Genomic DNA, 104,490 nt, shown 5'->3' on the forward strand with positions numbered 1-104,490 from the left:
CGCCGGGCGGGCCAAGAACCGCCGCGTGGAGATCAGCTTCCCTCGCTGACCGCGGGCTCGGCGGCCGGGGGCTGTCCGGTCAGGTTCCTGGCGCAGGCCGACAGCAGCGCGGCCAGGTGCCGTACCTCCTCGGGCGGGAAGCCGGTGGTCATGCGGCGCTCCACGTCGAGCACGATCGTGTCGGCCTGGTCCAGCAGGGCTCGGCCGGGGCCGGTGAGCGTGATCGGCAACGCGCGACCGACGTCCGGCCGTTCGGCGACGGAGACCAGGCCGGCCGAAGTGAGGCCGCCGAGCACGTCGCGCAGGGACTGGCGGGTCACGAAGGTACGGCGGGCGAGCTCGGCGGCCGGCGCTCCGGGGGCGTCGGCCAGGGCCCGCAACAGCGCGTACTGGGATATGGACAGCCCCAGAGGTCGTAGCCGCTCCTCGCAGGACCGGCGGAACGCCTGATCGACCTGCTTGACCAGGTAGCCGATGCGCTCCCGGACATCCTCTTGACTCATGACAGGAACCTTACACATACTGCTGCATGTAAGGAACCTGACACCAGGAGGGGCCATGCCGTCCACCACGATCACCACCGACGCTCCCGTCGCCACCCTGATCAACGTCTTCAACGTTCAGGCGGACCGTCAGCGCGAACTCGTCGACCTGCTCACGCGGGCCACCGAAGACGTCATGCGGCACCTGCCCGGGTTCGTCTCCGCCAACATCCACGCCAGCACCGACGGGGTCCGGGTGGTCAACTACGCCCAGTGGCGGTCGGCGGACGACTTCCACGCCATGCTCGACCTCCCGCAGGCGCAGGTGCACATGCGGCAGGCCGCCGCCCTCGCCGACCACTTCGACCCCCACCTGCACACCGTGGAGTCGATCCACCACCGGTGACCCCCGGCGGGCACGTCCGGCAGTCACTCACGCCTGCGGCCCGGTCCGCGGGGGCCTGGCGTTGACGTCGGCGATCGAGGCGCGAAGCTTGGTCACCAGCCGCTCCAGGGTGCGCACCTCCTCGGCGTCCCAGTCCGCGGTGAACTGCATCCACCGTTCCCGGCCGACGGCCTCCAGCCGGGCCAGCTCCCGCCGGCCGTCGTCGGTGAGGGTGATCGGGCTGGCCCGGCGGTCGTTCTGGTCGGTGGTCGCCCGCACCAGCCCCTGCCCGATCAGCGTCTGGATCTGCCGGGTCACCGACGACTGGTGCACGCCGAGCTCCTGGGCCAGGTCGGAGGTTCGCGCCGGCTCCTTGGCGGCCAGGAGTTGCAGCGTGCGCAGCAGGCCCGCGCCGGGACGTTGCCGGCGCGCCCGCTCGATGCCGTCGCTGAGCTGCAACAAGGAGTCCAGCATCCGTTGAACGTCGTTCTCGCTCGGTCTCATGCGGTCAGTATACTTGCTTGCTGCACGCAAGTAATGTTAGCGTCGAAGACATGAACGCGATGCAGATCTCCTCCCAGCGCGCCAACCCCGTCTCCGTCGCCGTTTCCCCGCTGGCCGTCCGGCTGGCCAACGCCGCGGCCTGTCTCGGCGTCGCCCTGTTCGTCCTGACCATGACCGTCGCCGCGCTCGGCGCCGACCCCGGCTCCACCGTCTGGAACCGGGCCGGCGGCGTGCTCACCGGCTCCCTGATCTGTCTGGTCATGGTCAGGAAGGCGCGGGCCGGCAAGCGCGGCGCCTACACCCGGGTGCGGTGGATCACCGCCGTGGCCGGCGTGACGATGATGGTCACCGCGGTGATCGCCGGCTCCTTTCCCCTCTGGTTCCGCGCCGAGCAGGTGGTGCACGCCCTGGTGATCGCGGCGCTGGCCTGTGCGCTCAACGCCCCCGCCCTGCTGGGCGACCGTTCGAACCGAGCTCGGTGACGACGGGCGCGGTCCTCGCGGATCGGCGTTCCTCTGTGCAACGCCACCTCGCGCGGGATAGGACGGAAGACGTGAGTCAGCAACTGAACAGACGGGCCCTGTTCGGTGTGGGCGTCCTGGCCGGAGCGGCGGCAGCCTGCTCCTCCTCCACACCCCCGTCGCCGCCGCATCCCGCGCCCTCCTTCGACCCGCGCGACTGGGCCTCCGTCCGGGCCCAGTTCGCCCTCCGCCGGGACGTCGCGCACTTCGCCGCCTTCACCCTGGCCCCCGCGCCCGCCCCGGTACGCGCCGAGATCGCCAAGCACCGCGACGGCCTCGACGCCGACCCCGACTACGCGCCGGTCCGCGACCAGGACCCCGACCAGCCCGTACGCCAAGCCGCGGCCAGGTTCCTCGGCGGCCGGCCCGAGGACGTCGCCCTCACCGACAGCACCACCATGGGCCTCGGGCTGATCTACTCCGGCCTGCGATTGCGCCCCGGCCAGGACGTCCTGACCACCGAGCACGACTTCCTGGCCACCCACGAGGGCCTGCGCCTGCTCGCCGCCCGCACCGGCGCGCGGGTGCGCAAAGTCCGCCTCTACGACGACCCCGCCAAGGCCACCGCCGATCGCATGGTCAGCGCGATCAAGGCGGCGCTCGGCCCGCGCACCCGGGTGGTGGCGATCACCTGGGTGCACTCCGGCACCGGTGTGCGCCTGCCGGTCAGGCAGATCGCCGCCATGCTGGCCGACGTCAACGCCCGGCGCGACGAGCACGACCGCGTCCTGCTGTGCGTCGACGGCGTGCACGGCTTCGCCGCCGTGGCCGACAAGGTGACCGACCTGGGCTGCGACTTCCTGGCCAGCGGGACGCACAAGTGGTTGTTCGGCCCACGCGGCACCGGCGTGTTGTGGGGCCGCGCCTGGGACGCCCTGTCCCCGGTCATCGCCGGCTTCGGGCAGAAGTCGTTCGAGATCTGGCAGCTCGGCACGCCGCCCGGCCCCACCACGGCCGAGCTCGCCACGCCCGGCGGGTTCAAGGCCTTCGAGCACCGGTGGGCGATGCCTTCGGCGTTCGCGTTCCAGGAGGCGATCGGGCCCGACCGGGTGCAGCAGCGCGTCCAGGAGCTGGCCGGCAGGCTGAAGGCGGGGCTCGCCGGGATCAAGCACGTCACGCTGGCCACCCCGATGGACCCGGCGCTGTCGGCCGGGCTGGTGTGCTGCTCGATCACCGGCATGGAACCCCTGCAGGCGGTCGACGCACTCCGCCGGAGCAAGGTGGTGGCCGGCACCACCCCCTACAACGGGACGTTGCTGCGCTTCGGCACCACCATCGTCAACACCCCCGAGCAGGTGGACCAGGCCGTCAAGGCCGTGGCCATGCTGGTCTGAAGCACCCCGCCGAGCCGCCGGGGAAGCCGGCTTGGCCGGCTTGGCCGGCTCGACTGCTACACCTCAGGTTTACACCAGTGGTTGGATGTGCCCCCGGTGAACCGGCAGATATGGTCGCGTCTCGTTGCTGCCCTTGTGGGCGGTTGAGTGGTTTCTGCGACGGGGGCGATGCAGGATGAGGCGCGCGATGCCGGCGGCCGGGCTGGCGATGGCGATCGTGTCGGCGAGTGCGTGCGGCACCGGGATCCCGTCCTCCCAGCGCTCTCCCGAGCAGGCCGGTCGCACCTCCGTCCCCGGCGTGGTCGCGACGTCGTCGCAGCCCTCGCCGAGGGGCGAGGGCCGGCCGTTGGGCAGCCGGACCCTGGGGGTGAGCAACAAGATCACCGTTCGGCTGCTGGCCCTGGACCGGGTCTCGGCCCAGGCCGTGGTGGCCCGCTGGCGGGTCCGCAACGACCTGAAGGAGGACTACTACTTCAGCGCCAGTCTGGCCGTGCCGTGGAACAGCGCGAACCTCGGCCAGAACGCCATCGGCGGAGTTTCCTTGCTCGACAGCGGCAACGACCGCTGGTATTTCCCGCGCGGCTACCGCAACGGCGACTGCCAGTGCACCCGGGGCTGGCCGACCGTCAAGGCGGGCCAGGAGCAGGAGATGGTCGCCGTCTTTCCCGCGCCGCCGCCCGGCGTCACCCGTCTCGACGTCCTGTTCCCGCAGGCGCCGCCGTTTCTGGACGTTCCTCTGGGGCAGGCGCCGCCGACGCCCTTACGCGTGCAGGACGGCGAGGACCCGGTGGATCCCGACTCCGCCCGCGTCGGCGACCCGGTGACGCTGTCGATCGTGAACCAGGTCGAGCAGGCGGGCGCGGCCCAGGACGACGATGGCCGGGTGGTGTCGGTCAGGCTGTCGACCGACGTGCTGTTCGCGGTGAACAGGGCCGATCTCTCGCGCGCGGCCCACGCCGCTCTGCGGGAGGTGGCCACGCAGATCGACCGGTCCCCCGGTGACGAGGTCCGCATCGACGGCCACACCGACGACACCGGCACCGACGCCGTCAACGACCCGCTGTCGCGACGACGCGCCGACAGCGTGCAGGCAGCCCTGAAGAAGCTGGTCACCCGCTCGGGCGTGCGTTTCCGCGCGTACGGCCATGGCTCTCGTGATCCGATCGCCGACAACGATCGCGCCGAGGGCCGCAGGACCAACCGGCGGGTCGGCATCACCTTCGACCGCCCACCCGCGGCGCCCGCCGGCCAGGCACGGGCGACCGTCAGTCGCTCACCGGCCGCCGTGCCGTCCGCGGCGGCGACGGGCACGACGCTGCCCGTGCTCGGCCGCGCCCGGGCCGGGAAGGCGCCCGGCGTCGAGGGCGCCTGGCCGGAGGAGGCCGAGGTACGCGTCAACGAGCTGACCAGGGACGCAGGCGGTTACGTGAATCTGGTGTGGACCCTGCGCAACGACGGTGACACACCGCTCAACGCCTGGACCTCCTCCCACGACTCGGGCGGTGTGTACGCGGAGGCCAGCACCAGCGCCGCCGCACTCGTGGACGGCCCCCGCCGGTACCGTCCGCTGCGTGACGCCCGGCACCACATCACCGTGGGCCCGTACCTGCTGTCCGTGACGCGCCCGGAGTACCTGGTGACCAAGGGTGAGGAGTACACGCTGTGGGCGATGTTCAAGCCTCCTGCGGACGTGTCCACCGTCACCGTCCAGATCCCCGGCTTCGAACCCGTCGAGGGTCTCGCCATCCGGTGACGGTTCGACGTGCCACAGGAGAAAATCTGCAGTCGTCACTGTAGACATTCCGGTTGAGGCGAGCTAGAGTTTCTGACATCGCAAGGAACGGATCCACGAGGGCGGCGCAGGACGAGCAGCACGACGGGGCCGCCCGGACGACGTGGAGAGCAGTACAGAAGAAGGAAGAGGCAGAAGGTCGGACTGCCGCGGCCAGGCTGATCGAACATGGGGCCGTGACGGTGGACGCGCTGCCATTGCACGAAGTCGGCACAGAGATCGACGTGCCGATGTGGAGATAACCGGAAAGGAGTGTTGGACGCCATCAGGATCGCCCGTCGCCGGCGTATCGCCGCACGGGTACCGCAGTTCCACGAACAGGACGGTGGTCTACGGTCACGCTTACGCGATCCCCGCATTTCGCCCCAACGGGCTGACAATTGCGGAACAAGAGAATCGGCCAGCAGGCCGATCGATGGTGTTAAACCTCATTCGGGCCCCGGCGCATCATGGCGCCGGGGCCCCTGTTCGCATTCAGGAAGGTTGCATGGATCAAACAGACCAGGCTCAGGCCGCCGCCACCGTCAGCCGGCACCAGCCGCATCACCTGCCGACGCCCCCCGCCACCGCGTCCACCGCGTCCGTCGTATCGGCCGCAGCCGGCCAGAGCCCTGAGCAACGGCTCGACGACGACGACTACCCGGCCTACAGCATGGGACGGGCCGCGGAGATCCTCGGAGTCACCCCGGCGTTCCTGCGCAGCCTCGGCACGGCCAAACTGATCGAGCCGCTGCGTTCGGAAGGCGGCCACCGCCGCTTCTCCCGCTACCAGCTGCGTCTGGCCGCCCGCGCCCGCGAACTCGTCGACGCGGGCACCCAGCTGGAGGCGGCGTGTCGCATCATCATCCTGGAAGACCAGCTCGCCGAGGCCCTGCGGATCAACGAAGAACTCCGCCGGCGCGGCTGACCCGCGCCCCGGGCCCAGGCCCGGGTCCGGCATCGGGCCATTGTCCGGACGCAGGCAAAGGAGGCGAGCTCCGGGGATTTGTGCTCGCCTCTGTACGACGCGGCGGACGTAACTCAGACACCTCGTGACACCTTTGTTAACAGAAGGTAAACGATACGGACACCCTGAATCCTGTAAAAAAGGGTGACGTATGATGCCTTGCGGTATTAGGCGGGCGAAAGGTGCTTAGGTGGCGGACGCGTTCGAGGCGGAGGTCAGCGCGCTCGCGGGCGAGATCAACCAGCAGGTGGCCCGCGTACGCGAGGCGTTCGGAGAGCTCTCCGCCCTGGAGCACACGGCACGGTCGGCGGACGGGATGGTGACCGTGACCGTCGGCCGCCACGGTCAGTTGCGCGGCGTCGAGCTGAACCCCCGGGCCTATCGCAACCTGTCCCCCAGCCAACTGGCCGACGCGATCATGCAGCAGGCCAATGCGGCCACCGCCGCGGTCTCCGAGCAGAGCAGGCAGCTGCTGGACCCCCTCATGCCGGACGGCCTGCCGTACGAGGACGTCTTCGGCGAACGGGCCACGCTCGACGCGTTCTTCCCCGGCCCCGTGGAGCCGGCCCCGTGAGCGGCTACCACGTGCAGGGGGAGGCGCTGTACCGGGAGGCCAGGACGTACGAGCTGGTCGCGGGGAACGTGGAGCAGGTGCGCGCCGACCTCCGCGCGGCCTTCAACCGGGACCGGAACACGCTGGGCGACGACGAGTACGGCGCGGAGCTGGCCAAGAAGCTGCCCGAGATGGAACGCGGCATCTTCGACGCCCTGACGACGTACATCGACCAGCTGGAGAACGTCGCCTCGGGGCTGAACGCGAGCGCCCGCAACTACAAGGCGGCCGAGCCCACTCCCCCCGTCACGCGGAACTGATCGTCCATGGGGTTCGACGGGTTCCTGGTGCCCGACTTCGCCAAGCCGTACGTCGGCTGGGTGGTCGGCATGGACTGGCCGGAAGGGGACGAGACCGGCTGTTTCCGGCTGGCCGACGCGTGCGTGATCGCCGCGCACCGGCTCGTCGAGGGCACGGGCGCGGACCTGCCGGGCAGCGCGCGCAGGATCGGCAAGGACTGGGACGGCGAGGCCCATCTCGCCTTCGCCGCCCACGTCGACAAGGTGGCGGGCGGTCAGGTCGCCCTCGCGGTCAAGCGGCTCGTGGACGCCGCGGTGGCGCTCAACGGCGTGGGCGTGCAGATCCAGTACGCCAAGTACATGATCGAGGTCACCGTCTGGCTGCTGATCATGCAACTGGGGTATCTGCTGGCCGCGGCCCTGGCCACCGGCGGGGCGAGTCTGGCGCTCGTCCCACCGCGGCTGCAGCTCGCCCGGCTGACGGTCGCGCAGATCGCCCGGCAGTGCCGGCGCAACATCCTGCTGTTCGCCGGGATCGTGGCCGGCATGGACCTGGGCATCCAGGGCGTCCAGATGGTGCAGGGCCGCAGGGACGACATCGACGTCCGGCAGCTCGTCATCTCGGCGGCGAGCGGCGCCGCCATGGGCGGGCTCATGGGGGCGGTCTCGGGCGGGCTGAGCCGCCTGGCCACGCCCACGCTGCGGGCCGGGCTGACCAGGGCCGAGATGTCCACGGCCGAGAAGCTGCTGGCGGCGGCGCACTCGTCGTTGTACGGGCAGGCCGCGCAGTTCGCCGTGACCGGCGGGATCACGACGGCCGGCTCCATGCTGGTCCAGGGCAACTTCAGCTGGGACCTGCTGGCCAAGGGCATCACGTCCAGCGCGCTCGGCGCGGACGGGCAACACCTGACCTCGCCCCTGCCGCACGGCGCCGACGGCCCGTCCGCGCCCCACTCGTCCTCCCCGTCCGGACATCCGCTGTCGGGCCCGGACGGCGGGCCCAAGACCGGCGCCGACACGCTCCTGGCGGCGGTGAACCACAACCAGCGGACCGTCGAGTCGCCCGCCTGGCACAGCCCCGACCTGCCGTCCGAGGTGCTGCAAGGTCTGACGTCCCAGCTGGCGTCCGCCGACCCGGGGCTGCCGAAGCCGGAGATCCATCCGCCTCGCGTCGTCGAGATGGGGGCCCTGGGCGAGACGGCCGTGCACGACGTCAGGGTGCCGGTGGACCCGCGGGCGGCGGCGCACGCCATGACCGCCGGGATCACGGGGATCGTCCCGCGGGAACGGGCCGTGATCCGCCTCTGGCTGGCCGAGGCGCTCGCCAGCAGCGACCGCGAGGTCTGGACCAACCACCTCCAAAGGGGGGTGGCGCTCGGCGTCGGCGACAAGGTGATCTACCTCAAGCTCCGGCCGAACGAGTTCACGCACGTGGAGCAGCCGAGTCTGCCCCCGGAGAAGCCGGTCGCCTTCGGCGGGGACGGCGTGGACGGCAAGTTCTCGCGGGGCTCCTCGCTGGACCGGACCGCGGGGCTGATGAAGGGGCTCTACCACTCGCCGGACGAGGCCGAGGCGAACGCCCTGCCCCGATCGGGCGTCACCAGCACGGCCCGGACGACCCACACGAACGGCGTCGAGGTCATCAGCGGGCACAAGGCCATCTCCCCCGCCCATGACTACTTCGCCGCGGACGTCGTCCTCGACGTCTACCGCGACGGCGAGCGGGTCACGCAGACCGCGGCGGTGCCGGACCTCTCGCTGACCGTCCCCTTCCCCAAGCAGTTCACCCGGGAAGGGCCGCTGCTGAGCACCGACCACCCGTCGCCGCTCCCCCGCCACGAGGTGCCGGAGGGAGCGGGGCACAAGTTCCGCGACCACGGGATCGCGATCACCGGGCTGGACGTCACGCCTCTCGTGCTGGAGGTGCAGCGCCGGGGGCTGGCGGCGGGGCTGCCCGCGGGCGAGGTGGTCAAGATCACCGGCCATCTCACCTCCAGCCTGCTCAGCGAGCAGGGGATGAAGAACCGCAGCCAGTCGATGTTGTCGAGCGGGGTCTCCTCCGAGGCGATCCGGTACAAGACGTCCCTGCTGGGGTCGGAGGAGGACGCCGTCCGGATCACCGGCGAGATCACGCGGGTCGAGCCGATCGACGGAGGCGGGCGCGCGCCGGTCGAGACGATGTTCCGGGACGACCTGGGGCGACGCGAGAGCGAGGGCACGTCGCACCGGCAGGGCGCGAGCGTCGGCGTCCACGCGGGCGGCAAGATCGGGTTGCCGCTGGGCGAGCACGGGGAGGTCGTCGCGCGGGCCGTCGGCGGGGTCGGCTACGGGACGGACCACGTCACCTCCACCAACCGGGCGCACGGCAACCACACCGTCCTGACCAGGCTCGGTGACGTCACCATGTACGACGCCCGGATGCGGCTGCAGGTCGAGACCGAGACGCTCGGCGCCTTCGAGGTGGAGGTGAACGCCGAGCTGATCGTCCCGGCGCGGGACGCGTCCCGGATGGAGCAGGACGTCTTCGGGCACGATCTGCGGCCGCCGGGCGAGTTCAACGACATCCAGCGCAAGCTCGCCGACCTCCACCGGGAGATCGACGACGTGCGGGCGGAGTTCACGCTGAACGAACCGGTCGGCGAGTACCCGGCCAGGGGCGAGCACCCCAACCGCGGCTACGACCCGCACGTCCTGGAGCCGGAGACGCTCGCGGCCGGTCGCGGCACGGGGCTCGGCAGCGGCGTCCGGGTCCATGGGGAGACGCTGCTCAGCGCGGAGCTCCACCAGGCCGTCGACCGGGCGCTGCCCGACCTCCCGCCGGCGATCAGGCGGCAGATCATGCGGGACGTCGAGAGCCGCTTCGGCGTCGTGGCGCTGGAAGCCGACCTGACGCACGCCCTCCACGGCATCAGGTACGACAGGACGATCGGCGGCTACACCGTCGAGATCCTGGCCGAGGGCACGCTGGGCCGCCGGCACGAGGTCGGCGCGTCCGACCTGACGGTCAACGAACGCCGGATCACCTCGCGCACCGACACCAGCCAGCGGGAGACCTCCCGCACGGGCCGCGCGGAGGTGCGCGGGGTCGCACGCGCCGACGTGGGGGAACGGCTCAAGATCGACCCGGTGAACCTGTCACTCTCCGGCAGCGGCACGAAGTCGGAGAGCACCGGCTTCTCCTCGGGTCACACGAGGTACGACCGCACGGAGACCAGCGGCGGCTTCACGATCACGCGGGATCTGTCCTTCGACGTCAGGATGCGGATCTCGCGGGACGGCACGGAGACGCTGAACACCTCGTGGGAGGTGCGCGGCAGCAGGGCGGAGATCCTGGTGCCGGACGTGCACCTGCCGCAGCGGCCGGTGCTCGCGCAGGACGTCGCGCATCTGGGACGGGTCGAGTCGTCCGCCGAGCGGCCCGCCGACCTGTGGCGGCCCGGCGCCGACGAGTTGTCGGCCATCGTCCGGATGGGGGCCATGCCCGACCTTCCGGGCACGCTGGCCGGGGCCTACAACCGGTGGGCGGGGTTGCCGGCGGCCGCGGAGCGGCTGGACGTGCCGCCGGTGTTCGAGACCGCCACCGACGTGATCAACCTGGAGACCATGATCACGTCTCATCCCGACGGCCTGCACTACACCGTGTCGGACCGGGCGGGCACGCGGCACGACCTGCACGTCAAGGCGCACGTGGCCGAGGTGCGGCACGTCAAGTCGGAGACTGGGGTGGAGCACGAGAGCTACTCCAGCAGCAACTCCAGGGCGCTGGACGGCGAACGCGGCAGGCGCGCGGTCGGCGGCCACGCCAGGACCGGCCTGCGCGTCACCCTGAGCGACGGCGAGGCCGCGCACGGAGCCGGGGAAGCCGGCGGGACCGAGCGCAAGGTCGTGGCACGGGCGGGCGTGCACGGCGCCGCCAAGCGCAGTGCCGTGGAGAGCTCCTACCTGGGCAGCAGCGACGTGTCCCGGGTCACCTACTCCGACGGCAGCACCTCCCACTGGTACCGCGCGGACCTGGTCCTGGAGGTCACCCCCAGCAGGACCAGCGCAGGCACGGTCGAGCAGGGCCCGACCACGTACGTCCGGGTGGCGGACATCGTGGACCTCGTGCTGCCCGACGAGGTGGCCCGCCGGCACGGGCTCGACGGCCCGCAGGCCGCGGAGCCCGTCAGGCCGGCCGGGGACACGACGCGGGCCTACGCGGCGCCCGAGGCGGCGCTGAACACCGCCTACGTCCAGCACCTCGACGCGGAGGGCGTGCTGCCGCAGATCGTGGAGCTGCTGCGCCGCGACGGCCTCCTCCTCCCCGGCCAGGAGCTCACCAACCACCCGGTGGCCGAACACCTGCGCGGCAACTACGGCCAGGGCGCGCTTGGCACCAAACTGGGCGAGCTGCGCGGGAACGGCGTGTCCTCCTGGTTGTTCGTCACGGACGAGAACGGCCGGGTCACCGAACGCGTCGGCATCCGGGTCACGGCCGAGGTCGGCGACGGCGTACACGTCGGTGAGCGTCCTGACACCGGCCTGATGCTGCGCAACGAGCGCCTGAGCGGCGACCTGAGCGTGCGCGAGGCGGGCACGGACCGTGGCTCGGAGGCGATCGCGCGTTACATGGAGTCCTCGGGCGGCGAGCTCAGGGGAGGCGAGGCGGGGTTCGCGAACTCCCGCGACTCCCACACCGTGGACGGGCAGGGGACGATCGCCAAGGAGATCAACCGCTACCAGACGCGCGAGGCCCCGCAGGAGTTCAGGCATCCGGTCCGGTACGAGATCACGCTCGAACGCGTCCCGGTCCGCCCGCTTCTGGAGCCGGTGCAGAACGTGGCCCGCAACGTGCTGCTCAAGGTGGGCGAGATGACCGGCCACGACGGCGCCGGAAGGCTGTTCGACCGGCACGCCGGGGTCACCGGGACGTCCCGGGCGGTCGTGGACGGCGAGGTCGGCGTCCTGGTGCCGGGCCACCTCACCACGGAGGTGCCGCAGGGCACGCCGGTCGCGGGGCGTACGCCGGTCGTCGCCGCGGATCCGCGCTGGGCGGACGCGAGCGGGCCGAACCCCATGTCCGCCACCCTGGGCGGCGGCGTGCCGAGGGGGGACGTCAGCCAGGTCGCGTTCCCGGCCGCCTCGCTGGTCGAGGAATGGGCGCCGCTGAGCGCGGTGCCGCCGAGGCTGCGGGGCGAGGTGCCGTCCCTGGCCGACCGGCCCGACGGATTCGAGCTCTCCCGCCCGGCCGGCATGTCACTCGCCGAGGCCACCAAGGAACGGACCATGCGCGCCCACCTGGAGCAGTTGCTCGCGCACGAGTACGAGCTCCCGGGAATCGGCAGGGTGGGCATCGACGTCACCGGAGCGCGCGAGATCACCACCGCGCTGGTCAAGCAGCGTGTCTACGCCCAGACCATGAGCACGGTCGGGCACGGCCAGGAGCAGGGCCGCGGCGTGGCGGTCCGGGCGGGCGGGTCCGCCGGGGCGCAGGACGGGAGCCTCGGCTTCGGCGGCGTCGGCGGCAGCGTGAAGACGGCGGACGAGGCCGCGTCGCGGAACGCCAACATCGTCGAACGCAACTTCCTGGAGGAGCAGCACGACAACACCTACCTTGAGCTGGACGTCTCCCTGGTGTTCTACGGCAAGGACAAGCCCCTGACGGTGGACGTCGCGGCCGGCCTGCATCTCCGGCTGACCGCCGACGGACTCGCCGCCTTCGAGGCCGCACACCCCGGCGTGATCGTACGCTGACCTCTTTCTTCCGCGCGTCGGCGAACACGGAACCGCCGGAGAATGCAATTCGTTGAATTGACCGGCTAATAGCCGGAAAAGGGCGGTCACCGGCCGAGGGGAGAGTCATGCGATTGTCGGACTGGTTGCAGATAGCGTCCTTCTCAGGGGTGGTGGTCGCCCTGGTGCTCACGACTCTCCAGTTAAGACTGGTGTCCCGCCAGTCACAGGCTCTCACGCGCTCGATGCAATACGGCGACTACCGCACTCTCGTGGGCCGGCTGAACGAATTCAGGACCGTGCACCTCCGCCAGGACCCGAAATTGCTGGCCTGGGCGCTCAGCACGCGAGGTTTCCCCGGCACGAAGTCGCCCACCTGAGCTCATGCCGGACGACGTATGGCTCACCTGGCAGCGCATCATGCGGGCGGACGTGAAGATAAAGGAGTTCCAGGAGGTCTGGCCCATCGCACGGGTGTATTACGACCTCGAATTCGGCCGCTTCATGGACGAGATCATGCGCGCCGAATGCCCCTGACGAGTTCGTCAGAAGGGTGGGTGGGCGACGGATTCCAGGGTTTGGATGATTTCTTCGGCGAACAGCAGGGCGGCGGGGCCGGGGCCGTGCTTCTCGCGGCGGACGAGCGAGAGGATGTTGTTGCTGAAGGCGCGGTCGCGCACCGGGCGGAAGGCGAGGGTTCCGTTGTGGTGGTCCTCGGCCATGTCGAACCTGCTGAGAAAGGCGATGGCCTCGCCCGCGGCGGCCAGGCGTTTCATCGTCTCGATCGAGTTGGTGTGGAAGGCGGGCTCGACCTTCAGACCGGCCTCGGCGAAGGTGTCGGCGATGATGCCGTGGATCACCATCGAGCGGTCGGCGAAGATCAGCGGGTAGGCCGCGCACTGGGCCAGGGGGATGGATTCCAGGCGGGCCAGCGGGTGGGCCGGGGCGATGACCGCGCCGAGCCGGGTGTCCATCTGCCAGCACAGTTCGAGCTGCGGCGAGGACGGAACGTTGAACCCGAGGCCCAGGTCGGCCTCGCTGTCGGCCACCGCGCGGAGGATCTCGTGGGTGGACAGGGCGCGGATGGAGATGCGCACCTCGGGGTGGCGGGCGTGGAAGTTCACGGTGGCGGTGGAGACGATACTGCTGGCCAGGCCGGTCATCGTGGCGATCACCACCTCGCCGCTCGGCAGTGACTGCAGGTCGCGGATCTCGGTCACGGCCTCGCGGTACTCCTGAAGCGTCCGGCGCACGTGGGCGAGGAGGACCTCGCCCGCCGGGGTGGGCCGCATGCCGCGCGGCAGGCGTTCGAACAGGGGCTCGCCGAGCTCTTCCTCAAGGAGCAGGATCTGCCGGTTGATGGCCGACGGGGCGACGTGGAGCCGCGCTCCGGCGGCCCGGATGGAGCCGTACCGGGCCACCTCGTCGATGTAGTGCAGCACGCGTGAGTGGAGCATCGAGCCTCCCTGGGCTGGACCGTGCGCAAAAAGAGTACAGTCCGTGCGAAAACGGCTGCTTGTCAGCAACGGTGCCGTGCCATTTCATAGCCACAGCGCGTACGAGCGACACGGCCACGGCGGCCCTCTGATGAAACTCCGCGACCGGCCGCCGGCATCCCGGAGCCGCGTCCTCGGGTCTCGTTCCGCGAGCGGAATCCAACAGCCGAGCAATGAAGCGAGGAAATCATGCTCCAACAGGAGAAGACGGGCCAGGCCGGTGGGACGGACCGGGTCTCGGTCCACTACGACCACGTGCGGGCGGTCTTCGACATCCTGAGCGGGGAGAGGGAGGCGGACCTGCTGCTGCGCAACCTCAGCGTGCTGGACGTGCACAGCGAGAGCGTCTTCCAGGGCTCGATCCTCGTCTACGACGGGCGGATCATCGCGCTGAACCCGGACGAGTCGATCGTGCGGGTCCGCGAGGTGTTCGACGGCCAGGGCCTCTACGCGATCCCGGGGCTGATCGACGCGCACCTGCACTTCGACGCCCAGCTGGCCCACCCGGCGGCGTTCGGGGAGGCGATCGTGCCGAGCGGCACGACCACCATCTTCGCCGAGACCCTGGACTTCGCCAGCGCGGCCGGTGAAGAGGCCGTCGAGGCCGCCGCGGCGTTGTTCAAGGACTACGAGAAGCTGCCCTACCGGATCTACGCCTTCGCGCCGGGCAAGAAGACGTCGGTCGAGGTCACCGACGCCATGCTGAAGATGGACCCGGTGATCGGGCTGGGCGAGCTGGCACACCTGTCCTACATGACCGGCAACGAGGACGACTTCCGCAAGTCCGCCCTGGGCCGCGCCAACGGCGGCTTCGTCAACAGCCACTGGGGTGTGACGGCGCTGCCCGACATGTTGCTGAACTACATGCCCGCGATCGGCGCGCACAACAACCACGATGTCTGGAACGAGGACGACATCGAGAAGAGCATCCGGTACGGCTTCCAGACCCAGATCAAGTTCGGCGTCGGCAGCCCCGAGGTGATCAAGACGATGCTGCGTGCCATCGTCAAGCGCCGCTGGCCGGCCGAGAACTTCCAGATGTGCGCCGACAACATCTCGGTCGACCGGGTGCTGACCAAGGGGCACATCGACTGGGTGATCTCCCTGGCCGTCGAGATGGGCCTCAACCCGATCCAGGCGATCAAGATGGGCACGCTGTACTCCGCGCGCTCCTTCGGCATGGACCACGACTTCGGCTCCCTCGCCCCGGGGCGCTTCGCCGACATCGTGCTGACCGACAGCCTGTCGAAGATCAACCCGCGGTACGTGTTCAAGGGCGGCGAGCTGGTCGCCAAGGACCGTAAGCTCCTCAAGCCCGTCGATCTGGACTATTCGGTCATGGTGCAGGAGCCCCGGCCCGGCCTCGCCGACCTGGCTCCCGAACAGCTCGACCTCACGCCGATCGAGATCTCCGACGACGGGACCCGCGCGAAGGTCCTGCTCTTCGACGTCTACGGACGCGGCCACCTGAAGTTCGCCCAGGAGGTCTGGGTGCCGTTCGCGGACGGCGCCGTCGTGCCCGAGGTGGACGGCGTCACGCTGAACCGCATCTCCGTCGTCCAGCGTTACGCGGACGGCGCCCGGCACGTCGTCAACGGGCTGTTCAAGGGGGTCTCGATCGACCGGGGCGCCGTGTCGACGTTCTGGCCCGCGCCCTTCGCCTACTTCGTGGTGGTCGGCAGCGACAGCGCCGAGATGTGCGACAACCTCCGGCAGCTCGACGCCTTCGTCGGCGGCTGCCTCGTGACCGAGGACGGCCGGGCGCAGGCCGCGCTGCCGCTCGACATCTACGGCGTGATGGCCGACATGAGCCTGGCCGAGCTGGTGGACGCGACCCGGTCGATCGACGCCGCCCTGGAGAAGCTGGGCAACCACAACGAGGGCGAGCCGGTCGTCAACAAGCTGCTGACCCTGTTCATCTCACTCGACCGCTTCGGGTTCATGGTCTGAGCCGTGCTCTGAGAAGCGGACACCCCGTCATCCGGCAGGCTCCGGCCGGAACAGCCAACAGTCAAGGAGGCAACTGTGCTACAGCATGAAAAAGAGGCCGGAGTCGTCGACACCGGAAGTCTGGTGCGGCGTTGGATCACCTACGGCGCCGGCATCTACCTGCTGACCCTGGGGGTCAGCCTGGCCATCAGGGCGGGGATCGGCATCTCGCCGCAGAGCAGCCTCACCCGGACGATGACCCTGGTCTTTCCCTCGATCAGCCAGGGGACGTTCAACTTCGCCCTTGAGCTGCTGATGTTGCTGCTGACCTATCTCGTCCTGCCGAAGGACTTCAAGCTCAGGAACTTCCTGGCGTTGATCCCGGCCCTGGTGCTGGCCACGTTCCTCGATCTGAACCTGATGCTGACGAGCTGGATCGCGCTGGACGCCTACGCCGCCAAGTTCGCCCTCCTGGTGGTCGCGGACGCGACGCTGGCGTTCGGCCTGTTCCTGATGATCCGGGCCAACCTGGTGCTCATGCCGGTCGACATGTTCGTCAACACGGTCTTCAAGCGGACCGGCTTCAAATGGGGCAACCTGAAGACCGGCTTCGACTGCACGCTGCTGGTGGTCTCCGCGGCGATCGGGCTGATCTTCCTGGGCGGCCCGCAGTTCATCCGCGAGGGGACCATCATCAACGGCATCCTCGTCGGGCAGTACATCAAGCTCTATTTCTTCCTGTTCAAGAAGTTCTCGCGGTCCTGAGCCCCCGGCGTCCGTCACCGGAGAGCCTCCAGGACCGGACGCCGGCGGGCGTCCGGGACCCCTGCGGCGTCCATCGCGCGGCGCAGCAGGCCGGCGTCGAAGCCGTGGGCGCGCAGGTGGCCGACGAGCGGACCGTACCGGCCTGCCGCTCGACGGTGTCGGTAGGGGACGGCGGCGCCCGCGGCGTCGAGGGTCATGGCCAGCTCCGTGGTGACGTCCGCCCGGTTCAGTGATCTCTTTCCGTGGCCCATGCCGCGCAACGTAGCAAGACCGCGCCCGGCGTCGTCAGAGACGGCGCCGGGCGTCTGTTCTGTCGGGTCTCATAACGTTTTCTCGGCTACTGACCAAGAAGGGGTGTAATCGACGAAGGGAGCACGGCCGGTGCGTCGCAAACAGCCGGATATAGCTACAGATCCGGACGCTTTCGAAGCCTTCTACCGGCGCCACGTCGATGCGGTCACCTCGTTCCTCGCCCGCCGGGTCGATGATCCCCACACCGCCGCCGACCTGGTGGCGGAGGTGTTCATGGCGGTGCTCGACTCCGCCCACACCTACCAGCCGGGACGCGGCAGCGAGATCGCCTGGCTGTACGGCGTCGCCCGCAACACGCTCTCGGCCGAGCGGCGGCGGGCGTACAAGGAGCTGAGGCTGGCCGATCGCGTCGGCGGACGACGGCATCTCGACTCCGACGACGTGGCCGAGCTGGTGTCGCGGTTAGACGCCGAGAACCTGGCCAGACGGGCCTTCCGGGCCATGGCCGGACTGCCCGACGGTGACCGCGCGATGCTCGAACTGGTCGTCATCGACCAGCTCAGCATCAGCGAGGCGGCCACCGCCCTGGGCATCCGGCAGGGAGCCGCCCGGGCCAGGTTGCACCGCGCCCGCCACGCGCTCAGGGACGTGCCGGAGATGGCTCCCTTCGTCATGGAAGGAATCCGATGAACTTCAAGGAGCACGTACTGATGGAACTGAAGGCCGAGATCGAGGCCCGCAACGGGGCCCGGCGCCGGCGCACCAGGCGGCGCCTGCTCACCGGCGCGGCGGTGGCCGCCGTCGCGGCCGCCGCGGCGGTCGTGACGCCGTTCCTCAACGGTTCGGACGCCCCCGCCTACGCGGTCAGCAAGAACACCGACGGCACGATCACGCTGCGGATCAACGAGTTCCGCGACCCCGCCCAGGTGGAGAAGGACCTGAAGGCGCTCGGCGTGCCCTCCGACGTCTCCTACCTCAAGCCCGGCACCCGCTGCGCCCCCGACCGCGCCCCCGCCGACGCCGGCCCGTCCTTCACCAAGGAAGAGCTCCAGAGCAAGGACCCCGCGGTCCGCAAGAGGATCAGGGAGGCGATCGAGAACAGCCCCAACGCGAAGACGTTCCGGATGGGCGACGGCCAGGTACGGATCGACCCCAAGCTCATCAAGACGGGGCAGACCGCCGTCCTGGAGTTCACCGAGAACGCCGACCAGACCTCCGGCCCCGAGAAGCCGCGGGCGCTGTGGCAGTTCAGCGGCTTCCTGGTCGACGGGCCGGCCAAGCCCTGCAAGGTGATCGACGACCCGTCCTGGGACCAGATGCCCGACCCGAAGAAGCACCCGGAGGCGTACCCGCCGCCCGGCATGTGAGCGACCCGCCCGCAGGACGGCCCGCGCCCGATCGGAGGCCGGGCCGCCTCAGCGGCCGGGAAGGCTGATCGTCACGGACAGGCCGCCGCCCTCGCGCGGGCGCGCGGTCACCTCACCGCCGTGGGCCTGGACGACTGCGCGGACGATCGACAGTCCGAGCCCCGAGCCGTTCGCCGAGTCCACCCGGTCGGCGTTGAGCCGGCGGAACGGCTCGAACAGGCTGCCCACCTCGTACGCCGGCACGGGTTGCCCGGTGTTGGCCACCCTGACGACGACCTCGCCCGCCGGCGTCTCCTCCGTGCTGATCCAGACCTGCCCGTCCTGCGGGAGGTTGTACTTGATGGCGTTGTCCACCAGGTTCCCCACGGCGTGTTCCAGGAGGACGGGGTCGCCCGCCATGGTCGTGCCGCCGAGGCGGGAGACGACGGTCACGCCGCGCTGGTCGGCGACGGAGGTCAGCTGTTCCACCGCCGTCAGCGCCACGTCGTCGATGTCCACCGGCTTGCGGCGCGCCAGCTCCCGTTCGCTCCTGGCCAGGAGCAGCAGCCCTTCGATGAGCTTCTCGTTGCGCGCGTTGACCTCCAGCAGGGTGCGGGCGAGGGCCTTGAGGTCGGGTGAGGCCGCCGGGTCGGAGAGCGCGATCTCCAGGACCGTGCGGTTGATGGTCAGGGGCGTGCGGAGCTGGTGGGAGGCGTTGGCGACGAAGCGGCGCTGGGAGTTGAAGGCGCTGTTGAGCCGGGTCAGCATCGAGTCGAACGTGTCGGCCAGCTCCTTGAGCTCGTCGTCCGGGCCCTGCAGGTCGATGCGCTGGTGGGCCAGCGTGCTCTCCGACAGCTTGCGGGCCGTCGCGGTCATCTTGGCGACGGGCCGCAACGCCCGGTCGGCGACCAGGTAGCCGAACACGAGCGCGAACAGGCCGACGCCCAGCAGGATCAGCACGGACTGCTGGACCATGCGACTGAGGATCTGCTCGTCCAGCTTGACGGCCTGGATCTCGATCTGGTGCCGCCAGACCGTCACCAGCTCGTCGGGGGTGCCCGGCGGCACGTCCAGGGAGAACTCGACGCCGTCGAGCACCGCGCGCAGCAGCAGGTAGGCGACGGTGAGCAGGAGCGTGCCGCCGACGAACAGCATGGATCCGTACGTGAGCGTCAGCCGGGCGCGGATGCCCAGCTTCCCGAACAGCGCCGCGGCCCTGCCGGGCGGAGCGTGGCCACCGGGGGCCCGGCCGGCATGGGACGGTAATCGCACGCTGTCTCCTTCCGCTGGAGACCTCATTCTGGGCGCCGACCCGGTAAGCGCACGGTAAGGGCAGCTCGTGGACGGGCTCGTGTGCCTGCGGCGGCGGTCAGGACTCCCAGTCGAGGGTGCGGCTCACCGCGCGTTTCCAGCCCTCGTACCCCTTCTCGCGCTGCTCGTCGCTCCACTCCGGGTTCCAGCGCCGGTCCTCGGCCCAGTTGGCGCGCAGTTCGTCGGTGTCCTTCCAGTAGCCGACGGCCAGCCCGGCGGCGTACGCGGCGCCCAGCGCGGTCGTCTCGGCCACCACGGGACGGCTGACCGGCACGCCCAGGATGTCGGACTGGAGCTGCATGCACAGGTTGTTCGCGGTGACGCCGCCGTCGACCTTGAGCACGTCCAGCACCACGCCGGAGTCCTGCTGCATGGCCTCCACGACGTCCCGGCTCTGGTAGCAGATGGCCTCCAGCGTGGCGCGGGCCAGGTGGGCGTCCCTGTTGTAGCGGGACAGGCCGACGATCGCGCCGCGCGCGTCGGGCCGCCAGTACGGCGCGAACAACCCCGAGAACGCCGGCACGAAGTAGATGCCGCCGTTGTCGCTCACCTGCCGGGCCAGGTCCTCGCTCTGCGCGGAGGTCCGGATGATGTGCAACTGGTCCCGCAGCCACTGCACCGCCGACCCGGTCACCGCGATCGAGCCCTCCAGCGCGAAGACGGCCGGCTGGCCGGCGAACTTGTAGGCGACGGTGGTGAGCAGGCCGCGCTCGGAGCGTACGAGGTCGGTGCCGGTGTTGAGGAGCATGAAGTTGCCGGTGCCGTAGGTGTTCTTGGCCTCGCCCGGCGCGAAGCACACCTGGCCGACGGTGGCCGCCTGCTGGTCGCCGAGGATGCCGGTGATCGGCACCTCGCCGGCGAACGCGCCGTACCTGCTGGTCGTGCCGTAGGAGGCGGGCTCGGAGGACGGGCGGATCTCCGGCAGCATCTCGCGCGGGATGTCGAAGAAGGACAGCAGCTCGTCGTCCCACTCCAGCGTCTCCAGGTCCATCAGCATGGTCCGGCTGGCGTTGGTCACGTCGGTGACGTGCACGCCGCCGCGGACGCCGCCGGTGAGGTTCCACAGGGTCCAGGTGTCGGTGTTGCCGAAGACCGCCTCGCCCCGCCCGGCCGCCTGGCGCACGCCCTCGACGTTCTCCAGGATCCACTGGATCTTGCCGCCGGAGAAGTAGGCGTCCGGCCGCAGGCCCGTCTTCCTGCGGATGACCTCGCCGCGGCCGTCCCGTTCGAGCTGCGCGGCGATCCTGGCGCTGCGGGTGTCCTGCCAGACGATGGCGTTGCAGTACGGGCGTCCGGTGCGCGGGTTCCACACGACCGTGGTCTCGCGCTGGTTGGTGATGCCCACGGCGGCCAGGTCGGTGTCGTGCAGCCCGGTGCGCTGGAGCGCGGTCTCGATCACCGCGGAGGTCCTGGTCGAGATCTCGATCGGGTTGTGCTCCACCCAGCCCGCCCTGGGCAGGATCTGCTCGTGCTCGAGCTGGAACTTGCACACCTCCAGGCCGCTGTGATTGAAGATCATGAACCTGGTGCTGGTGGTGCCCTGGTCGACGGCCCCCACGAAATCGGGCATGGTCGTTCTCCTCCGTTCGGGTCAGACGCGGCCCGCGTCCTCGATGTCGGGCTCGGGCTCGGGGAGGAACCGGGCGATCATGAGCTGGTAGAGCCCGGCGCCGGCCAGGCCGCCGAGCAGGGGGGCGACGATGGGCACCCAGAAGTACAGGCCGCCGTACTGGTCGCGCCAGGCGCCGGAGTAGCCGGTGAGGAAGCTGGCCAGGCGAGGCCCGAAGTCGCGCGCCGGGTTGATCGCGTAGCCGGCGTCGGCGCCCCACGCCATGCCGATGCCGACGATGAGCAGGCCGATGACCACCGGACCGAGGTTGGCGCCGGGCGCGAGGTTGTGCGAGTCGGACAGGGCGTACAGGACGAACATCAGGATGGCGGTGCCGATGATCTGGTCGCGGAACCCGCCCCAGGCGCCCACCGGGAGCGTGCCGTTGCCGGGCAGGGTGGAGAAGACGGTCTGGGTCTTCAGCGTGTGCCCGGGGTCCACCTGGTTCAGCACCTCGGTGTAGTTCCAGCGCACCAGCAGCGCCCCGACGAACGCCCCCGCGGTCTGCGCCAGCGCGTACGGCAGCACCTTGGCCCACGGGAACCCGCGGAAGGCCGCGAACGCGAGCGTGACGGCCGGGTTGAGATGGGCGCCGGTGATGCGGCCGGCGACGTAGACGCCGAGCGCGACGCCGATCCCCCACGCCCAGGCGATGCTGTCGTGATCGCCGATGCCGGCCGCGACCACCTGGGCGACGACGCCCACCCCGAACAGGATGAGCACCATCGTGCCGGCGAACTCGGCGATGAGCTCACCGGCCAGTTCCAGGCGTTTGACACGTTCGACCACCGCTGTCCCCGCTTTCGTGGTGTCGGTGTTGTGTGCCATTCCCTGATCGGGGAAACGTATACGGATCGTGAGCGTTTGAGCACAAAGTGTTGTTCGGGGGATCCATGAACATGACCGGGGCGATGGACGCCAGGAACCGGCAGGCAGCCATCGACCGGCTGGCGGAGCAGTCCTTCGACGTGCTGGTGATCGGCGGCGGCGTGACCGGCGCGGGCGCCGCGCTGGACGCCGCCTCCCGCGGGCTGCGGGTCGCGCTGGTGGAGAGCCGCGACCTGGCCGCCGGCACGTCGAGCAGGTCGAGCAAGCTCATCCACGGCGGGCTGCGCTACCTGGAGCAGTTCGACTTCAAGCTGGTCCGCGAGGCGCTGAAGGAGCGCGACCTGCTGGTCTCACGGCTGGCCCCGCACCTGGTCAAGCCGGTCACCTTCCTGTATCCGCTGCAGCACGGGCTCATCGAGCGGCCGTACGTGGGGGCCGGGCTCACCTTGTACGACACGCTGGAGGGCATGCGCCGGCCGATGCCCCGGCACCGGTACCTGTCGGTCAAGGAGTCGCGCCGGATGGCGCCCGGCCTCCGTGCGGACGCGGTGTCGGGCAGCATGATCTACTTCGACGCCCAGGTGGACGACGCACGTTTCACCCTCACCCTGGCCAGGACGGCCGCCGCGCACGGCGCCGTGGTCGCCACCCGGACGCGGGTCGTCGAGATGCTGCGCGACCAGGGCAGCGAGCGCGTCGTCGGCGCCCGCGTGCACGACGAGGAGACCGGCCGCGACCTCGACGTCAGGGCCGACGCCGTGGTGGTGTGCGCGGGCGTGTGGACCGACCCGATCAACGGGCTGCCCGGCTCGGCGCCGGCCGGTTTCAAGGTCAGGATGTCGAAGGGCGTGCACGTCATGGTGCCGGGCGAGGCCATCGCGTCGTCCACCGGCATGATCATCCCGACCGAGAAGAGCGTGCTGTTCATCATCCCCTGGACGCGGCGGCGGTGGATCGTCGGCACCACCGACACCGAGTACGACGGCGACCGCGAGGAGCCGGCCGCCACCGGCGAGGACATCGACTACATCCTCGACCACGCCAACGCCGTGCTGGCCCGGCCGCTGACCCGCGACGACGTGGTGGGCGTCTACGTCGGCCTGCGCCCGCTGGTGGCCGCCGACGAGAGCTCGGCGACCACGAAGCTGTCGCGCGAGCACGTCGTGGACGTGCCGGCGCCGGGCCTGGCCACGATCGCCGGGGGCAAGTTCACCACGTACCGGATCATGGCCAAGGACGTGGTCGACGCGGCGCTGGAGGGCTTCGACGTGCCGGAGTCGGTGACCGACCGACTGCCGCTGATCGGCGCGGACGGGCTGCCGGCGGTGCGCGCGTCCGTACGGCGGCTGGCCGAGGACCACGACGTGGACGCCGACGTCGTGGAGCACCTCGTCCAGCGCTACGGCACGCTCGCGATGGAGGTGCTCGGCCTGGTCGACGACGACCGCTCGCTCGGCGAGCCGCTGGTCGAGGGGTGCCCGTGGATCAGGGCCGAGGTCGTGTACGCCGTCACGCACGAGGGCGCGCTGCACGCCGAGGACGTCCTGTCGCGCCGGACCCGGATGCTCATCGAGGCGATCCCCGCCGCGCTCGACGCGGCCCCGGTGGTGGCGCGGCTGATGGCGGGGCTGCTCGGCTGGGACGAGGCCCAGGTGGAGGCCGAGGTGGCGCGCTGCCGCGCCCTGGTCGAGGCCGAGCGCAAGGCCCTGGCCGAGGCCACGGCCCCGCGCCGGGAGCCCGCCGCCGCGTCCTAGCGACGGCGGGTCGCCGGTCGGCCGAGGGTCAGTGGCTGACGAGGGTCAGTGGCTGACGAGGGTCAGTGGCTGACGAGGGTCAGTGGCTGACGAGGGTCAGCGACGGTTCCGGGCCGACCGTCAGGCGGGCCCGGCCGCCGACCGGGAAGGTGGCCAGCGGGTTGGTGTGCCCGACGTCGACGTTGGCCAGGACGGGAACGTCCCGCAGCCCCGGCTGCGTCTCGACGATCTGCTCAAGCAGGGCCCGGGTCATCCGGCTGGCCTGCTGGAACCGCCCGATCACCAGGCCGCGGACGGTCTCGGCGCCCGGGAGCTGGAGCAGCGAGGTGAGGTTGCGGGCGAAGATCGCCGGGTGGGACTCCAGGTCGTCCTCCACGATCAGCAGCGCGCCGTCGAGCGACGGCATGTACGGCGTGCCCTGCAGCAGGTTCAGGGTGCACAGGTTGCCGCCGACGACGCGCCCCTCGGCGGCGCCCGGCCGCAGCGGCCACCAGCCCTCGTTGGGCATCGGCTCGCGCCCGTCCTGGTCGAGGAACCACAGGTCGTCGGTCCAGTACTTCGACGCCCCCAGCTCGACCGGCGCGTCACCGAACAGGACGGCGGCGAACCACTCCAGGGTCTGCTCGAAGTGGTCGCGCATCCCGAACGTCGACCAGTGGGGCCCTGAGTACGTGACCAGCCCGGCGCGGGCGAGGACGGCGTTCTGCAGGGCGGTGATGTCGGAGTAGCCGCACAGGATCTTGGGGTTGGCCCGGATCAGCTCCCAGTCCAGGTACGGCAGGAGCTCGTTGCAGTTGTAGCCGCCGATGACCGTCAGGATCGCCGCCACCGACGGGTCGGCGAAGGCGTCGTGCAGGTCGGCGACGCGGGAGGCGACGCTGCTGGAGTCGAAGGCGTCCCGCTCGTCGACGTGGCGGCCGTAGGTGAGCGTCAGGCCGAGCTCGGCGAAGCGGGCGTCGATGATCGCGGTGTGGTCGTGCTCCATGACCATGGCCCGCGAGCAGGCCGGCGCGACGACGCGGACGACGTCGCCCGCTCTGAGTTTGGGGGGATGGATGACGTCCATCTAGCGAAGCATAGGCGAGTCGCTCTCCTCGCCGGTGACCAGCGCTCCAGCCGAGCCATCCACGGCAAGAATGCGGACGTTGCTCAATAATTCAGGCAACAGTGTGTGGTTTTGTTATGGACGGCCGATAAACGCGCGGCCACAATTCCGTCGGCAGGGCGATTGATGGAGTTGCAAACCAATGTCAATCGAGCCGTCGAGCTGGCGAATGTAGCCGGAATGTAGCCATGCGAGCGCCGGTAGCACAGGAGCCTGAGCCGTACAAGAGGTTGCTCGCCGTTCAATGGCGTGAATAACTGTCGCTCAATACCCGGCGCAGAGCCGGGGAGACAACTCACAAGCTGCACGGACGGGTGCCGCGACCAACGATCCCCGCCCGTGGAGCACCATTCGATGCAGAGGGAGCCTACCTACAATGTCGTTGAAACGCACGCTTTCGACAGCCGCGCTGATCGCACCGCTCGCGACGCTGGGCACGGCGCCGGCCTTCGCCGACGACCCCCGGCCCGTCCCCGGCAACCCGGACGTGGTCGTCGGCTACGACAACGACACGGAGATCTTCCGTGCCAGGGCCGCCACTTCGTCGCCGGCGATGGCCTGCCGTCCCGGTGACGTCAGCTATCGGGTCTCCACGTACAGCAACAGCCACAAGGCGGTCGGCCCGACGCAGTCGAACCACAACGGCACCTCCCGCACCGCGACGTCGACCTTCACCGCCACCGTTTCCGGTACGGTCTCGGTCGCCTGGAACGTGTCCGGCAGCCTGAAGGTCGACCGGCTCATCGCGGGCGCCGAAGTGGCCACAGGGGTGAATCTGTCCGCCAGTCTCACGGCTTCGTTAGGCAACAGCATCTCGATCCCCACTCCCGCCCGCAAAACCACCACCGCCACGTACGGCGTCTGGCGCAAGAAGACCAACGGCGTCTATCACGTGTGCCCCCAAAAGCCGAAAAACGTGACCGCCTGGACTCCATGGCGCGTCGGCTGGTACGTCAAACAAAGGTGAATTCGACATGACGATCCGACAGGTAGCGTCCTTTCTCAGCTTTTGCTGCCTCCTTTCTCTGGCGGCGGCCTGCACGGCCGCGCCTCCGACCGGTACGGCGGCTGAGCGGCGGGACGCCACCCCGTCGGCCTCCCCCGCCGAGAGCCCGGCGAGCACGCCGCCGGCCCGGCCCGCGGCCCTGCGGCTGCCGGGCGTGGAGGCCGGCACCACCACCGTGCTCAAGGCGGGGCCGAGGAAGGGCAGCATGGTCGTGGGCGACGTGCCGCCCGGCAAGGACGAGCTGTGGGTGTTGTTCCGGTGCCGGGGCGAGGGCAAGGCGGAGATCATCCTGGAGCCGGGCGTCAACATGCCCTTCACCTGCCTCGACGACCTGATCAGCCCCGTCATGAACCGTCTCGACCTGGGCCGCAGGAAGACCCTGACGGTACGGGTCCAGGCCCCGGACTCGGTCGAGTGGGCCTTGCGCGTCACTCGCTGAGCACGCGCGGCGGCGCGCCGGGCGAGGCTCCGGGGCCGGGTCCGTCCCGGCGCCTAGGGTGTTTGCCATGGTCAAGTGGCTTGTACTCCTGCTGGCTTGCTCGCTGACCGGATGCGCCGGTCCCGTCGGGACGGCCGGGCGCACGTCGCCGTCCGCGCCCGCGCCGCCCGGCTCCGCCGCGTCCGAATCCCCGCCGGACGGGTCAGCGCTGGACGGATCAGCGCCGGACGGATCAGCGCCGGGCGGGTCGTCTCCCGGTGCCGCCGCGGGCGAGGGCGGGCGGGAGGTCGGCGGGTGCGCGGACGCCCGGTGCGAGGTCACCCTCCGGGCGGGCGACGTCCTGAAGTTCGGGCAGCGTCACGGGGTCTCCCGGTTCGCCGTCGCGAGCGTCCAGGGCGACAAGGTGACGTGGGAGGCGGACTTCACCGGGGCCGGGGACATGAGCTCCCAGGGCGAGCAGGGCGGCGCGTCCACCTGCAAGTTCGACGAGGGCGGGGGCTGCTCGGGCTACATCCGGGGCGTCACCACGCTCACCCTGAACGACGTCGTCCTGCGCTTCCTCTCCTTCGACCGCGGCCGCGCCGTCGTACGGGTGACACCGAAGCGATGACCGCCGGCCGGAGGGTCGTGCCGGCATGAGCGCGCAGCCCAGCAGCCGGACCAGCGTGATCGTCACGATGGTGGTCGTGGGGGCGCAGGCCGTCGTCCTCGGGGTCCTGGCGGCGGTCACCGGCTCGGCCATCCTGTACGCCGAGGCCATGTTCAGCGTGGCCGACTTCGGGGTGGAGGTGTTCCTGCTCATCGGACTGGCGCGGGTGGCGCGTCCGGCCGACGAGCGCCACCCGCTCGGCTACGGGCAGGAGATCTTCTTCTGGTCGCTGTTCGCCGCCGTGGGGCTGTTCGTGGGCGGGGGCGTCGCCTCGATCGTGGAGGGCCTGGGCGAGCCGTCGGCCTCGGGCGGTTCGTACGCGCTGGGCTACCTGGTGATCGTGCTGATCACGGTCAGCGACGGGTGGGCCCTGGTCGTCTCGGTACGGGCGCTCGGCGCGCGCGCGACGGTGACCGGCCGGTCGTTGTGGGCGGAGCTGCTGGCCGGCAGCGACCCGGCGGCCAAGACCGTGACCCTGGCCAACGCGGCGGCCGTGGTCAGCGGCCCGATCGCGGTGGCCGGCCTCGCGCTGCACCAGGCGACCGGGAACGAGGTCTTCGACTCGCTGGGCAGCGTGCTGATCGGGGTCCTGCTGGTCGCGGTCTCGGGCCTGCTGCTGCGGCTGAACCAGAACCTCATCGCCGCGCCCAGCGTGGACGCCGCCGACCTGGCCCGCATCCGCCGCGCGATCGTCGAGGTGCCGGACGTCACGGGGGTGCGCGAGGTGATCGCGGTGATCGTCGGGCCCCACCAGGTCATGGTGGCCGCCCGGGTGACCCTCGCCTCGGCCACCGACCTTCCCCGGGCCGAGCGGGCCATGGCCGCGGTCGAGGACCGGCTGCGGCGGCGTCCGGAGATCCGCGAGGTCTACGTCACGCCGGTCGCCCCCGAATGAGCCCGCGCCCGGTCGAGCCGCGGCGACGGCACACGGGGACGCGGGCGCGGGCCCGAGCCCGGGTCCTGGAGGAGGGCTCTGATCTCCTGGCTGATCGTGTTCATGGCGGCGCTCAGGTCGTGCAGGAGCCGGTCGGCCGCGGCCGGGTCGGTGCGGTGGCCGGTGGCGGCGGCGTCGACCGTCCCGGCCAGGTCGCGCAGGGCCCGGCCGAGCCCTTCGCGCAGGTCGTGGTGGAGGCGGCGACGTTCCTCCTCGCGGATGGCGTGCACGCGTTCCCGGGCCCGGCGCAGGTCCGCGGTGACGGCCAGGCTGTGGGCGGCGTCGGCGACGTACGGGGTGATCGCGGCGACCGCCCGCGGGTCGGCGGACGGGGTGATCAGCAGGCGGCCCACCGCGCGTCCGTGCCACACCAGCGGCACGTCGGAGGCCATCGGCCCGGGCTCGCCGGCCGCGATCCGGACGCCGGCCAGCTCCACGGCCACCCCGGCGGCCGGCAACCCGTCCCGTACCAGCTCGACCACGGCGGCCAGCGCGGCCTGCGGCCCGGTGGAGGCGACGGCCCGCCGCAGCCGCCGGACCAGCAACGCCCCCGCCCAGCCACGCACACCGGGCACCCGCACCAACAACGCCCGCACCCGGCCACGCACACCGGGCACCCGCACCAACAACGCCCGCACCCGGCCACGCACACCACGCACCCGCACGAGCAGCGCACGCTCCCGGCCCCCGATGCCAGGCATCCGCACGAGCGGAGGCCGCGAGGCGAGCGGGGTCACGGGAGTTGCCGGGTGGCGGCCAGGACCGCGATCGCGACCAGGACGGCGCCGACGCCGAGCCAGGGCCCGCGCCGAGCAGCGTCGCGGGTCATCGCCAGCGCCCCCGCCCCCAGGCTCAGCGCCAGCAGGTAGAGGGCGTGCCAGGCGGGCGAGCCGGACACGAACCCCACGGCCTCCAGGTACGGCGGCGGCCCCCACCGCGCGAACTCGACGTAGAAGCCCAGCATGGTCAGCGTCGAGTGCAGCGGCTCCACGACCCCGTTGGCGGCGATCAGCGCCAGCATCACCAGCACGGACGCCCCCGGCCACGGCAGCCACCGGGCCACCGCGACCCCCAGCGTGCCGGCCCCGAGCACGCACAACGGCCCGGCGCCGATCTCGTGGACGCTCGGGAAACGCTCCAGCTCGACGCCGGCGACCGCGTAGACCGTCACCATGACGGCCTGCATCGCGCAGGCCAGCAGGAACGGCCCCAGCGCGGCCAGGCAGGAGGCCGCGGTGCGCAGCTCGCGCCCGGCGGGGACGGCGGCCAGCAGCTCGTCGGTGCCCGCGCGCCTGGTCGCCGAGGCCGTGAGCGTCGCGGCGAAGAACACCGGCACGCCGAGCGGGAGGACGAGGTCGCTGGTGAGCGCGCTGTAGGCGGGCCTGGGCGCCCATTCCGTGGCGGCCAGGCCGATCAGGTGCAGGACCAGGCCCGTGATCGCGAGCGGGTGCAGCATCAGCCGCCGGGTCTCGGCCAGCGCGAGCGCGGGCAGCAGGTGCGCGAGGCCCCCGCCGTTCTCCAGCTCGTCCGATTCGCCCGGCGCGACAGGGCTCACGTGGCGCATCATGCCGTCGCCTCCGCGGTCGCGCCGGTCTCCGGGGTCGCGCCGGTGAGGAGCAGCAGGTAGCCGTCCTCCAGGGTGGGGTCGGCGGGGCGAGCGTCGATGGGGACGGGGCCGAGGCCGCGGTACAGGCCGTCGCCGGTCCGCCGGGAGCGGCCGCCCGCCTTCTCCGCCGACACCCAGACCTGCCCCTCGGCCAGCGCCCGGAGCTCGGCGGGGGCGCCGGTGAACACGCACCGGCCGCCCTTGAGCACGATCACCCGGTCGCAGAGGGCGGCGACGTCCTCCGTCTGGTGGGTGGACAGCACGACCGCGCGGTGCTGGCCGAGGCGCGCGACCAGCTCGCCGAACCGCAGCCGCTGCTCCGGGTCGAGACCGGCGGCGGGCTCGTCCAGGAGGATCAGCTCGGGCTCGCCGAGCAGGGCCTGGGCGATGCCGAGGCGCCGCCGCATGCCGCCCGACAGCGTACGGACGCGCCTGCCGCTCACGGACGTGAGCCCGACCTCCTCGATCACCCGGCGCACCTCGTCGTGCCTGGACCGGCGGTGTGTCATCTCCTTCAGGACCGCCACGTAGTCGACGAACTCGAACGCGGTGAGTCCGCGCTGGAAGCCCAGCTCCTGCGGCAGGTAGCCGAGCCGCCGCCGGATCTCCAGCCGGCCCGCGCCCGGGTCGCGGCCGAGCAGCCGCAGCTCGCCGCCGTCCGGCGCGAGGACGGTCGCGAGGACCCGGACGAGGGTGCTCTTGCCCGCGCCGTTCGGGCCGAGCAGGCCGGTGACGCCCTTGCCGACGGTGAGGGTGAGCCCGTCCAGGGCCCGGTGGCGGCCGTAGGTCTTCACCAGGCCGACTGCCTCGATCATGAGAACTCCCTGCGGCGGACGGCGAGCAGCACGACGGACACCACGATGACGGCCAGGTAGCCGGCCTGCCCGGCGGCCCCGAACATGGCCAGGTCCGGTTCGCGCACGTTCGTGGCGACGACCGCGGCCACCCAGGGGACGGTCACCGCGGCGGCGCAGCGGCGCGGGTCGTGCCGGCTGGACAGGGCCAGGGTCAGCGAGGTCAGGGCCAGCGAGGGCAGCAGCCACGCGGCCGTCGCCCAGCCGCCGCCCGGCAGGGTCAGCCCGGCCGCCAGCGCCAGCGCCGACGACGACGCCACCACGGCGGCGGCCCGCACCAGCATCAGCCGGAACGTCGAGTACGGCGCGGCCAGCCCGATCTCGTACGCCGGATCGCCGTCCCGCCCGAAGGCCACGGCGACCCCGGCCACCGGCACGACCGGCGCCAGCGTGAGGAACGTCAGCAGGCCCCACCGGGTCGTCTCCCCCGCGGCCAGCGCGGCGAAGAACAACGCCACGGCGCTCGCGGCCAGCCACGGCAGCCGCAGCGAGGTCGTGGCGCCCAGCAGGCGGGCGGTGTGCTCGCGCACCCCGGCGGCCCGCAGCAGCCGTTCGACCGGGCGGGGCGCGGGCGCGTCCACGGCGTCGGCGATGTCGTCCCAGACCCGGTCCAGGCGGGCGCTCGGCACCCGCGAGGCCAGCAGGAGCCGGCACTGCTCGCAGGCCAGCAGGTGGGCCTCGACGGAGGCGGCGGGCGTCGCGGGCAGCTCGCCCGCCGCGTACGCCGCGGCCATGCCGTCGTCCATGTGCCAGGCGCTCACGCCAGTTCCTCCCTCAGCAGCGCGCGGGCGCGCATCATCCGGGTCTTGACCGTGCCGGCCGGGATGCCGAGCAGGCGTCCGGCCTCGCGGGTGGTCAGGCCGTCCAGGACGGTCGCCTGGACCACGGCGCGCAGCTCCGGGGAGAGCTGGTTGAGCGCCCGGCCGAGCTCGCCGTACTCGATGCCGAGCAGCACCTGCTCCTCGGCGGAGACCATGACCTGCTCGTGGGCGGGCAGCGCCGCCGCGGGGCGGCGGCGCAGGTGGTCGAGCAGGCGGCGCACGCCGATCCCCCAGATCCAGGCCGCGACCTCGCCCCGCCCGTTCCATTTGCGCGCGGTACGCCAGACCGCGACGAAGGTGTCCTGGACCGCCTCGTCCACCACGGCCGGGTCGGCGCAGCGGCGGGTGAGCCGGAGGAGCAGCCAGGGCGCGTGCCGGGCATAGAGGACTTCCAGCGCGCGCCGGTCGCCGTCGGCCACGGCCTCCAGCAGCCGGGCGTCCTGCCAGGTCTCGTGCTCGCTCACGGGAGCCCGTTCATCGGTGTCATGCCTCTCTGTCGCGTCCCTCCGCTCCGGCGGTTCACGATGAGAGGAAAAGTACTGGCGGCGACGACCGCTCCGGCCGTCGCCGCCTTGCGGGACCTCCCGCTCACTCCTCCGGGAAGTGGCAGCTCACCTGCCTTCCCCTGACCGTCGTGAGCACGGGCGGCTCGGTCCGGCACAGCGGCTGCGCCTTCGGGCAGCGGGGATGGAAGGCGCAGCCGGGCGGCGGCGCGAGCGGGCTGGGCGGGTCGCCGTGCAGGACGATGCGCTCCCGCGTGGCCTCCACCTCCGGATCGGGCACCGGCACGGCCGACAGGAGCGTGCGCGTGTAGGGATGGGCGGGATCGGAGTAGACGGTGTCCGACGAGCCGGTCTCCACGATCCGGCCCAGGTACATGACGGCGACCGTCTCGCACATGTGCCGCACCACCGACAGGTCGTGGGCGATGAACAGGTAGCCGAGTCCGAGGTCGGCCCGCAGGTCGGCGAGCAGGTTGACGATCTGGGCCTGGATGGACACGTCCAGCGCCGAGACCGGCTCGTCGCAGACCACCAGGCGGGGCTTGGAGGCGAGCGCGCGGGCGATGCCGATCCGCTGCGCCTGGCCGCCGGAGAACTCGTGGGGGTAGCGGTCGGCGTGCTCGGCGTCCAGGCCGACGAGCCGGAGCAGCTCGACGACGCCGTCCCGGTCGACGGTCCGGCGCGGCCCGGCGACGATCTGCCGGACGGTGTGGCGCGGGTTGAGCGACGCGTACGGGTCCTGGAAGATCATCTGGAGCCGGCCGCGCATCGGCAGCAGCGCCCGGGGGCCCAGATGGGTGATGTCGTGGCCGTCGAAGGTGACGGTCCCGCCGGTGGGCTCCAGCAGCCGCACGATCATGCGCCCGGTGGTGGACTTGCCGCAGCCCGACTCGCCGACCAGGCCGAGCGCCCGGCCCTCCGGCACGTCGAAGCTCACGCCGTCCACCGCCCTGACCCGTTGCCCGCAGCGTCCGGGGAAGGTCATCCGCAGGTCGCGCACGGAGAGCATCAGTGGTCGGCTCCTTCCAGGTGGCACGCGACCCGGTGGGGGTCGCCGGTGAGCGGCGGGCGCGTGGTCGCGCAGACGTCCAGGGCGGCCGGGCAGCGCGGGTGGAAGCGGCAGCCCGGCGGGGGCGCGAGCAGCGACGGCGGCGCCCCCGCGATCGCCCGCAGCCGCGCCCGGCCCGGGGCCGCCGTCGTGCCGGTGAGCGCGTCCGGCGGTGCGCCCGGCACCGAGTCCAGCAGGGCCCGCGTGTACGGGTGCAGCGGCCGTTTGAAGATCTCCCTGGCGGGGGCGTGCTCCACGGTCCGGCCGCCGTACATGACCAGGACGTCGTCGGCCATGCGCGCCACCACGCCCAGGTCATGGGTGATCAGGACGACCGCGAGCCCCCGCTCGCGCTGGATGCGCGCGATCAGGTCGAGGATCTGCGCCTGGACGGTCACGTCGAGCGCCGTCGTCGGCTCGTCGGCGATCAGCACGCCCGGCTCGCAGGCCAGCGCCATCGCGATCATCGCCCGCTGCCGCATGCCGCCGGAGAAGCGGTGCGGATGCTCCCCGGCGCGCCGCCGCGGCTCCGGGATGCCCACCTCGGCCAGCATCTCGACCGCCCGCTCGCGGGCCGCCCGCCGGCCGGCCCGGCGGTGCAGCCGGTACGCCTCGGCGATCTGCTCCCCCACGGTGAAGAAGGGGTGCAGCGACGACAGCGGATCCTGGAAGATCATCGACACCGCGCTGCCGCGCAGCCGGCGCAGCCGCTCGGCCGGGGCCCCGACCAGCTCCTCCCCGTCGAGCTCGATCGACCCGGCGACGGTCGCCCGGCGGTGCAGCCCCAGCAGCGACAGCGCGGTCACGGACTTGCCGGACCCGGACTCGCCGACGACGCCCAGGGTCCGCCCCCGCTCGACGCCGAACGACACGCCGTCCACGATCCGGACGTCGCCGAAGCTCACCGACAGGTCGCGCACGGAAAGGATCACGAGTACCTCACCCTGGGGTCGATGACCGCGTAGACCAGGTCCACGAGCAGGTTGGCCAGCACGATGAAGAAGGCCGCGAGCAGCGTCGTGCCGAGGATCACGGGCTGGTCGGACTTGACGATGCCGTCGTAGGCGAGCCGGCCGACGCCGGGCAGGCCGTACACGGTCTCGGTGATCATCGCGCCGGCCAGCAGGCCGCCCAGGTCCATGCCGAACACGGTGACGACCGGGGTCATGGCCGCGCGCATGCCGTGCTTGGCGACGACCGTCCGCTCGTGCAGGCCCTTGGCGCGGGCCGTCCTGATGTACGGCTCGGCCATCGTCTCGATCATCTGCGCCCGGGTGAGCCGGGCGTACATGGCGGCGTAGAGCGCGGCCAGCGTGACCCAGGGCAGGATCAGGTTGCCGGCCCAGGCGGCGGGGTCGTCGGCGAGCGGCACGTACGCCGGGTACGGCAGCAGCCCGGTCACCCGTACCGCCAACAGGAGCAGCACCATCGCCACGAAGTAGACCGGCAGGGACGCGCTGGTCAGCGTGGCGATCATCAGCGTCCGGTCCAGGGCGCTCCCCCGGCGCAGCGCCGAGACCACCCCGACCGTGACGCCCACGGCCAGCCACAGCAGGGCCGCGCCGGCCGCCAGGGACGCGCTGGCGCCGAGCCGGTCGATCAGCAGGTCCCAGACCGGCAGGGCGTTCTGGTAGGAGAACCCGAGGCAGGGCACGTGGCAGCCGGGACGCCCGGCGACGATGCCCGCGACGTAGCCGCCGAACTGCTCCCACAGCGGCCGGTCCAGCCCCATCTGCGCGCGCACCTCGGCGACCCGCTCGGGCGTGCAGGTCTTGCCGCACGCCTGGACCGCCGGGTCGGACGGCAGAACGTAGAAGATCAGGAAGGTCACCGCGCAGATCACCAGCAGCACGCCGGCCACCGCGAGGGCCCGTCTGGCCAGGTACGACGTCACTGTGCCGCCCCCTTGGGGTCGATGGCGTCGCGCAGGGCGTCACCGAGGAGGGTGAAGGCGAGCACGGTCAGGAACAGGCAGGCGCCGGGGACGAGCAGGTACATCGGGTCGACCTCGTACCAGAGCATCGCCTCCTGGATCATCTGCCCCCAGGACGCGGTCGGCGGGCGCACCCCGACGCCGAGGAACGACAGCGCCGCCTCGGTGCCGATGTTGGCGGGCACCGCGAGCGTCGCGTACACGAGGATCGGCGCGGTGATGTTGGGCATGATCTCGCGGAAGACGATGACGCCGTTCAGCGCGCCGCCGACCCGGGCGGCGTCCACGTACTCGCGGTGCTTGACGGAGATCGCCTGCCCGCGCACGATCCGCCCGATGTACGGCCAGCCGAACCCGCCCATCACACACACCAGCAGGACCATCCGGTCGCCGTCGGGCATGACGGAGATGAGGGCGATCATGAAGATCAGGCTCGGGAACGACATGAGCAGGTCCATGGTCCGGCTGATCACCGCGTCCGCCCAGCCGCCGAGGTAGCCGGCCAGCAGCCCGAGCACGGTGCCGAGCAGCACCGACACCAGCGTCGCCAGGGTGGAGACCATCAGCGAGACGCGGGCGCCGTACACGACGCGGCTGAACACGTCGCGGCCGTTGACGGGCTCGACGCCGAGCCAGTGCTCGCCGCTGACGCCGCCCAGGGCCCCCTTGGGCACGCCCGCCAGCTCCTGGTCGATCGCGGCGGGGTCGAAGGCGTCCGGCGGCCAGCCGTTCAGCTTGGTGAGCAGCGGCGCGGCGAGCGCGACCAGCACCAGGACCGCCACCACGACCAGCGCGAACCGGGTGGCGGCGCCGCCCAGCAGGCGCTTCCTGACCAGCCGGGCGGGCGGGCTCGCCGTGACGACCGTCGCCGTCATGTCCGGCTCCGCCGGTATCCGGGGTAGCCGTTCCTCACTTCTGCCTCACCCCCAGGACGGCGAAGTCGAGCTGCCCGGACCAGACGGGATGACCCACCGCGCCGGAGACGTCCTTGCCGACCAGGATCGGCTTGCGGTCCCACGCGTACGGCACCGCCGGCGAGGACTGCATGACCTGCCGGTCGAGGTCCATCCAGGCGGCTTCGGCGGCCTTCGGGTCGCTCATGGCCTGGATCTCGTCGATGCGCTTCTGCACCGCCTCGTCGCGGAACTGCCAGACGTTGCCGGAGTTGCCCTTCTCGACGATCGTGCGCCCGTCGAACAGCAGCGGCAGGAACGTCGCCCCGGACGGGTAGTCGGGGCACCAGCCGTAGGTGAACAGGTCGGGCGTCTTGGCGGTGTCGCCGACGGTGTCGTAGTAGACCGAGGGATCGACCGGCGTGAGCACGACCTCGACGCCCGCCCGCTTCAGCGACGCCTGCACGGCTTCGCCGAGCGCCTTGTCGCCGGTCGAGATCGTCATCCGGACGTTCAGCGTCTTCCCGCCCAGCAGGGCCTTGGCCTTCTCGACGTCCCCGGTCGGCGGGAGGTGGAACACGTCCTGCGGCGTGCCGCCCGACAGGGCCGGCGGCAGGTAGGAGGTGGCGATCGAGGTCATGGCCGGGCCGCCGGCGGCGGTCTGGAGCGCCTGCTTGTCCAGGGCGAAGTGCACCGCCTGCCGGGCCTTCACGTCGTCGAAGGGCGGCTTGGAGGTGTTGAAGCCGATCATGTCGGTGCACCCCGACATGGCGTTGACCAGCCGGGACTTCACGTCCGGCCGGGGCAGGATCTTGGCCAGGCTGGCGGCGCTGACGTCGGTGTAGGCGATCGAGGTGGCGTCCTCGCCCCTGCTCTCGATGAGCCGGTCGTCGATCACGCCCTGCCGCAGGCCCTGCTTGACCACGATGCGGTCGGGCGCGGCCTTGCGCACCGGGTCGGTGGCCGCCGACCAGTGCGGGTTGCGGACCAGGACCATCTCCTTGCCGCGGTCGTAGCGCTCGATCTTGTACGGCCCGGAGGAGAAGGGCCGGTTGTCGTACTGCGCGCCGGTCTCCTTCGCGGCCGGCACCGGCGCGAACGTCGGCAGCGTCACCGTGGAGGAGAACTCGGCGACCGGCCGCTTGAGGCGGAAGACGATGGTCCGGTCGTCCGGGGTCTCGATCGAGTCCAGGTGCCGGCCCTTCAGCGGGCCCTTGTAGCCGTCGGCGCCGGCCAGGTAGAGCTGGGCGTAGTTGGGGCCGCCGGGCAGCTCCGGGGCGAAGGAACGCTCCACGTTGTACTTGACGTCCTTCGCGGTGACGGGGGTGCCGTCCTCGTACTTGACGCCGTCCTTGAGGGTGAAGGTCCACACCTTGCCGCCCTCGGAGGCGGTGCCCAGGTCGGTGGCCAGATCCGGGACGATCTCGTGGCTGCCCGCCTTGAAGGTGGTGAGGGTGCGGTAGAGCAGCCGGATGCCGAAGTCCATCTGGGGCATCGTCCAGTTGCGGGCCGGGTCCAGGTGGGAGAAGTCCTGGTTGGACAGGATCGTCAGGGTCCCGCCCCCGGCCGCCGTCGCCGGGGTGGCGGCCTTGCCGCCGCCGCAGGCCGCCACGCCGAGCAGGAGCCCCGCGGTCAGCATGTTACGGAGAGTCACGGATCACTCCAGTGAGGTGAGAGGGCCCGGGCCGGGGACCGGCGGGAGAGGGTTCGCCGGCCCCCGGCGCCCGGGCGGTCTAGTACTCGGTCTTGACGCTCGCGCCCGAGAAGGTCTGCGCGGCGTGGAGGCTGATGTAGTTGTAACCGGCGGGCGGGTTGTTGATCACCAGCGTCTCGGCGTTGCCGGACGCGGTGGAGCGCTGCGTGTAGGCCGAGGTGGTGGCCCAGGTGGCGGCGTTGTAGTAGAGGTCGGCGTTCCCGGTGCCGCCGGAGGCGGTGATGGTCAGCCTGGCCGTCCCGGCGGGCAGGTAGATGTAGAGGTAGGCGTAGTTGCCCTGGGTGGCCGACAGGTTGCTGCGCTTGCAGTTCCTGTCGAGCTTGCGGGTGTCGGAGGCGGTGCACTCCGGCGTCGAGCCGCCGCCGGTCGAGACCGTGACCTGCTTCGACGTCGTCGCGGTGGCGCCGCCGTCGTCGGTGACGGTCAGCGTGACGGTGTAGGTGCCCTGCGCCGCGTAGGCGTGCGACGGGTTGGCCGCGGTGGAGGTGGCGCCGTCGCCGAAGTCCCAGCGGCGGGCGGCGATGGTGCCGTCGGAGTCGGTGGAGGTGTCGGTGAAGGCGGCCGTCAGCCCGCTGACCGTGGAGGTGAAGCTCGCGGTGGGCGCCTGGTTGCCGGTGCCGCCACCGGAGCACGCCCCGGCCGCGCAGGCGGCGAGCCAGGTGTTCCAGTCGGAGTCGTAGCGGCTGCCGATCGTGCCGGTCAGGAACGACCGGGCGGTGCTCCACGCGCCGGTCCGGTACGAGCCGAGCAGCGTCGCGACGTCGGCCGGGTGCTTCTCGAACATGTACCGGACGGCCAGGTAGCCCCACCGGTAGATGCGGGTGGTGTCATGGTCGTAGGTGGTGTTCCACAGCGTGCTCAGCGCGTACGTACGCTTGCCCGCCTCGGTGATCGCCGCGTCGTAGACGACCTTGCGGTAGGAGTAGGAGACGTACTCGGCGAAGCCCTCGATCCACCAGATGGTCGGCGTGCTCACCCCGGCGGTGAAGTCGCCGTACATGTCGAACCGGCCGTCGAGGTAGTGGGTGTACTCGTGGTTGAGGTTCCAGATCTGGAAGTCGGGGCGCAGCCACTCGGCCTCGTAGGCGATGAACCTGGGCTGGTTGCCCGCGGCGGCGGGGTCGCCCTCCAGGTACATGCCCCCGTTGTTGGTGTCGATGCCGAACATCGCGCCGGCGTAGGTCTGGTAGTCGGTGCTGGAGTCGAAGACCACCACTTCCAGCGTGGTGTTGTTGTCGTTCGCGACCGGGCCGTTGTCCTTGACCAGGTTGTGGAAGAAGGCGTCCTGGTTGGCCAGGCTGGCGCAGGTGGCGGCGAGCTGGCTCGCGGTGACCTCCTGGGCCCGGATCCTGATGCTGGCGCTGCAGGTGTGGGTGATCGGCAGCACACTGGCCGCCAGGCGGTTCGCCAGGTCGCAGGTGCCGTAGTAGGAGCAGTTGGCCTTGTCGTAGGAGTCGGTCATCTCGGCCACGCCCACCCACAGCGGCGCGGTGGCCCCGGTCATGGCGCTGCGGCCGAGCAGGTTCTTGGCCAGCGGCCGGACGACGGCCTGCAACGTCGTGTGCTGCAGGAAGCGGCCCAGCTCGCGCCCGGCGTTGGAGACGAGGTAGGAGCGGTCGGTGCCGAGCATGCTGAGGTGGTTGGCGGCGAAGGAGTTCAGGGAGTCCAGGACGCTGCGGTCGGCCTGCACGGCGCTGACGAACGCGGGCACCTGGTGGCCGCGGAACAGCACGGTGTAGACGTTGTTGACCGCGTTGAGCATCCACCACGACGCGTCGTAGGAGCTGTTGTAGCCGTCGAGCAGGCGCTTGACCACGTACAGGTAGCGGTCGTTCTGCTCGGCGCTGTCGATGAGGGTGACGGCCTCGCTCAGCACCTCGCCGTTGGCGTCGCTGACGGTCGAGGACCGGGAGTTGCCGAAGAAGGCGTCCAGGCCGGACCGGATGGCGGTGGTGAGCGCCTGGCCGTACGAGCCGACGTCGCCGGAGTTGTACCAGTGGACGTAGTAGCCGGCCCGCAGGTAGAGGACGAGCTGGGCGGTGCTGGTGGTGTTGTCGCCCGGGTAGTTCGCCGAGTTGTCGCGCAGGGCGTAGGCGACGGTCGTCATCTGCGCCTCGCGGAAGGCGTTGTAGGCGTCCGTGCCGGTCAGGTTGAACAGGGTGTTGACGCAGTCGGTGGCGCTGGCCTTGATCTGCTGGACCAGGGCGCTGCCGGTGCGGCTGGTGAAGTCGGAGACGTTGCAGGCGGCGGCCGCGGCGACGCTCTTGCGCGCCGACGGCCTGGCGTGCTCCGGCCGGGTGGCGGGTTCGTCGTAGTCGCGGCGGAGGGCGTCCTTGGCCGCGGGCCGGGGCGCCCGGTCACGGGTGTCGAGCCGGGACTTGGCGACGTGCGGGGCGTCGTCGGCCGGGACCGCGAGGCGGGCGGCCGGTGGCGGTTCGGCCGCCGCGCTCGCCGGTGTCGCGGCGAACGGTGGGAGTAGGGCTAATGCGGCCAGGGGGACGATCAGCCGCCAGCCGTGCAGGACCTTGCGCACAAGAACCTCCGGGGGGTATCCGCATGGATGCGAGGTCGGGTACGAGTGTGCGGTCCGTCCGGAGGGCGTGGTCATACGACGCCGCATAAGTGTTGCCTATGGGCGTTCTCAATACGTCGCCAAGAGCCATCACATGTCACATAATCCTGAGCTATGGACCTGGATCTCCGGCATCTCCGAATGGTCTGTACGATCGCCGAGGCCGGCAGCGTGACCAAAGCGGCCGCGCGCCTCGGGCTGTCCCAACCGGCGATCACCACCCAGCTCCGCAGGATCGAGGAGATGGTGGGCGGTGAGCTGTTCACCCGCAGCCGGAACGGCGTCGAACCCACCCAGCTCGGACGTCAGGTCATCGCCCGCGCCCGGATCGTCCTGTCGGAGATCGACTCGCTCTTCGGCGACCTGCACGACGCGAACCCGGCCGTCACCGGGCTGCGGCTCGGGTGCAGCCACCTGGCGTGCGTGGCCAGCGTGGTGGACCGGGTCGGCGAGGCGTTACCCGGCCGGTCGATCTCCCTGCGCATCGAGCCGTCCAGCGTGCAGCTCGCCGACGCGCTCACCCACGGCCAGCTCGACGCCGCGCTCATGGGCATGATCGAGGGGTTCGACGTCCCCCTCACGCCGCCGGTGGTCACCCGCACGCTGGTGCCCAGGTATCCCATCTTCGTGGCCATGGCCGCCGGGCACCCGCTGGCCGAGCAGCCCGAGGTGCACCTGTCCGACCTCAGGAACGAGCGCTGGATCAGCCCGCCCGGCGCCGACGACGGCTCGCTCGCCGCCCTGCGCGCCTCCTGCCGGGCCGCCGGCTTCGAGCCGGACGTGCGCTACGACGCCCCGAGCGGCGCCGGCCGCCCGCTGGTCGCCGCCGGGCTCGGCGTGCGCCTGGTGGACCCGACCTGGCCGGTGCCCGAGGGCACCGCCGTACTTCCGCTGGCGGGCGAACCGCAGGTCGGGCACCTGGTCATGGCCTGGCGCAGGGACCTGATCGGCGCGGACGCGGCGGCGGCCATCTACCGCGGGCTCGCCGCCGCCTTCGAGGACCACATCGACGACAACCCCACCTTCCGCCGGTGGTGGGACGAGCACCCGGGCGCCCACCCCCTCCGCTGACGGCCGCGACCGGCGCGCCCCGGCCTCACTCCGCCGTGCGCAGCGGGAAGTGGCAGGCCACCTGGTGCTCGCCGCCCGCCAGCGGCGGCTCGGTCTCGCAGATCTCCTGGGCGAGCGGGCAGCGCGTCCTGAACCGGCATCCCGAGGGCGGGTTCTGCGCGCTGGGCAGCTCGCCCTTGATGGCGACGCTGGTACGCGGCGCCACGCCCGGCTCCGCCGAGGGCACGGCCTCGATCAGCGCCTGCGTGTACGGGTGCCGGGCCTTCCTGACGACGTCGCGGGCCGGCCCGACCTCGACGAGCTTGCCCAGGTACATGACGCCGATCCGGTCCGACATGTAGTCCACGACGGACAGGTCGTGGCTGATGAACACGTAGGACAGGCCCAGCTCGCGCTGCAGGTCGCGCATGAGGTTGAGCACCTGGGCCTGGATGGAGACGTCGAGCGCGCTGACCGGCTCGTCGCACACGATCAGCCGCGGCTCCAGGGCCAGCGACCTGGCCAGCCCGATGCGCTGGAGCTGGCCGCCGGAGAACTCGTGCGGGTAGCGGTCGAGCACCCGTCGCGGCAGGCCCACCTGGTCCAGCAGGGTGCCGATGCGGGAGCGGCGGCCGGCCCGGTCGCCGGCCTGCTGGATCTCCAGGGGCTCGGCCAGGATGGAGTCGATGCGCATGCGCGGGTTCATCGCCGCGTAGCTGTCCTGGAACATGAGCTGGACCCGCCGGTGCATGGCGCGGCGGGCGCGCCGGTCGAGCGTGGCGATGTCGGCGCCGTCCACCACGATCTGGCCGGAGGTGGGCTCCTCCAGGCCGACGATCAGCCGGCCCACGGTCGACTTGCCGCAGCCCGACTCGCCCACGAGCCCGAACGTCTCGCCGGGGCGCACGTCGAAGCCGACCCCCGCGACGGCGCTGACCGGCGGCGCCTTGCGGCCCAGCGAGCCCGTGCCGTCGTAGTTCTTGACCAGGTCGCGGACGGACAGGATCGGCGCGGCCCCGGCCTGCGGCCCGGCCCGGTCGGGCCGCGGCCCGGCGGCCTCGGCGCGTGCCCGCGGCTGGAGCACCGGGTGCAGGCAGGCGTGCTGGTGCTCGTCGCCGGACAGGGTCACGTCGGTGGTGCGGCACTCCTCGGTCGCGAAGCGGCAGCGGGGCGCGAACCGGCAGCCGGTCATCGGCCGGGACAGGTCCGGCGGCAGGCCGGGGATGCTGTAGAGCGCGCCGTCGTCGTGCTCGGCCGCGCCGGGCAGCGACTCCATGAGCGCCTCGGTGTAGCGGTGGCGCGGCTGCCGGAACAGCTCGGCGGTGGTCGCGGCCTCCACCACGCGGCCGGCGTACATGACGGCGACCCGGTCGGCGCGGCTGGCGATCACGCCCAGGTCGTGGGTGACCAGGATGACCGCCATCTGGAACTCCTCGCGCAGGTCGTCGATGAGTTCCAGGATCTGGCGCTGGGTGGTGACGTCGAGGGCGGTGGTCGGCTCGTCGGCGATGAGCAGCCGGGGCGAGCAGACCAGGGCCATGGCGATGACCACGCGCTGGCGCATGCCGCCGGAGAGCTGGTGCGGGTAGGCGTCGGCGATCTTGTCGGGACGCGGCATGCCGACCCGGCGCAGGATCTCCACGGCCCGCTCGCGCGCCTCGGCCTTGCCGACGCCCTGGTGGACCCGGAGCGGCTCGGCGACCTGGGCGCCGATGCGCATGGTCGGGTTGAGCGAGGTGAGCGGGTCCTGGAACACCATGCCCATCTCGACGCCGCGGATCCTGCGCATCTCCGCGGGCGGCAGGGACAGCAGGTCGCGGCCCTCGAACAGGATCTCGCCGCCGACGACGCGGCCGCCGGACGGCAGCAGGCCCATGACCGACAGGGCGGTCATGGTCTTGCCGCTGCCCGACTCGCCGACGATGCCGAGCGTCTCGCCCTGCCGCACCTCCAGGTTGACGTGGTCGAGGGCGTGCACGACGCCCTGACGCAGCGGGATGTCGGTGCTGACGTCGCGCAGGCGCAGCAAAGGGCTCATGTTCCGTTCCTCCTAGCGCCGCCGGAGGCGGACCTCGAAGACGTCCCTCAGCCCGTCGCCGATGAAGTTGAAGGCGAGGACGATGAGGATGATGGCGATCCCGGGCGGGTACAGCAGCCACCAGTAGCCGCTGTAGGTGTTGGCGAGGCCGTCGGAGAGCATCCCGCCCCAGTTCGCCGCGGGTGGCGGCACGCCGAGGCCGAGGAAGGACAGGTAGGCGACGTACAGGATGGCGTCGGCGACCTGGAAGGTGGCGTTGACGATCACGGTGCCGATGGCGTTGGGGATGATGTGCCGCCGTACGGCCCGGCCGCCGGTGCCGCCCATCGACCGCATGGCCTGGACGTACTCGCGGGAGCGCAGGGTCAGCGCCTCGCCGCGGACCAGCCGGGCCGGGCCCAGCCAGGCGAAGGCGCCGATGATGAGGATGAGCATCGGCACGGTCGGCGTGACGATGGTCGCCATCAGCATGAACAGGAACAGCGAGGGGATCGACATCATCGCGTCGACCACCCGCATCATGGCCGCGTCCACCCAGCCGCTGGTGAAGCCGGCGATGGCGCCCCAGATCGTGCCCACGACCGTGGCCAGCACGCCGGCGGCCAGCCCGACGACGATGGACGTCTGCCCGCCGAGCAGCAGGCGGCCGAGCTGGTCGTAGCCGACGCCGTCGGTGCCGAGCGGGTGGCCCGGGGTGCCGGGGGGCAGGTAGACCGAGGCGAGGTCGGTGTGCACCTGGTCGGTCCGGTAGAACAGCGGGCCGAGGAAGCACAGGCCGCCGAGCACGATGAAGATGATCAGGCCCAGCAGGGCGAGGCGGTTCTCGGCGAAGACGGTCAGCGCCTGACGCCACTGGCCGCGTACGGGCGCCTCCTCGGCGGGGACCGGCGTGCCGGTCGCCTCGGCGGACGCGGTCATGAGCGGGCCGCCGTCCTGAGCCGGACGCGCGGATCGACGGCGGCGTACAGCAGGTCGGCGAGCAGGGCGCCGAGCACGGTCGCGATCGCGATGATCAGCGTGACGCCGAACAGGATCGGGAAGTCCCGCTTCAGCGCCGCCTGCCAGAACAGCTGGCCCATGCCGGGGTAGTTGAACAGGGCCTCGACGACCAGGGCGCCGCTGAACAGCGCGGGCAGGTACATCCCGAGCAGGGTGATGACCGGGAACAGGCCGTTGCGCAGCGTGTGCCGGGCGACGACGCGCGCCTCCGACAGGCCCTTGCTGCGGGCGGTGCGCACGTAGTTCTCGTTGAGGTTGTCGACCATCGAGGAGCGCACGTACCGCGAGTAGACGGCGACGGTCACGATGGCGAGCGTGACGGTGGGCAGGACGAGCCCGGCCGGGTCGGCCAGCACCTCACCGAGGGTGAACCCCTGCGAGGCCTCCGGCGGCAGGATCGGCCAGACCTGCGAGAAGAGAATGATCATCATGAGACCCATGAAGAAGATCGGCGTGGCGTAGGCCAGCAGCGACAGGGTGGTGATCGTGTAGTCGGGCCACCGGTTGCGCCGCATCGCCTGGACGACGCCGAGCGGGATGGCGACGACGACGGCCAGCATCGTCGAGAACAACGACAAGACCATGGTCTTGGGCAGCCGCTGGCCGATGGCCTCGGCCACCGACTGGTTGAGCTGGAAGGAGTAGCCGAGGTCGCCGCGCAGGAGGCGGCCGATGAACATGACGTACTGCTGGACCCAGGGGCGGTCGTAGCCCATCTCGTGGTCGAACGCCGCGAGCTGGGCCAGCGTCGCGTCCTTGCCGAGGGTGGCCCGCGCCGCGCCGCCCGGCAGGAGATGCAGGATGACGAACGTGATCATCGTGACCAGCACGACGATGATCAGGGCCTGGCCCAAGCGGGTGATCAGATACCGGGCCACGCGAGGCCCCTCCTTGTTCCAGGGACCCCGGCGACCCCCGCACGGGCCGCCGGAGTCGGGGACGGTCTCAGCTCTTCCAGGACCAGTCCTGGAAGAACATGTTGTTCATCGGGTCCTGCGTGACCCCCTGGAGCCCGGCGCGGTACGCCGAGATCTGGTACACGGGGTTCGGCATCCAGAGCACCGGCAGGTCCTGGGCCAGCCGGTCGTTGTACGCCTTGAGCGTCGCCTCGTCGTCGGCGAACTGGGTGGCCTCGATGAGCTTGTCGGCCTCGGGGTCGCTGTAGCTGCCCAGGTTGACCGGGGCGCCGGTGGCGAACAGCCGCTCACCGCTGGGGAAGGCCGGGTAGTACCAGCTGCCCTGCGAGCCGAAGAACGACATGTCCCACGAGCAGTTGGAGTCCGAGGACTTGCACGCCGGGGTGACCGCGACCGAGTCCGGCACTTCCTTGATGGTGAGCTGGATGCCCAGCTTGGACATCTGCGACTTGATCTCGGCGAACATCTTGGTCGTCGCGGCGAAGCCGGTCTGGCTGGTGACGGTGAAGGCCAGCTTCGCGCCGGACTTCACGCCCTCGCCGCACTGGTCGGCGCCCGTGCCCGGCTTCTGGCAGGTCGTCTGGCCGTCGGGGGTCACCTGCCAGCCGTGGCTCTCCAGGAGCTGCTTGGCCTTGGCCGGGTCGAAGGGGTAGGCGCAGCCTTCGCTGGAGCCGTTCGTGCCGGGCTTGGCCGGGACGGGGCCACAGGTCGGGGCCGCCATGCCGGACCAGATGGCCTTGCTGATGGTCGGCTGGTCGATGAGCGACTGCAGGGCCTGGCGCAGGTAGAGCTGCTTGAACAGGGGGCCTGACTCGGGGTTGTTGAAGTTGAGCTGGAGGTAGGTGATGGACCAGCCGTACCAGGGGGCGATCTGGTATCCCTTCGACTCCAGGTACTTCTGCTGCGACAGGTTGGCCGGCGGCACGTAGCCGTAGTCGATCTGGCCGGCGCGCAGCACGTTGAACTCGGCGTCGTCGCTGGTGAAGGGGCGCAGCGTGACCGACTTGAGCTTCGGCTTGTCGCTGCCGGAGTAGTTCGCGCGGGCGGTGAGGACGACCTCGCCGTTCGGCACGTACTTCTCCAGCTTCCACGGGCCGCTGTTGACCTGCCACAGCTCGTTGGTCGCGTACGTCTTGGGGTCCTTCGACGCGGCGGTGAGGAAGTCGAAGACCTTCCTGGCGCCCTCGGGGGTGGTGTCGAGGTCGCCCACCTTGCCGGTGGCCGAGTCCTTGTCCCAGACGTGCTGGGGCAGCGGCACGATGCGGTTGAGCTGGTTGCCGACGAACCACCCGGTGTTGTACGTCTTCGTGGTCGTCAAGGAGAAGGTCTTGTCGTCCTTCACCTTGAACGCGGCGATGTTGTCCGGGAAGCCGCCCTCCCGGTAGGACGCCCACTTGTCCTTGTTCGCGGTGACGAGATTCCACCAGAACTGGATGTCACGGGTGGTGACGGGCTTGCCGTCGGACCACGTGTTGTCCTTCAGCGTGATCGTCAGCGTCTTGCCGCCGTCGCTCACCTCGGGCGGTTCGGCCATCGAGCGCCCGGGGTCGATGTTGTACTTCGCCGAGCCGTCCAGCAGGTACTCGTACAGGTGACGGTACTGGGCGGAGCCGAAGATGACGTTCTCGCCCTGGGTGAAGCCGGGTGCCGAGATCGGCAGGATCCAGTTCGGGGTCCTGAGGGCGACGGTCACGCCGTCCTTGCTCTGGCCCCCGCTCTGGGCGCCCTTCTGCGCGCCGCCGGCGGACCCGCTGCACGCGGTCAGCGCCAGCCCGAGGGCCAGCACGCCCGCCAGGGCGCCGGTGCCGCGGAGCCCGCGCCGGTGGAATCTGCTCCCCATGGGATCTCCTCGGTTGACGTCGCACGGCGCCCTGCGCTTACCGGGGGGCCTGGTGCGTTCGATGCGGAGAATGTATAGATGGTCCCGCACGAAGTCAACGGAACTAATGCGCTTTGTTCGCCGACTTGTTTCGGTTTAGAGTCGAAGTCGCCGGTGCCTCATGATGGGGCTCTGTTGCGACGACGGGCCTGCCGGGGAACCGGCCTGAAAGAGGAGCGGCATGCCGGAGCCATCGAGTCCCGCCAACCTGCGTGAGCAGGCGCTCAGCCTCCTGGCCAGCGGTGCGGCGACGTCGCGCGCCGATCTCGTGGAGACCCTCCAGGTGGCTCCGTCCACGGTCTCCAGCGTGGTCCGGCGGCTGCTGGAGGAGGGCGCGATCCTGGAGGAGGGCGTCGGCCGCTCCACCGGCGGGCGGCGGCCGCGGATCCTGCGGCTGCGCGACGTCCCTGGCGCCTTCGCGGTGTCCGAGCTGGGCGCCCAGCACGCGCGCGTGGGGCTGTGCGCGCCCGACGGCCGGCTGCTGGCCGTACGGGAGATCGCCACCGACATAGCGGAAGGGCCCGGCCAGGTCTTCGACGCCATCTGGCGGGCCTACGAGCAGCTCAGCACGGCCAACGCCCCCGGCCAGACGTTGCTCGGCATCGGCCTCGCGCTGCCCGGCCCGGTCGAGTACCCGCACGGCCGGCTGATCGGCCCGGCCCGGATGCCCGGCTGGAACGGCTTCGACGCCCAGACCCACCTGAGGGAGCGCTTCGGCGTGCCCGCGGTCGTCGACAACGACGCCAAGGCCGCCGCCATCGGCGAGTACGTCAGCCGGGGCCGCGACCCCGGCGACATGATCTACGTCAAGGCCGGCACCGGCATCGGCGGCTGCCTGGTCAGCGGCGGCCAGATCTACCGCGGCGGCCGCGGCCTCAGCGGCGACGTCACCCACGTGCGGGTGGCCGACAGCGGCGAGCGCGAGTGCTCCTGCGGCAGCCGCGGCTGCCTGGAGACGGTGGCCAGCGGCGCCGCCCTGGTCCGCCAGCTCAAGGACCGCGGCCTGCGGGTCAGCACGCCGCGCGACGTCGTCGCCGCCACCGTCGACGCCGAGCCGTCCGTCGTGACCCTGGTGCGCCACGCCGGCGAGCTGCTCGGGGTCGCCCTGTCCGGCCTGGTCAACTTCCTCAACCCCGACGCCGTCGTCATCGGCGGCGCGCTGTCCAGCCTCGACGTCTACGTGGCCGCCGCCCGGAGCATGCTCTACAAGCGCTGCCTGCCGTCCATGACCCAGTCACTGTCCATCGAGGCCAGCGCCGCCGGCCCGGACGCCGCCCTGATCGGCCTCGGGCACCTCGTGCGCGCCTCGGCCGACGTCCGTCCCTCCTAGGCAAGGAGTCCCCCGCCCGTGTCCCGTCCCCTCCGCGTCGCCGTCGGCGGCGTGCACATCGAGTCCAGCACCTTCTCCCCGCACCTGAGCACCGCCGCCGACTTCGAGGTCACCCGCGGTGACGCCCTGCTGGCGCGGTACGGCTGGCTCGCCGAGCCGTGGGCGGCCGACGTCGAGTGGATCCCGCTCGTGCACGCCCGCGCCCTGCCCGGCGGGGCCGTGGCCAGGGAGACCTACGACGCCTGGGCGGCCGAGATCGCCGCCGGGCTGGCCGCCGCGGGCCCCGTGGACGGCGTCCTGCTCGACATCCACGGCGCGATGAGCGTGGTCGGGCTGGAGGACGCCGAGGGCGACCTGATCACGGTGGTCCGCTCGGTGACCGGCGGCCAGCCGTTCGTCTCGGCGGCCATGGACCTGCACGGCAACGTCTCCCACCGGTTCTTCGCCGGCTGCGACCTGCTCACCTGCTACCGCACCGCCCCGCACGTCGACGTCTGGGAGACCCGCGAGCGCGCCGCGCGCAACCTGGTGGCGGCCCTGCGCCGCGGGCAGCGTCCGCACAAGGCCCTCGTGCACGTGCCGATCCTGCTGCCGGGCGAGATGACCAGCACGCGCGTCGAGCCGGCCAAGGGCCTGTACGCCCGCGTCCCCGAGATCGAGGCCAGGGACGGCGTCATCGACGCGGCCATCTGGATCGGCTTCGCCTGGGCCGACGAGCCCCGCTGCCGCGGCGCGGTCGTCGCCACCGGCACCGACGCCGCCGCCACCGCCGCGGCCGCCCGCGAGCTGGGCGAGCAGTTCTGGGCGGCGCGCGACGCCTTCACCTTCGTCGCGCCCACCGGTTCCATGGACGAATGCCTCGACCAGGCGCTGATCGCGGTCAAGGACCCGGCCCGGCGTCCGTTCTTCATCAGCGACTCGGGCGACAACCCCGGCGCGGGCGGCGCCGACGACGTCACCTTCGCCCTCGAACGCATGCTGGCCCGTCCCGAGATCGCCGGCGGCTCGGTCCGCGCGGTGTACGCCTCGCTGGTCGATCCCGAGGCCGTGGCCGAGGTCGCCGGTCTCGCGCCCGGTTCGCCGGTCAGCCTGCGCGTCGGGGGCCGGATCGACGCCCGCGAGCCGGGGCCGCTGCCGATCGAGGGCGTGCTGGAGGCGGTCGCCGACGACCCCGACGGCGGGTTGTGCGTCAGCGTGCGGGTGGGCGGTCTGAGCGTGTTCGTCACCTCCCGGCGCATGCAGTACCGCGAGCTGGCCTCCTACGCCCGGCTGGGCGTCCAGGTGGACGACGTCGACCTGGTGACGGTCAAGATCGGGTACCTGGAGCCGGAGTTGTTCGACGCGGCGGGCGACTGGCTGCTGGCGCTCACGCCGGGCGGGGTCGACCAGGACCTGCAGCGCCTGCCGTACGAGCGCCTGGTCCGGCCGGTCTTCCCCCTCGACCGCGACTTCGACGCCGACCTCACCGTGATCACCGGCCCTTCGGCGCCCTGACCGCCCGCTCCCTCCTCCGCCGCGAGCGCGGCGGAGGAACCGCTCGCGGCGAACGGGGAGCGTGGCGAGGCCGCCGTGAGCGGCGAGCGCGGGGGCTCGGGAGGGCCGGTTCGGGCAGGGCTTGGAGGGGGCTCCCAGTCGGCTCCAAGCCAGGAACAAGAGGGCTGACTCATCATTTCCGCCTGTGAGCGGATATTTCAGGAAAAGGCTGATGAGGGTCGCCGCGGGTGCGGCGGTCGTCGCGACGGTCATGCTGCCCGCGCTGCCGGCGGCCGCCGACGGCGCCCCCGACGAGCGGCCCGACGTCCCGGTCGGCACCTGGCTGGCGGCGCGTACGCAGCCCGCGGTGCAGCTGACCAGCTTCACCTACACGGCGACGGTGTCCGTCCCGTCCAACACGATCAACGAGGCGGCCTACAACCAGATCGTCCAGGAGGCCGTCGCCGCCGTTCAGTCCGGCAAGATCTCCTCGGACGAGCGCAGCATCGGCAAGTGGGTCTTCCAGCAGATCGCCGCCAACGTGGACACCTACGTGTCCTCGACCACGCCGATGCGTACGGTCGAGGCCGAGGTCGGCGGCATGTGCACCGGCTGGTGGGTCACCCCCGACGGCTACATGGTCACCGGCGCCCACTGCGTCCAGGTCGGCGAGACCGAGCTCAGCCAGCTCTTCGCCCAGCAGGCGCTGGCCAAGTTCAACAAGCAGGACGCCAAGGAGATCATCAAGGGCCTGGGCGACCTCAGGAACGACGAGGAGATCCTCAAGCTCGCCCAGCAGATCTACGTCACCTTCAACTCCAGCCACATGCAGCTCAGCAACCTCAAGCAGAGCCTGTCGGTCATGCAGAGCCTGCCCGGCGGCGGGGTGGACAAGACGGCCAAGGCGGTCCCGGCGGAGCTGGTGTCGGTGGGCGAGAGCTACCCGGGCAAGGACTTCGCGCTGCTCAAGGTGAACGGCCAGCAGAACCTGCCGACCGTGCCGCTCGGCGAGGACGCCGACGTGCGCACCGGTGACACGCTCTACATCAGCGGCTTCCCCGGTCTGGTCACCAACACGCCGTTCTTCAGCCTGGAGTCGAAGCTGGAGCCGGCGCTGACCGAGGGCCCGTACAACGCCAAGCGCACCACGCAGACCGGCGTGCCCTACATCCAGACGCAGGCGCCGTCCTACCACGGCAACTCCGGCGGGCCGGTGTTCAGCAAGGACGGCAAGGTCGTCGGCATGCTGATCGCGGGCACGGTGAGCGAGGGCGGCGAGGCGTCGGAGAGCGAGAGCTTCGTCCTGCCGGTCGGCATCATCAAGGAGAAGCTCGGCGAGAAGAACGTCAAGCCCGCCCAAGCCGTCACGACGACCCGGTACAACGAGGCGCTCAACGACTTCTTCCGGCACTACTACTCCGACGCGCTGCCGAAGTTCCGCGAGGTCCAGGCGCTGTTCCCGAACCACCCGTACGTGGCCAAGTACATCAGCGACTCCCAGCAGGCGATCTCCGCGGGCAAGGACGAGACGCCCAAGCCGATCCTCATGTGGGTGCTGATCGCCGGCGGCGTGCTGCTGCTCCTGGTGCTCGTCGCGGTCGTGGTGAAGGTCCTGCGCGGACGCCGGCGGCCCCAGCCGGCCATCGTCTCGCCCCAGCCCGGGTACGGCGCGGTGCCGCCGCCCCCGTGGCAGCAGCTCCCCGCGGCCCAGGCCCAGCTCTCGCCGCCGGTGCAGCCGATGCAGCAGGCCCAGAGCCCGTACGGCCACGGCGGCGACGGCTACGGCCCCGGCGGGTACGGCGCGAACGGCCACGCCGCGAGCCCGTACGGGTCGGCTCCGGACGCCCACTTCCACCAGCCCCCTCACCAGCAGCCCTCCTACGACCAGCCGTCCTACGACCAGCCCCGCGGCGACCAGACCAGGTCCGTGCGCTACGGCCAGTTCAGCCCGCCCGCGGACAACAGGTCCGGGCAGGTCGCGGACCTGGAACGGCAGATCGCCGACCTCCAGCGCCGGCTCGGCGACCAGCCCCCGAACGCCTGACGGGCCCGCGTGAGCCGAGTCCCGCCAGACACGTCAGGATGCGTGGCCCCGGAACCCCATGACGGGTTCCGGGGCCACGACGCGTGCCCGGCGGATCCGGGTCGCTGCGCCCGCCGCGGCCTACGATGACCACGTGGACGTGCTGAGCAGCCGCGTGCTCCTGCGGCCGACCGACCCCGCCCGGACCCGCCGCTTCTACGCCGACACCCTCGGCCTGGCGGTCTACCGCGAGTTCGGCCCCGACGACGATCCCGGCGTGGTGTTCTTCCTCGGCCAGGGGTTCCTCGAGGTCGCCGGGCGTTCCGACGGCCCCGCGACCGGCGGCACGCTGTCGATCTGGTTGCAGGTGCGCGACGTCGGGCGCGAGGAGGAGCGCCTGCGGCAGGCGGGCGTCACGGTGCTGCGCGAGCCGCGCCTGGAGCCGTGGGGCCTGGTCGAGATGTGGATCGCCGACCCCGACGGCCATCGCATCGTCCTGGTGGAGGTGCCGCCCGGCCATCCGCTGCGCCGCGACCCGCGGTGAACCGCCCCGCGTTTGCCTCCGGAGGAGACCGTGTGCTAACGTTAAGCCCGTTGCAGTTGTGGTACCCATAAAAGACTTTGTGCGCACCTGACCTAGCTGGACTTTCAGGTGCGTTTTTGTTTTCCGGTCATCTCCGGGATGGGCTCATCGCGGCGACACGGGGATCCGCACGGTGCGGATCCCGTCTCTGCACGTCATCTGAAGGAGATCGTTATGGCTACCGGTACCGTGAAGTGGTTCAACTCGGAAAAGGGCTTCGGCTTCATCGCGCAGGACGGCGGCGGCGCCGACGTCTTCGCCCACTACTCCAACATCGTCTCCAACGGTGGCTACCGTGAGCTGACCGAGGGCCAGAAGGTGGCCTTCGACGTCGTGCAGGGCCAGAAGGGCCCGCAGGCCGAGAACATCGTTCCCGCCTGACCTCACGCAGCCCGTGTCTGGGCCCGCACCCTCCTCTGGGTGCGGGCCCAGACCGCTTTCAGGGGCATTCGATCGGGTATGGACCGATCAGCTCCGCGCGGTTATGTTGCGAGAGCGTCAGCCAAGTTGTCAGACGACGCCGGGGAGCACCACCAGGACTGCGTCTGAGAGGACCCTCGCATGTGCGGCATCGCCGGATGGGTGGACTTCGACCGCGACCTGACCAGCGAACGGGCCACCGCCCTCGCCATGACCGCGACCATGAGCTGCCGGGGCCCCGACGACCAGGGCCTGCACCTCGAACCGCACGCCGCGCTCGGCAACCGCCGGCTCGCCGTCATCGACGTCGAGGGCGGCCACATGCCGATCGAGGCCGAGGGCCTGGCCGTCATCACCTACAGCGGCGAGGTCTACAACTTCCGCGAGCTGCGCGAGGAGCTGGCCGCCAAGGGCCACCGCTTCCGCACCAGAAGCGACACCGAGGTCGTGCTGCGCGGCTACCTGGAATGGGGAGAAGGCGTCGCCGACCGGATCAACGGCATGTACGCCTTCGCCGTCTGGGACGAGCGCGCGCAGGAGCTCGTGCTGATCCGCGACCGCATGGGCATCAAGCCCCTGTTCTACTACCCGCTGCCCAACGGCGTGCTGTTCGGCTCCGAGCCCAAGGCGATCCTGGCCAACCCGCTGGCCCCGCCCGTGGTCGACATCGACGGCCTGCGCCAGCTCCTCAGCATGGCCACCGTCCGGCAGCGGTCGGTCTACAAGGGCATGTGCGAGCTGCCGCCCGGCCACCTGCTGCGCGTGGGCCGGCAGGGCGCGCGGCTGCGCCGCTACTGGTCGCTGGAGGGCCGCGAGCACACCGACGACCTCGACACGACCGTACGCACGGTGCGCGAGCTGCTCGACGACATCGTCGGCCGGCAGCTGATCTCCGACGTGCCGCTCTGCACGCTGCTGTCCGGCGGCCTCGACTCCAGCGTCGTCACCGCGCTGGCCAGGACGCACGGCCCGATCCGCTCCTTCGCCGTGGACTACGCCGGTTACGCCGAGCACTTCCAGGCCGACGAGTACCGCGGCGACCCCGACCGGCCGTTCGTGCGGATGCTGGCCGAGCACGTCGGCTCCGAGCACACCGACATCGTCCTCGGGCCGGCGGAGCTGGCCGACCCCGGGCTGCGGGCCTCGGTCGTCCGGGCCTGGGACGCGCCGAGCTTCCTGGGCGACATGAACTCCTCCCTCTACATGCTGTTCCGCGCCATCCGCGAACATTCGACCGTGGCGCTGTCCGGCGAGTCCGCCGACGAGATCTTCGGCGGGTACGCCTGGTTCCACCTGCCGCAGACGGTCGAGGCCGACACCTTCCCGTGGCTGGCGATGGTGATGCGCGAGCAGCAGCCGACCGACATACTCGACAAGTCGCTGATCCGGCAGCTCGACCTGGACGCCTACACCGCCGACGGCTACCGTACGGCGCTGGCCGAGGTGCCCCACGTGGCCGGGCAGGACGCCCGCGAGCGGCGCATGCGCGAGATCTGCTACCTGCACCTCACCCGGTTCCTGCCCTTCCTGCTCGACCGCAAGGACCGGATGAGCATGGCCGTCGGGCTGGAGGTGCGCGTGCCGTTCTGCGACCACCGGCTGGTCGACTACGTGTTCAACACGCCCTGGTCGATGAAGACGTTCGACGGCAGGGAGAAGAGCCTGCTGCGGGCGGCCGGGGCCGACCTGCTGCCCGAGCCGATCGCGCGCCGGGTCAAGGCCCCGTACCCGGTGACCCAGGACGTGGGCTACGAGCAGGCGCTCCGGGACGCGCTGCGCGAGCTGGCCGCCGACAAGGACGCCCCGGTGCTGCAACTGCTCGACGCCGACGCCGTCCGCGAGGCCGCCTTCGCGCCGGCCGAGAAGGTGACGACCACGATGAGCAGGTACGGCCTGGAGCTGGCGCTGGATCTGAACGTCTGGCTGACCGCCTACGGCGTGCGCCTGGAAGTGTAGCGGGCACACTGGGCGGATGACGTCCACTGATCATCTGCCGGCCACGCCGTTCGAGGAACAGTTGTGGGCGGCCGCACAGGACGGGCAGACCGCCCTGTGCCTGGGCCTGCTCCGCGACGCCGACCTGGCGTTGCCGATCACCGCCGCCGCGGCGGCCGGGACCGAGCCGCCCGCCTGGGCGACGGCCACGGACTCCGGCCGGACGTGGGTGCTGGCCTTCACCTCGGTCGAGGCGATGGTGACCGCGACCGGCGGCCTGGCCACGCACTGCCGGATCGTCTCGCCCGCCGAGCTGGCGGCCGGCTGGCCGGACCCGCGATGGGGCCTGGCGGTCAACCCCGGCCTCGGCGCCTCGTTCCTGCTGGAGCCGGGGACGCTGGCCAGGCTGGCGGTGCCCACGCTCGTCCAGGACCTGCGGCTCGCGCCCGGGTCGGGGGTGCCGGTGGTGCAGAAGCTGCTGTCCCCGGCCGACATCGGCGACCTGCTGGCGTCGGCCGAGCCGCGCGTGTCCGGCTACTGCCACCACGCCCTCGACGTCTCGCACATCGCCACGCCCACGGTGCTGGCCGACGCGCTGGGGCAGCCCGACATGCTGACCGAGAGCGGCTCGCTGAACATCCTGCGCTGGCACCCCGTCGGCCTCGACCTCTACCGCACCCCGTACGGCGGGCTCGACGAGCAGGGCCGGGACGCGGTGGCCGGGTGGGTGGTCGAGGAGCCGCCGTTCGTGGGCATGGGCCTGGTGCCCAACGTCGACCAGGTCATCCGCGAGTACAAGGTGTACGGCGTCGGCCTGCCGCACGGCGCGGAGATCTGGGAGCTCACCCGCCAGGGCACCGAGCACCGGCGTGCGCTCTACCACGGCGACCTGCGGCGATGGCTGCTGATCGGCCGGAAGGAGGCGGCATGAGCTGGCACTTCTACCGCGCCCGCTGGCAGGGCGCCGACTACGTGGCCAGCCCCGAGCCGCACCCCCTGGAGCTGTGGGTGCGCCTGCGCACCACCGGCCCGGCCGACGGCTTCGAGGAGGTCGAGCCCGGCTGCCACGTCCGCACGGTGCCGTTCACCGAGTGCGCGTCCCTGCAGTTCGTGACCACGGAGTGCACGTGGCGGGGCGAGCGGTTCCAGGTGCACGACGAGCGGGACGGCCTGCTCCTGCTCGAATACCTGGGCGGCTCCGCGCCCGCGGCGCTCGCGCTGGGGCTGGAGCGCGTCGAGCGGGGGGTGTACCGGGCGTGGGCCCCGCGGACGGAGATCACCGAGCTTCGCGAGGAAGTTGTGGCGATAAGTCCACAAGATGGGCCTTTTTGAAGATTAGCTCTTGTCTCCTGTTGTTCATGTGACAGAAACTGACCTGAAAGGTGGATGTGACGTAAGAAACACGCAGCATTGGGGCGGGGGTGTCATGGATTCTCCTGACGTGGCGGGGATGCGGGCATACGGCGACGAGCTGCGCGACATGTTCCGCCAGATCCAGGACGTGGGCATGGAGCTGCACGAGCAGGCCAAGGCCGTCCAGGTGACCGAGACCTCGAAGGACGGCCTGGTGTCGGTGACGGTCGGCTCGCGCGGCGAGCTGATCCGGCTCGACCTCGACCCGCGCATCTACCGCCGCCCCGACGCCCGCCGGCTCGCCGACACCATCGCCGAGACCACCCGGCTGGCCGCCGAGCGCGCCCAGGAGCGCGTCACCGAGATCTTCGAGCCGGTGATCCCGCGCGAGGACTTCGAGGCGCACCTGAGCGGCGACCTCGAGACCGTCATGGCCCGGCTGGCCGACCGCATGGGAGGCGCCCGATGAGGCCCTGGGACGGCACCCAGATCATCAAGCCCGTCGTGGACTCGGGCATCTCCCAATGGACCACCATGGCCGAGGACTGGGAGAAGGAGTCCGAGCGGCTGGTCGCCGCGGTCGTCGAGGCGCTGGCCGCCGCCCCCTGGGGCAACGGCATGGAGGGCCAGGCGTTCAAGGAGTCCCATTTCCGCGACGACGGCCCCAACCGCATGCTCAACCAGTGCGTCGACCTCTCCAAGCAGATGCTGGACGCGTGCGGCAGGCTGCGCGCGAGCATCGACAACACCCTCGCCGTGGACGCCGCCATGGAGCAGGACCTCAAAGCGCGAGAGGTCTGACGCGTGACGCACAGCGCCACCGGCCCCCAGGGGCCGACTTCCCAGAATTCGTCGGGTGTGTCCACCGTCTCGCCCCCGGTCCGCATCGACCGGGACGTGGAGCCGGTCTGGGAGACCGAGACGATGCCCGACTGGGTGGTCAACTGGTTGATCCCGATGTTGTCGGCCGGTCAGAAGTGGCCGGAGGCGAGCGAGAGCGGGATGTCCAAGCTCGCCCATGCCTACCACGCGCTCGCCGCCGGGGCGATCGCCACCGCGCCGCGCGCCGGCTCGGCCGTGCGGACCGTGGCGACCGGCTGGTCCTCGCCGGCCAGCGCGGACTTCGTCTCCCGCGCCAAGTACCTGTTCGGCCACAATGCCGGCATGGCGGGCACGGCCGGCAAGTCGCAGAACTACTTCGGCCAGTCGGACAACTTCGCGGTCGAGACCCAGTACTCCAAGCTGTCCGTCAACGTGGCCTTCTGGGTCACGGTCATCGCCATCGCCATCGCGCTCTTCGTCGCCTTCTTCACGGCCGGCTCCTCGACGGCGATCATCGGGCCGTACGCGGCCGCGGCCCGCGCGGCCATCAGCAGGATCCTGGTCCGGCTCGCCATGATCGGCGCCAGGGAGGTGGGCGCCGGCAAGCTGGCCCGGGTCGCCGCGCTCAGCGGCGCCACCGGACGCGGCGTCATCGCCCGGCTGCTGGGCTCCGCGATCGGCAAGGAGCTGATCGAGGAGATCGGCGAGGAGTTCTTCATCGACGCCGGCGCCCAGTACCAGCAGATCCAGATGGGCACCAGGAAGGAATGGGACTGGAAGAAGTCCCGGGCGGCGATCATCGGCGCCGGCAGCGGCGCGCTCGTCGGCACCGGCATGGCCGGGCCCGTCTCCTTTCTCACCCGGCCTCTGCCGGGCATCCCCGGCCGCGTGATGTCCACCGGCGTGACCAACATGATCGCCTCCCCGGTCGGCAGCTTCCTCGCCAACGGCCTGGTGTACGGACAGTGGGACAACCCGTTCACGGCCGAGGCCCTTGCGGGCGCCTACTTCGGCGCCGCGGGGCGTGTCACGTCGATGAGCCCGTTCAACACCGACGTGGTCACCGCGCTGGCCCACCCGGTCACCGCCCTGGCCTCGGCCTACGACACCGCGGCCCGTACCGACGCCGCCCGCGCGGGTGGCGGCGACCCCAACGCCGGGGGCGGGAACCCGCCGCCCGGCGGCCCGGCCCCCTCGGGCGGCGGGCCCGTCGTCCCCGCCGGGGCGACACACTCCGGCGCGCCCTCCTCCAGCCAGAACGACGACGTCAGGCGCGGCACGCCCGCCACGCCCGCCCCCGATTCGGACGCGAACCCGCGTCGCCAGGCGCCCCCGAGGACCGACCAGCAGCGGGACGACGACCGCGAGCCGCGCGCCGACGCCGACGAGACCACGCCGCAGTCCCCCGACGCGCAGTCCCGGAACAACCGCACATCGCCGGAGCAGAACACCCGGCAGAACGACCAGCGGAACACCCTGCAGGACGACCAGCAGGACGACCAGCAGGAACCGGCGCCGCGGCAGGACGCCCAGCAGACCAACCAACTGGACAACCAGCAGACCAACCCACAGAACGACCAACAGACCGACCAGCAGACCGACCAACAGGGCGACCAACAGACCGACCAGCAGACCGACCAGCAGACCGACCAGCAGACCGACCAGCAGGGCGACCAGCAGGCCGACCAGCAGGAACCGGCGCCGCGGCAGGACGGCCGGCCCGAGCAGGTCTCTCAGGAGAACGGCCGGCCCCAGCCCGCACCCCAGCAGGACGCCCAGCAGGGGCCTGTCGCGCCGCAGGCGGAGAACGACTCCTCCACGATGTCGGCCGACGTCCCCGACGGCGCCACCGTCCCGGCGGCCGTCCCGGCGACCGTCCGGGCGCGTACCGCGCTCATGGACGCGCTCGCCACGGACTTCCCCCGCTCGGCCGTGGCCCCGAACGGCGACCTGCTCATCCTGCTGCCCGACGGCCGCGTCAGCTTCATCCGCGCCGCGACCATGCGACGGGTGCGCGCCGCCCTGGACGCCCGCGCCGAAGAGGTCACCGATGCCGAGGACCTGCGGGTGGAGGCCACCTCGCTGATGCTGATGGCCCAGGCGTCGGAGCCGGGCCGGCCGCCCACGAGCCGGCCGGGCACGACCACGTCGAGGCCGCGCAGGCGAGGGGGCCGCAGGTCGGGCGGGCGCAGGTCCGGGGCCGGCAGGGTCACGTCGAGGCCGGTGCCGGGCACCCGGCACGTCACCGAAGGCCGGCCGGGCACCCAGTTGAATCCCGACGAGGTACGTGCGGGAGCCGACGCGGTACGCCCGGACCACTTCCCGGGCCAGGGCGTGCAGGAGATCACCTGGTCGGCCGACGGCAGCACGCTCGTCGTCCGCACCGACAACGGCACCCACCACTTCCGCCCGGTCATCGGCGGCCTGAGCGAAGATCTCATGGGCGAGACCGAGCTCTCGACGGGCGCGGACGCGCAGCACGCCCACGTCGTGCACTTCGCCCCCGGCGTCAACCCGAGCCAGTTGTCCCGGGTCTGGCTGCACGAGATCACCGACACCCTGCAGAAGCTCCAGGAGGACGCCGCCCCCAAGCGGCGGGGCTTCCTGCGCCGCAAGCCGGCGACCAGCGAGCCCACGCAGGACATGTGCGCCCAGGCCCAGCTCAACGAGCTGGCGTTCCTGGCCGAGCAGTGGCACGCCGCGCAGACGCCGCAGGAGCAGCGGCTGCTCGCCCTCGACATCGACGGCGTGTCCCGCCAGCTCAGCGAGCGCGGCCACACCCCGCCGCCGCCGCCGTGGGCCCCCAAGCAGGAGTCCCGCCCCACGCACGCGCCGCCGGTGCCGAAGGGCCGCCCGGCGCGCGAGGAGCTGCCGGCCGTCATCGACGCGCTGCAGCGGGCCGAGCAGGCGCTGCAGGAGCAGATCGCGGCGAAGCGGAAGAGCGCCGAGGAGGCCCAGGAGGCGATCCGCAAGGCGCGTCAGGAGGCGCGGAAGGCTGACAGGCAGCACGACCAGGGCCACGCGGAGCGAGCGCGCAAGGCGCGGCAGGAGAGCCGTACCCATCGCGCCACCCGGGAACGGCACACCAGGATCGCCGACGCGTACGAGGTCGCGCTGCGCGAGGCGACCCGGACCCGGCAGACGTACCAGCAGTTGCTCACGGCGTTGAACGAGATCGAGAACCCGAGCGCGCCCGCCGGGCCGGTCGGCATGCGGCCCGTCGCCGAGCGGCTGGCCAACCAGGTCCTGCAGCAGCACGCCGCGTACCTGGACGCGCTGGCCGCCGCGTTGCCCCAGGAGATCAACCTGGCCGCGGCCCAGCCGACGGGCCGGCTGGCCCACGTGTCCGCCCTCACCACCGCCGTCAACGACCTGCTGGCCGACAACGGCATCGGCCACCGGTTCACGACGCACGAGCTGGAGAGGGCGATCCGGGCGGACTTCCACAAGGTGGTCTCCGCCGACGGCCTCGTCGTGCAGGTGGGGCACCACGGCGAGGCGGCCGAGGTGCGCATCAAGCTGACGCTCGCCGACCTGGTCGAGGTGCTCGACCCGACCATCAAGGGGTCGGAGATGATGGTGGGCCTGTTCCACCAGGCCGGCCGTATGGCCTCGGTCAGCCAGGCGGGCAGCGGCGGGCTGTCGATGGGCTTCGACACCAGCGTCCTGGCCCAGTTCATGCCCGAGGACCACGTGGCCAGGACGATGACGCAACTGCTGGGCGTCGGCCTCGGCGCCTCGATCGGGCGCAACTGGTCGAACACCGGCGGAGCCGGCATGTTCGCCCAGAACGGCTCGGTCTCCGACAACCGCAGCGAGTCGCTGCTGTTCGACGCCGCCGCCACCTGGACGGCCGAGATCCGCACCGGCCAGGACGAGAACTGGCGGGGCGCCGTCACGGTCGACTCCGGCGCTCCCGGCGACTCCTCGAGCCAGCGGGTGTGGTTCTCGCACTCCGCCACCGACCAGACGCCGCGCAAGCTGGAGTGGATCGACAGGGCCAAGCGCCGCAAGGAGATGCCCAACGTCATCGTCCAGAGCATGAGCGACCTGGAAGGCGCCGTCGACATGCTCGCGGACGCGCTCGGCGGCGACTACGCCGAGGTCGGCACCCCGGCCCGCGACGCGCTGCGCGGGTTCGTCACCCACAACCTGCCCACCAGCCTGCGGACCGCGGTCAACGAAGGGCTGGAGCGCGTCTTCACCAAGGACGGCAAACCGCAGGTCCGGGTACGCGCCGAGAGCCGGGTCGTGGTGGAGCTCTCCCAGCCGGTCGGCGGCTCGACCTCCGAGGAGTGGGAGGAGGAGGTGCTGGTCGACTTCGTCGCGACGCCCGCGGGGGCGTCCTCGGGCGCCTCGCTGGAAGGCAGCGCCTCGGCCGGGTTCAAGGCTCCGGGGTTGGAGGGCGTGGACCTCGGCGCCTACCATCCCACGATCGGCCCCAAGGCCAACGGGGCGAGAGGGGCGTCGCGGTCGTACTCGGCCACGGCCAACAAGCAGGCGATCCACCCCAGCGTGCGCCGCCTGACCCACCACAAGCAGAGCTACCGGCTCGTGGTGGTCACCACGTTCACCGTGGAGCGGTTCGGTGAGCCGCCCGTCACGTTGACGCCGGTGCGCAGCACGGTGCTGGCCGACATGCGCGAGAAGGCCGCCTTCCATTTCGGCCTGCCCGTGGACACCGCCGCGCTGGTCCGCAAGGGCGGACAGCCGGTCATCGACGCCAACGGCGTGCCGGTCCTGCGCGGCGACCCCGACCCCGCCCCGCCGCCCGGCCGCAAGCCGGAGCTGCCCATATGGCTCGGCGAGGGGCCGGGGAAGATGCGCGGCGCGGGCCCGGCGCTGGTGGAGGAGATCGAGGGGCTGGCGGAGTTCCGGGAGAAGATCCTGGAGGAGCTGGCCAAGCGGGGGGTCATCCCCAAGGTCGTGAACGGCGTGCCGGAGTACTCCACCAACGATCTCGCCCGCGCCAGCCAGATCCTCAACCGGCAGGAGCTCATGGAGCAACTGTCGGAGCAGCGGCTCCGCGCCGCCTACGACTCCCTGGCTCAGGACGGCATCGTCCTCGAGCTGACGCTGCAGGGTCTCAACGCCGCCCCCGAGCACTTCATGCTGCGCCTGTCGCTGCAGCAGGACTTCAAGGACGTGACCTACGTCGGTCACACCGACACCCAGACGGTGGTCAACCTCGACATCGGCTCCGACACCTCGGCCCGCGCCATCAGCAGGTCCAGGACGTACAGCGGCGGCGCGTCGGTCAGCGAGAGCGACGGCCCGGACAAGGGGCACGACGGCCTCACGCACGAGGTCGGCGTCAACGGCGGCGGCAACCGCACCCGTACGGCGGGCTCCAGCGCCGGCGGCACGACCAACATCGTGACCCTGGAGGAGAGCAACGGCCCGGTCGCGATCCTGAAGCTGGGCCACAAGATGACCGCCGACCTGCTGCACAACGGCACGACGACGACGATCGCGACCACCGAGGGCTCGGCCCAGCTCGTCTTCGCCGCCGACCTGCTCCCGTCGACGAAGGAGACGCCGCCCACGCCGATCGGGCGGATGTCCCCGAAGCTCAGGTCCATCGCCCGGTTGCTGCACGTGGACGTGGGCAGCCCCCTGGCCGCGGCCCGCCAGGTGCTGCCACGCGGCACGACCGCCGACTCCGTGGCCCTCCAGCACCTCATGACGTTCCTGAACGTGCGCAACCTGGTCGGCCATCCGAAGCTGCTGAACCAGCCGTTCACCACGGACGGCGCGATCCGGCCGAACGGCGGCCCCACGCGCTCGTCGTTGTCGGTGTCCGGCGAGATCGGCGAGACCGAGGTGCTGGGCATCATCGACCCCGTCACCGGCAAGATCAAGTTCGGGATCGGCAGCGCGGGGATCTCGTGGGGCGGCTCGTCCGGTCTGTCCGCGGCGATGTCGACGAGCGCCTCCGACCTCGACGACGGCGGCACGACCAGCGACGGCGGCTCGCTCTCGCTGCCCTCCCGGTCCGGTGGCACGTCCGAGTCCACCTCGCTCCTGGACATCTGGGGCGACGAGGAACTGGTGATCAACTTCGGCCGCCACTACCTGCTGCGCAGCACCGTCGATCTCACCCTCACCGGCTCCGAGAGCGCCGAGCACGGGGTGCCGACCGGCGAGCGCATCACCGTCAGCGATCCCAGGACGGAGACCGTCTCGGGCACCGCGCTGTTCGCGGTCGGCGAGGACGACGCGCTGCTGATGTACGGGGAAGGCGACCTCGACCTGCCGCTCCACCTGGTCGGCGACGCGGTCGAACGGTTCCTCAACGGCAGCCTGGCCCTCGACCGGAGCATCGCGGTCCCGCTGGTGCAGCGCTACGTCACGGACATGGCGCAGTCGGGGGTCACCAACGAGTACACCGAGCGCCACACCCCGCAGGCCCTGCTGACCAAGCTCAAGGAGGTCGCCGGCCTCGGCTCCCCCGCCCCCGGAAGCCCGCAGGAGAAGCTCGACCAAGCCCTGGACGACGCCGCCGAGCAGCTCGAACGCTCCAGGGACGTGGTGCTCGCAGCGCCGTACGACCGGTCGGTGGGCGCGAGCGCGACCGAGTCGCTGACCCTGACGGACGAGAACGGCGACCCGGTCGACGTGATCGACGCGGTCCGGCGCGCCGTGCAGGACGCCGTGCCCGGGGCGCTGGAGGAGAGCCCCACCCTCGGCGAAGAGCTGAACGTCGACTTCTCCGAGGACGCCGCGGTGATCCACGTCGCCGACATGTGGTCATCGCGGGGCTTCGAACGCAGCTACCACGTCCAGCAGGGCGCGCAGGTGACGCAGGCCGAGGAGGTGACGGTCAGGGTACGCCTCGAACCCGTCGGCGACCCGCGCTCGGCCACGCTCCTCAGCCAGACGTCGCAGGCCGGTCTGATCGTCCAGCGCTACCGGTACACCGACAAGACGCATGCGGAGTCGTACAACGGGTCCTATTCGGCCGGTCTCGACTCGTCCACCGGCGATCCGGCCGGCGGCCAGGGCGGCGGCCTGTCCACCGACCGCGGACGCGGGTACTCGGGCTCCACCAACCACCAGAACACGCGGCTGCAGCGGGTCGGCCTGTTCAACGGGCTGACCCAGGTGGAGCAGCAGATGCGGGTCGTCATCGAGGTGGAGCGCCGTCCCGTACGGGGAGGCAGGATCCCGGCCCGCGCCAAGAGGACCGCCGACAGGCTCCAGCGCAAGCCGCGCGCCACGCCGCCGGTCGTCTACGACGCCACGCTGGTGCGGCGCATCCCGACCGGCATGACCAGGCCCGCCGCCGAGGATCCGGGGCCGGTCGTCATGAACACCGACCCCCGGCAGGCCGAGCTGCATCCCGGCTTCTTCCCGGAGTCGTTGTGGGAGAACCCGGCCAAGCCCAGCCTGTACGAGGTCGTCACCGCCCAGCTCACCAAGATGCTGGGCGCGGCGGCGGTGCAGGAACGCCGTCCCGAGCTGATCAGGCGGCTGGCGCCGTCGGCGCTGCTGACCGCGTTCGAACGGATGACGGACCCCTCCGGCGAGCCGATCGTCCCGGTGTCCAGGCAGAAGTTCAAGGACCAGGGCGTGACGGTCACCGCTCACGCCCGCCTGTCCGACCTGACCATCGTGGCCGGCCCGTACGACGGGGAGAAGGGCCAGGTCGACCGCCAGGCCGACGCCCAGAACGTGACCGTCTCCCGCGGGCACACGACCCCGCTGGGCTGGGGCGTCAACGGGTCGGACAAGTCGACCGGCATCAACGGCGGTGTCAAGGGCGGGGAGCAGACGTCCGAGAGCGTCAGCGACCACCACGGGGCGCGCCGCGAGCGCAGCATGTTCGAGAAGGGCAAGCTCTACACCGTACGCTTCCGGGTCGACTACGACCTCGACTTCCAGTACATGGCGCGGCTGCGCGACGGCAACGAGCACCCGGTCGGCGACGCCGTCCACCTGCCGTCCGCCTCGACCGGCGAGGTCGACGTGATCATGTTCGGGGAGGAGATCGAGGAGCTGCGCGAGCGCATGGCGGCGGGCGTACGGCTCGGGCCGCCGCGTGCCGACGGCCCGCCGCCCGCGACGTTCACCTTCGTGCCCGCCTCCGCGAACCAGAACCCGATCCAGACCCTCCAGGAGGCTCGCCTGGCCGCCCGCGACCGCGGCGAGGTCGCCCGGGTGGCGATCCGGGAGGCCGACGGCCTCCACCGCTACCGCGTCATGCCCGACGGCTCGCTGTACAGCGAGACCCTGGACGGCGGCTTCGCCGAGTCGATCGCCGGCCTCGCGCCCGACCTGCTGGACGCGGCCCGCGGCGCCGGACTCGACCTGCGCGACGTCTTCATGAACCCGGCCACGGACGGCACCTTCACCGAGCAGGTCAACGCCGCGCTCGGGGCCCTCGACGCCCTTCCCGCGCCCGCCCCGCCGCCCGCCTGGCCCGCCGGGGCTCCGGCCACCGCCGGGCACCCGGACCCGATGGGCGGCAGCGTGGCGCAGGGCGCGACGGCGGCCGCCGGGATGCCGTCCCCGGCGATCGAGAACACGCCGTTCAGCAGGTCGTCGCGCCCCGAAGGGGTCCCCGACCTGAGCCTGGACGAGCTGCGCGGCCAGCCGCTGTCCGCCGTCGACCTCGGCGGCGCCGCCGCCCACGTGGGCTGGACCGGGGAGAACGTCCTGACCGTCCAGGTGCCGGGCGCGCCCGACCAGCACGTCCGCGTGGAGGTCGGCGAGCCGGGCGAGGGCCTGAACGCGGTCACCGTGCCGCGCGCGGGCACGGCCGCGGATCCGCACCTGCTGCGGATCTGGGGACGCGTGCATCCGGACCTGGTGTCGTCGGTCCTGGTCCACGACCTCTCGCACGTCACCCAGGCGGCGACCGCGGCGGCCGCCGGCATGCCGCAGGGCGTGCTCAGGACGTCGCCACAGGGCGAGCAGACCGAGGGCACCGACCTGTGCCTGCTCCCCCGCATGGACGAGCACGCCCACCTGTCCGACAAGTGGCACGCCACCACCGACCCGGCCCGGCGGGAACGCCTGGCGGCGGCGATCGACGCCGTCGCCGAGGACATCCGCCGGCGCGGCCACACCCCGCCGGCCCCGCCGTGGGGCACCGGGCCGCGTGCGCCGGCCGCACCCGAGCCGCAGAGCCGGATCGCCCGTCTGCTCAACGGCGGCTCGGCCACCGGCCTGGACACCTCGCCGCCCGGCCTGGGCAAACTGGCCGAGATCGCCGGCGTGCCCGCCATCACCCCGGGAGCCGGTTCCGTCAACGGGGCGGCCCCGCAGGTGGGGCCCGCGGACACGTTCACGGTGACCACTACCGGCGGCGAGTTCACGCTGACGCTGGCCGAGGCCGCGCCCGGCGCGGCCGAGGTGACCGTCGAGCCGGGCGCTCCCGGCCACCTGACGCTGCGGGTGCCCGCCGACGCCGGCTCCCGGGCCACGACGGCCGTCGCCGAGCACGTCGCGGCCCACGCCGCCACACTCTCGGGCGACCCCGCCCCCGGCCGTCCGGCGCAGAACCGTCCCGCGGAGTCCGGGCGGCCCGGTCCGGCCGAGGCGGCGGCGCTGGCCCGGCTGCGCGGGCTGGCACGGGCGGTCGCCGAGGCGGGCCCGATCCGCTCGCGCGCCGAACGGGCGGCGCTCCAGGAGGAGGCCCGGCGGCTGGGGCTGACCGGCGACCGGCAGGGCGCGCCGTCCAGGCTGGTGGAGCTGTCCCGCTCGGGCGACCTCACGCCGGCCCACGTCACGGCGATCCGCGGGCACGCGACGCTCCCCGAGACGGCCGCCGCGGGAGCCGTCGTACGGGCCGCCGCCCTCATGGGCGCGCGCGTCGTGATCCACGGTCCTGGCCTGCTCGACATCGTGCTGCCCGGCCGGGCGCCCATCACCGTCGACGTCCGGCCGCCCGGGTCCGGCGAGCCCCACCCCGGCGTGCTGACCTACGAGGTGGACCCGGCCCGCACGATCGGCGCGAACGAGCGGGCCGCCGCCGGGACGGCCGCCGCCGCCGTCGCCCGCGCGGTGGGCCTGCCGCCGGCCGACAGCCAGGAGCTGGCCGAGCTGCACGAGGCGGTGCGCCAGGCCCGCGTGGCCAACATCAGGCAGCGCCCTGGCCGCCTCGGCGTGCTGTTCGACCTGGTCACCAGGGCCCGTCCGGAGATCCTGCGGCTGCTTCCGCCGCAGGTGGCCACCGAGCTGGCCACCCTGGCGGACGGTCGCCGCCCCCGCGACTGGCCCGCGATCCTGGACCGGATCCGCGTGACGGCGAACACGACCGGCTGGAACCCGCCCGAGGCCGAGTGCGTGTGCCCGGCCGACGGCCCGTGCGTGTGCGGCCTCCGGCTGAACGACACCCCGCTGGTGACGCCGGCCCCCGAGGCGGTGGCGGTGTGACAGGCGGGACGTCGGGCATCATGGGAACCCCGAGGAGAGGACGGCTATGGCTTTCGCGGTGGCGCGGACGAGGGACGAGGCGCACCTGTACCTCGACCTCAACCCCTGCGCCTGCGGGTCCACCGACACGACCTGGCGCAACGGGCTGGTCGACGTCGAGGGCGAGCTGGTCAACCGGTACTTCGGCCCGTGCGAGGAGTGCGGCACGCCGCGCGAGTTCGTGTTCGGGCTGCCGGAGCGTCCGGTGATGCCCGCCGGGTTCCCGACGTTCGGCGGCCCTGAGCCGTCGGAGCTGCTCGACGCGGGCGAGTGGTTGTGGGTGGCCGACCTGACGGCGAGCGACGTGCCGGTGGCCGACCGGGCCGAGGCCCTGCGCACGCTGAGGATCGCCGCCGCGGCGGTGGAGGAGGTCGTCAAGTTCGTGCCGGCGGGCGCGGACGCGGTGCCCGACGACGGGTTCTGGTCCGAACGCGGGCAGGAGGTGCGCGCGGCCGAGCCCGGCAGGTTCCAGCTCGACCGGCTGCTCGTCGTCCGCGACACCTACCAGGCGCTGGCGGGTGAGTATGCCTGAGCAGGGTCTGGGCCGCTCGCTCGTCGAGGCGTACGTCTACATCGACCTGGTGGCCCACTCCGGCACGCCGGGCGCCTCGCGCGGCGCCACCGTCGACCAGGACGCCGGGAGCCTGCGGGTGCGGCTCGGCGACGTGGAGGTCGAGGTCCCCGTCGAGGCCGAGCGCGCGGCCAGGGAGACCGGCGCGACGTTCGGCACCGGCCTGTCGGAGCTGCTCGACCCCGGCCAGTGGGTGCTGATCGCCACCACGTACGCGAGCCGGGCCCTGGAGGAGGGCCTGTTCTACGCCGCCGGCCCGGCCTCCCCCGAGCGGTACGACGCCGTGGCGACCGGCTGGCGCTTCGCCGCCGACGCGGTGGCCGAGGCGCTGAAGTTCTTCCCGCCGCAGGCCGCCGAGCTGCCGCCCGACGCCTTCTGGAGCGACCTGGGCAGGACCGTGCGCGAGACCGAGCCGCAGCGCCTGACGCGGGCGAAGCTGGAGGACGACCTGGCCTTCTACCGCAAGAGCCTCGACGACTTCGAAAGCCTGCACACAAGGCCCTGACCGGCAGAGTGCGCCCGCCGGAGGGTAAGGCTCTCATTACCGATTGGCTACTCTACTTTTAGTAGCTGAATAACTACTTTCGGTAATGTCCTGCTCCTCCTCAGGGAAGAGGCGCGCCATGCCCCAGTACGCCGCGGTCCCGCGGCTCCCGACCGGCCCCACCGGCCTCGGAACCTCCGCGCTCCACCTTCCGATCCCCGCTCCACCCCCTGCCCTCAGGCAGCTCCCGGCCCCGATCCCTTATGTCGAGCGGGAGTGGGGCGACGGCTCCTACCCCCCGCTCTACTGCCCCGAGACGGTCCGCGACGACCCGGCGCTCGGCGCGGAGGTCGACCGGCGGCTCGTGGCGTGGGCCGAGAAGGTGGGCCTGCACGCCGGGCGGATGGACGAGTTCGCCGCCACCGGGTTCGGCCGGCTGGCGATGCTCGCCCACCCCGACAGCGACGACCCCGACCTGCTGCTGATCGCGGCGCAGATGAACACCGCCTGGTGGGCGGCCGACGACTACTACGCCGACGAGACCGACCTCGGCGCGAGCCCCACCGAGCTGCCGCCGCGCCTCGCGCTCGTCATGTCGGCCATGGACCCGCCCCCGCCCGCGGGCGTGTACACCGAGCAGCTCGAAGCGGCGATCGAGGCCGACCCCGTGCTGGTCTCCCTGCGCTCGGCCACCGGCCACCTGTCCCGCCACGGCACCCCGTCGCAGGTCATGCGGGCCTGCAACACCACCTTCCAGATGTACGTGAGCTGGACCGCCTACGCCGCCTGGCGCTACCTGGAGACCCCGCCGCCCGTCTGGCGCTACCTCGCGGCCCGGCAGCACGACAGCTTCTACACCTCCATGACCCTCATCGACGTCGTCGCCGCCTACGAGCTGCCCGCCAACCTGTTCTACGACCGGCGCTTCCACACCGCGCTCATGCAGGCCGGCACGGCCAGCGTCATCGTCAACGACCTCCACTCCGTCGCGCGGGAGGCGGCCGACGAGCTGCCCGACTCCAACGTCGTCCTGCTCATCGCGGGCGAGGAGAAGTGCTCCACGCGCGAGGCCACCGAACGCGCCGTCGCGCTGCACAACGACTTCGTCAAAGGCTTCGAGACCAGCCAGCGCGAGCTCGCCGCCGTTCCGTCCGTGGAACTGCAGCGATTCCTGCGCGGCGCCCAGGGCTGGATGGCCGGTTGCCTCGAATGGCACGGCAGCAGCAGCCGCTACCACTGATGACGACCGGCCGCCCCCGGCCGGAAAGGAGCTCTTCCCAGGTGACCGTCAACACCCAGTCCCCCGTCCTCACGAGCCACTACCAGCACTCCGTCGCCAGCTACTGGAACGCCGAGAAGAACCCGGTCAACCTGCGCCTGGGCGACGTCGACGGCCTGTACCACCACCACTACGGCATCGGCGAGGTGAACTGGACGGTACTCGACGGCCCCGAGGACACCCGCGAGGACCGCATCGTCAAGGAGCTCCACCGCCTGGAGACCGCCCAGGCCGACCTGCTGATCAGCCATCTCGGCCCGCTCGAACCCCACCACCGGGCGCTCGACGCCGGCTCCGGCCGCGGCGGCAGCAGCCTCCTGGTCAACATGCGGTACGGCTGCGAGGTCGACGGCGTGTCCATCTCCGAGTCGCAGGTCGCCTTCGCCAACGACCAGGCCAAGAAGCGCGGCGTCGACGACAAGGTGCGCTTCCACTTCCGCAACATGCTCGAGACCGGCTTCGAGACTGGATCGTTCCAGGCCAGCTGGAACAACGAGAGCACCATGTACGTCGAGCTGTCCCTGCTGTTCGCCGAGCACGCCCGGCTGCTGCGCCGGGGCGGCCGGTACGTCTGCGTCACCGGCTGCTACAACGACGCCTACGGCCTGCCGTCCCGGGCGGTCAGCCAGATCAACGCCCACTACATCTGCGACATCCACCCCCGCAGCACGTACTTCGAGCAGATGGCGGCCAACCGGCTGGTCCCGGTCAGCGTCGTCGACCTGACGGCGGCCACGATCCCGTACTGGGAGCTGCGCGCCCGCACCCATCTGGCCACGGGCATCGAGCAGTCCTTCCTCGACGCCTACAAGAACGGCAGCTTCCAGTACCTGCTCATCGCGGCCGACCGCGTCTGATCAACCGGCCACCGCGGCGGCCAGCTCCCACGGGTCGTGGGCCGAGAAGACGCTCACCTGGTCGCCGTGGTCCCGTACCAGCTCCCGCAGCCGGGCCTGGGTGCCGAGCCGCAGGTCGTGATGGACCTCCGAGCGGGTCTGCACGACGTCCATCAGCGGGTGCGGATGCGGGTCCGGCTGCAGCTCGCGGTGGTAGTAGTAGGCGTCGCCGCAGTGCAGCAGCCAGCGGTCCCCCTCGCGGACGGCGACGCCGGTGTGCCCGGCGGTGTGCCCGCCGAGGGGGACCAGCCTGATGTCCTCGGGCAGGCCGTCGGGCTTGATCGAGGCGAAGCCGAACCAGTCGTCGTTCGCCTCCGGGGTGTAGGTGACCCAGTCGGGGCCGTGCGCCCAGTGGGCCGGGCGGTAGCGGTAGCTCGGGGCCTCGGCCAGCGCCGCCTCCAGCTCGGCGGCCAGCAGGTGCACCCGCGCGCCGGGGAAGTCCGGCAGCCCGCCGCAGTGGTCGACGTCGAGGTGGGTGACGATGACGTGGCGCACGTCGTCCGGGCGGTAGCCGAGCCGGGCGACCTGGCGGACGGCGGTCTCCTCCTCCAGCAGCGCGGGCTCGGCCATGGCCACCCAGTCGGCGCCCAGCGTGCCGGCCGGGTCGCGCACATCGCCGAGCCCGAGCCCGGTCTCGACCAGCACGAGCCCGTCGGCCGGGGTCTCCACCAGCAGGCAGTGGTTCACGGCGGGGGCGGCGGGCGGGCCGTCGTAGGTGGCTTCGATCGTCCGTACGGATCCGCAGTTCAGGTGATGAATCCTCATGGGGACGATCGTCGTACTTGAACCGCGGTTCAAGTCAACTTCAGCCGCCCGCCATCATGTCGCCGAAGGCGCGGGCCGCCGGGCCCGAGGTGAACAGCCGGTCGAGCCGCGCCCTGGCCAGCCGGCGGCGGAACGGCCCGGCCAGCGTCTCGTCGCCGGCCTCGTGGGTCATCTCCGTCATCCAGCGGGAGAACTCCTGGTGCTGCCACACCCGTTCCAGGCAGGTGGCGGAGTAGGCGGCCAGCGGCTCCTCGTCGCCCTCGCGCAGGGCGGCGCGCAACGCGCGGGCCAGCACGTCGGCGTCGGCGACCGCCAGGTTCATGCCCTTGCCGCCCATGGGCGTGATGATGTGGGCCGCGTCGCCGACCAGGAAGAGCCGGCCGTGGCGCATCGGGTCGACGACGTGGCTGCGCATCTCGACGAACGCCTTCTCCCCGATCGGGCCGTCCGGCAGGCCGTCGTCGGCCAGGCGCAGCCGCAACTGGGCCCAGATCCGCTCGTCGGGCCAGTCGGCGGCGGTGGCGTCGGGGGCGCACTGGAGGTAGAAGCGGCTGGCCCGGGGGCCGCGCGGGAAGTGGGCGGCGAACCCGTGGGCCGTGATCGCCATGAGCGGGTAGCTCGGCGGCGGGACGTCGGCGAGCACCGTCAGCCAGCCGATGCCGTAGTCGTGGGAGTAGGTGGTGAGAGCGTCCGCGGGCACGCAGGCCCGGCTGACGCCGTGGTGGCCGTCGCAACCTGCGACGTAGGAGCAGGCGATCTCGTGCGTGACGCCGCCGGCGTCGCGGTAGGTGACCGTCGGCGCGGCCCCCCCGACGCCGCGCGGGGTCACCTCGGCCGCCTCGAACCGCAGGTCGCCGCCGGATTCCAGAAGTCGCGCCAGCAGCCTGCCGACGAGCACCTGCTGCGGCACGAGCCGGCCCGTCCGGCCCTCGGTGATCGCCGGGACGTCGAGGAAGCGCCGCTCGCCGTCGACGCGGAACTCGAACCTGGTCTCCTGCGGCATGCCCGCCAGGACGGTGTCGGCCAGGCCCCACTCCTCGAAGACGCGGGCGCCGTGGTGGTCGAGGATGCCCGCGCGCTGGCGCTGCTCGACGTACGGGCGGCTCTGCCGTTCGAGCACCACGCACTCGACGCCGGCCTGGCCGAGCAGGCTCGCCAGGGTCAGCCCGGCGGGGCCGGCTCCGATGACGACGACCTCGGTCTGCTCTCGCCTGCTGGTCTCCCCGGACATGGCGGTCCTTTCGCCTCGGTGACGCGCAGTGGTACCCGGCCAGGATGATCACGATGATAGTCCGTGCGATCACCACCGCACCGGGAGACCGAGCACCCCGTGGATGTCGGTTCCGGCGCGCACCTGCACCTCCTCGGGCGCGACGGCCAGGCGCAGGCCGGGGAAGCGGGTGACGAGCGCGGGAAGGGCCGTGCGCAGCTCCACCCGGGCCAGCTGCTGGCCGAGACATTGATGGATGCCGTGGCCGAAGGACAGGTGGCCGGTCGCGTCGCGGCGCAGGTCGAGGCGGTCGGGGTCGGCGTACCTGCGGGGGTCGCGGTTGGCGGCCGCGAGTGACACGACGACCGACTCGCCCGCCCGGATCAGCCGGCCGGCCAGCTCGACGTCCTCCAGCGCGGCCCGTACGCCGGTGTGGGCGATGGTGAGGTGGCGCAGCAGCTCCTCCACGGCCTGGGCCGCCCGCTCCGGCTCCGCCCGCAGCACGTCGAGCTGGGCGGGGTCGCTGAGCAGCGCGTACGTGCCGAGCGCGAGCATGTTCGCGGTCGTGTCGAGCCCGGCGGCGAGCAGGAAGGTGCCGACGCCGGCCAGCTCCTCGTCGGTGAGGTCGGTGGCGGTCAGGTCGCCGAGCAGGTCGTCGGTGGGCCGGGCGCGCTTGGCCTGGACCAGGCCGTCCACGTACCGCTGGAGTTCGTCGTAGGCGGCGAGCTGCTCCTGCTCGTCGGTGTCCACGCCGGTCAGCGCGGCGGCGTGGTGCTGGAAGGCGTCGCGGTCGGCGTACGGGACGCCCAGCAGCTCGCAGATCACCAGCGCGGGGATGGGCTGGGCGAAGACGCGTACCAGGTCGGCGGGCGGGCCCAGGCGTTCCATGGCGTCCAGGTGGTCGGCGGTGATCTGCCGCACGCGTTCGGTCAGCAGGTTCATCCTACGGACGGTGAACCTGCCGGTGAGCAGCCTGCGGTAGCGGGTGTGCTCGGGCGCGTCGAGGCCGGTGAGGTCGCCGGGCGGGGCGGCCGGCAGCGGGCCGATCGCGGCGGTCGGGTGGTGCAGGGACTCGTAGCGTGAGCTGAACCGCCGGTCCGCCAGCACCGCCCTGACCTCGGCGTGGCCGGTCACCAGCCAGCCGCGGTGCCCGTCGGGGAAGGCGAGCGGGGTGACGGGCGCCTGCTCACGCAGCTCCGCCAGGCCCGCGGGCGGGTCGAAGGGGCAGCCCGCGGGACGGGCGACGGGAAGCGTGACGGGGGCGTCGTTCATGAGGGTCCCTTTCAGTGGGGTCGCGTTTCAGTGGGTCGCGTTTCAGTGGGTCGCGGTGAGGGACGGTTCCTGGGCCGGCTTGCGTTCGCCGCGCATCACGACCAGCGCCAGGACGGCGGCGGCGACCACTCCGGCTGCGCTGATCCCGAAGGCGGCCGACATGGCCGAGGTGAACGCCTCGCGGGCCACCTGGGCGAGACCGGCGTCGCCGAGGGCGAGCGCGTCGCCGATCGAGCGCCGGGCCGCCTCGGGCGCGCCCGCCGGCATCCCCCGGGTGTAGGCCCCGGCCAGGACGCTGCCGAGGACGGCCACGCCGAGCGCCGCGCCCGCCTGCTGGATGGTGTCGTTCAGCGCAGAGCCGACGCCGGCGTGCTCGGGCGGGATGGTGCCCATCAGCGCGGCGATGGCCGCGGGCATCGCCAGGCCGCCGCCGGCGCCCATCACGAACAGGGCCGTGCCGGCGAGGAGGAAGCCGCTGCCGGAGGAGACGGCGGCGAGCAGGCCGAACCCGGCGGCGCAGACGAGCAGCCCGCTGACGATCATGGGACGGTTGCCGAGCCGGGCGCCGAGGCTCGCGCCCAGGCCGTTGAAGAGCAGCGAGGCGACCGCCATCGGCAGGAACGCCAGCCCCGCCTCGGTGGGCGTGTAGCCGAGCACGTACTGCAGGTACTGGGTGAGCACGAGCAGCAGCCCGCCGTTGCCGATCTGGACGAGGGTCAGGGAGAAGCTGCCGCCGCTGAACGTGCGGTCGCGGAACAGGGCGAGCGGGACCATCGGGTGCGGCGTGCGCAGCTCCCAGATCACGAAGCCGGCCAGGGAGAGCACGGTGAGGGCCAGGGCCGGCCAGGACACGCCGTGCGGCAGCTCGATGATCGTCCACACCAGGGCGGACATGCCGGTCGCCGACAGGATCACGCCCAGCGGGTCGGGCTTCGTCCAGGGGCCCTTCGACTCGGGCATGAGCAGCAGGGAGGCGACGATGGCGAGCAGCGCGACCGGCACGTTGATCAGGAACACCGCGCCCCACCAGAACCAGGCGATCAGCGCACCGCCCAGGACCGGGCCGCCGATCATGCCGATCATCGCCACCGCGCTCCAGGCGGCCATCGCCTTGCGGCGCTCGGCCTCGTCGAACACGGTGATCAGGATCGACAGCGTGCTCGGCATGATCAGCGCGCCGCCGACGCCCATCGCGGCGCGGGCCGCCACGAGCTGCGCCGGATCGGCGGCGTAGGCGGCCAGCAGGGACGCGCCGCCGAAGAGCGCCAGGCCGATGATCATCACCCGGCGCCGGCCGTAGCGGTCGGACAGGCTGCCGGCGGTCAGCAGCAGGCCGGCGAAGACCAGGATGTAGGAGTCGAGGATCCATTGCAGGTCCTGGGCGTCGGCGCCCAGGTCGGCCGCGAGGGGCGGGACCGCCACCGTCAGCACCATGTTGTCCACGACCAGCACCAATGTGCTGAGGCACAACACCACCAGGATCCACCAGCGGCGGTTCATGAGTTTCTCCCCTTCGACTTGCGTACGTCGCTCTCGGAATGCGCACACTGTACGCACAAGAAAGCGATGTACGCAATCGGGTGTTCGCTGATGCGTACAGTGTGCGCTAAGCTCGGGTCATGCCAGCATCGCAGCCGCCCGTCCCCTCGGTCTGGGTCCGTCAGCGCCGGCAGCGGGAGCGGCCCGCGCTCAGCCTCGACCGGATCGTGTCCGAGGCCGTCCAGCTGCTCGACGAGGAGGGGCTGGAGGCGCTGAGCATGCGCAGCCTCGGCACCCGGCTCGACGCGGGCGCGACCTCCCTCTACCGCCACGTCGCCAACAAGGACGAGCTGATCGAGCTGGTCGTCGACGAGGTCTACGGCGAGCTGCGCGTGCCGTCCCTGGAGGAGGCAGGGGGCTGGCGCGACGGGCTCGCCGTGGCCGCCCACAGCCTGCGCGCGGTGATCCTGCGCCACCCGTGGATGGCGGCCGTGCTCGGCCAGGTCGGGCTCACCAGCCTGGGGCCCAACGTGATGCGGCGCTCGGAGGACCTGCTGGCGCTGGCGCACTCGGCCGGGTTCGTCCCCGGCGAGGCCGACCGGGCGGTCAACACCGTGCTGGCGTACGTGATCGGCGTGACCATCGCCGAGGCGGCCTACCTGTCGACGCTGGCCCGCAGCGGCCGCACCGAGCAGGAGTGGATCGACGCCGTGCGGCCGACCACCGAGCAGGCGTTCGAGGACCACCCGTGGATGCGGGCGGAGTACGCGGCCAAGGGGTTCGACGACCCCGAGCGCGTCCGGGAGGAGGACTTCCGCTACGGCCTCGACCGGGTGCTCGACGGCCTGCAGGCCCGGCTCGACGCATCGGCCGGCTGACCGGCGCCGGGCGCCCCGGGCGTGAGAGCCTCGGCGTCATGGAAATCTGGATCAACCCCGACTGCTCCAAGTGCCGTTCGGCCCTGTCGATCCTCGACGCCGAATCGGCCGACTACAAGGTCCGCCGCTACCTGGAGGACCCGCCGTCGCCGGACGAGCTGCGCGCTGTCCTGGCCCGGCTCGGGCTGGAGCCGTGGGACATCACCCGTACGGGCGAGCCGGTCGCGGCCGAGCTGGGCCTCGACGCCTGGCCGCGCGACCCGGACGCCCGCGAGCGCTGGATCGCCGCGCTGTCCGCGCACCCGATCCTGATCCAGCGGCCGATCATCACCGCCGACGACGGGCGCGCCGTGATCGGCCGCACCGAGGACGCCGTGCGCGGCACGCTGCCCGGATGAGCGGTCAGTCGTTCATCCGGCCCTCCTGCTGGCCGAGGCGCTCGGGCCCGGACATGCTGGAGCCGCCGGCCGGCACGTCGACGCTGCCCGGGGAGTAGTAGCGGCGCAGCCACTCGGCCAGCCCGTCGAGACCGGGCAGCAGCACCCGCTCGGTGATCCCGGCCTGGTCGAGCCGCCGCCGGATCTCGACCTTGACCCCGGCCGGGATCGACCAGCCCCGCCACAGCCCGGGATGCTCGGCCAGCCAGTCGTCGAGCTGGTACGTCGCCCCCGACATCGCCGAGAGCACCGACGACTGGTTGACCATGCGCTCGTCCAGCGACGGCGGCTCGAAGAAGGCGACGAACGGGCGGTCGCGGCCGAGCGCGTCGAAGCCGGCCAGGCCGGCGGCGCGTTCGGCGAGCATCTCGGTGCTGAACAGCAGCGCGCCCTCGCCGTCGAGCACCTCGCGCAGCGGCTCGGGCAGCAGGCGGTGCGCGCCCGCGCAGTCGACGGCCAGCAGCACGGCGTCGTCGCCGGGCCAGGACGCCGTGGCGAAGTGCAGCGCGACCAGCGGGGAGAACGTCCAGTCCAGGAGGCGGGTGGGCAGGCCGTGGTGCTGGCCGAGAGCCAGCCAGTCCCAGACGGAAGGGCCAGGGGCCGCTCTATGCGCGTATTTCCTAAAATTTCGTATCAAGTGGGTTTCTAGGGTGGCGTAGTCGCCCGCCAGCCGCGCCAGGCTGTGCACGTGCGAGTACGTGCTCTTCGCCAGGCCGCGGAAGACCAGCGTCGAGTGCGCCTGGGCCGGGCCCTCGGTGTGGCCGGCCGCGCTGATCGCGTCGTCCAGCTCGCGCCAGGACGACACCGTCACCATCCCCATCCGCCTCCGGTGCCCCTGGACGCTCCTGTCACACCTGCCGCCGGCAGGGCCGCGAGCCCTTGAGGTGGAGTGGACTCCAGGTCCTAAAGTCGCAGACTATGACAATGCGCTACCGCGTACTCGGCGGCACCGGCATCGAGGTCAGCGTCCACTGCCTTGGGGCGATGATGTTCGGCGCCGTCGGCAACCCCGACCACGACGACTGCGCCCGCATCATCCACGCCGCGCTCGACCAGGGCGTGAATTTCGTGGACACGGCGGACATGTACTCCGCGGGCGAGTCCGAGGAGATCGTCGGCAAGGCGCTGAAGGGCCGCCGCGACGACGTCGTGCTGGCCACCAAGGTGCACTTCCGGATGGGCGAGGGGCCGAACAGGTCCGGGAACTCGCGCCTGTGGATCATGAAGGAGGTCGAGCAGAGCCTCCGGCGGCTCGGCACCGACTGGATCGACCTCTACCAGATCCACCGGCCCGACCACACGACCGACATCGAGGAGACGTTGTCGGCGCTGACCGACCTCGTACGGCAGGGCAAGATCCGCGCGTTCGGCTGCTCGACGTTCCCGGCGGCGGAGATCGTCGAGGCCCACCAGGTGTCGGAGCGGCGGGCGCTGCACCGGTTCAGGACGGAGCAGCCGCCGTACTCGCTGTTCGCCCGCGGCATCGAGAAGGACCTGCTGCCCGTCTGCCGCCGGTACGGCATGGGCGTCCTGACCTGGAGCCCGCTCGCGTCGGGCTTCCTGAGCGGCCGTTACCGCAAGAACGGCGACATCGACCTGACCACCGGCCGGGCCGCGCTGACCCCCCACCGCTTCGACCCGTCGATCCCGGAGAACGCCGCCAAGCTCGACGCCGTCGAGAAGCTGGTCGAGCTCGCCGACGACCTCGGCTGCACACTCCCCCAGCTCGCCGTGGCCTTCGCCGCCGCACACCCGGCGGTCACCTCGGTGATCACCGGGCCCCGGACGATGGCGCAGCTCGACGACCTGCTGAAGGGCGCCGCGCTCACGCTCGACGACGCCGCGCTCGACCGGATCGACGAGATCGTCCCGCCGGGCCGTGACATGTACCAGCCGGACGGCGCGTGGCGTCCGGCCTCACTGACCGACCCGGCCTTGCGCCGCCGCCCGCTCGCCGAGCGCGCCGCGGCCGGCTAGGTCCACAGGCTGTGGACGACGGCGGCCACCCGCCGGCCCTGCTCGCGGCCGGCGTGGGCCGCCGGTGACCGGACGGCGGGGTCGAGCGGGTTGGCGCCCATGGCCGCGACGGCCCCCTCGTCCGGGCTGACGACCTCGACCGCGGAGCCCTCCTTGCGCAGCAGGGCCACCTCCTGTTCGAGGGACGTCCAGGGGGAGGCGGGGGCGCCGGGCGGCTGGGGCGAGACCACCAGCACCCGTTCGAAGCCGGCGGCCAGGTCGGCGTTGTCGCTGGACCGCACGCCGCCGTCGACGTAGCGGCGGCCCTCGATGGTGACCGGCGGCCAGACCCCCGGCACGGCGCAACTGGCCGCCACCGCGTCCACCAGGTCCACCCCGGACGCCCGGTCGAACAGGCGGGTCTTTCCGGTCGCCGCGTCGAGCGCGACCAGCACGAGCGGCCGCTCCGGCCAGTCGGTCTCGGGCAGGCGCGAGGCCACCGCGGCACGCCGTTCCGGCTCGCCGACCGTGGGGGCCTCCAGCGCCCAGGCGCCGATGCGCCGGTGCAGCTCGTCCCGGTCGTGGGCGCCGGTCAGGATGCTCTGGAGGGCGGCCGCGAAGGAGGCCGCGTCGAACACCGCGGGGATCTCCCTGGCCTGCAGCGCGGGATCGACCTGCCGCTGGAACAGCTCCTCGACGGTCAGCCGGCTGCGGGCCTGGGCGCCGACCGCCGAGCCGGCCGAGGTGCCCACGATCAGGTCGGCGTCCCGTACGTCCACGCCCTCCTCGGCCAGCCCGGCCAGCACGCCGGTCGCCCAGGCGATGCCGGCCACGCCGCCGCCCCCGAGAACGAGGGCACGGCGGCGGTCAGAAGCTTCGATTCGATCCATGAGCCTCATCATTCACCCAACAGGAACAAAACGCGCGTCTCATCCGGGCCGTCCGTGTGTATGGTGAGGCTGTGGAACGTACTCATGATTTTGGGTACAACCCCGCCGTCGAGAGCCTGCGACTCATCGATCACGGGCTGCCGAGGTCCCTTCCCGGCAACCTGAGCGGACGCTTCCGCTTCACCCCTGCCTCCCTGTACGTCGGCGACCGGATCGCGGCGACCGCCTTCGCCCGCCTGGACGGCTTCGGCCTGTCCTGGGTGGACGTCTGGCTGCTGTCGTTCCGCCGCGGACGCTGGGCGCTTCGCGCCGGCGACAGCATGTCCGCCGCGCGCAGCGACGACCTGCTGGCCCACCGCCAGGGCGTCGCGGTGCTCAAGGAGCACGGGCTGACCGACGAGAACGGACGTTTCGACACCAACGCGGGTCGCTGGTTCCCCCGGCCGAAGCGATGGGTGGCCTACGGGCTGCTGCGGCTGTCGGCCGAGGTGGAGACCGTCAGGCTGGCCGGGCGGGAGGTGCCGGTGCCGGGACACGGCCTGCAGGCGCTCGCCTGGCGGCTGGAGGCCGGCCCGGTGGTGGCCGACCTGCTCGACGACATGGGCGAGACGGTCGCGGCGGTGACCCTGACCGCGTAGGCGGGCTCCAGGCTGCGACCAGGCCGGGTGCGTGGGCGTGGGCTTCAGGCCGTGAGGAAGTCGGGGGCGTGGTCGCGGGCCCAGGAGCGGAACGTGCGCGCGGGCCGGCCCAGCAGCTCCCGGACCGTGGCGGTCACGCGTTCCGGCGTGTGCGTGAACGACTCCCACGCCCTGAGCCGGGCCTCGACGAACGCCGGATCCCCCCAGGCGGCCGTCAGCTGCTCGCGGGCGACCTCCGGCGGCAGGTCCTCCCAGCGCACCTCGCGGCCGATCTCCTCGCCGACGGTCCGCGCCAGCTCCTCCTGGGTGATCGACTCGGGGCCGGTGATCAGGTACTTGGCGCCGTCGTGGCCGGGGGTGGTGAGCACGTGGGCGACGACGTCCGCGATGTCCCGCTCGTGGATCAGCGATCGGGCGGCCTTGCCGTACGGGAGCCGGACCACTCCTCGCCGGATCTGGGCGGCCCAGGCCAGCGTGTTCGTGGCGAAGTCGATGGCCCGGACGAACGTCCACCGCGTCCCTGAGGCCCGGATCAGCCGTTCGATCTCCTGGTGGTAGATCGTGGCGGGCTCGCCGTCCGCCAGGTCGGGCACGTCCGCCGACAGGTACACGACCTGCTCGGCCCGTCCGGCCATCGTGGTCACCACCCGGGGATCCACGGGGATGCCGGGCCACATCAGGTACACCCGGTCGACGCCGCGCAGGGCGGGCTCAAGGCTGCCGGAGTCGGCCAGATCGCCGCGTACGGGCTCGACGCCCTCCGGGAGCACCGCCCGGGCCGGGTCGCGCACCAGCGCCCGCACGTCATGTCCGGCCTCCGCCAGGGAGGAGACGACATGCGTGCCCACGTTGCCGGTCGCGCCGGTCACCAGAATTCCGCTCATGGAAGGCAGCCTAGAACCTCAACCGCACTCAAGGTCTAGTGACAGAACTGACTCGGTGAAGTGATAAGCCGCACATTCCGGGTAGCGGCAGGAACGGTGATCGCGCTTCAAGGGATGGGAAGGGCTCGGCTGCGGCCGGGCCCTTCCGTTTTCCCGGGCCTTTCGGGCGCCCCCGTACCCGCCGCGAGGGTCCCCATCCGGTCCTCATCCACGTCACAAGCCGTCCTCAGACAAACCTCATGCACGACCGGCATCGTTTCCGGCATGCACCCGACCGGTCCGACCGTCGCGCCCGGATCCGCGCGCGACTCGTACGCCGTCCTCGTCGTGGACGAGGGCCCGCTCGGCGAGTCCCTCTCCCGCGCGATGCGCCGCTGGGACGTGCGCAGCCTGGACGGCGGCGACGCGATCAGGACCGCGCGCGGGTTCCGTCCGGGGGCGATCGTCCTGGACGTCAGGGGCGGCGGCCGGTTCCTGCCCCGGCTGCGGGCCGCGCTGCCCGGCGTGCCGATCCTCTTCCTGACCGCGCCGGACGCCCTGCCCGGCCCGGCGCTCGGGCTGCGCGCGGGCGCCGACGACTACGTGATGCGGCCGTTCGGCGTGGACGAGGTCGTGATCAGGCTGCACGGCCTGCTGCGCCGCTCGGCCGACGCCCTGTCCGTCGGCGACCTCACCCTGGACCAGGAGACCCGCGAGGTGCGGCGGGCCGGCCAGGAGGTCCGGCTCACCCCGACCGAGTTCGAGCTGCTGCGGCTGCTCATGCGCCACCCGGGACGCGCGCTCAGCAAGGCGCACATCCTCGACCGGGTGTGGGCCTACGACTTCGCCGGCCAGGGCAACATCGTCGAGCTGTACATCTCCTACCTGCGCCGCAAGATCGACGCGGACCGCCGTCCGATGATCCACACCCTGCGCGGCGTCGGCTACGTGCTCAGACCGGCCGCCTGACGGCCCGCTAGATCCCGTCTAGCGGCCGTCTGGCGGCCGTCTCGCGCCTCCTTGGTGAGAGCCCGGAACGGGCCGAGGGAGGTGGACGATGACGGGCAGGGACGACACCGCCGGCGGGAGCGCCGCACCGGTCCGGCTCGCGGTGATCATCGCGAGCACCCGCGTCGGGCGGATGGGCGAGACGGTGGCGAAGTGGTTCGCCGGCCGCGCCCGCGACCGCCCCGACCTGGCGGTCGGCCTGCTCGACCTGGCCGACTACGCCTTCCCCGACCGCTACCCCGAGCGCAGCACCGCCTCGATGCGCCGCTTCACCGCGGCCGTCGGCGAGGCCGACGCCTTCGCCGTCGTCACCCCCGAGTACAACCGCAGCTTCCCGGCCTCGCTCAAGCAGGCCATCGACTACACCTACGACGAATGGCAGGCCAAGCCGGCCGGCTTCGTCGCCTACGGCTCGGGATCTTCCGGTCTGTACGCGGTCGAGCAACTCCGTACCGTCTTCTCCGCCCTGCACGTCGTGACGATGCGCGACTGGGTCGGCCTCGACCTGCTGGGCGACGACGTGGCCGGAAGCGGCGAACCGTACGACACCGACGACCGCGCGCGTGCGGTCGCGGCCATGCTCGACCAGCTCACCTGGTGGGGCCGGGCGTTGCGCGACGCCCGGCGCGCCCAGCCGTACTGCTCATGAGAGGAACACCCATGCGAGACCTGGCGATACAGACCTCCGGCCTGGTCAAGGTCTTCGGCGACAACCGCGCCGTGGACGGCCTCGACCTGGAGGTGCCAGCCGGCACCGTCTACGGCGTGCTCGGCCCCAACGGCGCGGGCAAGACCACCGCCGTCCGCATGCTGGCCACCCTGCTGCGGCCGGACGGCGGCGAGGCCACCGTGTTCGGGCACGACGTGGTGCGCGAGGCCGACGCCGTACGCGGCCGCGTCAGCCTGACCGGCCAGTACGCCTCCGTCGACGAGGACATGACCGGCGCCGAGAACCTGATCCTGCTCGGCCGCCTGCTCGGCCACCGCAAGCCGGCCGCCCGGGAGCGGGCGGCGCAGCTGCTGGAGGCGTTCGGGCTGACGGAGGCCGCGGGGCGGCAGGTCAAGACGTACTCGGGCGGCATGCGGCGGCGCATCGACATCGCCGCCAGCATCCTCAACACGCCTGACCTGCTCTTCCTCGACGAGCCGACGACCGGCCTGGACCCGCGCAGCCGCAACCAGGTCTGGGACATCGTCCGCATCGTCGTCGCCCACGGCACCACCGTGCTGCTCACCACCCAGTATCTGGAGGAGGCCGACCGCCTGGCCGGCCGCATCGCGGTCATCGACCACGGCAGGGTCATCGCCGAGGGCACGCCGGGCGAGCTCAAGTCGTCCGTCGGCGCGGGCTCGGTCCACGTGCGGCTGCGCGACCCCGCCACCCGTCCCGAAGCCGAACGGCTGCTGTCCCAGGTCCTCGACGCGCCCGTCTACCTGGACGCCGACCCCGTGTCGCTCACCGCCCGCATCACCGGCCACGGCCGCGAGGCCGCCGCCGCCGAGCAGGCCTCGCGCGCGCTCGGCCGCCTGGCCGAGGCCGGGATCGTCGTCGACGACTTCTCCCTCGGCCAGCCCAGCCTGGACGAGGTCTTCCTCGCCCTCACCGACCACCCCGCCACCGAGACCGCCGAGTCCGCGACCGCGCAGGAGGCCGCAGCATGACCGCCACCACCGAGACCGCCACGACCTACTCCCCCGCCGCCGACGTGCTCGGCACCGTCCTGGCCCCCGGGGTGAAGCCCCCTCGGCCGAGCGCGTGGTCGGCGTCGGTCACGTTCGGCTGGCGGGCCATCCTGAAGATCAAGCACGTGCCCGAGCAGCTGTTCGACGTGACGGCGTTCCCGCTCATGATGACGCTGATGTTCACGTACCTGTTCGGCGGCGCCCTGGCCGGCTCGCCGACCGACTACCTGCAGTTCCTGCTGCCGGGGATCATGGTCAGCAGCGTCGTGATGATCACCATGTACACCGGGGTGGAGGTCAACAAGGACATCGAGAAGGGGGTGTTCGACCGCTTCCGCACCCTGCCGATCTGGCGTCCCTCGACCATGGTGGGCTACCTGCTCGGCGACGTCCTGCGCTACACCCTGGCCTCGACGGTCATCCTCGCCGTCGGCCTGGCCCTGGGGTTCCGCCCGCAGGGGGGCGTCACCGGCGTGCTGGCCGGGATCGTGCTGCTGCTCGGCTTCTCCTTCGCCTTCTCGTGGGTGTGGACGATGTTCGGCCTGCTCATGCGGAGCGAGAAGTCGGTGATGGGCATGAGCATGCTCGTCCTGTTCCCGCTGACCTTCCTCAGCAACGTGTACGTCGACCCGGCCACGATGCCCGGCTGGCTGCAGATCTTCGTCAACGTCAACCCGATCACCCGCCTGGTGGCCGCCGTCCGCTCGCTGATGGCGGGCAGCCCGGACGTGGGTGAACTGACCTGGGTGCTGATCGCGTCCGTCCTTCTCATCGCGGTCTTCGGCACCCTGACCATGCGCCTCTACAACCGCAAGTAGCCCGCCACCGCACGGATCGGGCGCGAAGCAGGCATCCCTGCCTTCGCGCCCGATCCGTGCTGCTTCGGTAAGTGCGGCTGCCCCCCGGCTAGCAGTAGTGCGGGACGCGGGCAGTGAACTCGGCGGTGCCGGCGGCGCGGGACGGGGCGGCTCGGTCAGAGGTGCCAGGTGATGGGGGTGGTGGGCTGGTAGCGGCAGGTGGCGCCGGTGGAGATGGTGGCGCGGAGGTGGGTGGCGAGTTCGGGGTGGGTCTGGGTGAGTTTGCGGAGGGTGTCGCGGATTCTGGCGGTCACCGTCTTGCGGGCCCGTTCGGCCTCGTCGCCCAGACGGCGGGAGCGGCCGCCCAGCCCGGCGGCCGTGCGCAGCTCCTCCAGCAGGGCCGCGCGTTCGCGGTCGTACTCGGCCGCCCGGTCGTCGTCGCCGCGTTCGGCCGCCCGGTCGATCTCGTCGTCGAGGACGGACAGGCGGCGGCGGTAGTCGGCCTTGGCCTCCTCGTCGAGCACGGCGTCGCCGCCCATCGCGCGGGCGGCGAGCACGACGTCGCCGCCCTCCGGGGCGAGCAGGGCCACGGCGGGGATGTCGGCGCCGGGGTGGCCGAGCAGGTGGTGCAGGTCGCGCAGGCCCTTGGCGTCGGGCATGTGGGCCAGCCGCCCGGCGAACCTGAGGGCCCAGACCTCGCCGTCCTTGCGGAAGTCGCCGGTGGCCGGCTCGGGGCCCTCGTCACGTGCGGGGGCCCGCGGGGGTGCGGGCTCGTCGGCGGCGCCGCCCCGCGACGGGAGGGTGTCGAGGACGTGCTGCATGCCGAGCTCGGCCGCCTCGCGCCGGACCTCCTCCAGCAGCGGACGGGCCCCGGCGGTGTCGCCGCCGACCAGGAGGGCCTCGGCCAGGCGGGCACGGGCCAGGACCGACCACGGGCGGGCCCGCATGCGGTCGGCCGACCGGTACGCCCGCGCGAACCCCTCGGCCGCCTCCGCCCACCGGCCCTCGGCCAGGTCGAGCAGGGCGATCCACAGGTCGTAGGGGCCACTGATGTCCCAGCCGTAGTAGGACACCGCCCACCGCCCCCGGTGCGGCAGCAGCGCGGCCCGCGCGCCGGCGGCGAGCTCCCGGTCGTGGGTGGCGGCGGCCAGCTCCGCCTGGAAACGCAGCCACAGCGGCTCGGCCATGCGCCCCACCCGCGCGCCGGCCGCGTGGTGGCGCAGCGCGGTGCCGACGTCGCCGGCCTGCAGGGCGGTCAGCGCCTCCAGCAGGCCGCGGTCGGGGTGGCGGCCGGCCCTGAGCCTGCGCAGGACGTCTTCCTGCTCCTCCACCCTGCCCTGGAGCCAGGCGATCGCCCAGCGGTGGTGGTCGAGCATGACGTCGAAGTCGTGGTCCTTGCCGTCGAGGGACAGGCCCGTCATCAGCGACTCGGCCTCGGCGAAGCGGCCGGCGAGCGCGGCGACGATGCTGGCGTCGACGGACGTGGTGAGGTTGAGGTGGGCGTCGTCGGTGCTGCGGCCCCTGGCCGCGTAGTCGTGGAACCGGTCGAGGTAGCGGGGGTCGCCCTCCTCGATCATGGCCACCCAGCGCAGGGCGCCGGCGAGGTGTTCGAGCTCGCGGTCGGAGGTGCGCCGGGCGACGTCGAGCAGCTCGCCGGTCAGCGCCACCCGCTCGCCCGCCGTGCCGGGGCCCCAGATGATGTCGTGGTGGGCCCACAGGCTGAAGGCCAGGACGTCGTCGTCGCCTCCCTGGCGGGCCTGGGCGGTGAGGTGGAAGACCAGGTCGAGGGCCAGGCGGTCGTCGGGGGCCGGCTCGCCGACGAGCTCGGCGTGGGCCCGGCGCAACCGGTCGAGCGAGTCGTCGTGGCCGTAGTGGGAGCGGAAGACCAGCGCGACGCGGGCGGTCAGCTCTGGGTCGCCGAGTTCGGCGGCGACGGCGCCGGCCTCCTCGAACAGCCGGCGGCCCGCGTCGCGATCGCCGCGGTGGTGCAGCTCCCGGCCGAGGTCGAGGCAGACCAGCACGCGCCGGCGGGGCGCGGCGGCGGCGCTCAGCTCGTGGGCGCGGCGCAGGTGGCCGAGCTCCTCCTCGCCGGCGAGCCGGCTGCGGGCGGCGCGGGCGGCGGCCTGCAGCAGGTCGATCGCGCGCTCGGGGTCGACGCGGTCGCCGGCGAGGTAGGCGTGCCGGGCCAGGTCGCTCGGCAGCACGCGGCGGGCCAGGTCGGGGGCGCCGTCGAGGGCGCGCACCACGGCGGCGTGCAGGTCGCGCACGTCGGGGACGGCGTCGTAGAGGGTCTCGCGGACGAGGTCGTGGGCGAAGGCGAACCGGCCGCCGCCCTTGGTGACCACCAGCCGGGCGATCACGGCGGTGTCGAGGAGCCGGTCGACGTGCGCCACGGGCGCGGCCACGGTGGCGGCCAGCACCTGGCGGTGGAACTCGCGCCCGAGCACGGCCGCGGCGGGCAGCAGCTCCGACACCGGACGCGGCAGCAGGGACAGCCGGCGCAGCAGCGCGTCGCGGACGCCGGGCGCGACGGCCGTGGCCGAGCCGCCGCTGCGCCACAGCCGGGCCGTCTGCTCGACGAAGAACGGGTTTCCGCCGGTGCGCACGTGGACCTCGGCCACCAGGTCGGGGGGCGGGTCGAGCCCGGCGGTGCGGGCCATGAGGGCGCCCACCCCGGCCTGGTCGAGGCCCGTGAGCGTGATGGTGGTCGCCTTGGCGACGAGCGGGGACAGCAGGTCGCGCAGCGGGTGGTCGACCGGCTCGACCTCGGCGTCGCGGTAGGTGCCGACGAGGAGCAGGCGCTCGAACCAGGTCTGGCGGGCCGCGAACTCGAGGAGCCGCAGCGAGGCGGGGTCGGCGGCGTGGAGGTCGTCGATGACGATCACGAGCGGGTGGTGCTGGGACAGGGACACCAGGGCGGTGGTGACCGCGTCGTAGATCTGGAACGCGGAGGCGGTGTCGGTGTCGGCGGCGGTGTCGGCGGCGGTGACCTCCAGGTGTGGCTGGGCGAGCGCCGCCGCTTCGCCGAGCAGGGCGGCCAGGCTGCCGCCGGCTGACTGCTCGGCCTCGCCCCACTCGTGGGGGGCGGCCGAGCGGCGCAGGGCGCGGATGACCTGGACCCACGGCCAGTAGCCGGGGGCGCTGCCGGAATCCCAGCAGGCGCCGCCGACCACGAGCGCGCCCCTGCGCCTGGCCTCGGCGGCGGCGCTGGTGACGAGCGTGGTCTTGCCGATGCCGGCCTCGCCGGTGACGAGGACCAGGCCGCCGTGGCTGTCGACCACCCGCGCGACCTCGGCGCGCAGCAGCGCGGCGGGGTGGTCCCTGCCGATCAGCTCGTGTGGCCTGGCTTCGGTTGGCATGACACCCGCACGTTATCCGCCGCCGCCGACAAAATCCGCGTGCGCGCCGCTACCAGGCGACCTCCAGCTCGGTCAGGCCGTAGACGACGTTGAAGGAGCGGAACTCCGGCGTGGACCCGGTCGGGCGCAGGCCGGGGAAACGTTCGAAGAGCGCGGGGAAGGCGATCTTCATCTCCATGCGGGCGAGCGGCGCGCCCAGGCAGTGGTGGACGCCGTGACCGAAGGCGACGTGGCCGGGGGCGCCGCGGGTGATGTCGAGGGTGTCGGGGTCGGCGATGAAGCCGGGGTCGCGGTTGGCGGCGGGCAGCGAGCACAGGATCATCTCGCCCGCGCCGATGGTCCGCCCGGCCAGCTCGACCTCCCTGGACGTGATCTTGATCGTGCCGGAGTGGACGATGCTGAGCCAGCGCAGCAGCTCCTCGACCGTCGCGTCGATGCGCTCGGGCTCCTTGCGCAGGAGTTCGAGCTGCCCGGGGTTGCGCAGCAGGGCGAGCGTGCCGAGCGAGAGCATGTTGGAGGTGGTCTCGTGCCCGGCGAGCAGCAGCAGGTTGCCGATGCCGACGAGCTCGCTGGTGGTCAGGTCGTCGCCGTGCTCGCGGATGAGCATGCCGAGCAGGTCCTCGCCCGGGTCGGTGCGCATGCGGGTGACCAGCTCGCGCATGTAGGCCCGCGACTCGAAGTTGGCCGCCACCCGCTCCTCGACCGGCAGCGACAGGTCCAGCATGCGGCCGGAACGCCGCTGGAAGTCGGCGCGGTCCTCGTACGGCACGCCCAGCAGCTCGCAGATCACCAGCGACGGGATCGGCAGCGCGAACGACGACACCAGGTCGGCCGGGGAGCCGGCGGCCTCCATGGCGTCGAGGTGCTCGTGCACGATGTCCCTGATGCGGGGCTCCAGCCGCTTCATCCGGCGGATCGTGAACTCGGGCGTCAGCATCCTGCGCAGCCGGGTGTGCTCGGGCGGGTCCTGGCCGAGGAGGTTGCCCGCGCGCAGCTCGGCGAGCTGTTCCTCGGTCAGCTCGGGCGCTCCGGGCATGCGGGCGGAGCCCTGCCTGGCGAGCCTGAACCGGTCGGCGTCGCCCAGGACCTCGCGGACGTCGGCGTACCGGGTCACCACCCACGCCTCCAGGCCGAGGAGGGTGTCGATGCGCTTGATCCGTTCCTGGTCGCGCACCTCGCCCAGCTCGGGGGCCGGATCGAACTCCAACCGCCGCATGTGCAGCGGCACCGCCGAGGACTCAGTCATGGAACGACCGTAACAAGTCCGGCGGCCGTCCTCTAGATCGTTCCCGATCGGTGATCCGGCGGGCGGTTTCGGCCCGAGCTTGACGTGGGACGCGCGGCGCTTGGAGTATGCCGATGATCACCATGACGAATGGGAGCAAGCGTGCGCCAGACCGACATACCGGTACTGATCGCCGGAGGCGGGCCCGTCGGGCTGGCGACGGCCGTGGAGCTGGCCCATCACGGGGTGCGCAGCATGGTCGTCGAGCCGCGCGAGAGCGTGTCGTGGCTGCGTCCGCGCGCCAAGACCACGTCGGCGCGGTCGATGGAGCTGCTGCGCAGGTGGGGGCTGGCCGAGACGGTCCGCGCCCGCGCGCCGCTCGCGGTCTCCTGGTCGGACGAGGCGGTGTTCACGACCGGCCTGCTGGGCCGCGAGATCACCAGGATCGGCGGCTGCTTCGGCCTCGACCTGACCGGCTCCGACCTGGCCGCAGAACCCGGTCAGCAGGTGCCGCAGCCGATCGTCGAGGAGGTGCTGCGCGAGGCCGCCGGTGACGCGCTGCTCACCGGCTGGCGGGTGACCGGCCTGCGCGAGGACGCCGACGGCGTCACCGCCGACCTGGCCGCCGCGGACGGCGGCACCCGCCAGGTGCGCGCCGCGTACGTCGTCGGCTGCGACGGCGCCCGCAGCGTGACGCGCCCGGCCATCGGCGCCCGCTACGAGGGCCGCCAGGACGCCAGGCCCAACTTCAACGTCGTCTTCCGCGCGCCCGGCCTGGCCGAGCGGGTCCCGCACGGTCCCGCCGTGCACTACTGGGTGCTGAACCCGGCCCAGCCCGGCATGCTCGGCCGGCTCGACCTGGAGGACCTGTGGTGGTGCATCGCCCAGGGCGTCCCGGCGGAGGGGACCGACCCGGTGCGCCTGGTCCGCAACCTGGTCGGGGCCGACGTCGAGGTCGAGATCCTGGCCACCGACCCGTGGACCGCGCGCATGCTGCTGGCCGACCGGTACGCCGGCGAGCGGGTGTTCCTGGCGGGCGACGCCGCGCACCAGAACCCGCCCTACGGCGGCCACGGCTTCAACACCGGCATCGGCGACGCGGTCAACCTCGGCTGGAAGCTGGCCGCCGTACTGAACGGATGGGCCCCGGCGGCCCTGCTGACCAGTTACGAGGCCGAGCGCCGGCCGGTCGCGGCGGCCACGATCGAGGCCGCCGCCGCCAACATGGCCACGCTCGCGCCGGAACTGGCCGATCCCGCGCTGATGGGGTCGGACGCCGAGTTCGAGCGGGTGCGCCCGGCCGTCGCGGAGGCGGTGCGGCGGACCAAGGACAGCGAGTTCCACAGCCTGGACCTGGTGCTGGGGTACACGTACGCGGGGTCGCCGGTGGTGGCCGGCGGGTGCGGCGAGCGGCTGCCGCACCGGTGGCTCGCTCCGGGCGAGTCGCTCTACGACCGGCTCGGGCCCGGGTTCAGCCTGGTGGGCGACCTGTCGTCGCCGGAGGCCAAGGTGCTGGTGGAGCGGGCGGCCGAGCTGGGGGTGCCGCTGCGGGAGGTGGACCTGCCGGACGCGGCCGGCACGCTGGCCCTGGTCCGCCCCGACCAGCACGTGGCCTGGCGCCCGTCGCCGGGCCAGGACCCGGCCCACGCGTTGGACCTGGCGATCGGGCGGCCTGCCTGAACGCCCCCGACCTGGCGATCGGGCGGCCTGCCTGATCGCCGCCGGGCACGGCGATCGGGGGGCCGGTTCGAGCCGGTCTAGGGTGGGTGCATGCGCGTAGTGGTGATCGGGGCGAGTGGGCACATCGGCACCTATCTGGTCCCGCGCCTGGTGGACGCGGGCCACGACGTGGTCACGGTGAGCCGGGGCAAGCGGGAGCCGTACACGCCGCACGGCGCGTGGGAGCGGGTCGCCGGCGTGGTCGCCGACCGGGAGGCCGAGGAGGCCGCGGGCACGTTCGGGCGGCGGATCGCCGAGCTGGAGCCGGACGTCGTCGTCGACCTCATCTGCTTCACCGAGGCGAGCGCCCGCCACCTGGCCGGGGCGCTGGCCGGCCGGGTCCGGCAGTTCCTGCACTGCGGCACGATCTGGGTGCACGGCCCGAGCACCCGCGTCCCGACCACCGAAGACCGCCCGAAGCGGCCCATCGGCGAGTACGGCCGGCAGAAGGCCGCGATCGAGGCGTACCTGCTCGACCTGGCCGCGCGGGAGGGCTTCCCGGCCACGATCGTCCATCCCGGGCACATCACCGGTCCGGGCTGGATCCCGGTCAACCCGGCCGGCAACCTCGACCCGGCCGTGTTCCAGGCCCTGGCCGACGGCGAGGAGGTGCGGCTGCCCAACCTGGGCATGGAGACCGTGCAGCACGTCCACGCCGACGACGTCGCCCGGCTGTTCGTGGACGCCATGAACAACCCGGCCGCCGCCAGGGGCGAGAGCTTCCACTCGGTGGCCGTGACCGCGCTGACGCTGCGCGGCTACGCCGAGGCGGTGGCGGGCTGGTCCGGCCGGGAGGCGCGGCTGTCGTACCTGCCGTGGGAGCAGTGGCGGGAGACCGTGCCGGAGCACCACGCCCGCGTCACCTACGACCACATCGCGCACAGCCCCCACTGCAGCATGGAGAAGGCCGCGCGGCTGCTCGGCCACCGCCCCCGGCACACCTCGCTGGAGGCGGTGGCCGAGGCGGTCGACTGGCTGGTCCGCGCGGGCACCCTCACCCGCTGACCCCCACCTGACCAGCGAGCGCACCAGGGCCACGCACTAGAGTCACCCGCCATGACACCTTGGGAGATGGCCGCGGTCTTCGCGGCGGGCGTCGGAGCGGGAGGCATCAACGCCGTCGTCGGCTCCGGGTCGCTGATCACGTTCCCGACGCTGCTGGCCGTCGGCCTGCCGCCGGTCACCGCCAACGTCTCGAACAACATCGGCCTGGTGCCCGGCGGCGTGACCGGCGTCCTCGGCTACCGCGCCGAGCTCAAGGGTCAGCGCGGCCGCCTGCTCCGGCTGGCCTCGGCCTCCGCGCTGGGCTCGCTGATCGGCGGGCTGCTGCTGCTCAACCTGCCGGAGCGCACGTTCACGGCGGTCGTGACGGTGCTGATCGGGTTGTCGTGCGTGCTGGTCCTGGCCCAGCCGAGGATCAGCCGGCTGCTGGCCAGCCGTCCGCGTCAGGCGCACGGCGGGCCCTGGTTGTGGCTGGGCGTGCTGGCCGCCGGGGCGTACGGCGGCTACTTCGGCGCGGCGCAGGGCGTGCTGCTCATCGGGCTGCTCGGCATCTTCCTCGACGAGGAGCTGCAGCGCGTCAACGCCGCCAAGAACGTGTTGTCGCTCGTGGTCAACGCCACGGCCGCCGTCCTGTACACGCTGGTGGCCGACGTCGACTGGTGGGCCGTGCTGCTGGTGGCGCTCGGCTCGACGGTCGGCGGGTTCCTGGGGGCGCGGGTGGGACGCCGGCTGCCCGCGCCGGTGTTGCGCGGTGCGGTCGTCTGCATCGGGGTGGTGGCGATCGTCAAGCTGCTGACCGCTTCCTAGGCCGTCACCGGCTCGTCCCAGTCGACGTGGTGGCGCTGCTCGGGGCCGAGGGCGCGTTCGGGGGCGAGGAACGTCCGGGTGGCCAGCGGCATCATCAGCCGCATCATCGTGACGGCGAAGGGCCCGAGGGTCTTGCTGCTGTTCGTCCGGGAGGCGCGGGCGGCGACCCGCTCGACGCGGTCGCGGCGCAGCCGTACGTAGGCGTCGAACGCGGCGGGCACGCCGGGCAGGTCGCGCAGGCAGCGGGCGAGCTGGACGGCGCTCTCGGCGGCCAGCGAGGCCCCCTGCCCCGAGCTGGGCGAGGGCGCGTGCACCGAGTCGCCCACCAGCACCATCCTGCCGCGGTGCCAGTGCGGGACGCTCGGCATGATCTCCACCGTGCCGAGCGCCACCAGGTTCTCGGGGGACGTGTGCCGCACCAGCTCCCGCCCCGGCTCCTCACCCGCGAAGAGCTCGCCCAGGCGGCTCAGCCACTCCGCGGCCGGCACCCGGCGCGCCTGCGCGGACGTCGTCGGCTCGGCGTGCGGGACGTTGCAGAACCAGGCCGTGCGCCCGTCGGGCTGCACCCAGTAGCCGAGGAACGCCCGCCGCCCGAACACGAAGTAGGACGCCTGCCTCCCGGCCGGCACGGCGACGTCGGCCAGGCCGCCGAAGTTCAGCAGGGGCACGTGGCGCGGCCCCGGCGCGGCCGGGTCGATCAGGGACCGGACCACGGAACGGATGCCGTCGGCCCCGACCAGGATGTCGGCGCTCGCGCTGCCGCCGTCGGCGAAGCGCGCGGTGACGCCGCCCGGGTGCTCATCGACGCCGACCAGGCGCCGGCCGTACTCGGTGCGGATGCCGGCGGCCAGGGCCCGGTCGCGGACCGCGCCGTAGAGCTGCGAGCGCCACATCGCCTGGCTGGGCGGCAGGTCGGGCAGGCCGGCCAGCTCGCCGATGCGCCTGCCCGCGCCGTCGCGGACGACCGTGTGCGCCACCGGCTGGCCGACCGCCCGGACGGCCTCCTCCGCGCCGACGGCCCGCAGCGCCGCGAGCCCGTTCGGGGCGATCGTGAGCGTGCCGCCGACGCCCTCCGCGCCGCGGTCGTACGCCTCGTACAGGGTCGCCTCGATCCCCGCGCGGCGCAGCGCCATCGCGGTGACGGGGCCGGCGATGCCCCCGCCGATCACCAATGCCGTGCTCACTGCCGTGCTCACTGCTGTCATTGCCGACTCCCGAACATCTCGTGCCAGGTCCTGGCGTAGTCAGGTGCGCTGAGGGACTCGATGAGGCGGGCGACGAAGGCCAGCTCGGCGTCGAGCACCGCGAGGCGGTAGTCGTCCTCCACGAGGAACACCCAGGCCACGCCGCCCGCGCGGGCGGCGTCGGCGGTCCGGGCGAGCTCGGCCCGCTGGGCGGTCATCGCCGCCGCGCGGCGCTCCAGCAGCCCGACGGCCTCGGCCGGGTCGAGCACGCTGATCAGCGACAACGCGACGCCGAAGTGCGGATAGTCCTCCTGCGGCGTCGAGACCAGCTCGCGCAGCCAGTCGTAGAGCTCCTCGCGGCCCTCGCCGGTGAGCTCGTAGAGCGTGCGCTCGGGCCGCTCGGTGTCGCGGACGGTCTCCCGCTCGACGATGAACCCCGCCTTGGCGAGCTGCTTGACGACCATGTAGAGCGAGCCGCGGTTGTACTTGAAGCTCTTGTCCTTGTCCGTCTCCTGCAGGCGACGGCCCAGCTCGTACGGGTGCATGGGCTCGACCAGCAGGAACGCCAGCACCGCCAGCGCGAGCGGGTTGGCCACCTTGCGGCGCTTCTCCATCGGAGTCCCCTTTAGTTGATATCAACTATCCATTGTCGGCTAGTTGATGTCAACTATAGAGGAGTCAGCCCGCCATCCCCACGAGGAACGCCACCGGGACCAGCGCCAGCGTGAGGACGAGCGCCCACCAGCGGGGCGCGGGGCCCGTCCGGAGCACCGCGACGCCCATGGGCACCAGCGCGACGGCGAGCCCGGCCAGCGCGGCCAGCGAGACCGGGTCGCTGCTGCCCTTGAGCACGCCGAGCGGCAGCCCGGCCGCCAGCGCCAGCGCGACGCACCTGGCCACGCCGACCGGCCCGTCCCCGAAGGCCCGGGCACGGAAGGCGCCGACGGCCAGCACGACCCAGCCGCCCATGATGCAGACGTTGACCGCCTTGAACACGTGGAAGGCCCCGTACGTGCCGGCGACGACCTGTTCGGCCGCCTCCGGGCCCAGCGCGTCCACCAGCTGGAACGCCAGATGGCTCACCCCGGCGTGGAACACCCTGCCGAACAGCCCCAGCACCGCCAGCGTCACGCCCCACCCGGCCAGAACCGGACGGGTGGCGGCGATCACCCGGCCGAGCGCGGTCACCGCCGGCCACAGCAGCACGGCGCCCGCGGCGTACAGGCTGTAGGACAGGGCCATGCGGCCCGGGTCGGCGGCGTAGGCGGCGAGCTGGCCGGGGAAGAAGTCGTCGGCGCCGAGGCGGACGAGGACGCCGGCGAGCAGCAGCGCCGGTGCGAGCACCAGCCCGGCGCCCTCCACCCAGCGCCCGGGGATGGTCATGCGCGTGATCGTCATGCCCGCCATTCAAGTGACGTACGCGTCCGGGCACATTGGCGCGGCCGCGAGGACCCGTACTCCACCTGGCACTACCAGGGCATGAAAGTTTCAGGCGTTCGCGCAGGTCAAAGGGGTTGACCGGGGTGCTCGCATTGACGTGCCCGAACGCGGCGGCCGAGCATGACGCCGCGTTCCCCCTCGCGGAAAGGGCACCCCATGCAGACCTCGAAGGCGGCACTGACCGCCCTGGCCACGGTGGTGGCCGGAGCGGCTGTCGCCGTCGCGCTGACCACCACCCCGGCGGGCGCGGCGACCGGAACAGGGACCGGCTACCTGCACACCAGCGGCAACAAGATCCTCGACAGCACCGGCGCGACCGTGCGGCTGACCGGGATCAACTGGTTCGGGATGGAAACGGACAACAAGACCTTCCATGGTCTGTGGTCGAGCAACCCCTGGAAGAGCCAGATCGACAAGATGGCCGCGCTGGGCTACAACACGCTGCGGGTGCCGTACTCCAACGACGCGCTCAAGCCGGGGGCCACCGCCACCGGGATCAACGACTACGTCAACCCCGACCTGGTCGGCCTGTCCCCCATGCAGATCCTCGACAAGGTCGTGGACTACGCGGGCGTCAAGGGCATGCGGATCATCCTCGACCGCCACCGCCCGACCGCGGCCGGCCAGTCCCCGCTCTGGTACGTCAGCACCACCCCCGAGAGCACCTGGATCAACGACTGGAAGACCCTGGCCCAGCACTACGCGAACAACCCCACGGTCATCGGCGCCGACCTGCACAACGAGCCGCACGCCGAGGGCACCAACCCCAACGCGACCGGCGCCTGCTGGGGCTGCGGCGACCAGGCCCGCGACTGGCGCCTGGCGGCCGAACGGGCGGGCAACGCGGTCCTGGGCGTGAACCCCAACTGGCTGATCTTCGTCGAGGGCGTGAGCTGCCCGAGCGGCGGCCTGTCGAACGTCTGGGACAACGATCCCAGCAACGACGAGGACTGCGGCTGGTGGGGCGGCAACCTGTCGAAGGCCGGCCAGTACCCGGTACGGCTCAATGTCGCGAACCGCCTGGTCTACTCACCGCACGAGTACGCCACCTCGGTCTACCACCAGACCTGGTTCGACGCCCCCGACTACCCCGCCAACATGCCCGCCATCTGGGACAAGTACTGGGGATACCTGTACCGGCAGAACATCGCGCCGATCATGATGGGCGAGTTCGGCACCACGCTGGCCTCGAACGTCGACAAGGTCTGGCTCCAGGAGCTCATGAAGTACACCGGCACCGGGGTGAACGGCATGTCGTTCACGTACTGGTCGTGGAACCCGAACTCGGGCGACACCGGCGGCATCGCCAATGACGACTGGACCACCATCAACCAGGCCAAGCAGGACATCCTCCAGCCGTACCTGATCCCGCCGGCCGGGGGCGGGAGCAACCCCACGACGTCGCCGACGGCGACCCCGCCGGGGCAGTGCACGGTCGGCTACAAGCAGACCAACGCCTGGCAGGGCGGCTTCCAGGGCGAGGTGACGGTGAAGAACACCGGGACGTCCCCGATCAACGCCTGGACCGCGACCTGGACGCTGCCCTCGGGCGTCACCCTGAACAACGCCTGGAACGCGGTGGTGACGGTCTCGGGCACCACCTGGACCGCCAAGGGGCCCGACTGGGCGCGGAACCTGGCGCCGCGCGCGTCGGTGGTGATCGGCTTCACCGCCAACGGCACGGCCGCCACCCCCGCGAACACCACCTGCTCCTGACGCCGCCCCCCGTTCCCTGCTCCCACTCCCGCCCGCGTTCCCCCATCGGGACGCGGGCGGTCAGCTGAACGGTCGGGACATCTCGTCGAGCATCTCGGCCATGACCTCCCGCAACGAGCGCGACTGACGCTCCTCGACCCACAGGTGCGACCCGAGCCGCAACGCCGTGAGGAACCCGGCCGCCATCACCTGGGGACGCACCGGGCTCTCCCGCTCGGAGATCGCCTGGACCAGGTCGCGCTCCAGCGCCGCGTGGTTGGCCAGTTGCCGGGCCAGCAACGACGGGTGCCGCTTGGCCAGGCGGGCGCGCACGGCCCACTCCCGCGCCGGCTCCCCCACCTCCTCGAACACGTCGTCGATCGCCCCGCAGAGCGCCTGCCAGGCGGTACGGCCGGCCGGCTGGGCGCGCACCTTCTCGACCAGGTCGCGGATGCGCTGCTCCTCGCCGTAGAGGACGGCGTCCTCCTTGCCGGCGAAGTAGTTGGAGAACGTGCGGCGCGAGATGTTCGCGGCGTCGGCGATGGTCTCCACCGTGACGGCGTCGAGGCCGTGCTCCCCGACCAGCCGCATGGCCGCCTCGTGCACGGCCTGCCGCGTCTCGGCCTTCTTGCGCTCGCGCAGCCCGCCGGTGCTGTCCATGATGCGCCAAGCCTACCGTCCGGGAATATATGCTCAGCGGGCAAACTTTCCCATTGGGCATTGTTTTAACGTAGGAGGAGGCCGCGCATGAGCGCACCGACCGTCCCGGCCGCGCCGCCGGGCCAGATGAGCCATCGGCAGATCATGGAGGCCCTGAGCGGGCTGCTGCTCGTCCTGTTCGTGGCGATGATCAGCGGCACGATCGTGTCGGTCGCGCTGCCGCAGATCATCGGCGCGCTGAACGGCACGCAGTCGCAGTACACCTGGGTGATCACCGCCTCGTTGCTGGCGTCCACGGCCTCCACCCCGATCTGGGGCAAGCTGGCCGACCTGTTCAGCAAGAAGCTGCTGCTGCAGATCTCCATCGTGATCTTCATGGTCAGCTCGGTGGCCTGCGGCTTCGCCCAGGACACCGGCCAGCTCATCGCCTTCCGCGCCCTGCAGGGCCTCGGCATGGGCGCGCTGCAGGTCCTGGTCCAGGTGATCATCGCGGCGATGATCAGCCCCAAGGACCGGGGCAAGTACAACGGCTACCTCGGCGGCGTCATGGCCGTCGCGACCGTGGCCGGGCCGCTGCTCGGCGGCCTGATCGCGGACACCTCCTGGCTCGGCTGGCGCTGGTGCTTCTTCGTGGCGGCGCCGTTCACCGTGGTCGCCTTCCTGCTGCTGCAGAAGACCCTGCGGGTGACCCACGTGCGCCGCGAGGGCGTCAAGGTCGACTACGTCGGCGCCACGCTGATCGCGGCCGGCGTGAGCGTGCTGCTCATCTGGGTGACCTTCGTCGGCAACTCCTTCGACTGGCTGTCCTGGCAGACGGCCGCGATGGTGCTCGGCGGCGTCGCCGTCCTGGCGGTCGCGACCTGGGTGGAGACCGTGGTCAAGGAGCCGGTCGTGCCGCTGCACGTCATCCGCCGCCGGACGCCGGCGCTGGCCATCCTGGCGAGCCTCGCGGTGGGCATGGCGATGTTCGGCGGCTCGGTCTTCCTCGGCCAGTACTTCCAGATCGGCCGCGGCTACAGCCCGACCGAGGCGGGGCTGCTGACGATCCCGATGATGCTCGGCGTGCTGCTGTCCTCGGCGATCTCCGGGCGCATGGTGTCGAGGAGCGGGAACGTCAAGCCGTACATCGTGACCGGGGCGGTCGTGCTGACCGTCGGGTTCCTGGTGTTGTCCACGATGGACCACCAGACCTCGCTCGTGCTCATCGCCGGTGCGATGGTGCTGGTCGGCGCGGGCGTCGGCATGTCGATGCAGAACCTCGTCCTCGCGATCCAGAACACCGTGCCGCTGCGCGAGCTGGGCGCAGCCAGCGGGGCCGTGACGTTCTTCCGGTCGCTGGGCGGCACGGTGGGCGTGTCGGTGCTCGGCGCGGTGCTGGCCAACCAGGTCGCGACCGGCATCGCCGAAGGGCTGGCCAAGGCGGGCATCGACCCGGCCAAGGCGGCCGCGGGCGGCAGGAGCACGCTCAACATCGCGGCGCTGCCCGAGCCGTTCAAGGGCATCGTCAGGGCCGCGTACGGCGACGCCACCGGGCACATCTTCCTGATCTCGGCGGGCATCGCGGTGATCGGCGTGATCGCCACCCTGTTCCTCAAGCCGGCCAAGCTCCGCGACAGCGTGGACCTGGCCGAACCCGCCCCGGCGGGCGACGGCAGGACCACCGTCGCCCCCTGAGGCGCCGCCCGCGCGGGACGGGGCGGCCGAGGGCGCCGGGATCACCGGCGCCACCAAGGGCACGGCATTTGACCGGAAAACAGAGGGTTGACCCGCGCTGACCCGTGATGGATAACAGTATTCCGACAGGGGGAGTAAACCTGCACTGTTACGGAGACCCCGATGACAAGCCTGGCTTCTCCTGGGTTGATCGGGCGTGACGCCCAGTTACGCTCACTCGTCGACGCCATCACCGGCCCTCCGGCCGTCATCCTCGTGCAGGGCGAGGCGGGGATCGGGAAGACCCGGCTGGTCAGGGCCGCGCTCGACCTGTTGCCCGACGGCGAACGCACCGTCCTGATCGGCCATTGCCACCAGATCCGCGAGCCGTTCCCGTACGGCCCGGTGTTCGATGCGCTGCGGCACGTCGGGTGCGCGCTGCCGGAGACGGGCACGCTCAACCCGGTCACCGGCGCCCTGCGCGGCTATTTGCCGGAGCTGGCCGGGCACCTGCCGCCGGTGCCGTCGCCGCCCCCGCTGGACGACCCGCGCGCCGAGCGCCACCGCCTGTTCCGCGCGGTGCACGCGCTGCTGGCCGCGGCGGGCCCGGCGGTGCTGGTGATCGAGGACCTCCACTGGGCCGACGACGGCACCCGTGACCTGCTGCGCTTCCTCACCGACCAGCCGCCGGCGGGGCTCGCGCTGGTGGTGACGTTCCGCCGGGAGGGCCTGCCGGTGCCGGGGCTGCCGTTCGGGCGGGCGTACCGGCGTCCGCCGGGGGTGCGCAGCGAGGTGATCTCGCTGACGCCGCTGGACGTCGAGGGGGTGCGCCGGCTGACCGGGGCGCTGCTCGGCCGTTCGACGCTGACCTCCGACTTCGTCACGAAGCTGCACGACCGCACGGCGGGGGTGCCGTTCGTGATCGAGGAGGTGGTGCGCTCGTTGCTCGACGACGAGGGCCAGCTACTCGGCGGCGAGGAGGAGCCGGAGGTCCTGGAGCGCATGGCGGTGCCGCTGCTGCTGCGCGAGGCGATGACCGAGCAGCTCACCGGGCTCACGCCGGCCGCGCTGCACGCCGTGCACGCCGCCGCCGTGCTCGGGCTGCCCGCCGACGAGCAGCTCATCGCCGCCGTCTCCGGCCACCCCCTCGGCGACGGGCTGAGCCAGGCGCTCAAGGCGGGCGTGCTGCTCGAACAGCACGACGGCCAGTACGGCTTCCGCCACGCCCTCGCCCAGCAGGCCGTCTACGACGCGATCCCCGGCCCCGACCGGCGGCTCACCCACCAGCGGGCGGTGACCGCATTGTCCGCACTCGAACCGCCGCCGCTCGTCCAGCTCGCCTACCACGCCAGGCGCGCGGGCGACTTCGAGTCCTGGCAGCGGCACGGGCCGGCGGCGGCCGACCAGGCCGCCGCCATGGGCGACATCCCGCTCGCCGTCGAGGTGCTGGCCGGCATGCTGGCCGACCCGAAGCTGCCGCACGACGCGCGCGGCCCGCTCGCGCTGCGGCTCAGCCGGGTGGCCGCGATCGGGCTCTCCTACCGGCGGGTGGTGCGCTCGCTGCGTCACCTGCTGGCCGAGGACTTCCTGTCCCGGCACGTACGCGGCGCCGCCCGGCTCAACCTGGGCGTGCTGCTGTCCAACCAGGCGGGCCTGGTCGCCGCCGGCCGCCAGGAGATCCTGCTGGCCCTGCCCGACCTGCACGACCGGCCGAGCCTGGCCGCGCGCGGGCTCGCGCTGCTGGCGATGCCCGCCTGGGGCGACGAGCCGCTGGCCGTGCACGAGGAGTGGATGAACCAGGCGGAGAAGCTGCTGGCCACGGTCGAGGACCAGGATCCCGAGCTGACCGCCGCCGTGCACGCCAACAAGATCAGCCTGGCCATGATGCTCGGCTCGCCGGACGCCTTCGACCTGGCCGCGACGCTGCCCGCGAACGACCCGTCCGCGGCGGTGCGCCGGCAGGTGGCACGCGGCTACTCCAACCTGTTCGAGGCGGCCATCGCGCTCGGCCACTACGCGGCGGCCGAGCGCTTCGCCGACCAGAGCAGGCGCATCGCCGAGGAGACGGGCGCCCAGTACCCGGTGTTCCTGGTGGAGATGTCCTCGATCCGGCTCGCCCTGCTCACCGGCCGCTGGGAGGGCCTGCGGGAGCGGGCCGTCGCGGCGGTCGAGATGACGGCCGAGGCGCCGCTGCTGGCCGTGGACGCCCGGCTCGCGCTGGGCATGCTTGCCCTGGCCAGGGGCGAGTGGGAGGAGGCCGCCGAGCACCTGGTGGCGGCGGGGGTCAACGACCTTGAGTCGGGGTTCCTGCCGGTCGCCGCCGTGGCCTCCGGCGGCCTGATCGAGCTGCACCTGACCCGCGACTGCCCGCACGAGGCGCTGGCCGAGGCCGAGCGGGCGGTGGCCAGGCTGCGACGCAAGGGCATGTGGGTGTGGGGCGACCAGCTCGTGCCGCCGGCCGTGGCGGCGCTGCTGAAGGCCGGACGGGCGGAGGAGGCCGAGGACCTGGTGGCCGAGTTCGCGGCGGGCATCGAGGGCCGCGACGCCCCCTCCGCGCACGCCGGCCTCGACGCGGCGGCCGGCTCGCTGGCCCTGGACCGGGGCGCGTACGAGGAGGCGGCCAGGTGTTTCGCCAGGGCGCGGGCCGCGTACGAGGCGATGCCGAGGCCCTACAGCGTGGCCAGGACGGCCGAGTCCGAGGCGGCGGCCCGGCTGGCGACGGGCGACCGGGCACGGGCCGCCGACCTGATCGCGGACGCCTGCGAGCGGTACGCCGGCCTGGGCGCGACCCACGACGCCGCCCGCTGCCGCCACCTGCTGCGCGAGATCGGGCCGGGCAGCGCGCCGCGCCGGGGCAGGAAGGGCCGCAGCGGGGTGTTGTCGCCGCGGGAGGCCGAGGTGGCCAGGCTGGTCGCGCTGGGCCGGACGAACAGGGAGATCGCCGAGGTGCTGTTCCTGTCCCGGCGGACGGTGGACACGCACGTCGCGCGGGTGCTGCAGAAGCTCGGCGTGCGCACCCGCAACGACGTGAAGGAGCCCCGGCCGGATGACCGGCCGGGGCTCGCTACTCCTGATTCCGATGGTTAGACCGTGATGCTCCAGGAGTCCAGGAATCCGGTGTCACCGGCGTAGACGTCCTCGATGTCGAGCGTCCAGGTGCCGGCGGCCTGCTGGCTGACCGGGATCGAGAAGGTCCTGGTGCCGTACTGCGTGCAGGTGGTGCCGCCGTAGGCGTCGACCACGTACCAGGTGCCGCTCGGGCCGCGGAGCCAGATGTCGAGGTCCTCGGCGCAGGTGTGGCTGATCGTGATGGACACCTTGACCGGGGAGGCCGCGGTGCCCGTCGCCGTGGACGTGATCGAGCTCTGGGTGTTGGCGTAGTCCCTGATCTGGTAGTCGGTGTCGTTGGTGAACGTCCGGTTGCCCGAGGTGCCCTGGACGGTCAGCGTGTACGTCGTGGTGTGCGTCGTCGTCTCGCCGGTGCCGGTCACGGTGATCGGGTAGCTGCCCGCCGGGGTGGTGGGCGAGGTCGCGATCGACAGGCTGGACGAGCCGCCCGACGTGATGCTGGCCGGGTTGAACGAGGCCGTGGCGCCGGTCGGCAGGCCGCTCGCGGACAGGTTCACCGTCTGGGCGGTCCCGTTCGTGGTGGTCGAGCCGATCGTCGTGGTGGCGGTGGAGCCGGCCTGCACCGTGCCCGAGCCGGGGTTGGCGGAGAGCGAGAAGTCACGCGGCTGGGTGGTGCCGCCGACCGCCTGCTTCCAGATGGCGTACGCCGCGGCGTCCGCCGCCCGGTCGAGGACGGTGTCGTTGATGTTGGAGGTGGTGTCGCAGGAGGAGTGGTAGCAGGAGTCGTAGGCCCGGTTGGCCGTGCCGCCCCACTTGGTCGCCTGCGCCGAGGTCTTGATGGCGCTCGCGCCCGCCGCCACGCCCGAGCTGGCGATGCCGGCGTTGCGGAAGGAGGCGTCGTCGGACCGGTTGGCGCCCTCGGTGTTCTCCTCGGGCTGCAGGTTCAGCTTGTCGTAGAACTCCTTCAGGTAGGACGCGCCGGTGGTGGTGATGTTGTTGATGAAGTAGCCACCGTTGGGCGAGCCGACCATGTCGTAGTTGTAGTAGACCTTGATCTTCGACCGCTCGGTCGAGCTGAGCGAGGCGACGTAGGCCTCGGAGCCGTTCAGGCCCTGCTCCTCGTCGGTCCACCAGCCGAACCGCACGTGCTTGGTGAGCGTGGGGTTCTTCTGGGCCAGGGTCAGCGCGACCTCCAGGAGGGTGGCCGAGCCGGAGCCGTTGTCGTTGATGCCCGGTCCCGCGGCCACGCTGTCCAGGTGGGCGCCGGACATGATGACCTGGTTGGCGTCGCCGCCGGGCCAGTCGGCGATCAGGTTGGGGCCGGCGCCGCTGGTGCAGTAGGAGACGCTGCAGGCCTGGCGGGTCACGGTGTACCCGGCCGCCTGGAGCTTCTGCTCGACGTAGGAGACCGACTGCAGGTAGCCCTGGCCGGTGGACCTGCGGGTGCCGCCGTTCGCGGTGGCGATGCTCTGGAGCTGCGCCAGGTGCGTCTTGACGTTGGCGACGCTGACGTCAGGCGGGTCCTGGCCGCCGGGGCCGCCGGTGCCGACCGTGAGGGTGTAGGTCGCGGTGTGCGTGGTCGAGCCGGTGCCCGTGATGGTGATCGGGTAGGTGCCCTGGGCCGTGGAGGCGCCGACGGACAGGGTGAGCGTGGAGGAGTTGCCCGAGGTCACCGAGGCCGGGTTGAAGCTGGCGGTGGTGCCGCTGGGCAGTCCGGAGGCGGTCAGGTTGACGGTCTGGGCGCTGCCCGAGGTCGTCTGGGTGTTGACCGTGGTGGTGGCGGTGCCGCCCGGCTGGGCGCTGCCGGAGGACGGGTTCAGCGTGAGCGAGAAGTCCGGCTGAGCGGTGCCGCAGGCCGGCTCGCCGGAGGCGGCGGCGACGCTGACGGCGCTCCAGGCGGCCTTGGTGCTGTTGCACTCGGCGCTGTTGGCCCCGTACAGCTCGATGGCCGCGGCCACCGAGGCCGACCGGATGTTGGCGTAACGCCAGGAGGACGTCTTGCGGTTGAGGGCGCCCATGTAGATCTTGCCGGCCTTTTGGATGCTGATGCCGGTCACCGAGGACGGCCCGCCGGAGCAGATCGGGCTGGAGGGCTTGCCACCGCCGGGGTTGTTGCCCTCGGCCAGCAGGTAGAACCAGTGGTTGAGCGGCCCGGCCGCCGAGTGCACCTCGGTGTTGGGGATGGAGGAGGAGTAGCAGTTGGGGTCGCCCAGCGCGCTGGGGTTGTACATGTTGCGGATCGGGCCCTGGCCGACCAGGTCGACCTCCTCGCCCACCAGGTAGTCCGGCGGGTCGTTGGGGTTGTTGGCGTAGGCCTCGGTCAGCGCGCCGAAGATGTCGCCGGTGCCCTCGTTGATGCCGCCGTTCTCGTTGCCCGACCCGGCGCCGCCGGGAGTGGTCTGGAAGATGGCGTGGCCGAACTCGTGGGCCACCAC

Annotated in this window: 87 protein-coding genes (1 of these 87 cut by a window edge); 50 read left to right on the top strand and 37 right to left on the bottom strand. The window is 72.1% G+C overall.

What is annotated here, in order from left to right; all coding sequences use genetic code 11:
- Positions 1-49, top strand: partial view of an OmpA family protein gene (locus AB0J76_RS40380; RefSeq protein WP_352321783.1) — the 3' end only. It extends 533 nt beyond the left edge of the window; the window shows 49 of its 582 coding nt (coding positions 534-582); the start codon falls outside the window, past its left edge; it ends in the stop codon at positions 47-49.
- Here the strand turns inward: AB0J76_RS40380 and AB0J76_RS40385 are convergent.
- Positions 33-503, bottom strand: coding sequence for a MarR family transcriptional regulator (locus tag AB0J76_RS40385; protein ID WP_352321782.1), 471 nt, complete (start codon positions 501-503; stop codon positions 33-35). The genes AB0J76_RS40380 and AB0J76_RS40385 overlap by 17 nt on opposite strands.
- A 55-nt stretch (positions 504-558) precedes the next feature.
- On the opposite strand from AB0J76_RS40385, the gene AB0J76_RS40390 reads away from it, so the two are divergent.
- Complete coding sequence (locus AB0J76_RS40390) at positions 559-888, top strand: antibiotic biosynthesis monooxygenase (RefSeq protein WP_352321780.1); 330 nt, start codon at positions 559-561, stop codon at positions 886-888.
- 27 nt (positions 889-915) lie between these two features.
- On the opposite strand, the gene AB0J76_RS40395 is transcribed toward AB0J76_RS40390, so the two are convergent.
- Positions 916-1,371 (bottom strand): MarR family transcriptional regulator, encoded by a 456-nt coding sequence (locus AB0J76_RS40395; protein WP_352321778.1) that lies wholly within the window; start codon positions 1,369-1,371, stop codon positions 916-918.
- A gap of 50 nt (positions 1,372-1,421) precedes the next feature.
- Here AB0J76_RS40395 and AB0J76_RS40400 point away from each other — a divergent pair, with 50 nt between their 5' ends.
- The 9 genes from AB0J76_RS40400 to AB0J76_RS40440 all read left to right on the top strand — a co-directional run bounded on the left by AB0J76_RS40400 (position 1,422) and on the right by AB0J76_RS40440 (position 13,065).
- The gene (locus AB0J76_RS40400) at positions 1,422-1,853 is read left to right on the top strand and encodes a hypothetical protein (protein WP_352321776.1); all 432 of its coding nucleotides are present in this window, start codon (positions 1,422-1,424) and stop codon (positions 1,851-1,853) included.
- Between the two features lie 71 nt (positions 1,854-1,924).
- Positions 1,925-3,226 carry an aminotransferase class V-fold PLP-dependent enzyme gene (locus tag AB0J76_RS40405; RefSeq protein WP_352321774.1) on the top strand — a complete coding sequence of 434 codons (1,302 nt, stop codon included), beginning with the start codon at positions 1,925-1,927 and terminating at the stop codon, positions 3,224-3,226.
- Positions 3,227-3,401: 175 nt separating this feature from the next.
- The gene (locus AB0J76_RS40410; RefSeq protein WP_352321772.1) at positions 3,402-4,979 is read left to right on the top strand and encodes an OmpA family protein; all 1,578 of its coding nucleotides are present in this window, start codon (positions 3,402-3,404) and stop codon (positions 4,977-4,979) included.
- A gap of 691 nt (positions 4,980-5,670) precedes the next feature.
- Entirely contained in the window at positions 5,671-5,925 is a 255-nt protein-coding gene (locus AB0J76_RS40415; RefSeq protein ID WP_352321845.1) for a MerR family transcriptional regulator, read from the top strand.
- 229 nt (positions 5,926-6,154) lie between these two features.
- On the top strand, positions 6,155-6,538 hold the full coding sequence (locus AB0J76_RS40420; protein ID WP_352321770.1) for a YbaB/EbfC family nucleoid-associated protein: 384 nt from the start codon (positions 6,155-6,157) through the stop codon (positions 6,536-6,538).
- On the top strand, positions 6,535-6,837 hold the full coding sequence (locus tag AB0J76_RS40425; protein ID WP_352321768.1) for a hypothetical protein: 303 nt from the start codon (positions 6,535-6,537) through the stop codon (positions 6,835-6,837). Before AB0J76_RS40420 ends, AB0J76_RS40425 begins: the two co-directional genes overlap by 4 nt.
- A gap of 6 nt (positions 6,838-6,843) precedes the next feature.
- The gene (locus AB0J76_RS40430) at positions 6,844-12,549 is read left to right on the top strand and encodes a hypothetical protein (RefSeq protein WP_352321766.1); all 5,706 of its coding nucleotides are present in this window, start codon (positions 6,844-6,846) and stop codon (positions 12,547-12,549) included.
- 107 nt (positions 12,550-12,656) lie between these two features.
- A complete protein-coding gene (locus AB0J76_RS40435; protein WP_352321764.1) occupies positions 12,657-12,908 on the top strand; it encodes a hypothetical protein in 252 nt (83 codons plus the stop codon).
- 4 nt (positions 12,909-12,912) lie between these two features.
- On the top strand, positions 12,913-13,065 hold the full coding sequence (locus tag AB0J76_RS40440; protein ID WP_352321762.1) for a hypothetical protein: 153 nt from the start codon (positions 12,913-12,915) through the stop codon (positions 13,063-13,065).
- A gap of 8 nt (positions 13,066-13,073) precedes the next feature.
- Here AB0J76_RS40440 and AB0J76_RS40445 read toward each other — a convergent pair whose 3' ends face one another.
- Positions 13,074-13,985 carry a LysR substrate-binding domain-containing protein gene (locus AB0J76_RS40445; protein WP_352321761.1) on the bottom strand — a complete coding sequence of 304 codons (912 nt, stop codon included), beginning with the start codon at positions 13,983-13,985 and terminating at the stop codon, positions 13,074-13,076.
- A gap of 228 nt (positions 13,986-14,213) precedes the next feature.
- Between AB0J76_RS40445 and AB0J76_RS40450 the strand changes: the two genes are divergently transcribed.
- Positions 14,214-15,974, top strand: coding sequence for an amidohydrolase family protein (locus AB0J76_RS40450; RefSeq protein ID WP_352321759.1), 1,761 nt, complete (start codon positions 14,214-14,216; stop codon positions 15,972-15,974).
- 75 nt (positions 15,975-16,049) lie between these two features.
- Positions 16,050-16,718, top strand: a complete 669-nt coding sequence (locus AB0J76_RS40455; RefSeq protein ID WP_352321758.1) for a DUF6198 family protein — start codon at positions 16,050-16,052, stop codon at positions 16,716-16,718.
- Positions 16,719-16,732: 14 nt separating this feature from the next.
- Here the strand turns inward: AB0J76_RS40455 and AB0J76_RS40460 are convergent, their stop codons facing one another.
- On the bottom strand, positions 16,733-16,969 hold the full coding sequence (locus tag AB0J76_RS40460; RefSeq protein WP_352321756.1) for a hypothetical protein: 237 nt from the start codon (positions 16,967-16,969) through the stop codon (positions 16,733-16,735).
- Positions 16,970-17,099: 130 nt separating this feature from the next.
- On the opposite strand from AB0J76_RS40460, the gene AB0J76_RS40465 reads away from it, so the two are divergent.
- Together AB0J76_RS40465 and AB0J76_RS40470 are read left to right on the top strand one after the other, a co-directional pair.
- Positions 17,100-17,660 carry a sigma-70 family RNA polymerase sigma factor gene (locus tag AB0J76_RS40465; protein WP_352321754.1) on the top strand — a complete coding sequence of 187 codons (561 nt, stop codon included), beginning with the start codon at positions 17,100-17,102 and terminating at the stop codon, positions 17,658-17,660.
- Positions 17,657-18,337 carry a hypothetical protein gene (locus AB0J76_RS40470; RefSeq protein WP_352321752.1) on the top strand — a complete coding sequence of 227 codons (681 nt, stop codon included), beginning with the start codon at positions 17,657-17,659 and terminating at the stop codon, positions 18,335-18,337. Before AB0J76_RS40465 ends, AB0J76_RS40470 begins: the two co-directional genes overlap by 4 nt.
- A 48-nt stretch (positions 18,338-18,385) precedes the next feature.
- On the opposite strand, the gene AB0J76_RS40475 is transcribed toward AB0J76_RS40470, so the two are convergent.
- The 3 genes from AB0J76_RS40475 to AB0J76_RS40485 form a co-directional block, all read right to left on the bottom strand.
- Complete coding sequence (locus AB0J76_RS40475; RefSeq protein WP_352321750.1) at positions 18,386-19,588, bottom strand: HAMP domain-containing sensor histidine kinase; 1,203 nt, start codon at positions 19,586-19,588, stop codon at positions 18,386-18,388.
- Positions 19,589-19,685: 97 nt separating this feature from the next.
- A complete protein-coding gene (glpK, locus tag AB0J76_RS40480) occupies positions 19,686-21,197 on the bottom strand; it encodes a glycerol kinase GlpK (protein ID WP_352321748.1) in 1,512 nt (503 codons plus the stop codon).
- A gap of 21 nt (positions 21,198-21,218) precedes the next feature.
- Positions 21,219-22,025, bottom strand: a complete 807-nt coding sequence (locus AB0J76_RS40485; RefSeq protein WP_352321746.1) for an MIP/aquaporin family protein — start codon at positions 22,023-22,025, stop codon at positions 21,219-21,221.
- Between the two features lie 110 nt (positions 22,026-22,135).
- On the opposite strand from AB0J76_RS40485, the gene glpD reads away from it, so the two are divergent.
- On the top strand, positions 22,136-23,818 hold the full coding sequence (glpD, locus tag AB0J76_RS40490; RefSeq protein ID WP_352321745.1) for a glycerol-3-phosphate dehydrogenase: 1,683 nt from the start codon (positions 22,136-22,138) through the stop codon (positions 23,816-23,818).
- Between the two features lie 79 nt (positions 23,819-23,897).
- Here glpD and AB0J76_RS40495 read toward each other — a convergent pair whose 3' ends face one another.
- Positions 23,898-24,884, bottom strand: a complete 987-nt coding sequence (locus tag AB0J76_RS40495; protein ID WP_364392760.1) for a S66 peptidase family protein — start codon at positions 24,882-24,884, stop codon at positions 23,898-23,900.
- 415 nt (positions 24,885-25,299) lie between these two features.
- Between AB0J76_RS40495 and AB0J76_RS40500 the strand changes: the two genes are divergently transcribed.
- From AB0J76_RS40500 to AB0J76_RS40515, 4 genes are all read left to right on the top strand, one after another.
- A complete protein-coding gene (locus AB0J76_RS40500; RefSeq protein WP_352324137.1) occupies positions 25,300-25,890 on the top strand; it encodes a hypothetical protein in 591 nt (196 codons plus the stop codon).
- Positions 25,891-25,897: 7 nt separating this feature from the next.
- Positions 25,898-26,368, top strand: a complete 471-nt coding sequence (locus AB0J76_RS40505; RefSeq protein WP_352324136.1) for a hypothetical protein — start codon at positions 25,898-25,900, stop codon at positions 26,366-26,368.
- Positions 26,369-26,435: 67 nt separating this feature from the next.
- Complete coding sequence (locus AB0J76_RS40510; RefSeq protein ID WP_352324135.1) at positions 26,436-26,978, top strand: hypothetical protein; 543 nt, start codon at positions 26,436-26,438, stop codon at positions 26,976-26,978.
- 25 nt (positions 26,979-27,003) lie between these two features.
- Positions 27,004-27,912: a cation transporter gene (locus AB0J76_RS40515; RefSeq protein ID WP_352324134.1), complete on the top strand. Its 909-nt coding sequence runs from the start codon at positions 27,004-27,006 to the stop codon at positions 27,910-27,912.
- On the opposite strand, the gene AB0J76_RS40520 is transcribed toward AB0J76_RS40515, so the two are convergent.
- The 11 genes from AB0J76_RS40520 to AB0J76_RS40570 form a co-directional block, all read right to left on the bottom strand.
- Positions 27,885-28,652, bottom strand: coding sequence for a hypothetical protein (locus AB0J76_RS40520; protein ID WP_352324133.1), 768 nt, complete (start codon positions 28,650-28,652; stop codon positions 27,885-27,887). The genes AB0J76_RS40515 and AB0J76_RS40520 overlap by 28 nt on opposite strands.
- A gap of 32 nt (positions 28,653-28,684) precedes the next feature.
- Positions 28,685-29,506, bottom strand: a complete 822-nt coding sequence (locus tag AB0J76_RS40525; RefSeq protein ID WP_352324132.1) for a hypothetical protein — start codon at positions 29,504-29,506, stop codon at positions 28,685-28,687.
- Positions 29,507-29,514: 8 nt separating this feature from the next.
- Positions 29,515-30,372, bottom strand: a complete 858-nt coding sequence (locus tag AB0J76_RS40530) for an ATP-binding cassette domain-containing protein (RefSeq protein WP_352324131.1) — start codon at positions 30,370-30,372, stop codon at positions 29,515-29,517.
- Positions 30,369-31,172, bottom strand: coding sequence for a zf-HC2 domain-containing protein (locus AB0J76_RS40535; RefSeq protein WP_352324130.1), 804 nt, complete (start codon positions 31,170-31,172; stop codon positions 30,369-30,371). Before AB0J76_RS40535 ends, AB0J76_RS40530 begins: the two co-directional genes overlap by 4 nt.
- On the bottom strand, positions 31,169-31,696 hold the full coding sequence (locus tag AB0J76_RS40540; protein ID WP_352324129.1) for an RNA polymerase sigma factor: 528 nt from the start codon (positions 31,694-31,696) through the stop codon (positions 31,169-31,171). Before AB0J76_RS40540 ends, AB0J76_RS40535 begins: the two co-directional genes overlap by 4 nt.
- 124 nt (positions 31,697-31,820) lie before the next feature.
- The gene (locus tag AB0J76_RS40545; RefSeq protein ID WP_352324128.1) at positions 31,821-32,744 is read right to left on the bottom strand and encodes an ABC transporter ATP-binding protein; all 924 of its coding nucleotides are present in this window, start codon (positions 32,742-32,744) and stop codon (positions 31,821-31,823) included.
- Positions 32,744-33,715 (bottom strand): ABC transporter ATP-binding protein, encoded by a 972-nt coding sequence (locus tag AB0J76_RS40550; protein ID WP_352324127.1) that lies wholly within the window; start codon positions 33,713-33,715, stop codon positions 32,744-32,746. The genes AB0J76_RS40545 and AB0J76_RS40550 overlap by 1 nt, the downstream gene beginning before the upstream one ends.
- Entirely contained in the window at positions 33,712-34,677 is a 966-nt protein-coding gene (locus AB0J76_RS40555; RefSeq protein ID WP_352324126.1) for an ABC transporter permease, read from the bottom strand. Before AB0J76_RS40555 ends, AB0J76_RS40550 begins: the two co-directional genes overlap by 4 nt.
- On the bottom strand, positions 34,674-35,591 hold the full coding sequence (locus tag AB0J76_RS40560) for an ABC transporter permease (protein ID WP_352324125.1): 918 nt from the start codon (positions 35,589-35,591) through the stop codon (positions 34,674-34,676). The genes AB0J76_RS40555 and AB0J76_RS40560 overlap by 4 nt, the downstream gene beginning before the upstream one ends.
- A gap of 34 nt (positions 35,592-35,625) precedes the next feature.
- On the bottom strand, positions 35,626-37,263 hold the full coding sequence (locus tag AB0J76_RS40565) for an ABC transporter substrate-binding protein (protein WP_352324124.1): 1,638 nt from the start codon (positions 37,261-37,263) through the stop codon (positions 35,626-35,628).
- Between the two features lie 79 nt (positions 37,264-37,342).
- Positions 37,343-39,856, bottom strand: coding sequence for a collagenase (locus AB0J76_RS40570; protein ID WP_352324122.1), 2,514 nt, complete (start codon positions 39,854-39,856; stop codon positions 37,343-37,345).
- A 153-nt stretch (positions 39,857-40,009) separates the two neighbouring features.
- Between AB0J76_RS40570 and AB0J76_RS40575 the strand changes: the two genes are divergently transcribed.
- Positions 40,010-40,966: a LysR family transcriptional regulator gene (locus tag AB0J76_RS40575; RefSeq protein ID WP_352324121.1), complete on the top strand. Its 957-nt coding sequence runs from the start codon at positions 40,010-40,012 to the stop codon at positions 40,964-40,966.
- Between the two features lie 25 nt (positions 40,967-40,991).
- Here AB0J76_RS40575 and AB0J76_RS40580 read toward each other — a convergent pair whose 3' ends face one another.
- From AB0J76_RS40580 to AB0J76_RS40595, 4 genes are all read right to left on the bottom strand, one after another.
- A complete protein-coding gene (locus tag AB0J76_RS40580) occupies positions 40,992-42,983 on the bottom strand; it encodes an ABC transporter ATP-binding protein (RefSeq protein WP_352324120.1) in 1,992 nt (663 codons plus the stop codon).
- Positions 42,984-42,995: 12 nt separating this feature from the next.
- Complete coding sequence (locus AB0J76_RS40585) at positions 42,996-43,901, bottom strand: ABC transporter permease (protein WP_352324119.1); 906 nt, start codon at positions 43,899-43,901, stop codon at positions 42,996-42,998.
- Complete coding sequence (locus AB0J76_RS40590) at positions 43,898-44,860, bottom strand: ABC transporter permease (RefSeq protein WP_352324118.1); 963 nt, start codon at positions 44,858-44,860, stop codon at positions 43,898-43,900. The genes AB0J76_RS40585 and AB0J76_RS40590 overlap by 4 nt, the downstream gene beginning before the upstream one ends.
- Before the next feature lie 67 nt (positions 44,861-44,927).
- A complete protein-coding gene (locus AB0J76_RS40595) occupies positions 44,928-46,739 on the bottom strand; it encodes a peptide ABC transporter substrate-binding protein (RefSeq protein WP_352324117.1) in 1,812 nt (603 codons plus the stop codon).
- 220 nt (positions 46,740-46,959) lie between these two features.
- Between AB0J76_RS40595 and AB0J76_RS40600 the strand changes: the two genes are divergently transcribed.
- The 15 genes from AB0J76_RS40600 (at position 46,960) to AB0J76_RS40670 (ending at position 70,327) form a co-directional block, all read left to right on the top strand.
- Positions 46,960-48,108: an ROK family transcriptional regulator gene (locus AB0J76_RS40600; protein WP_352324116.1), complete on the top strand. Its 1,149-nt coding sequence runs from the start codon at positions 46,960-46,962 to the stop codon at positions 48,106-48,108.
- Between the two features lie 18 nt (positions 48,109-48,126).
- Complete coding sequence (locus tag AB0J76_RS40605) at positions 48,127-49,602, top strand: M81 family metallopeptidase (RefSeq protein ID WP_352324115.1); 1,476 nt, start codon at positions 48,127-48,129, stop codon at positions 49,600-49,602.
- Positions 49,603-49,813: 211 nt separating this feature from the next.
- Complete coding sequence (locus AB0J76_RS40610; protein WP_352320542.1) at positions 49,814-51,625, top strand: trypsin-like peptidase domain-containing protein; 1,812 nt, start codon at positions 49,814-49,816, stop codon at positions 51,623-51,625.
- 133 nt (positions 51,626-51,758) lie between these two features.
- Positions 51,759-52,148, top strand: a complete 390-nt coding sequence (locus AB0J76_RS40615; RefSeq protein ID WP_352320544.1) for a VOC family protein — start codon at positions 51,759-51,761, stop codon at positions 52,146-52,148.
- A gap of 213 nt (positions 52,149-52,361) precedes the next feature.
- Complete coding sequence (locus tag AB0J76_RS40620) at positions 52,362-52,568, top strand: cold-shock protein (RefSeq protein ID WP_055509312.1); 207 nt, start codon at positions 52,362-52,364, stop codon at positions 52,566-52,568.
- 180 nt (positions 52,569-52,748) lie between these two features.
- Positions 52,749-54,563: an asparagine synthase (glutamine-hydrolyzing) gene (asnB, locus tag AB0J76_RS40625; protein WP_352320546.1), complete on the top strand. Its 1,815-nt coding sequence runs from the start codon at positions 52,749-52,751 to the stop codon at positions 54,561-54,563.
- Positions 54,564-54,579: 16 nt separating this feature from the next.
- Positions 54,580-55,473, top strand: a complete 894-nt coding sequence (locus tag AB0J76_RS40630) for an SseB family protein (RefSeq protein WP_352320548.1) — start codon at positions 54,580-54,582, stop codon at positions 55,471-55,473.
- A complete protein-coding gene (locus AB0J76_RS40635; protein WP_352320550.1) occupies positions 55,470-55,874 on the top strand; it encodes a hypothetical protein in 405 nt (134 codons plus the stop codon). The genes AB0J76_RS40630 and AB0J76_RS40635 overlap by 4 nt, the downstream gene beginning before the upstream one ends.
- A 94-nt stretch (positions 55,875-55,968) precedes the next feature.
- Positions 55,969-56,364 (top strand): YbaB/EbfC family nucleoid-associated protein, encoded by a 396-nt coding sequence (locus AB0J76_RS40640; RefSeq protein WP_352320552.1) that lies wholly within the window; start codon positions 55,969-55,971, stop codon positions 56,362-56,364.
- Entirely contained in the window at positions 56,361-56,696 is a 336-nt protein-coding gene (locus AB0J76_RS40645; RefSeq protein ID WP_352320554.1) for a hypothetical protein, read from the top strand. Before AB0J76_RS40640 ends, AB0J76_RS40645 begins: the two co-directional genes overlap by 4 nt.
- Before the next feature lie 57 nt (positions 56,697-56,753).
- The gene (locus tag AB0J76_RS40650; RefSeq protein ID WP_352320556.1) at positions 56,754-67,097 is read left to right on the top strand and encodes a hypothetical protein; all 10,344 of its coding nucleotides are present in this window, start codon (positions 56,754-56,756) and stop codon (positions 67,095-67,097) included.
- A gap of 46 nt (positions 67,098-67,143) precedes the next feature.
- A complete protein-coding gene (locus tag AB0J76_RS40655; RefSeq protein ID WP_352320558.1) occupies positions 67,144-67,668 on the top strand; it encodes a hypothetical protein in 525 nt (174 codons plus the stop codon).
- The gene (locus tag AB0J76_RS40660; RefSeq protein WP_352320560.1) at positions 67,661-68,212 is read left to right on the top strand and encodes a hypothetical protein; all 552 of its coding nucleotides are present in this window, start codon (positions 67,661-67,663) and stop codon (positions 68,210-68,212) included. The genes AB0J76_RS40655 and AB0J76_RS40660 overlap by 8 nt, the downstream gene beginning before the upstream one ends.
- Before the next feature lie 118 nt (positions 68,213-68,330).
- Positions 68,331-69,431, top strand: a complete 1,101-nt coding sequence (locus AB0J76_RS40665; protein WP_352320562.1) for a family 2 encapsulin nanocompartment cargo protein terpene cyclase — start codon at positions 68,331-68,333, stop codon at positions 69,429-69,431.
- 41 nt (positions 69,432-69,472) lie between these two features.
- A complete protein-coding gene (locus AB0J76_RS40670) occupies positions 69,473-70,327 on the top strand; it encodes a geranyl diphosphate 2-C-methyltransferase (RefSeq protein WP_352320564.1) in 855 nt (284 codons plus the stop codon).
- On the opposite strand, the gene AB0J76_RS40675 is transcribed toward AB0J76_RS40670, so the two are convergent.
- The 4 genes from AB0J76_RS40675 to AB0J76_RS40690 all read right to left on the bottom strand — a co-directional run bounded on the left by AB0J76_RS40675 (position 70,328) and on the right by AB0J76_RS40690 (position 75,113).
- On the bottom strand, positions 70,328-71,131 hold the full coding sequence (locus AB0J76_RS40675; protein ID WP_352320565.1) for an MBL fold metallo-hydrolase: 804 nt from the start codon (positions 71,129-71,131) through the stop codon (positions 70,328-70,330). It abuts the gene before it with no gap.
- A gap of 40 nt (positions 71,132-71,171) precedes the next feature.
- Positions 71,172-72,362 carry a 4-hydroxybenzoate 3-monooxygenase gene (locus AB0J76_RS40680; protein WP_352320567.1) on the bottom strand — a complete coding sequence of 397 codons (1,191 nt, stop codon included), beginning with the start codon at positions 72,360-72,362 and terminating at the stop codon, positions 71,172-71,174.
- A gap of 69 nt (positions 72,363-72,431) precedes the next feature.
- Complete coding sequence (locus AB0J76_RS40685) at positions 72,432-73,613, bottom strand: cytochrome P450 (protein ID WP_352320569.1); 1,182 nt, start codon at positions 73,611-73,613, stop codon at positions 72,432-72,434.
- A 42-nt stretch (positions 73,614-73,655) separates the two neighbouring features.
- Entirely contained in the window at positions 73,656-75,113 is a 1,458-nt protein-coding gene (locus tag AB0J76_RS40690) for an MFS transporter (RefSeq protein ID WP_352320571.1), read from the bottom strand.
- Between the two features lie 119 nt (positions 75,114-75,232).
- Here AB0J76_RS40690 and AB0J76_RS40695 point away from each other — a divergent pair, with 119 nt between their 5' ends.
- On the top strand, positions 75,233-75,970 hold the full coding sequence (locus AB0J76_RS40695) for a TetR/AcrR family transcriptional regulator (RefSeq protein WP_352320572.1): 738 nt from the start codon (positions 75,233-75,235) through the stop codon (positions 75,968-75,970).
- 38 nt (positions 75,971-76,008) lie between these two features.
- On the top strand, positions 76,009-76,368 hold the full coding sequence (locus AB0J76_RS40700; RefSeq protein WP_352320574.1) for an arsenate reductase family protein: 360 nt from the start codon (positions 76,009-76,011) through the stop codon (positions 76,366-76,368).
- A 4-nt stretch (positions 76,369-76,372) separates the two neighbouring features.
- Here AB0J76_RS40700 and AB0J76_RS40705 read toward each other — a convergent pair whose 3' ends face one another.
- Positions 76,373-77,227, bottom strand: a complete 855-nt coding sequence (locus AB0J76_RS40705; protein WP_364392789.1) for an FRG domain-containing protein — start codon at positions 77,225-77,227, stop codon at positions 76,373-76,375.
- A gap of 104 nt (positions 77,228-77,331) precedes the next feature.
- Between AB0J76_RS40705 and AB0J76_RS40710 the strand changes: the two genes are divergently transcribed.
- The gene (locus AB0J76_RS40710; RefSeq protein ID WP_352320577.1) at positions 77,332-78,384 is read left to right on the top strand and encodes an aldo/keto reductase; all 1,053 of its coding nucleotides are present in this window, start codon (positions 77,332-77,334) and stop codon (positions 78,382-78,384) included.
- Here the strand turns inward: AB0J76_RS40710 and AB0J76_RS40715 are convergent.
- Entirely contained in the window at positions 78,381-79,253 is an 873-nt protein-coding gene (locus AB0J76_RS40715) for a patatin-like phospholipase family protein (protein WP_352320578.1), read from the bottom strand. The two genes, AB0J76_RS40710 and AB0J76_RS40715, sit on opposite strands and share 4 nt — an antisense overlap.
- Positions 79,254-79,324: 71 nt before the next feature.
- Between AB0J76_RS40715 and AB0J76_RS40720 the strand changes: the two genes are divergently transcribed.
- Positions 79,325-79,891 (top strand): hypothetical protein, encoded by a 567-nt coding sequence (locus tag AB0J76_RS40720; protein ID WP_352320580.1) that lies wholly within the window; start codon positions 79,325-79,327, stop codon positions 79,889-79,891.
- Between the two features lie 44 nt (positions 79,892-79,935).
- On the opposite strand, the gene AB0J76_RS40725 is transcribed toward AB0J76_RS40720, so the two are convergent.
- Positions 79,936-80,775, bottom strand: coding sequence for an NmrA family NAD(P)-binding protein (locus tag AB0J76_RS40725; protein ID WP_352320582.1), 840 nt, complete (start codon positions 80,773-80,775; stop codon positions 79,936-79,938).
- Positions 80,776-81,039: 264 nt separating this feature from the next.
- Here AB0J76_RS40725 and AB0J76_RS40730 point away from each other — a divergent pair, with 264 nt between their 5' ends.
- The 4 genes from AB0J76_RS40730 to AB0J76_RS40745 all read left to right on the top strand — a co-directional run bounded on the left by AB0J76_RS40730 (position 81,040) and on the right by AB0J76_RS40745 (position 84,263).
- A complete protein-coding gene (locus tag AB0J76_RS40730) occupies positions 81,040-81,723 on the top strand; it encodes a response regulator transcription factor (protein ID WP_352320583.1) in 684 nt (227 codons plus the stop codon).
- A gap of 88 nt (positions 81,724-81,811) precedes the next feature.
- On the top strand, positions 81,812-82,411 hold the full coding sequence (locus tag AB0J76_RS40735) for an NAD(P)H-dependent oxidoreductase (RefSeq protein WP_352320585.1): 600 nt from the start codon (positions 81,812-81,814) through the stop codon (positions 82,409-82,411).
- Between the two features lie 11 nt (positions 82,412-82,422).
- Positions 82,423-83,424: an ATP-binding cassette domain-containing protein gene (locus AB0J76_RS40740; RefSeq protein ID WP_352320587.1), complete on the top strand. Its 1,002-nt coding sequence runs from the start codon at positions 82,423-82,425 to the stop codon at positions 83,422-83,424.
- Positions 83,421-84,263, top strand: a complete 843-nt coding sequence (locus tag AB0J76_RS40745; RefSeq protein WP_352320589.1) for an ABC transporter permease — start codon at positions 83,421-83,423, stop codon at positions 84,261-84,263. Before AB0J76_RS40740 ends, AB0J76_RS40745 begins: the two co-directional genes overlap by 4 nt.
- A 155-nt stretch (positions 84,264-84,418) precedes the next feature.
- Here AB0J76_RS40745 and AB0J76_RS40750 read toward each other — a convergent pair whose 3' ends face one another.
- Positions 84,419-87,601, bottom strand: coding sequence for an AAA family ATPase (locus AB0J76_RS40750; RefSeq protein ID WP_352320590.1), 3,183 nt, complete (start codon positions 87,599-87,601; stop codon positions 84,419-84,421).
- A 49-nt stretch (positions 87,602-87,650) separates the two neighbouring features.
- Entirely contained in the window at positions 87,651-88,847 is a 1,197-nt protein-coding gene (locus AB0J76_RS40755) for a cytochrome P450 (protein WP_352320591.1), read from the bottom strand.
- A gap of 141 nt (positions 88,848-88,988) precedes the next feature.
- Between AB0J76_RS40755 and AB0J76_RS40760 the strand changes: the two genes are divergently transcribed.
- From AB0J76_RS40760 to AB0J76_RS40770, 3 genes are all read left to right on the top strand, one after another.
- The gene (locus AB0J76_RS40760) at positions 88,989-90,506 is read left to right on the top strand and encodes an FAD-dependent monooxygenase (RefSeq protein ID WP_352320592.1); all 1,518 of its coding nucleotides are present in this window, start codon (positions 88,989-88,991) and stop codon (positions 90,504-90,506) included.
- A gap of 90 nt (positions 90,507-90,596) precedes the next feature.
- A complete protein-coding gene (locus tag AB0J76_RS40765; protein ID WP_352320594.1) occupies positions 90,597-91,550 on the top strand; it encodes an NAD-dependent epimerase/dehydratase family protein in 954 nt (317 codons plus the stop codon).
- 51 nt (positions 91,551-91,601) lie between these two features.
- A complete protein-coding gene (locus AB0J76_RS40770) occupies positions 91,602-92,354 on the top strand; it encodes a sulfite exporter TauE/SafE family protein (RefSeq protein WP_352320596.1) in 753 nt (250 codons plus the stop codon).
- On the opposite strand, the gene AB0J76_RS40775 is transcribed toward AB0J76_RS40770, so the two are convergent.
- The 3 genes from AB0J76_RS40775 to AB0J76_RS40785 all read right to left on the bottom strand — a co-directional run bounded on the left by AB0J76_RS40775 (position 92,351) and on the right by AB0J76_RS40785 (position 94,936).
- Positions 92,351-93,538, bottom strand: coding sequence for an FAD-dependent monooxygenase (locus tag AB0J76_RS40775; RefSeq protein ID WP_352320597.1), 1,188 nt, complete (start codon positions 93,536-93,538; stop codon positions 92,351-92,353). The genes AB0J76_RS40770 and AB0J76_RS40775 overlap by 4 nt on opposite strands.
- 17 nt (positions 93,539-93,555) lie before the next feature.
- Complete coding sequence (locus tag AB0J76_RS40780) at positions 93,556-94,152, bottom strand: PadR family transcriptional regulator (RefSeq protein ID WP_352320599.1); 597 nt, start codon at positions 94,150-94,152, stop codon at positions 93,556-93,558.
- A gap of 64 nt (positions 94,153-94,216) precedes the next feature.
- Positions 94,217-94,936, bottom strand: a complete 720-nt coding sequence (locus tag AB0J76_RS40785) for a hypothetical protein (RefSeq protein ID WP_352320601.1) — start codon at positions 94,934-94,936, stop codon at positions 94,217-94,219.
- A gap of 198 nt (positions 94,937-95,134) precedes the next feature.
- Between AB0J76_RS40785 and AB0J76_RS40790 the strand changes: the two genes are divergently transcribed.
- Positions 95,135-96,694 (top strand): cellulase family glycosylhydrolase, encoded by a 1,560-nt coding sequence (locus AB0J76_RS40790; protein WP_352320603.1) that lies wholly within the window; start codon positions 95,135-95,137, stop codon positions 96,692-96,694.
- Positions 96,695-96,754: 60 nt separating this feature from the next.
- Here AB0J76_RS40790 and AB0J76_RS40795 read toward each other — a convergent pair whose 3' ends face one another.
- Positions 96,755-97,333: a helix-turn-helix domain-containing protein gene (locus AB0J76_RS40795; protein WP_352320604.1), complete on the bottom strand. Its 579-nt coding sequence runs from the start codon at positions 97,331-97,333 to the stop codon at positions 96,755-96,757.
- A 144-nt stretch (positions 97,334-97,477) separates the two neighbouring features.
- On the opposite strand from AB0J76_RS40795, the gene AB0J76_RS40800 reads away from it, so the two are divergent.
- Together AB0J76_RS40800 and AB0J76_RS40805 are read left to right on the top strand one after the other, a co-directional pair.
- Positions 97,478-99,007 (top strand): MDR family MFS transporter, encoded by a 1,530-nt coding sequence (locus tag AB0J76_RS40800; protein ID WP_352320616.1) that lies wholly within the window; start codon positions 97,478-97,480, stop codon positions 99,005-99,007.
- Between the two features lie 162 nt (positions 99,008-99,169).
- A complete protein-coding gene (locus tag AB0J76_RS40805) occupies positions 99,170-102,073 on the top strand; it encodes an AAA family ATPase (protein WP_352320606.1) in 2,904 nt (967 codons plus the stop codon).
- Here the strand turns inward: AB0J76_RS40805 and AB0J76_RS40810 are convergent.
- The coding region (locus AB0J76_RS40810; protein ID WP_364392803.1) for a M28 family peptidase at positions 102,070-104,490 on the bottom strand (2,421 nt) is incomplete at its 5' end. The two genes, AB0J76_RS40805 and AB0J76_RS40810, sit on opposite strands and share 4 nt — an antisense overlap.

The sequence above is a fragment of the Nonomuraea sp. NPDC049624 genome (assembly GCF_040675255.1).
Classification (GTDB): domain Bacteria; phylum Actinomycetota; class Actinomycetes; order Streptosporangiales; family Streptosporangiaceae; genus Nonomuraea.

Bases quoted from the DNA above. Each gene is read 5' to 3' on its own strand.
- AB0J76_RS40385 (WP_352321782.1), bottom strand. From the start codon at position 503: ATGAGTCAAGAGGATGTCCGGGAGCGCATCGGCTACCTGGTCAAGCAG.
- AB0J76_RS40390 (WP_352321780.1), top strand. From the start codon at position 559: ATGCCGTCCACCACGATCACCACCGACGCTCCCGTCGCCACCCTGATC.
- AB0J76_RS40395 (WP_352321778.1), bottom strand. From the start codon at position 1,371: ATGAGACCGAGCGAGAACGACGTTCAACGGATGCTGGACTCCTTGTTG.
- AB0J76_RS40400 (WP_352321776.1), top strand. From the start codon at position 1,422: ATGAACGCGATGCAGATCTCCTCCCAGCGCGCCAACCCCGTCTCCGTC.
- AB0J76_RS40410 (WP_352321772.1), top strand. From the start codon at position 3,402: ATGAGGCGCGCGATGCCGGCGGCCGGGCTGGCGATGGCGATCGTGTCG.
- AB0J76_RS40415 (WP_352321845.1), top strand. From the start codon at position 5,671: ATGGGACGGGCCGCGGAGATCCTCGGAGTCACCCCGGCGTTCCTGCGC.
- AB0J76_RS40430 (WP_352321766.1), top strand. From the start codon at position 6,844: ATGGGGTTCGACGGGTTCCTGGTGCCCGACTTCGCCAAGCCGTACGTC.
- AB0J76_RS40435 (WP_352321764.1), top strand. From the start codon at position 12,657: ATGCGATTGTCGGACTGGTTGCAGATAGCGTCCTTCTCAGGGGTGGTG.
- AB0J76_RS40440 (WP_352321762.1), top strand. From the start codon at position 12,913: ATGCCGGACGACGTATGGCTCACCTGGCAGCGCATCATGCGGGCGGAC.
- AB0J76_RS40445 (WP_352321761.1), bottom strand. From the start codon at position 13,985: ATGCTCCACTCACGCGTGCTGCACTACATCGACGAGGTGGCCCGGTAC.
- AB0J76_RS40450 (WP_352321759.1), top strand. From the start codon at position 14,214: ATGCTCCAACAGGAGAAGACGGGCCAGGCCGGTGGGACGGACCGGGTC.
- AB0J76_RS40460 (WP_352321756.1), bottom strand. From the start codon at position 16,969: ATGGGCCACGGAAAGAGATCACTGAACCGGGCGGACGTCACCACGGAG.
- AB0J76_RS40470 (WP_352321752.1), top strand. From the start codon at position 17,657: ATGAACTTCAAGGAGCACGTACTGATGGAACTGAAGGCCGAGATCGAG.
- glpK (WP_352321748.1), bottom strand. From the start codon at position 21,197: ATGCCCGATTTCGTGGGGGCCGTCGACCAGGGCACCACCAGCACCAGG.
- glpD (WP_352321745.1), top strand. From the start codon at position 22,136: ATGACCGGGGCGATGGACGCCAGGAACCGGCAGGCAGCCATCGACCGG.
- AB0J76_RS40495 (WP_364392760.1), bottom strand. From the start codon at position 24,884: ATGGACGTCATCCATCCCCCCAAACTCAGAGCGGGCGACGTCGTCCGC.
- AB0J76_RS40500 (WP_352324137.1), top strand. From the start codon at position 25,300: ATGTCGTTGAAACGCACGCTTTCGACAGCCGCGCTGATCGCACCGCTC.
- AB0J76_RS40505 (WP_352324136.1), top strand. From the start codon at position 25,898: ATGACGATCCGACAGGTAGCGTCCTTTCTCAGCTTTTGCTGCCTCCTT.
- AB0J76_RS40510 (WP_352324135.1), top strand. From the start codon at position 26,436: ATGGTCAAGTGGCTTGTACTCCTGCTGGCTTGCTCGCTGACCGGATGC.
- AB0J76_RS40515 (WP_352324134.1), top strand. From the start codon at position 27,004: ATGAGCGCGCAGCCCAGCAGCCGGACCAGCGTGATCGTCACGATGGTG.
- AB0J76_RS40520 (WP_352324133.1), bottom strand. From the start codon at position 28,652: ATGCCTGGCATCGGGGGCCGGGAGCGTGCGCTGCTCGTGCGGGTGCGT.
- AB0J76_RS40530 (WP_352324131.1), bottom strand. From the start codon at position 30,372: ATGATCGAGGCAGTCGGCCTGGTGAAGACCTACGGCCGCCACCGGGCC.
- AB0J76_RS40545 (WP_352324128.1), bottom strand. From the start codon at position 32,744: ATGCTCTCCGTGCGCGACCTGCGGATGACCTTCCCCGGACGCTGCGGG.
- AB0J76_RS40560 (WP_352324125.1), bottom strand. From the start codon at position 35,591: ATGACGGCGACGGTCGTCACGGCGAGCCCGCCCGCCCGGCTGGTCAGG.
- AB0J76_RS40575 (WP_352324121.1), top strand. From the start codon at position 40,010: ATGGACCTGGATCTCCGGCATCTCCGAATGGTCTGTACGATCGCCGAG.
- AB0J76_RS40580 (WP_352324120.1), bottom strand. From the start codon at position 42,983: ATGAGCCCTTTGCTGCGCCTGCGCGACGTCAGCACCGACATCCCGCTG.
- AB0J76_RS40585 (WP_352324119.1), bottom strand. From the start codon at position 43,901: ATGACCGCGTCCGCCGAGGCGACCGGCACGCCGGTCCCCGCCGAGGAG.
- AB0J76_RS40595 (WP_352324117.1), bottom strand. From the start codon at position 46,739: ATGGGGAGCAGATTCCACCGGCGCGGGCTCCGCGGCACCGGCGCCCTG.
- AB0J76_RS40600 (WP_352324116.1), top strand. From the start codon at position 46,960: ATGCCGGAGCCATCGAGTCCCGCCAACCTGCGTGAGCAGGCGCTCAGC.
- AB0J76_RS40610 (WP_352320542.1), top strand. From the start codon at position 49,814: ATGAGGGTCGCCGCGGGTGCGGCGGTCGTCGCGACGGTCATGCTGCCC.
- AB0J76_RS40620 (WP_055509312.1), top strand. From the start codon at position 52,362: ATGGCTACCGGTACCGTGAAGTGGTTCAACTCGGAAAAGGGCTTCGGC.
- asnB (WP_352320546.1), top strand. From the start codon at position 52,749: ATGTGCGGCATCGCCGGATGGGTGGACTTCGACCGCGACCTGACCAGC.
- AB0J76_RS40630 (WP_352320548.1), top strand. From the start codon at position 54,580: ATGACGTCCACTGATCATCTGCCGGCCACGCCGTTCGAGGAACAGTTG.
- AB0J76_RS40635 (WP_352320550.1), top strand. From the start codon at position 55,470: ATGAGCTGGCACTTCTACCGCGCCCGCTGGCAGGGCGCCGACTACGTG.
- AB0J76_RS40640 (WP_352320552.1), top strand. From the start codon at position 55,969: ATGGATTCTCCTGACGTGGCGGGGATGCGGGCATACGGCGACGAGCTG.
- AB0J76_RS40645 (WP_352320554.1), top strand. From the start codon at position 56,361: ATGAGGCCCTGGGACGGCACCCAGATCATCAAGCCCGTCGTGGACTCG.
- AB0J76_RS40655 (WP_352320558.1), top strand. From the start codon at position 67,144: ATGGCTTTCGCGGTGGCGCGGACGAGGGACGAGGCGCACCTGTACCTC.
- AB0J76_RS40660 (WP_352320560.1), top strand. From the start codon at position 67,661: ATGCCTGAGCAGGGTCTGGGCCGCTCGCTCGTCGAGGCGTACGTCTAC.
- AB0J76_RS40665 (WP_352320562.1), top strand. From the start codon at position 68,331: ATGCCCCAGTACGCCGCGGTCCCGCGGCTCCCGACCGGCCCCACCGGC.
- AB0J76_RS40675 (WP_352320565.1), bottom strand. From the start codon at position 71,131: ATGAGGATTCATCACCTGAACTGCGGATCCGTACGGACGATCGAAGCC.
- AB0J76_RS40680 (WP_352320567.1), bottom strand. From the start codon at position 72,362: ATGTCCGGGGAGACCAGCAGGCGAGAGCAGACCGAGGTCGTCGTCATC.
- AB0J76_RS40685 (WP_352320569.1), bottom strand. From the start codon at position 73,613: ATGAACGACGCCCCCGTCACGCTTCCCGTCGCCCGTCCCGCGGGCTGC.
- AB0J76_RS40690 (WP_352320571.1), bottom strand. From the start codon at position 75,113: ATGAACCGCCGCTGGTGGATCCTGGTGGTGTTGTGCCTCAGCACATTG.
- AB0J76_RS40695 (WP_352320572.1), top strand. From the start codon at position 75,233: ATGCCAGCATCGCAGCCGCCCGTCCCCTCGGTCTGGGTCCGTCAGCGC.
- AB0J76_RS40700 (WP_352320574.1), top strand. From the start codon at position 76,009: ATGGAAATCTGGATCAACCCCGACTGCTCCAAGTGCCGTTCGGCCCTG.
- AB0J76_RS40705 (WP_364392789.1), bottom strand. From the start codon at position 77,227: ATGGGGATGGTGACGGTGTCGTCCTGGCGCGAGCTGGACGACGCGATC.
- AB0J76_RS40710 (WP_352320577.1), top strand. From the start codon at position 77,332: ATGCGCTACCGCGTACTCGGCGGCACCGGCATCGAGGTCAGCGTCCAC.
- AB0J76_RS40715 (WP_352320578.1), bottom strand. From the start codon at position 79,253: ATGGATCGAATCGAAGCTTCTGACCGCCGCCGTGCCCTCGTTCTCGGG.
- AB0J76_RS40725 (WP_352320582.1), bottom strand. From the start codon at position 80,775: ATGAGCGGAATTCTGGTGACCGGCGCGACCGGCAACGTGGGCACGCAT.
- AB0J76_RS40730 (WP_352320583.1), top strand. From the start codon at position 81,040: ATGCACCCGACCGGTCCGACCGTCGCGCCCGGATCCGCGCGCGACTCG.
- AB0J76_RS40735 (WP_352320585.1), top strand. From the start codon at position 81,812: ATGACGGGCAGGGACGACACCGCCGGCGGGAGCGCCGCACCGGTCCGG.
- AB0J76_RS40740 (WP_352320587.1), top strand. From the start codon at position 82,423: ATGCGAGACCTGGCGATACAGACCTCCGGCCTGGTCAAGGTCTTCGGC.
- AB0J76_RS40745 (WP_352320589.1), top strand. From the start codon at position 83,421: ATGACCGCCACCACCGAGACCGCCACGACCTACTCCCCCGCCGCCGAC.
- AB0J76_RS40750 (WP_352320590.1), bottom strand. From the start codon at position 87,601: ATGCCAACCGAAGCCAGGCCACACGAGCTGATCGGCAGGGACCACCCC.
- AB0J76_RS40755 (WP_352320591.1), bottom strand. From the start codon at position 88,847: ATGACTGAGTCCTCGGCGGTGCCGCTGCACATGCGGCGGTTGGAGTTC.
- AB0J76_RS40765 (WP_352320594.1), top strand. From the start codon at position 90,597: ATGCGCGTAGTGGTGATCGGGGCGAGTGGGCACATCGGCACCTATCTG.
- AB0J76_RS40770 (WP_352320596.1), top strand. From the start codon at position 91,602: ATGACACCTTGGGAGATGGCCGCGGTCTTCGCGGCGGGCGTCGGAGCG.
- AB0J76_RS40780 (WP_352320599.1), bottom strand. From the start codon at position 94,152: ATGGAGAAGCGCCGCAAGGTGGCCAACCCGCTCGCGCTGGCGGTGCTG.
- AB0J76_RS40785 (WP_352320601.1), bottom strand. From the start codon at position 94,936: ATGACGATCACGCGCATGACCATCCCCGGGCGCTGGGTGGAGGGCGCC.
- AB0J76_RS40790 (WP_352320603.1), top strand. From the start codon at position 95,135: ATGCAGACCTCGAAGGCGGCACTGACCGCCCTGGCCACGGTGGTGGCC.
- AB0J76_RS40795 (WP_352320604.1), bottom strand. From the start codon at position 97,333: ATGGACAGCACCGGCGGGCTGCGCGAGCGCAAGAAGGCCGAGACGCGG.
- AB0J76_RS40800 (WP_352320616.1), top strand. From the start codon at position 97,478: ATGGAGGCCCTGAGCGGGCTGCTGCTCGTCCTGTTCGTGGCGATGATC.
- AB0J76_RS40805 (WP_352320606.1), top strand. From the start codon at position 99,170: ATGACAAGCCTGGCTTCTCCTGGGTTGATCGGGCGTGACGCCCAGTTA.